A 115343-nucleotide genomic window follows, 5' to 3' on the forward strand; every position below is an offset into this window, starting at 1 on the left:
GAGAAATTTGCAAATTTAAAGTATAAGTATGGAAATAGACATTTTTGGTGTAGAGGCTTCTATGTGGATACAGTAGGAAAAAATAAGAATGCAATAGAAGAATATATAAAAAATCAACAGAATGAAGACATGATCGCCGACCAAATAAGTATTAAAGAATATATTGACCCTTTTAAGGGTGGCAGGTAACAGTTAAATTGCGGCTGGCGAGATTTTTATAGGTGCCTTAAGGCACAATGCTGGTAAAGTGCCCTTATAGGGCTTAAGAAAAACCACCAGCTAAGCTGGTGGATATTTATTTAAAAGAATTTTTTATGAACATAAAAAATTCTCTCCTTAACTGTCAAGTGTCAACTACATAAAAAGATAGTTATCTTTTTATATAAGTAGTGTGAAGTAAATCGTGAGCCTTTTCGCCATAAGGTTCTCCCAAGAATTCATTATAAAGTTGTTTTATAAATGGATTTTCATGAGATTTTCTTATAGCTTTTCCTGCATCCTCTTTATATAAAGCTTCCATTCTTTTTTCTAATGTATTTATATTTTCGTGCATATATGGTTGTCCGCCACCATCTATACAACCACCGGGACAAGCCATTATTTCTATCATGTGATAGTTAACTTTACCTTCCCTTATAGCTTGAAGTAATTTACGAGCATTACCAAGTCCACTAGCAATAGCTACTTTTACATCCATATCATTTATTTTTATTGTAGCTTCTTTTATGCCTTCCATTCCACGTACAGTAATTAAGTTAACATCTTTTAACTCTTCTTTAGTTAACCATTCATAAGCAGTACGTAGAGCAGCTTCCATAACTCCACCAGTTGCTCCAAATATTACAGCAGCACCAGTGGATTCGCCTAATGGATTGTCAAAGTTATCATCATCTAAGGAACTAAAGTCAATTCCAGCTTCTTTGATCATTTTAGCTAATTCTCTTGTACTTATAACTATATCTACATCTGGTACTCCGTTATTAGACATTTCTGGTCTTGCAGCTTCATATTTTTTAGCAAGACAAGGCATAACAGAAACAACTATTAAATTCTTAGGATCTACTCCCATTTTTTCTGCTAAATAAGTTTTAGCAATAGCTCCGAACATTTGTTGAGGTGACTTACAAGTAGATGGTATATCTAATAAATCGCTAAACTGATGTTCAAAGAATTTTATCCATCCTGGGCAACAGCTTGTAAGCATAGGAAGTCTTCCGCCATGTTCAAGTCTGTGTATAAGCTCAGTAGCTTCTTCTATTATAGTTAAGTCTGCTGCAAAATCTGTATCAAAAACTTTATTAAAACCTAAGGCACGAAGAGCTGAAACCATTTTACCAGTAACTACCGTTCCAGGTTCTAATCCAAATTCTTCTCCTAAAGCTGCTCTAATAGCTGGAGCTGTTTGGACAATAACAACCTTATCTTTATTGTCTAATGCATCCCAAACTTTAGAGGTATTATTTACTTCAGTTAAAGCTCCTGTTGGACAGACAGCTACACATTGTCCGCAGAAAGTACAGTTAGTTTCAATCATTGGAGCGGAGAATGCTGGAGCTATAACAGTATCGAATCCTCTATCTACTGCTGAAAGTACTTCTACTGTCTGTACTTCATTACACATAGTTACACATCTTTTACAAAGAATACATTTATCTAAATCTCTAACTATAGAGAAAGAAGAAGTATCTTTTGGGAATTTTGATATTTCACCAGTATATTTTATAGACTTTATACCCATATCTGCTGCTAAACTCTGAAGTTCACATTCAGTATTTTTTTCACATAGTAAGCATTCCTGTGGATGATCTGATAAAAGAAGTTCTACCATATTTCTACGAGCTTTTATAGCTTTAATAGAATTAGTTTTTACCACCATTCCGTCCATAACAGGAGTACAACAAGCAGGCGCTAAATTTTTTCTTCCCTGAACTTCTACTACACATACTCTACATGAACCAGGGTTATTTTCTGTTTTTTTATCATGTAATTTTAAGTGACAAAGAGTAGGGATATTTATATTTAATGTTTTAGCGGCATTTAGTATAGTCGTTCCTTGTTCTACTTGAATTTTTTTATTGTTTATTGTAAGTGTTACTAAACTCAAAGTGCACACCTCTTTCTTAAATATTATTTTTTAACAATAGCTCCTACAGGGCAAGCACTATAACATGTGCCGCATTTAATACACTTATCTTGGATGATTGTATGTTTTTCTTTTACTTTTCCAGTAATACAAGATGCAGGACAAACTCTCGCACATTTTGTACATCCTATACATTTTGATTCAATTTCGTAACGTAAAAGATTTTTACAAACTCCTGCAGGACAACGTTTTTCTTTAACGTGAGCTATATACTCGTCCATGAAATATTTCATAGTACTTAATACAGGGTTAGGTGCTGTTTGACCAAGACCACAAAGTGAAGTATCTTTTATAGTTTCAGCTAATTCTTTTAATTTAACTAAATCTTCCTCTGTACCTTTTCCGTCAGTTATCTTTGTAAGTATTTCTAATAAACGTTTATTACCTATTCTACATGGAGTACATTTTCCACAGGATTCATCAACAGTAAATTCAAGATAGAATTTAGCTATATCTACCATACAGTTATCTTCATCCATTACGATCATTCCGCCTGATCCCATCATGGAACCGATAGCTGTTAATGATTCATAATCAATAGGAACATCCAAGTCTTCAACAGGAATACATCCACCTGAAGGGCCACCAGTTTGAACGGCTTTAAATTTACGTCCATTTTTTATTCCGCCGCCTATATCATAAATTATCTCTCTTAAGGTTGTCCCCATTGGAACTTCTACAAGACCAACGTTATTAATTTTTCCTGCAAGAGCAAAAACTTTAGTTCCTTTTGATGTTTCTGTTCCTATAGAATTAAACCAATCTGCACCTTTATTTATGATATCAGGTACTATTGCTAATGTTTCTACGTTATTTACACAAGTAGGTTTACCCCAAAGACCGCTTTCTGCTGGGAAAGGAGGTTTATTAGTTGGCTCTCCACGGCATCCTTCTATTGAGTGAATTAAAGCAGTTTCTTCTCCACATACGAAAGCTCCTGCACCGTATTTAATATGAATATCAAAACTAAAATCTGTATCTAGTATGTTATCACCTAGAAGTCCATATTCATGAGCTTCTCTTATAGCATTATAAAGTCTTTCAACAGCAAGTGGATATTCAGCTCTTATATAAATATTACCTTCATTAGCACCAATAGCATATCCAGCAATAGCCATAGCTTCTAAAACACTATGAGGATCTCCTTCTAGTATTGAACGATCCATGAAAGCACCAGGATCTCCTTCGTCAGCATTACAAATTATATATTTTTTATCACTAGTATACTTTTTAGCGAAGCCCCATTTTTTACCGGTTGGGAAACCTCCGCCTCCTCTTCCTCTAAGGCCGGCATCAGAGATTACTTTAATAACATCATCAGGTGTCATTTGAGATAGTGCCTTACCTAAAGCCATATAGCCATTTTCTGCTATAGCTTCTCTTATATCATCTGGATTTATAAGACCACAATTTCTAAGAGCTATTCTAAGTTGTTTTTTATAGAAAGACATTTCATCTTGTCTTTTTACTTTCTTTTGAAGAGTAGGTTCAATGTAAAGAAGTCTTTGAACTATTTCACCCTTTAATAAGTGTTTTTCTATTATTTCTTCTACATCTTCTGGTTTTACGCTTACATAAAAAGCGTTATCTGGATTTATATTTACAATAGGTCCTTTTTCGCAAAAACCAAAGCAGCCAGTTATAGCAACTTGAACTTCATCGGCAAGACCGGCAGCTTCGATACCTTCTTTTAATTTTTCTACTATTTCATAACTTTGACTAGATTTACAGCCGGTCCCTCCACAGACGGAGATGTAACGCTTGCATCTTTTGGATTCTGAGTTTAGTTCTAGTTCATGAGAAACTTTTTTTAGTTTAACAAGCTCTTGAAACTCTATATTAAGTTTTTGAAGTTCTTCAAAGGATTTTATTTTAACCAATGGTTATTCCCCCTTATTCACTATACTCTTCTAATAATTTGTCTACTTTATCTTTAGTAAAATGACCATAAACTTTATCGTTAACTGTTACTACAGGAGCTAGTCCACAAGCACCTACACATCTTAAAACTTCTATAGTGTATTTTCCATCGGCTGTAGTCTCTCCAATTTTGATATTTAATTTTTTTTGTAGTTCATCTACTACATCTCCAGCTCCTCTTACAAAGCAAGCTGTACCCATACATACATTTATGACATATTTTCCCTTAGGCTCTGTATTAAAATATGAGTAGAATGTTACAACACCATATACTTTAGATACAGGTATGTCTAATTTTTTAGCAATAAAGCTCTGCACTTCATTAGGAAGATACCCAAATATGTTTTGAGCTTTGTGAAGGACAGCGATTAATGAACCTTCCTTATTCTGAATACTATCGATAAATTCACTTAATTCGTTTAATTTGCTTTCTAAGATTTCATTTTTGCAGCACACCAATAAAGACCTCCTTTATTATGTTTAAAAATTAACATACTTTGATTATATCAAAATTAACTTTAAAAAAAAGATAATTTTAAAGCAAAATAAGACAAAATAATACACAACGATATATTATTTTACATTAGTTAATAATTTATAGCAATAAAGTATTGAAAAATAATATATATTTTCTATATAAAAAATAGTGTGAAATTTGGTATTGCAAACATTGCTAGCTTTAATTTTCCCTGTTTTCTATATATAATATATTTTATCACAATTTTAATTTTTTGGAAGAATATATATAATAAATAATGTGCAAATTATATATTGAGATATTATTAACAAATGAATTAAAATGATTATATGAATAATAAACTAAGGAGGACATATTAGGTGGAACCAGTAGCTTTTAACATTTTTGGTTTACAAATAAGATGGTATGGTATATTTATTGCCACAGGAGTATTGTTAGGCGTATTATTAGTTAAACGTAATTGTAAGATGAAAGAAATAGATTTTGATGTAATGTTTGATACATTTTTCATATCTTTTCTTATAGCTATACTTGGAGCAAGGTTATATTATGTTATTTTTAATTTTCAGTATTATAAAAATGATTTATGGAGTGCTATAAATATTAGAGAAGGTGGTCTTGCTATTCATGGAGGCGTAATATTTGGATTAACTGCAGCTTATATTTATATTAAGAAAAAGGGACAAAAATTTTTAAAGTTTGCTGATGTAGTAGCACCGTCATTAATTCTAGCTCAGGGGATAGGAAGATGGGGAAACTTTTTTAATGGAGAAGCTCATGGAGGTCCAGTTACTTATGAATTTATAAAACATTTTCCCAGATTTATTCAAAAAGGTATGTATATAGAAGGTGTTTATTATCATCCTACTTTTTTATATGAATCTATTTGGGATATAGTTGTATGTATATTATTAATAAATATTTTAAAAAGAACTTTTATAGATGGAATCGCATTATTTTCATATATTGGGCTATATTCCTTAGGAAGATTTTTTATAGAAGGACTTAGAACGGATAGCTTAATGTTTGGTTCTATTAGGATGGCGCAATTAATAAGTATTCTTGGGATAGTTTCTTGTGTGGCTTTTTTAGTGTATATTAAAAATAGGAGAACGTAAAAAAACTATAATATAATTTTTATCAGGGGGATACTATGAAAATAAAAATCAAAAGTAGGTGGAAAGTATTATGTATAATATGCGTCCTGCTAACATTTTTTTATTGTGAAAATAATTGGTTAGGTATATCTAACTATGATTTATATTACGACAATTTATCAAAGAGTTTTGATAACTATAGTATAATTCATATTTCAGATTTACATAGTAAAGTATTTGGTGAAAAAAATAAGATTCTCATAGAAAAAATAAAAAAAGAAAAACCCAATATTATTGTGATTACTGGAGATATAATTGATAGGCGTAGGTATAATGATAAACCTAGTATAGAATTTTTAAAAGAAGCAGTAAAAATAGCCCCTGTATATTTTTCTACAGGAAATCATGAAATATGGTCAGGAAAATTTAATGAATTGGAAAGTAATATGAAAAATATAGGGGTAAAGGTATTAAGAAATGAGAATGTAAAGATAGATAATGGGAAAGAATATATTTATCTTTTAGGTATCGATGATCCAGGTGTAGTTCATGCTGATGAAGAAGATGAAGTGCTTAAAGAAAATATTCGTAAGGCTAAAAATGGAGTAGATAAAAAGAATTTTACAATTCTTTTATCCCATAGACCTGAAAGAATAAATGTATATAATGATGAAAATATAAACTTGGTTTTCTCTGGGCATGCTCATGGTGGACAGGTTAGAATTCCACTTATAGGAGCTATAATAGCACCAGGACAAGGACTATTCCCTAAATATACATCAGGTGCTCATAAATTAAAAAAGGGTTTTATTGTAATAAGTAGAGGATTAGGTAATAGTTCAATACCTCAAAGAATATTTAATAGACCTGAATTGGTAAAGGTTGTATTAAAGGCACATTAATTACAAGATAGTAAAGGAGTAAATATGAGTAATTATAGAAAAGAAGAGTGCAATAGAAAATATGTTATTGTATCCGAAAAAAGGGTAGAGAAGCCTTATGATTTTAATATTGGGGAAGAAAAAAATGATGTAAGCTATAAGGAAGATTGCCCATTTTGCCCAGGAAATGAAAGTCAAAGTGATAATTCTGTGTATGAAATAAAAGATCCTTGGCAGGTAAGGGTCATTCCTAATAAATATCCTTGTATTGAAAATTATACTAAACAAGGACAGAATGTATTTGGATATCATTATGTTGTGGTAGAAAGTAGAGAGCATAATAAAAAAATACATGAATTTAAAGAAGATGAAATAGAAAAAATAATAAAATCTTATATAGATATTTCAAATAAATTGTATAAAGATGATAATGTTAAGTATATACAAATATTTAAGAATTATAAAAGGGAAGGGGGAGCATCTCTTGCTCATCCACATTCTCAAATAATAGCTTTAAATATAATGCCAGAAAAAATAAAGCATATGTTAGATTATAATCATAATTTTTATGTAAATAAAAGTGAATGTATATATTGTAAAACTATAAGAGAGGAATTAAAAAATAATATTAGATTAATATATGAAAATGATAAATTTATATGTTTTTGTCCAGAAGCTTCTATTTTTTCTTATGAGATTACAATAATAAAGAAAGATCATGTACAATTTTTAAATTTTACTGAGGAAGATATTACATCACTATGCCAATGTATTTTTAAAATTATAAATAAAATATATTCTAAATTGGGGGATATTGCTTTAAATATTTGTCTTTATTTTATTAAAGAAGAAAATGACTATTTTCATTTTAGTGTAGGCATTTATCCTAGAATAGCAAGTCTTGCGGGGTTTGAGATAAGTACAGGAATTATACAAAATCCTATATCTCCAGAGAAGGCAGCAAAAGAACTTAAAATAGAACAGGAAGAATAATAGGGATTTTTCTTTTGAAAAAATCCCTATTTATAATCTATTTAAATTCCTAAAATCTCTTTTAATTTTTTAACATTGTTTCTGCTTATAGGCACTTCGGAAGTTTCCATATCGTTCATTACTAATTTATAAGTACCATTAAACCAAGAGTATAGTTCTTTAATATTATCCAAGTTTACAAGATAGCTTCTATGCGCTCTAAAAAATTTTGATTTTTTCTGAAGTCTATTCATGGTATAGTTAGTGAAGTATTTATTGTTATATGTTTTTACATAAATTTTTTCATTTTCGGTGTAGCAATAAAATATATCTTCTAAAGGAATTAATATTATTTTTCCGTGATATTCGCAAGGAATTTTTTGAATAGCATTTTGAGTATTATCTAGTTTATTAATTATTTTATTAATTGTTTTGGTTATTTCAGTATTTGGATCTTTTGCTAATTTATTATAAATACGGTTTATAGTGTTTTTTATTCTTTTTTCATCATAAGGTTTTAATATATAATCCAAAGCGGCTACTTCAAAGGCCTCTAGAGCATGTTCTTCGTAAGCTGTAACAAATACAATTTCTATATCACTATTAAATTCTTTTATATCCGTTGCTAAATCAATACCATTTTTTATAGGCATATTTATATCTAAAAATACTACTGCAGGATTTTGGGATTTTATAATATTAAAGCCATTTTCTCCATCATGAGCAATAGCACAAACATTTAAAAATTCATATTCACTTAATATATATTTTAATTCTTCAGCAGCAGGTATTTCATCTTCAACTATTATGCAACTTATTTTTTTCATGCTTTCACCTCCTTTGGTATTACAAAACTTACAAGTGTTCCTTTATTTTTCATACTTTTTATTTTTAATGTACAGTTTTGCCCATATAATAGTTTTAATCTTTCATTTACATTTTTTAGTCCTATACCACCTGACTTCTTGTAAATTACTTTTAGCTTATCTTCATCCATTCCTATGCCATCATCCTGAATCTCAAAAACTAGGCTATTTTCTAAGGAAGTGGCTTCTATGGTAACTATTCCCCCAGAAGGCTTTGGTAAAATACCATGTTTTATAGAGTTTTCAATAATAGGCTGAAGTATAAAAACTGGTACTTTATAGTTAAGTAATGCGTTAGGAATATCTATGTTTATTTTAAGCCTATCTCCAAATCTTGCATGCTCTATAGAAAGATAAGAATTTAAAAAGTCTAATTCCTCTTTAATTGTAACGAAATCCTCAGTTTTCTTCAATGTTTGCCTAAAGTAATTTGATAGGTCAATGATAAGTTCTCGAGCTTTATTAGGGTTTACTCTGCAAAATGATGAAATTGTATTTAGAGCATTAAATAAAAAGTGAGGGTGGATTTGGGCCCTTAAAGCTTTGTATTCTGCTATACAAGCTTCATGAGCAATTTCATTTAGTTTATATATTTGAAGTTGTGTAGATAAAAGACTACTTAATTGTTTTGCAAACTGTATAAAATAATTATCTATATATTTTTCGGATTTTATTTTTAAGCCTATTACAGCTTCCAACTTATTTTTATGAAAAATTGGAATACAGAAAAAAAGTATTTTTTTATCCTTATTAGATACAGATATTATTTTGTAATCAGGATTATAATAATAAGAATTAAGAGCTTCAGATAGAGAAACCAATGGGAAAATTTTGCCACAATAGTATAGTAATTCTCTATCATTACTTACGAAAACACCTTTAAACTTATTATTATCAAATATTATTTTTGCTACTTTTTCTGCTGTTTCCTTATTAAATCCGTTTTTTAAATAATTTAATGTTTGTTCTGCTATTATTAAGGCTTTTTGAGCTTGCATAGCACCAATACGATTATATTGATCAGAAGCATTATTTATTATATTTATAAATATTACAACTCCTAAGGAATTTATCACTATCATAGGAATAGCAATTATTTTTTCTAATTCCAATGCTTCATTAAAAGGCTTAGAAAAAATTAATATAATAATCATTTGTAATATTTCAGCCACCATTGCAGTTAGACAACCTACTTTAGCATCTAAGTTATTATTTCGTGAATATTTTCGTGCAATTCCACCACATAATCCTTCAATAATTGTTGATAATCCACAGGATAATGCGGTAAATCCCCCCATAGTATATCTTTGAAAGCCTGCTATGGAGCCAACAATCATTCCTACTAATGGTCCTCCAATATATCCAGCGGTTATAGCACCTATTGGACGAGTATTTGCTAATGCATAAGGATTAATGGTATTTAAAGAATTAGAGGAAGAAGGAATTATATTTACTCCGGTATAGGTTCCTATAATGGAGAGGAGGCTAAAGAAAAAGATTATTCTTAATTTATTAAAAAAAGTTGTTGCATTTTTATAAAAAAATCTTTTATATATAGAAGTTTGTCCATATACATAAGCAGACAATGCAATTAAGGACATACTTTCTAATAATTGTATATATATCATAGGTAGGACTCCCCTTAAAATTAATATTATTTCTAATTATACATAAAACCTATAATATTTAAATGGTTTTAAGGGGTAAAATTTGACTATTCGCCTCCTAAAATTTGCATTTCAACCTAAAAAAGTTACATTTTAACAGTAGGATATATGCTAAAATTCTGAATTTTAATATAATTTAATTATAGGATTTCAACTATATAAAAGTTTTAATTCAATTAGGGGGGGTGTGTTATGATATCATTTATTTTTTCTCTAATTTTATTAGTAGTAGGGTATTGTATCTATGGAAAAGTAGTAGAAAGAGCTTTTGGAGTAGATGAAAGTATACAAACACCTGCTATTAGATTACAAGATGGCGTTGATTATGTGCCTATGCCTGAATGGAAAATATTTCTAATACAGTTTTTGAATATTGCAGGCCTTGGTCCAATATTTGGAGCAATTTTAGGTGCAATGTTTGGGCCAGCAGCTTTCTTGTGGATTGTTTTTGGATGTTTATTTGCAGGAGGAGTACATGACTTCTTTTCAGGAATGTTATCAGTTAGACATGATGGAGCAAGTGTGCCAGAAATAGTTGGTAAGTATCTTGGAAATGGTTTTAAACAGTTTATGAGGGTATTTTCAGTTGTATTATTAGTTTTAGTAGGTGTAGTCTTTGTAATGGGACCAGCAGGATTGCTTGCTAGTTTAACGCCAGAATCTTTAGACAAGACCTTTTGGTTATATGTTATATTTGCATACTATATTTTAGCGACATTACTTCCAATAGATAAACTTATTGGTAAGATTTATCCAATATTTGGAGTATCATTACTTATAATGGCTTTAGGAGTGGGTGGAAAACTAATAATAGATGGCTATCCAATACCAGAAGTTATACCAGCAAATCTTTATAATATGCATAGTAATCCAGAAGCTACACCATTATTTCCAGTATTATTTATAACTATTGCCTGTGGTGCTATATCTGGCTTTCATTCAACTCAGTCACCATTAATGGCAAGATGTATAACTAGTGAAAAGCAGGGTAGAAGAATATTTTATGGATCTATGGTGGCAGAAGGAGTAGTGGCTTTAATTTGGGCAGCAGCAGCAATGAGTTTTTTTGCAGGACCACATGGAGTGGATGGAGTAACTAAGTTAAATGATGTTATGGCTGCTAACAAAAATAATGCAGCATGGGCAGTAAGTACTATTTGTAATTCACTGCTTGGAAAGGTTGGAGGAGCTCTTGCTATATTGGGTGTTGTGGCATGTCCCATAACTTCAGGAGATACAGCTTTCAGAAGCGCTAGACTTACTATAGCAGATTCAATTAAGTATAAGCAGGAAAATATTAAAAGTAGATTAATAATAAGCGTACCCCTATTTGTAGTTGGATTTATATTAACTAAGATAGATTTTAATATTATTTGGAGATATTTTGGATGGTCAAATCAAGCATTAGCAACAGTAGTGCTTTGGGCATCAGCCATGTATTTAGTCTGGAACAAAAAGTCTCATTGGATTGCAAGTATACCAGCAACATTTATGACTGCAGTAAGTATAAGCTATATTATTGTTGCGCCAGAAGGATTTAAACTGTCTACAACAGTAGGATATCCAATAGGAATAATAGGAGCAATAGTTATATTAGGAATATTTTTATTTAAAGCAAAACAAAAAATAGAAAGTTTAGGCACGAGTTCTAAAACAGTTTAATTATATTTTTAAGAGCATTCTGTGATGGATGCTCTCACTTTTAATTTTCTGTAGTGTTAATGGAGAAAAAGCATCCTTCACTGTCAATTGTCAACTAAAAAGTGTATGGATACATTTTGACGTATTTATATAATTCTTTATAATAATATTAAAAATTAATAATGTTGTAAAGGAGATAAGTAAAACATTATGGAAAATAGACTAAAAAGTAAAATAACAACATCAGAGATAGTTTATATTGCATTAATGATGGCAGCTACTTGTGCTGTTACTATGACTATAAGAATACCTACATTCATAGGTTATACTCATTTAGGGGATAGTATGGTGTTTTTAGCAGCTATAATTTTAGGAAAAAGAAGGGGTACAATAGCAGCAGCATTAGGAATGTTTTTAGCTGATATACTTGGGGGATATGCAGTATGGGCTCCATTTACATTGGTAATAAAAGGTGTTATGGCATATATTGCAGCTAGTATAGCTTATAGAGATAATTATGATGGTAATAATTTGAAAAATAATATATTTGCATTTATTTGTGCTGGAATTTGGATGATTGGAGCTTATTATGTAGCTAATGCAATAATTACAAGATTTGTTTATGTGCAGGCTGCAAGTTTAGGAGAAAGTTTAGCCATAGCTTTGGGAGAAGTTCCAGGAAATATTATAGAAGTTGTGGTAGGAATTGTAATAGCGCTTCCATTAATAAAAGGACTTAAGAACTATTTTTACAGGAAATAAATAATACTATTAAAAATTTATGAAAAAATCTGTTGCATTTTCAATATATAAGTGCTAGAATTATAAATAATTTAATAAGTGGTTCGGATGAAGGTAATAGGAGAGAGGCGAAAGCCCACCGAAGATGTTAATCTTTCAGGTACCATTATTTATGGGGAGGACTGTTATTGGACGAAACTCTGGAGAGACTCTTAAATGAGCACCGAAGGAGCAAGTTGGGATATCCCAATGAAACTCTCAGGTAAAAGGACAGAGAATAGAACTGTAATCCAGAGGTCTATCATTTTTTGAGAAGACCTCTATTTTATTTGCGTTGTCTCTATTCATCCTCTGTCCAAATTAAAAATAATAGGAGGATGGGAAAATGGAAAAATTAATTCAAATCTTTAACAAAATCGATTCAATAGTATGGGGAGCACCTTTACTAATATTACTTGTAGGTACAGGAATTTATCTAACTGTACGTCTAGGATTTCTTCAAATAACAAAACTTCCATTAGCATTTAAATACCTTTTTTCAAAAGAAGATCAAGACAGCCAAGGAGTAGGAGATGTAACTAGTTTCCAAGCTTTGTGTACTGCACTTGCAGCAACAATTGGTACAGGAAATATTGTAGGTGTAGCTACAGCAATTAAAGCAGGAGGACCTGGAGCTTTATTTTGGATGTGGATGGCAGCATTCTTTGGAATGGCTACTAAATATGCAGAGGGTTTACTTGCGGTAAAGTACAGAGTAACAGATAAAAATGGTCAGATGTCTGGCGGACCTATGTACTATATTGAGAGAGGTTTAGGAAAAAAGTGGTTAGCAAAAATGTTTGCAGTATTTGGAATAGGAGTTGCTTTCTTTGGAATAGGAACTTTTGCTCAAATAAATGCCATATCTGATTCTTTAAAGGATTCTTATGGTGTGCCAGCTATAGCTTCAGGAGTTGTAATAACAGTACTTGTAGCTATGGTTACTTTAGGGGGTATAAACACTATTGCTAAAGTAGCAGAAAAGATAGTTCCATTTATGGCTATATTATATATAACAGCTTCTTTAGTAATTTTAGTATTAAATATTAAATTAGTGCCAGCAGCTATAGGTTTAATTTTAGAAAGTGCTTTTAAACCTAGTGCAGCTATAGGAGGATTTTTAGGTGCCACAGTGAAGCAAGCTATACAAAATGGTGTGGCTAGAGGAGTATTCTCTAATGAATCAGGTTTAGGAAGTGCTCCGATTGCAGCAGCTGCTGCAAAGACTAAATCCTGTGTACGTCAGGGACTTATATCAATGACAGGAACATTTATAGATACAATAGTTATATGTACTATGACAGGAATAACTTTAATACTTACAGGCACTTGGAAATCTGATTTAGTAGGAGCGGCTATGACAAATGCAGCTTTTGTAAATGGAATACCTGTTCCAGTAGTAGGTAAATTTATAATAACTGTTGGTCTTTTATTCTTTGCATTCACTACTATATTGGGATGGAATTACTATGGAGAAAGATGTACAGAATATTTATTTGGAGTTAATGGCATAAAACCTTATAGATATATATTTATTGGAATAGTTGCAATAGGAGGACTTGCTATATTAAAGTTAGATTTAATATGGATAATTGCAGATATAGTAAATGGTCTTATGGCTATACCAAATTTAATAGCTCTTATTGGACTTAGTGGTATTGTAGTAAGTGAAACTAAAAAATATTTTACTAAATTAAAAAATAATGAATGGGTAGAAGATGAACCAGTACAAGAATTAAGGAAGGTAGCATCTAGATAATTAAAAACTAATAATTAAGAATTAATAGATGAAGATGGAATCCACAAGGTGGGTTTCATCTTTTTTTAGAATATATTTGCTTGTTTGCATTTGCAAGCAGCCCATATTTTTATATAAAGAGTAATTTAAAAAAAATATAAATTATCCTGACTTTTTGATTGTGTAAGTTGTTATACATAATGAAAGGTGCTTTTTAATCGATACAAAGGAGGTAAAGTGGTGGACAAAGACTTTTTTTTAATACGAAGAATGAAGCAGGGTGATGAATCTGCGATTAATGATTTTGTAAAGAAGTATTATGATGAAATATATCGGTATTGTTATTATAAATTGTCTGATAAGTGGCAGGCTGAAGATTTTACACAAGATACTTTTATTGGGTTTTTTAAACATTTTAACAGCTATATTCACAAGGGCAAGGCAAAAAACTATCTTTATGTTATTGCAGGAAACTTGTGTAAGAATGAATATAAAAAGCATAAAGAAGTATCCAGCTGGCAAGTGGAAGGGCAAATAGTAGGTACGAAAGAAGAACAGAAAGAAATTACGCTGAAAGTATCAATGCAGCAGGAGATTTCTAGATTGCCAAAGGAGTTCAAAGAAGTGATTATATTACATTATTTTCAAAATCTAAAGATTCAAGAAATTGCGCAAATACTGGATATTAACATTTCGTTAGTAAAATATCGTCTTTCGGAAAGTAAAAAGATGCTTAAAAAGAGCATAGATAAGGAGGATTTTTATGGGTATTCATTTAAATGAGGAAGTTCCAGCTTATGATGAAAAAAAGATGATGCAGACAATTGAGGATGCTAAAAAGGAATATCGAAGACAAATGCTTTTAGAACCTATGAACAGATGGGAGTTTCTATTTCAGCAAATGTTATCTTTGAGTAAAAGTTATTGGGTCACACAACTTATTGTTTTCTTTGCAGCTGCTTTTAGTTTAGGATTTATGAACTTATATGAAGGTATAAGTGAAAATAAAATGAGTTATTGTGCCATCTTTGCACCATTATTAATTATATTTTCAATACCAGAGCTGTGGAAAAATATATCAACTAATACCTATGAAGTAGAAAATACAACGTACTTTGACTTGCGAAAGGTATATTTTTCAAGATTAGTGTTAGTAGGAATGTTGGATTTGATATTAGCAACTATATTGACTGTAATAACAGTCCAGACAAGTGGATTTTCATTATATGAGGCAGTAATCTATTTCTTTGTACCGTTTAATTTTAATTGTTGTATCTGTTTTTCATTGTTATGCAGCAAAAGAAAAATATGTTCAGAACTTATTGCTGTAGGTAGCTGCATAAGTGGAGCTGTTTTTTGGTATCTATTGGTGAAAGATTATCATGTGTATGAATTGCTGCAGATGAAAATATGGTATGCACTTTTGATTCTTTCCTTAGGATATCTTATTTTTGCAGGAAAAAGAATTGTGAAATCAGGAAGATGTTATTTGGAGGTGTGCTAATGCAATTACAAGTAAATAATTTATGTAAGAATTTTAAAGAAAATATGGCTGTTAATCATGTAAGTTTTATATTAGAAAAAGGAGTATATGGCCTGTTAGGAGCTAATGGTGCAGGAAAGACAACTCTTATGAGAATGCTTTGCACGCTAGTTACTCCTACTAGTGGAACCATAGAGTATGATGAAGAAGACATTAAAGTCATGGATGAAAGATATCGAAGAATTATTGGTTATCTGCCACAGGAATTTGGATATTATCCGGAATTCTCTGCAGAGGATTACCTATTATATATAGCTGCATTAAAGGGCTTAAAGCCAATAATCGCAAGAAAACGTGTAAATGAATTATTGGAAATAGTTTCACTAACGAAAGTTAGAAGAAAGAAAATAAAAACTTTTTCTGGTGGAATGAAGAGAAGGCTTGGAATTGCCCAAGCAGTTTTAAATAATCCAGAGATTTTAATATTAGATGAGCCAACGGCAGGACTAGACCCAAAAGAAAGAATTCGATTCCGTGCGCTCATTAGCCACATTGCTAAGGAGCGAATAGTTTTATTATCTACTCATATTGTGTCAGATTTAGAATCCATAGCAAAAGAAATTTTAATTATGAAAGAAGGAAGTATCATTGAACAGGGAGAAGTTGAAAAATTACTGTCTAAAATAAAAGGCAAGGTATGGATTTGTTTAGTAGATTTAAAAGAGGCAGAAGAATTACGTTCAATGTATTTGTTTAGCAATGAAAGGAACTGTGGTGAGAAAGTTGAACTTAGGATCATTTCAGAAACCAAACCATCAGTATCTGCTATACAGATTGATCCTGCTTTGGAGGACTTGTTTATATACTATTTCGGAGAGGTGAATAAAATTGCAGATTTTGAAATATGAAATGAAAAAAATTTTTTGTAAAAAGACTTCAATCATCAGTTTGATAGTATTAGGAATTTATTTAGCAATTATGCTGTTTTTTAGATTAGCCAAAGTAACGTATGTTGATGCAGCTGGAAACCAAATTAGTGGAATTAAAGCAGTTGGGTTACTAAGAAATGAAAAAATGAAATGGAATGGAATTTTAACAGAGGAAACCATTAGAAATGTGATAAAAGAAAATCATGACATCAATTCAGATAGCAGATTTGCTGGTATGAAAGAATCAGATAATAAGCTTTCAAATATAAAGTATTCAAAGGAACAGCAATTTATGGATATACGTGATTTAATTAACGAATCTTATGCAAAAATTCATTTCTATGATTATTACTTAATTGACAGCTTAAGTGTTGATGATGCAGGCAGATTTTATTCAAATCGAGTTAATCAGTTAAAAACATTGTTAGATAGTCAAGAAGCTAACCACCTTACAAAAAACGAGAAAGAATATTTGATGAATTCTGCCAGAGACTTAACTATACCGCTTAAATATTCCTATGCAGATGGTTGGATGAATGCATTAGAATATAGTGCAACAGTAGTTTTTGCTTTGGCATTTGTAATCTGTATTTTAATGGCACCAGTATTTTCCGTAGAATATCAAACAGGAAGTGATACAATTTTGCTCTCTACTGAACATGGAAAGAAAAAAGGAATTATATGCAAGTTAATTGCTGGGCTATTATCCACCTCTCTGGTATATTGGATAACTGTATGTGTAATGTTTGGTTTTATTTTTGTAATATTTGGATTTGAGGGTGGTGATTGCCCAATACAGGCATATTCCGAGGCGTGGAAAAGTTTTTATCATATAACAAACAGACAAGCTTTTTGGATGGTAGTGCTTTTGGGTTATGTAGCTTGCTTATTTATTGGCACTTTGGCTATGTCACTTTCATCTAAAGTAAAAACATCCTTTGCAACAATTATTTTGATAGTTCTAATTATTATGGTACCTTCAACGATTAATCAGTTTGTAATTGAAGGAAGTTTATGGAATAAAATTTTTAACATGTTACCATCTCAGATGCTGTTAGGTTGGAGATTACTTCAGACATTTACACTTTATGATTTTGTAGGAAAGGTAATTACCCCTTATGAGATACTTCCGGTTTTATATGGCATATTTGCTAGTTTATTATTACCTTTTGCTTATAACGCATTTAAAAAACATCAGATAGTGTGATAGATTATTTTCTTATATAATTCCGTTAAACTTCAGTTCATGATGAACTGAAGTTTAATTATTTGAAAATGTAGTTTTTTTACTTTGTTGATGATGACGCAGATGCTGGTAATTGGCCAATACAGTCAATTTCAACTCTCCATTCTCAATTTTTCGTAAGTAATTTAGCGCATTAATTTCACAAAACTAAGAAATAATATAGTTTGGAGCTGTGTTGGAATATATAAATGGGAAATTGGAAACGAACAATAAGCTGTTAGAAAAAATGATTTTATACATCATATACGAACAATGATAAAAAATATAAATAAAATATATTGACGTATTATTTTAAAAATGTTAATATTATATTGTAATAATAATATAAATGTTCGTAATGGTATAAACGTTAATGGAGGTATTGTAATGGAACAGATAAAAGAAAAAAATAATAATAAGAATTCAGGAAATAATGGGAAAAGTTCCTTTTTAGATTCTTTTTTTAAGTTATCTCAAAATAATACAACAGTTAAAACAGAGATAATTGCAGGAATAACAACTTTTATAACAATGGCTTATATAATATTTGTAAATCCAGGAGTATTAATGCAAGCTGGTATGAATGCACAAGGACTTTTAGGAGACGCAGCAGTAAAAGCAGGAATTAATGCATTAAATGATAATGTAGTAGCAGCAGTATTTGCAGCTACATGTATCTCAGCAGCTATAGGAACATTTATCATGGGACTTTATGCTAATATGCCTTTTGCACAAGCTCCAGGTATGGGATTAAATGCATTTTTTACTTTTAGTGTTTGCTTAACATTAGGATATACATGGCAACAAGCTTTAGCAGCAGTATTTATATCAGGAGTATTGTTTATAATAATTACTCTTACTTCATTAAGAGAACAGATAGTTGATGCATTGCCTCAAAATTTAAAACTTGCAATTTCAGGCGGAATAGGTTTATTTATTGCTTTAATCGGATTTAAAAGCGGAAGTATTATAGTATCAAATCCAGCAACTTTAGTAAGCTTTGGTAACTTTATGGATCCTCATGCTATATTAACATTAATAGGTATCACAATTACAGGAATGTTAATGGCAAGAAATGTTAAAGGATCTATATTAATAGGAATTCTTTTAACTACTATAGCAGGTATTCCATTAGGAATAACAAAATTAGTTCCTTTACAAAATCTTGTAAGTGCACCACCTTCACTAGCACCAACTTTTATGCAATTAGATATAAAAGGATTATTAAATATTGGAGGTAGTGGAGCAGTAGGAGCACTATTAAATGTTTTAATGGTGGTAATATCTTTTAGTTTAGTTGATATGTTTGATACAATAGGAACTCTTGTAGGTACAGCACAAAAAGCTAACATGGTAGATGAAAATGGAAGAATGAAGAATATGAATAAAGCCCTTATGGCAGATGCTGTGGCAACTACTGCAGGATCATTACTTGGTACAAGTACTGTAACTACTTATGTAGAATCTACTTCAGGTATATCTCAGGGGGGAAGAACAGGATTAACATCTGTAGTAACAGGAATATTGTTTTTACTAGCAATGTTCTTTACTGGATTAGTTGGTATTGTACCAGCAGAAGCTACAGCTCCGGCACTTATAATAGTAGGTGTGTTAATGATGGGTGCTGTAACAAAAATAAATTTTGATGATTTTACAGAAGCTTTACCAGCTTTCTTTACTATAGCAATTATGCCATTTAGTTATAGTATAGCTAATGGAATAGCATCAGGAATAATATTTTATCCAATAGTAAAATTAGTAACTGGAAGAGGAAAAGAAGTTCATCCAATAGTATATATTTTGGCCACATTGTTCATAATAAGATTTACAATACTACCTAAATAAACTCCTAAAAATTATATAATACAGAAAAATAGGACCTTACTTTTAGTAAGGTCTTATTTTTATCCGATGACTACCAGCTCTAATACTTCCATCTTCTTTAAAATTGGAGTAAAGAGCGGCTATGTCCATAGATAACGCTTTCTAAGCAAAAATTCTGTTTATGAAATACTTAGTTCATTATAAAGCGAACTATTAAAAAATTTAAAATAGCTTCCACATTGTTTTTTTGCATCATACATTGCTTTATCTGCATGTTTTATCAATGTGTCTATATTATTTCCGTCCTTAGGATAAACACTTATACCTATACTAGATGTAAGTAATAATTCTTTACTTCCACATTTAAATGGTACACGAAGACTTTTTAAAATCCTCTCAGCTATTGACGTTACATCATCTAACCCATTTTGTATCTTTAAGAATATTACAAATTCATCTCCCCCAAGTCTAAATACAGTATCATTTTGTCTAATATTATTTTTAAGCCTAGTTGAAAATTCCTTTAAAACAAAATCTCCAACTTCATGACCAAGGCTATCATTTATAATTTTAAAATTATCTATATCTATAAACATAATGGCAAATATATAATTACATTTTTTAGCTAAGGTTAACTCTTCATTAAGTTTTTCAATTAAAAATCTTCTATTAGGAAGAGTAGTAAGAGGATCATGATAAGCCATGAATTTCCAATTAAATTTTATTGGGTTATCTATGCTAGGTATTAATATTTTAGTTTTTTTATGTTCAATATGCTTACTAAAAAATACAGCAAACTCCCCATATTTAGGAGAGAAAGCATTTACTTTAAATTGTATATTTAATTTTGGACAATATGTTTTAAAACTTATTACTTTTCCTTCTAGGGCAACTTCACTAAATATATTAATCCATATATCTAAAACATCAAGATGATTTGTAAAAAATTCTCGTAGACTTTTACCTAAAATTTCATCTTTTTTTATAGAAGTTATGTCTTCAAAACTTTTATTTGCATTTATTAATATAATATCACAGGGCTTTTTGTCTTCATTAAAAATTATCTTATGCAAAGCAAAACCTTCTATAAGAAAGTCTAATATATTATTAAAACTATTTATATCGCCATTAAAGAAACTACCATTTTCTTTTAATGTATCAATTACTATATTAGATGGTATTGTTTCAGTTATATAGCCAAGCATAAACATATCCCCCCGAATAAGTAGATAAAAGTAATTTTATCAAGTTCTATATACATATTTTAGCACTAAATCCATATATTTAAAAGGCAAAACACCTATAATTTGGTTATTAATTTTCCACATTTTATAATAATTGTATGTAAAAGTTGTTTTTAATAAGACTATATATTTTTAAATTAAAATAGGAAACCGTTAACCAACAGTTTCCTAAGTAGTGTTTTTTAATATATTATTATTTAATAGACTAATTAATGTTACCATCTGTGGATATGATGACTTCTTTATAAGGAACAATTATGCCTGATTTTAACATAGCATTTTTTACAGAAGCTACTATACCACCACAGCAAGGTACTTCCATTCTTACAACAGTAATGCTTTTTATATTATTTAACTTAAGTATTTCTGCTAGTTTTTCTTCATAATATTTATTATCATCCAATTTAGGACAACCAATTACTGTGATATGATCTTTTATAAAGTCTCTGTGAAAATTTGCATAGGCATAAGCAGTACAATCAGCAGCCACAAGTAAATCAGCATTATTTAAATATGGGGCTTTTGTATTAATTAAATTTAATTGAACAGGCCATTGTCTTAATTCTGATTCATTATTAGTGGAAACTCTAGTTTCATTTTTAGGTACAGTGGATATTTTTAATGGCGTTCTTTGAATTAATTTAGCTGCTGTGCCAGGACATCCGCAAGGTAAAGGTTTTTCTTCAGTTTTATGTTCTTTCATTTTCTTTTGAACTAATTCTTCATTATAATCCTTAGCTTCTCTTTCTATCATGGATATTGCTCCAGTAGGGCATTCTGGAAGACAATCGCCTAATCCATCACAATACTCATCACTTATAAGCTTTGCTTTACCATTAATCATTTCTATGGCTCCCTCATGGCAAGCATTTGCACATAGTCCACAGCCGTTACATTTGTTTTCATCTATATGAATTATTTTTCTTATCATAGTTAATTCCCTCCTGAAATTTATTATTCATTGAATTTATGTTTTTATTATATTAGAATTACATATATAAATCGGTAACAAAAGTTACCTTTTAAAAGAATATATTTCGATATATAAATATCAACGAAAATAAGTAAGTAGCATTTTATAGGAGGAGATATGAAATGGAATTACAAATGAATAAAGTTATTTCAGCATTAAAAAAGTCTTCAATATTTAAAAATTTAGATGAAGGAAAGATTTTGAAAGTTATAGAAGAAAAAAATTATAGATTAAGTTCTTATAGCAAGGGAGAGGCTATTGCTATTGAAGAGGATTTTTGCAATAGGATTGGAATAGTAGTAGATGGAACAGTAGAGGTTCAAAAGATATTTGCTTCAGGAAAAACAGTAACCATTAATAGATTAGAGCAGGGAGATACTTTTGGAGAAGTTATTTTATTTTCAGATGTAAAAAAGTATCCTGCAACAGTTATCTGCGCAAGTAATGCATACATAATATTTATTACAAAGGAAGAAATGCTTAAGTTGTGTAGTTTAAACATTGAAATTTTAAATAATTTTATGGGACTTTTATCAAATAAAATATTTATGTTAAATAAAAAAGTTAAAACTTTATCTTATCAAAGTATACGACAAAAGTTGAGTAATTATATTTTGGAAGAAAGCAAAAAGCAAAAAAGCTTCACAGTAAAATTTAATATCTCAAGAAAGGAGATGGCAGAGCAATTAGGTATTCCAAGACCTTCTCTTTCTAGAGAAATGATAAGCATGAAAGAAGAAGAAATTATAGATTTTAATAAAAACATAATTAAGATATTAGACGAGGAAGCTTTAGAAACTGAATTGTTATAATTGCATATTATAATTAATGTAAGAAAGCGGGGAAGGGAATGAAGGTTTTAGGAAAGGTGATAATATCTATATTTTCTTTAGGAGTTATATTAACTCTAACATTAGGCGTTAGTATATATAATTTTGGAAAGAACTCTAAGGGAGAAAAATCAGATTGTATTATAGTATTAGGATGTAGTGTTTATGGGGAGAACCCCAGTCCTTTTCTTCAATGGAGAACGGAGGAAGGATATAGATTATTCAAAGAAGGATATGCAGATTTTATCATAGTTTCTGGAGGAAAAGGCCCTGGGGAAAGTATTTCAGAGGCTGAAGCTATGAAAAGATACCTTTTGAAAAAAGGGGTAAAGGAAGAATTTATAATAAAAGAAGATCAATCTAAAACAACTATGGAGAATTTAATTAATTCAAAAAGAATAATGGAGAAGAAAGGTTTTAATAAGTCAATTATAGTATCCAATAAATATCATTTAAAAAGAGCTTCTTTAATGGCTAAAAAGGTAGGTATAGATGCTAGTTTTTCTGGTGTATATGTAAGTGATTATAAATCTCACGAAAGAATGGGATTCATAAGAGAGATACCTGGACTCCTCAAATTTTACATCACAGGAAGATAATATTATATATTGCAAAAAATATATTTTAAAAGAAGGAAAAATTCAGAAAATATAGAATATATAATATAGACAAATTTTATTGGAGGGATAGGTCATGGGGAAACTTTATTATTGTAATGAATGTAAAAGGGTTTTAAAAAGTAATGAGAAATGTGAATATTGTAATGGGGAAGATGTAAAGGAACTACTTTATGGCGCTCCTGTGAATATCATAGGAAGTAAATTAAAAGGAAAGGTTCTCAAAATAAAGGATAATATGGTTAGACTTGTAGTGAGAGACGAGTATAATAGCAAATTTATAAAAGAATATGAAAGTGAAAAATTAAGAAAGGTTTTATAATATATAATGGCTATCTAGATAACTAAGTTATCTAGATAGCCATTTAACATTTTATTTTATAAGTAAAATCTATTTGAAACTAAGAATCACTTGATTCATCTAAATCTTTACCCTTAAAAGGAAGTATTCCCTTTATTATATCATGTGAACCTAAATTAAAAGTCATAGTCTTAACTTCATCGTTTTCTTTATATTCTAAAACTGTTCTTGCAATATCATCATTTTCATAATAGCAGATAATATTATCCACTGGAATTTTATAAGGTCCTAGATATACAAAAAGTTTATCTAATAAATATAGTTGATTATCTTGTATCCATGCAAAGAAATCTCTATATTCAGGTACTTTGCCCTTGCTAATTTTTTTTCTATAGTAGTAATCAGCGGATTTTTGAAAACCCTTAAGATAATTATTTATAAACATCTTTCCTTTTTGTTTAAGAAAATCTAAAAGTCCTGAATTATAGTAAATATTTTGACTTTGTTTTATATTATTTAAAGCATAAAAAAAAGACTTTCTAACCTTTGGTTGCTCACGTAGGCACTGAGATAATGTGATTTTTTTATGGTTAAACAACTTATGAAGATCGAAGTTTTCTAATTCATTTTTGAATAACTTATCTAAATCTTCATTTCCACCAAGATACCATATCATTTTAGCATCGCTAGGTAAAAAACATTCCTCCATTTCTTCTGGATATGTATCTATAATTTGGGATATTTCATTAATTACTTTTTCATCTACTTTTTTATTAAACAAGAACAATAAAATCATCTCCTAAAAGTATATTTTGCTTTTATAAATATATTATATACAATTTTAGCATACTTTAAAAAAATTACGAAGAAATTTTTAAAAACTGTAGGGGGAAATTGCATAATACTTTTATGGAAAGTAGAAATTAGAAAGTTATATTTTCAAATAATTGGCAATCAAGTGAGAAGGTTTAACTGTATATTGAATTTTATTTTGAAATTTATAATAAAAAACATAAAAAATGTGGTATTTTTTATAAAAATAAAGGAAATATACTAATTATGTAGAATAATATAGAGAAAAGTATTGTACAATTGCAAGACAATTGAGAGGGAGGAAGACAAAAATGAAAGTAAAAATGAAACATGACAGTGGAGTAGTCAAGGAGGTGAAGTATGGTTTTTCGTGGACAACATTTTTCTTTGGATTTATAGTGCCTCTTATTAGAGGAGATATTAAGTGGGCATTAATTATGGTTGCCATTAGTATTGCAGTTGGTATTCCAACTGTGGGAATTGGTGGATGTATTTCTGGAATTATTTTTTCATTTATATATAATAAGATTTATATAAAAGAACTTCTTGTAAAAGGATATAAACCAGTAACTGAAGAAGACAAAAGTATATTAGTGGAAAATAACATAATTTCAATATAAAATTTTTCCAAACTGGAAAATAAGTTTGGAATATGTTTTAAAAAGGTATAATATATAAAATAATATTCAAAAAGTATCGGCTTAGGTCGATACTTTTTATTTTTAGTTAAAATATTTATATTTGTGATGTATGTTTTATTATATATAAATATAAAAATGAACTTTATATTAAAAACACGAATGATATTTTATATAAATAAAATTAAATTCAGGCAAATGCGAACAATAAAATAAAATATTTGAATAATATATTGATTAATTCATTTTATTATGATACCATATAGCTATAAAAAGAATATACAATATTATTGGAGGGAATGATATGAAAGTAGCAATAATATTTGGAAGCAAATCAGATAGTGAAGTTATGAAGGGAGCCGCAAAGGCCTTAAAAGAATTTAACATAGAATATGAAGCTTATATATTATCAGCGCATAGAGTACCTGAACAATTAGAAAAAACTTTAACAAAATTAGAAAATGAAAATTGTGAATGTATTATAGCAGGAGCTGGACTTGCAGCTCATTTACCAGGGGTTATCGCATCAAAAACAATCGTTCCAGTTATTGGAGTGCCAATAAATGCAGCTCTAAATGGATTGGACGCTCTTTTCTCAATAGTTCAAATGCCAAAATCAATTCCAGTAGCTACAGTAGGAATAAATAACAGTTACAATGCAGGAATGTTAGCTGTAGAAATACTTTCTATAAAGTATCCAGAAATAAGAAAAAAATTGATTGAATATAGAGAAATTATGAAGAAAAATTTTATTGAAGAAAATGAAAAAGGAGTGGAGTTATAATGGAAAAAAGAGAAATGATTTATGAAGGAAAAGCAAAGAAAGTTTATTCAACAGAGGATAAGGACAGAGTAGTTATATATTATAAAGATGATGCTACAGCATTTAATGGAGTTAAAAAAGGACAAATAGAAGATAAAGGTGTATTAAATAATGCAATCACTTCTAGCTTATTTACATTACTTGAGCAAAAGGGAATAAAAACTCACTTCGAAAAAAAATTAAGTGAAAGAGAACAGTTGTGTAAAAAGGTAGAAATAGTTCCTCTTGAAGTTATAGTAAGAAATATTGCAGCAGGAAGCATGAGCAAAAGATTAGGCGTTGAAGAAGGAATGGAATTAAAAACAACAGTATTTGAAATTTCATATAAAAATGATGACTTAGGAGATCCACTAATCAATGATTATCATGCAGTTGCTATAGGACTTACTACTTTTGAAGAATTAAAGGAAATTTATGCTATGGCTGCAAAAATAAATGATATCCTAAAGAAATTCTTCATAAAAGAAAATATAAAATTAGTAGATTTTAAATTAGAGTTTGGAAGATTTAATGGTGAAATATTACTTGCAGATGAAATATCTCCAGATACCTGTAGATTTTGGGATGCTAAAACTAATGAAAAATTAGATAAAGACAGATTCAGAAGAGATTTAGGAAATGTAAAAGAAGCTTATATTGAAATATTAAATAGGATAAATGAAGGAAAATAGTTATGAAAAAAGATATATTTGATATTGAAGCAGACAAATTTAAAGAAGAGTGCGGAGTTTTTGGAATCTTTTCTGGAGAAAAATCACAGGTAGGAGCAATTACTTATTATGGCTTATATGCATTGCAGCACAGAGGACAGGAAAGTGCAGGTATAGTAGCATCTAATGGAAAAGAACTCATTTGCCATAAAGATATGGGACTCGTAAGTGATGTATTTAACCCTGAAGTGTTAAATAATCTTGACGGTATAGCGGCTATAGGGCATGTTAGATATTCTACTACAGGAAGTAGTGAGAAAAACAATGCTCAGCCAATTGTAGGAAAATATAAACTAGGATCTATAGCTATTGCTCATAATGGAAATTTGATAAATGCTGATGTAATAAGAGAATTATTAGAAGAAGGTGGAGCTATATTCCAAACTTCTATAGATACAGAAGTTATATTAAATCTTATTTCTAGAGGAGCGAAAAAAGGAATAGAAAATGCAGTAGTAGATTCTATTCAAGCTATAAAGGGATCTTATGCTATTGTTATACTTACAGAAGATAAACTTATAGGAGTAAGAGATCCTAACGGAATAAGACCATTATGTATAGGAAAGTTAGGAGATAGTTATATTTTATGTTCAGAAAGTTGTGCTTTAGATACTGTAGGGGCAGAATTCATAAGAGATGTGGCACCTGGAGAAATAGTTATTGTGGATAAAGAAGGAATAAGAAGCATAAACTTTGCAGAAAAAACCAAAACTCAAACTTGCTCATTTGAATATATATACTTTGCAAGACCAGATAGTACTATAGACGAAATAAATGTTTATCAATCTAGAGTTAGAGCAGGGGAACAATTGTATAAGGAGCATCCAGTAGAAGGTGATGTTGTTATCGGAGTACCGGATTCAGGAATACCTGCTGCTATAGGATATTCTAAAGCTTCAGGAATTCCTTATGGAACAGGTTTTATTAAAAATAAATATGTTGGAAGAACGTTTATATCTCCAACCCAAGAGATGAGGGAAAAAGCTCTTTTGGTAAAATTAAATCCACTAAGAGCAAATGTAGAAGGAAAAAGAGTAATAATTATAGATGATTCCATTGTAAGGGGAACTACAAGTAAAAGACTTGTTGAGATTTTAAGAAGAGCAGGAGCTACAGAAATTCATTTTAGAATAGCTTCACCAATAGTAAAATTTCCTTGTTATTTTGGTATAGATACTCCTTATAGAAATGAACTAATTGGATCTAACATGACAGTGGAAGAAATGAAAGATATGATAGGGGCAGATAGCTTAGGATATATAAGTATAGATGGATTATTAAAAGCTTTAGATAAAGATAAGGGATTTTGTTTAGGATGTTTTTGTGGAGAATACCCAATATCTGCGCCAATAGAAGCTCCAAAAGAAAGATTAGAAAAATAGTTTGAAAGGAGTCTATTTATGATTAGTTATAAAGATTCGGGAGTTAATATAGAAGAAGGTTATAAGTCTGTAAAATTAATGAAAGAATATACAAATAAAACTTTAACATCATCAGTATTAAATGGACTAGGAAGCTTTGCAGGAATGTATGAATTAGGACATTATAATAATCCTGTATTAGTATCAGGTACTGACGGCGTGGGAACAAAACTTAAAATTGCTTTTAAAATGAATAAATACGATACTGTTGGAATTGATTGCGTTGCTATGTGCGTAAATGATATTTTATGTCATGGAGCTAAACCGTTATTTTTCCTTGACTATATAGCATGTGGAAAACTTAACGGAGAAATAGCAGCGGAAATAGTAAAGGGAGTAAGTGAAGGATGTATTCAAGCAGGTTCTTCTTTAATAGGTGGAGAAACAGCAGAAATGCCAGGCTTCTATAGCGAAGGAGAGTATGATATAGCAGGCTTTGCTGTAGGAGTAGTAGAGAAGGATAAAATAATTGATGGAAGTAGTATTGAAAATGGAGACAGCTTAATTGGTATTGCATCCTCAGGTGTTCATAGTAATGGATACTCCTTGGTTAGAAAGTTAATACAGGACTTAAGCATAAACATTAATGGGAAAAATATGGGAGAAGTGCTGCTTACTCCAACGAAAATATATGTAAAACCAGTATTAAATTTATTAGAAAAATTTAATATTAAGGGTATGGCTCATATAACTGGGGGCGGTTTTTATGAAAACATACCTAGAATGTTTAAAGATAATTTAAATGCAGTAATAGATAAAAATAGCTTCCCTATGCCAGATATTTTTAAATATATGCAAAGTCAGGGACTAGATGAAAAGGAAATGTTTAATACTTTTAATATGGGTATAGGGTTTGTACTTTGTGTAAACAAGAAAGATGAAGAAGATGTTATAAAAGCATTAATAGAAATGGGAGAAAGAGCTTATAAAATAGGGCATATAGAAAATGGTGAAGGTAAGGTAGTTATTCAATAGATAGTATAAGGGGGACGCACTTAAATGAAAAATATATTTAAAATTGCAGTACTAGTGTCTGGTGGCGGTACCAATCTTCAATCCATTATAGATAGTATTAATTCTGGTTACTTGAATTGCTCTATAGAAATGGTGATAAGTGATAGAAAAGATATTTATGCTCTTCAAAGAGCAAATAATAATAATATAAAAACTTATGTTTTAGAAAAAAACATATATAAAGAAAGCATATCAGATGAAATTCTTAAAATAGTGGAAGGAAAGGTGGATTTAATAGTACTTGCGGGATGGCTTTCACATCTAAAAGGAAACTTAATAGACACATTCCAAAATAGAATTATTAATATTCACCCTTCCTTAATCCCCTCCTTTTCTGGAAAGGGTATGTATGGTATAAAGGTTCATGAGAAAGCTGTAGAATATGGAGTTAAAATATCTGGGTGTACTGTACACATTGTAGATAGTGGTATGGATACAGGACCTATAATACTACAAAGGGCTGTACCAGTTTTAACAGAAGATACAGCAGAATCTTTACAAAAGAGAGTTTTAGTAGAAGAACATGTAGCCTTGCCAGAGGCTATAAAGTATTTTATAGAAAATAAAATAGAGATAATTAATAGAAAAGTTATTATTAATTCCTAAGAAAAAGGAGTTGTTTTGTATGATAAAAAGAGCTTTAATAAGCGTTTATAATAAAGAAGGAATTTTAGATATAAGTAAGTTTTTACAAGATAGAGGTGTAGAAATAATATCTACAGGGGGAACCTATAAGCATTTAAAAGATAATGGAATTAAAGTTAAAGAAATTTCTGAAGTAACAGGTTTTGAAGAAATTTTGGATGGTAGAGTTAAAACACTTCATCCAGTTATTCATGGTGGAATTTTAGCTATTAGAGATAATAAAGAACATATGGATACCATAACTAGCAAAGGTATAGAACCTATAGATATGGTTATTGTAAATCTTTATCCTTTCTTCGAAAAGGTTAAGGAAGATTTATCCTTTGATGAAAAAGTAGAATTTATTGATATTGGTGGACCAACTATGATAAGAGCTGCAGCTAAAAATTTTAAGGATGTTGTAGTTCTAACAGATGTTAATGATTATGATGACATAAAAACACAATTGAAAGATAATGACGAAGTAGATTATAAAACTAGAAAGAAATTAGCAGGTAAGGTATTTAATCTTATGTCTTCCTATGATGCTGCCATAAGTAACTTTTTATTGGAAGAAGATTATCCAGAATACTTGACTTTATCATATAAAAAAATGATGGATTTAAGATATGGCGAAAATCCACATCAAAGTGCAGCTTATTATGTTTCTAATACTGATAAGGCAGCAATGAAGGATTTCACTCAATTAAATGGTAAGGAATTATCCTACAATAATATAAAGGATATGGATATAGCTTGGAAGGTAGTTAATGAGTTTGATGAAATAGCTTGTTGTGGATTAAAACATAATACTCCTTGTGGTGTAGCTATTGGGAATTCAGTTTTAGACTCTTATGTAAAAGCCTACGAATGTGACCCAGTGTCCATATTTGGTGGTATTGTAGCTTTTAATAAAATAGTGGATAAGAAAACAGCAGAAGAATTGGTAAAAATATTTTTAGAAATAGTAATTGCTCCAGATTTTGAAGAGGAAGCTTTAGAAGTATTAAAATCTAAAAAGAATTTAAGAGTTATTAAATGTGATGTAAAACCTGAGAATAAATTTGAAATGGCAAAAGTAGATGGTGGAGTATTACTTCAAGGTTCAGACAATAAGTTAATAGATGAAATAAAAGTTGTAACAGAAAATAAGCCAAGTGAAGAAGAAATGAAAGATCTAATGTTTGGTATGAAAGTAGTAAAATATGTAAAGTCTAATGCCATTGTAGTAGTTAAGGATGGAAAAGCAGTTGGTATTGGTGGAGGCCAGGTAAATAGGATATGGGCAGCGTCACAAGCTTTAGATAGAGGAAAAGAAGGGGTAGTGTTAGCTTCAGATGCTTTCTTCCCATTTAAAGATGTAGTAGAAGAAGCTGCAAAATATAAAATAAAGTCAATAATACAACCAGGTGGCTCCGTTAGAGATGGTGAGTCCATTGAAGAGTGTAATAAACAGGGAATTTCTATGGTGTTTACAGGAATTAGACACTTTAAACACTAGCTTATAAAGTAAAGGGGTGTTATTTTGAAAATATTAATTGTTGGTAATGGCGGTAGAGAACATGCAATAGCTTGGAAAGTAGCACAAAATCCTAAAGTAGAAAAGATATACTGTGCACCAGGAAATGGTGGTACAGCGTTAATGGATAAATGTGAAAATATAGATATAGAACAAATAGATTCTTTAGCGGATTTTGCACAAGAAAATACAGTAGATTTAACAATTGTAGGACCAGAAGTACCTTTAGTAAATGGTATAGTAGATCATTTTAAAAAAAGAGGTCTAAAAATTTTTGGACCAAGTAAAAAGGCTGCAGCTTTAGAAGGAAGTAAGTCTTTTTCAAAAGACTTTATGAAAAAGTATGGAGTAAAAACCGCTGCTTATGAAGTATTCTATGAAAGAGATAAGGCTTTAGAGTATTTAGAAGTATGTAACTATCCAATAGTAATCAAAGCAGATGGTTTGGCGGCAGGTAAGGGAGTAGTTATATGTGAGAATTATTCCCAAGGAGAGGATATCATAATAAAATTTATGGTAGAAGATATGTTTGGGGATGCAGGTAAAAAGGTGGTAATAGAAGAGTTTTTAGTAGGAGTAGAGGCATCTATATTATCTATAACTGACGGAAAAGTCATATTACCATTTATATCCTCAAAGGATCACAAGCAAATTTATGATGAAGATAAAGGACCAAATACAGGAGGAATGGGTGCAATTGCCCCAAATCCATATGTTACTGAAGAAGTTATGAAAGATTTTAATGAAAATATATTGAAGCCAACATTAAAAGGAATAGAAGAAGAAAATTTTGATTATAAAGGAATAATATTCTTCGGTATAATGATAACTAAAAATGGAGCTTATCTATTAGAATATAACGTTAGAATGGGAGATCCAGAAACACAAGCGGTATTACCTTTAATGGACAGTGATTTAGTAGATCTTATAAAAGCTTCCTTAAATAATGAACTTTCTTCTTTTAACTTAAAGTGGAAGAAGGGTAATTCTTGCTGTGTAGTAGCAGTATCAGAAGGATATCCAGGAAAGTATGAAAAAGGTTTTAAAATAAATATGCCTAAGGAAGTCAACTCATTTGTAGCTGGAGGGGTATTTAAGGGAGGAAATCTTTTAACTAACGGTGGAAGAGTTCTATGTACTTATGCCGTAGAGAACAATCTAGAAGATAGTATAAATAAAGCCTATGAAGAGATGGATAAAATAGATTTTCATGGTATGTATTTTAGAAAAGATATTGGAAAACTTAGATATTAGTAAATGGTAAATGTGGAATATGACTATCCTAAAATAGAAATTACTTTCTATTTTAGGATAGTTTTTTTATAAAGATTAAAAATCCATAATATTAACAATTATGATATAATTACATTGTAATAATTTAGGTGATAATATTTAGAAGTATATTGTAAAGTTTATTAAACAATAAGTTAGTATAAGGCAAACCAAAATATAGAAAGGGGAAAGTAAGATTAAGAAAAAATTCTTAGTCTTTTTGTTAATGGGGGGATAAAATGTATAAGATTTTGCTTGTAGAAGATGATGAAAAACTAAAAGAACATATAAAAGAGTATCTTAAAAGATATGATTATGATGTTATAACAGTAGAAGATTATAAAGAAATAGAGAAACAATTTGATGAAATAAATCCTGATTTAGTGCTATTAGATATTAATTTACCATACTACGATGGATTTTATTTTTGTCGTATTTTTAGGAAAAAATCTATAAATCCAATTATTATTATATCTGCAAGAACAGAAGAAGCAGAACAAGTTATGGGTATTGAGCTTGGGGCAGACGATTATATAACAAAACCTTTTAGCCTTCAACTATTATTAGTTAAGGTAAAAGCCTGTTTTAGAAGAAGTGTGGGGGAATATGTTAAAAAGAATAATTCTCATGTAAATGCATTATTTTTAGATGAAAGTAATTATAAATTATTTTACAAAGATAAGGAAATAGAGCTTAGTAAAAATGAATGTAAATTAATAAAAAAATTAATTGAAGAAAAAGATAAAATAGTTTCAAGAGAAGAATTATTAGAAATTTTATGGGATGATACTGTGTTTGTAGATGACAATACTTTAACTGTAAATGTAACAAGAGTAAAAAATAAGTTAAAGGATATAGGTATAGAAGATGCCATTAAAACTAAACGTGGTATAGGATATTTTCTTCAGTCACATCAAATAAAGAATTAGAAATATAGGTGTTAAAATGAATAGAATAATTTTAAATTTTATAAAGGATAAGCTTAATATTACATTGGTTTATTTTATTAATACTTTTCTTATTATATTGTTTTTTTATCTATATATAGATAAATCAATTCCTATACTATATCCTATAGTTCTTTCCACTTCTATTTATATATTGTTTTTTAACTTTGAGTTTTATAGATATTATAAATTTAATTGGAGCATTATGAAAGCAGCAGTAAACGAGAATGTGGATATTTTGGCAAATACAAAAGAACATGAAGAAATAAAAAAAGCAATAAATACAATCAGTAATAGGTATATGAATGGTATAAATAAACTGAAAGAAGAAAGTAAAATAAATAATAGATTTTTTTCACAGTGGGTTCATAATATGAAAACTCCAGTATCAGTAATTGAAATTATTATTGAAAAACTTAAACAAGACATAGAAAGTAATAAAATTAATGAAGATATTAAAAAAGAAACTTTATTTAAGCTAATACAAGAATTAGAAGAAGAAAATAATAAGATTTTAAACGGTTTAGATGGAGTATTAAATATGATAAGATTAGAGAATTTTTCAAGAGACTATATGCCAGAAACCGTAAATTTATATGGTTCTTTAAAAAAGGCTATTAATGATAGAAAAAGTCAGTTTGTATATAATAATATTTTTCCAAAAGTTATTTGTGAGTGTAAGCAGGAAAAGGTTTTAAGTGATAGAAAATGGAATGAGTTTATGTTAGGCCAAATAATTTCTAATGCAATTAAATATAGTAGAGCTTTTAGCGAGGATAAAAGTGAATGCAAATTTGTGTGTTTTAATATTAAAAGATGTGATAAATACACAATTATTACTATAAAAGATGAAGGGATAGGAATACCGAACTATGATATAAATAGAGTTTTTGAGGCATTTTTCACAGGAGAAAACGGAAGAAGATATAAAAATAGTACAGGGATAGGATTATATATTTGTAAAGTTATATGTGAAAAACTAGCACATGATATCACAATTGAAAGTGAATTTGGGAAAGGCACAGAGGTAAAAATAAAATACCTTTCAAAATTGTAAGGTTTAGGTAAGATAAATGCATTTCTTCTTTGATAAGCAGGAAATATAATTAAACTAATGAGTTAATAAAACATCATGGTTAATTGGAGATGATAAGAATGACATTTAGAGATGTAGTAATAAAAAATCTAAAATATAATGCATCAAAATATATAGCATATTTTTTAAGTGGTGTGTTTATTATTATAGTATTGTTTATGCATAGTACAGTTGTGTACAATCCCGAGATTATAAGGCAACTTGAAGGAACTACCCTTTACTCATTAATGAAGGGATCATTCTGTGTTTTAACTATATTTTCATTCTTCTTTATAGGATTTATTAATTCATCTTTTATGAGAGAAAGAAATAAGGAATTTGGGATGTTTTTAACTTTAGGAATGACAAAAAAATATATATGTAAAATTATAATAATTGAAAGTTCAATAATTGTTTTAGTATCAATGATTTTTGGTATAATTTTTGGAATGATTTTCTCACGACTTTTTTTTATGATTGTTATAAAAATAATAGGATTAAATATAGAGTACTCTGTAAGCTCTATATGCTTATTTTTATCTTTATCAATTTTTCTAGGTATCTTTATTGTAATTTGTGTAAAAGCATTATTGTATACAAATAAATTAGAAATTTCTCAGCTTTTAAAAGAGAATAAAAAAAGCGAAAAAATGGGAGCAAATAAGCCTTTATATGCATTTATATGCATTTATAGGACTCATTATAATTATTATTTCTTGTGCATTAATGTATTTAACTATAATAAAAACTATTTTTGAGAGACATGTTGGCATGGTTGGAGTTTTTATGGCAGCTACTTTGGTTGGATTGTATATGTGTATTTCTTATTTTAGTAGTGCACTTCTTTTTATGGCACAAAAGAACAAAAGTAGTTATTTCAAAAATATAATAAATTTAAAAGAAGTTCAATACAGATTTGTAAGTTTTAAAAATATACTCTATATACTTTCATTATGTACGGCGATGTGTATTTACTTTATTGGAGGAAGCTATGCAAATAAGATATTATTTTCTCGCAACATAGATTTTGAGTTTCCTTATGACATAATGTATATAGAAACGGATAAAATAAATAATTTAGAACAAAGTAAGTTTTATGAAATAGTTAATAAAAGTGAAACACCTTTAATTGATAAAAAAGATGCAAATTTTATGCTTATGGATTTAAATATAATTAACGAAAAAGAAAGTTTTTGGAGTAGTGGTATAACAGTTGTTTCTGAGGTGGAAGCCAGTAAGTTGGCGAATAAATATATAAATGTAGAAAAAGGCTATGCATTACAATGTACTTATAAAAAAAGTAGTGAATACTATACAGATAAAAAGCATATAAAACTTAAAAATAGAAAAAATGGAGAAATATATACTTTTAATTATGGAGGAATTAATATTACTGGATTTTTGTTTAATAGAAACGGTTATATTACTAATACTCTAATTGTATTAGATGAAGAGGATTTTAATAATATTTTAACAAAAAGTAATATTAATATAATGGGAAAAGTTCATCTTTTAAAATTTAAAGAAACTGAAAAAACGAATAAGGTTTATGTGGAGCTTTTTAAGGAATTAAAGAAAGTAAATAAAATTTCAGATGAAGATAATGTATGGGATATAAATAAAAAATTTAAAGTAAAAGGAAAAGAAATTGACATTTTGAAACCAATTTCAAAATTAAGACAATATGAAATTGGTAAAGCTGAAAGTGGTTTTTATTTATTTTCTATGCTATTTATTGGTGCGATTTTTTTCATATCAAGTGGAGCTGTATTATATTTTAAAATTCTTTCAGAATCAGGTTATGCAAAGATAAGATATAAAAAACTTTTTAAAATAGGGATAACTGAAAAAGAAATGAAGAATATAATTTCCAAAGAATTGATATATATATTCATTAGTCCTGCTGTAATTGGGGGGATTTTGGGATTTGTGTATATTGCGATACATTCTATTGAATATAAAGATTATACAAGATTATTAATTAATATATTACCAATAATTGCTGCATATTTAATAATTCATACTATTTTTTACTACATTACTAGAAAAAAGTATATTGAAAGGATAGTAAAAGATCAATAGGAAAACATTACCGTAATAATGCAAAAATACTCTGGGATTATATGGGAGGAATAAAATGACAGTTTTAGAAACAAAACAGCTAACTAAAATTTATGGGGGAAAAAATGAAAGTAATATTACTCATGCTTTAAATGGGATAAATATTAAAGTTGAGAGTGGTGAATTTATAGGGATTATGGGCCCTTCTGGAAGTGGTAAAACTACTCTTTTGAATATTCTAGGGGGTATAGACAAGCCTTCTTCAGGAAATATAAAAATTATGGATAAGAATATTGAAGCATTAAGTAAAGACGAACTAGCTACATTTAGAAGAAAAAACTTAGGTTTTATATTTCAAGATTTTAATCTTATGGATAGTTTGACATTAAAGGAAAATGTAATGCTTCCAATGGTATTAGATAAAATCAAGCCTCCGATTATGGAAGAAAAAGCAAAAGAAATTATGGAATTCTTTGAAATCTATGATATTAGAGATAAATATCCTTACAATGTATCTGGTGGGCAAATGCAGAGAACAGCAGCAAGCAGAGCGCTTGTTAATAATCCTGCTGTTGTTTTAGCAGATGAACCAACAGGAAATTTAGATTCAAAATCATCAAATAATGTAATGAGTTGTTTTTGCAAAATGAACGAACAAAGGAATAGTACAATTATAATGGTAACTCATGATACATTTGCAGCAAGTTTTTGCAAGAGAATTATATTTATTAAAGATGGAAGTATTAATATAGAAATTGTGAGAAAAGGGGATAGGCAAAAGTTCTTTAATGAAATACTTGACTGCCAAGCTGTAATTGGAGGTGGAATGACTAACATTTAAAGGTAGTGCAATTTTAAATGTTAGATTTTCATAGTATAAGTCTTATAATATATAAGAAAGTAAAAAGAAATATATGTTAAACTAAGAGTGGCAGTTTAAAGAGTTCAACTACCACTTTTTAATGTTATCATTTAGAAATTTAGTTGGATATTAAATCAATCTTTTGGGCAATGTTTTTTATAATGGAGTCGTTATCTGCATATCCCCAATATCTAACGTGAATTATACCTTTTCCTTTTAATGCAAATGCTTCTTTAAAATCATATTTTTTTTCAAAAATAATTAATTGATCAAAATCCTTACTATCTATTTCTATAAAAGATCCCTCTTTGTATGATATACTACATTTTTTTACTAGATCAGAAATTAGGCCTTTTCCCATAGATGGAAATCTGAGTTGATAAGCCCAAGTCTTAATACTTGGTGAATAATACATTCCACTTTTATACTTTTCCTCTTCATTAGGAAGACTACTATTTTCACTAAAATGATATCGTATAGGTGCAAATAAGCTACAATCATAGTATATATTCATCTCATTGACATTGCTTGGAATATAATAATTGGAAGAATTTTGTTCAATATCTTTTAATCTTATAATAGGTAAATCTGTAGGAGCTTGTGTTAGTGGTATTGTTTTACTTACTGCAAATTGAATAAAAGGAGAAATTATAACCCCAAAAAGAAAAATGATATAAATCATAAAATGTATTTTACCACGGTTTTTCCATGGAGAATTATGATTAATAGGTCTTCCTTCAGAAAGTGTTTTTCGTAAAATTCGTATAGAAATAGCTGCCTTTATCAAGTTATATACTACATAGGAATAAAATATCATTAGAATTGTCTGTTGAATCAGTCTGCCTTCTACTAAATCAAGAATATATACTGAACCTCGTAAATAAAAATAATATATAACCCATATTTCTAAAGTTATTCCCAATACCATAATAAAAGCACTTGCTGTAAATTCCTTATCAAGTTCTTTTAAAGTGTAAGATTGTTCAGCAGGGTCAGTATGAAGTTCAGGTGTATTTAATTCAGCTGGTGATGAAAATACATTAAAGCTGCCATGCCTTGTAACATAGTCCCATCCACTTTCAGAATACATCTCCTTTTGCTTTGATGTAATTGCTTTATCACAAGATACTTCTATTCTGTATCTTATTTGTTTAGGTTCATCCTTAACAAATTTAGCAAACCATCTCCCCATTTTTTTTAGATGTAATCCTTGAGATGACATATATGCAAACCAACTTTCATGTTCACCAATACGCCAATAATCAGTAGGTCTGAGTTTTAGAATTGTTTCATTCATTTTCATCACCTTCTTTTAAGATTATTCCATCTTGGACTAAAGCTAACAACCTATTATACTCATTGTGAAGAGCATCTTTACCATCAGATGTAATTTTATAAGTTTTTCTTCTACCATCATCCTTTGATAGAGAAATTAGTCCATCCTTTTCCATACGTGAAAGAACTCCGTAGAGTGTTCCAGGTCCCATAGTTATTCTTCCATTAGATACTTCTTTAATTGAGTTCATTAGTTGATATCCATGATTTGGATGCATAAGTGCCAATAACACATAGTACATGGCTTCTGTCATAGGCCCGCCATTATATGGCACGACAAACACCTCCATTTATTATGCAACATAGTATTATGCGATGCGATATATCGTGTAACATAATAGTATTCCATAAGATTACAATTGTCAATAAAAATGACACATTATTTTCCAGAAGATATGTATAGTAGTTTTGTTGAATTTAATCTAAGATGAAGATTTATAATATAATGGATAAAGCACAAGTATTAAGCTTTTTTGTTTGTGTTATGAAGTGATAAAACCTATAACAATAGATAATAATGTTTGAATTAAGTACCAATATTTGTTATACTTTTATCATAAACTTTTAAAAGTTTATGATAAAAGTATAGGAGGGATATGATGACTGAAAGGGAGAAATTATTAAATGGGGAATTTTATAATTCAAGAGATAATGAATTATTAACTATTCATAACAAGGCAAAAGTACTGCTTAATAAGTTTAATGGAGAAGTTTTAGAAAAACCAAATAAAGTATTAGAACAATTATTAGGCTGTGTTGGTAATGGTGTTTGGATAGAAAAACCTTTTTTCTGTGATTATGGTGAACATATTTTTATAGGAAAAAATACATTTATCAACTTTAATTGTACTTTTTTAGATTCAAATAAGATTACTATAGGAGAGAACGTCTTAATAGGGCCAGGTACAGGAATTTTTACACCATCACATCCAGTTAACCCAATTGAAAGAATAAATAATAATAATGGAGAAGCGCCTTATAAAACTTATGCTTTACCCATAACCATAGGCAATAATGTTTGGATAGGTGGAAATGTTAGTATATTAGCTGGAGTAACTATAGGAGATAATTGTGTAATTGGAGCAGGAAGTGTAGTTACTAAATCCATACCAAGCAATTCAGTTGCAGTAGGTAATCCATGTAGAATTATAAGGGATACAAGAGAATAAAATATAAGAAAATGGAGAGAAATATGAAGAAGTACAAATGTATAATTTTTGATTTAGATGGAACTATGTTAGATACAGAAAAGATGAACATGGTACCACTACAAAAATTAGTTAAAGAGGAACTAGGACAAGATATTCCTTATGATGATTTGCTAAAGTACAGGGATTATGCAGGTAAGGGAACATTAGAACTATTAGGATTTGAAAATATTGAAGCATCTTATGCTAAGTGGGTAAAATATGTTAATGAATATGAAGAAGGAGCAAAGTTATACGACGGTTTCAATGAAGTTATAGAATCTTTGTACAAAAATGGAATACTATGCGGGATATGTAGTTCGAAAATGAAAGAGCAATATGAAATAGATTTCTTTAAAACAGGTCTACAACATTATATGAGGAGTGTTGTTTTAGCAGAGGATACAGAAAATCATAAACCACATCCAGAACCGTTGCTAAAAGCTATTGAAATATTAAACGTAGAACCAAAGTATTCAATGTATATTGGGGATACTGTTTCAGATTATAAGGCAACAAGAAATGCAGGAATGGATTTTGCTTTAGCAGTATGGGGAGGGGCAGATACTACAGGAATTGAAGCAGATTATTACTTAAATGAACCAAAAGATATTTTAAAGGTGTTGGGAGTATAAATGAATAATAATATAGCAGGAAAACCAAAAACATTAAAGGAAGTAAATAAAACGCTTATACTGCAATGTATAAAGGAAAAACAAACAGCTACAAGAGCAGAAATAACAGAAGCTACTAAAATAAGTCATACAACAGTTAGATCTATTTTAAAAGAACTTTTGAAATGTGAGGATATAGTTATTGTTGGATTAGATAAATCAAGTGGTGGAAGGAGAGCAGAAAGATACAAAATAAATGCTGATAAAACATGTATCATAGCTGCTACAGTTGAAGCGGAAAAATTAACTTATAGAGTAGTAAATGCTGTTGGTGAAATCTTAGAAGATAGAAGTCAAAAATTAAAATCTAAAGAGGATATAGATAGTATATATAATACTTTTAATAGAGTTATAGATAAATATAAAAATATTAAGTGTATAGGAATAAATGTACCAGGGATTGTAACAGAGAGGGGATATGTATCAGGACTAGGTGTTGATGATTGGAAGGAAGTTTACTTAAAAGAAGAATTAATAAGTAAATATAATATTCCTGTTGTATTAGAAAATGATTTGAATTCAGTTGCAGTAGGATATTATAAAAATAATACAGATAGTGGAAGTATAATTTATATTAGTTTTACCAGCTTAGGTGCTGGAGCAGGTATCATTGTAAATGGAAAGCTTTATAAAGGTGCAAATGGATCTGCAGGAGAAGTAGGAGTACTTCCTATCGGCGATACATATCTAAATAATATATTATTAAGAAATTTAGATAATGATGAATATATAAATGCTACTGTAAAAACTATAAAAATAATAGCTAGTTTATTAAACCCTAAGACAATAGTTTTAGGAGGAAATTACTTTAGATATAATCTTGCAATTCCAATAATTAATAGATACAAAAATGAGTTTAATATTAAAACTAATATAATAGTAGATAAAAATGGAAGTGATTATGGTCTATTAGGTATAACTGAAATAGCTTTACAAAAAATAAATAAGCAGGTCAAATTAGTAAATAAATAGTTTAAAGTGTACAAAATGTACAACTTATTTAAATATTTAGTTAGAAATGCCTTTGATAAATCTAATCTTGAACTTGACCGAGATGATTTTTTTCTAAGACAAAAGGCAAGTCATATTGAGGATAATCACTTTTTTCATCCATATTCATATAATACAATATAGATAAAATTTAATATTAATTAGAAATTTGTTTATCAATTAAGTACTTTCAACAACTTATAGTTAAAAGGATGTGTTACTATGTTGGATAATAATGAAACTTGTGATTATCAGCAATTTGTAAAACCATTACAAAAAGTAGTTAGTATTCCAAATCCATTATATAAATCTCTACAAGGCATATACTTTATAGGACAAACTCCATCATTATTTATCAGTAACGGCAGTAATGCATGGGCAGCTCTAGTGAACCCTAGAAATTCTGGCAAAGATCTATTTTTCAATGTATTAACAATTTCCAACTTTTCTTCAAGTATAATAACAGCTGAATTTTGGGTAAATACAAACCCACCAGGAGATCCAGCTATTTCTTCATCCGTATCACCTGCTAATACAGCTTTAGTTCCGCAACCTAGGCCAGATGTTTTATTAGAATATGTACAGTCTACTGAGGGAATGCCATCTGGCGGAGTTAATATATATGACCGAATTGTTCCTCCTAATACTACCTTAGTATCTGAAGAAGATGGAAAAATAATAATACCTTCAGGTGGAAATGCACTAATATTCTTAAAAAGCTCTAGTTCTAGTAGTCAGACTATTAATGCTATTGTAGCTTTTGGTTGGTGGGAAAAGTAAATTTTTACTATGATAAAAAATGATGTTGATAATGTGATATTTTTTAGGGAACCTATTATTTTTGGGTTCCCTAAATTGATATTTTGGAACTCTGTTTATTCTCATGTTAGTATGTAGTAATTCAACATGAATTTATGATACAATTTAGAAGTTAAGTTGTTTATGATATGTAAAGAATATGGGGGACAATAAATATGACATATGAAAATACAATTAAGTATGATAAAGAATTACATAAAAATTTGAAAATTCACTGTGAAAAATGTTTGGGATTTTGCTGTGTGGCATTATATTTTTCTGCTTCTGAGGGTTTTCCAACTGATAAAGATGCGGGAAAACCATGTATAAATTTACAGCCTGATTTTAAATGTGCTGTTCATAAAAATCTTAGGCAGAAGGGACTGAAAGGGTGTACTGCTTATGACTGCTTTGGAGCAGGTCAAAAAGTTGCACAAGTTACATATGGTGGACAGGATTGGATAAAAAACACAGAAACTTCAAAACAAATGTTTGATGTATTTTTGATTATGAGGCAGCTTCATGAAATGTTATGGTATCTAGCAGAAGCATTCAGAATGCAATATGATGAGACTATTCAGGAGAAAATTAGAGATATGATAGATGAAACAGTTAGACTTACTAATTTAGATGCTGATTCTCTAATAAAGCTAGATTTAGTAGTACATAGACATAATGTTAACAAATTACTTTTAAAAACTAGTGAACTTGCACGAGGTAAAGCTCGTGGAGGAAAAAAAGCTACTTTGAAACACAGGAAGACAATTGCTGGAAGATTGAATTTTATTGGAGCAGATCTTAGAAAAGTTAATTTAATAGGAGAAGACTTAAGTGGAGCACTGCTTATAGCAGCAAACCTTAGAGATGTTGATTTAAGTGGAACAGATCTTATTGGAGCTGATTTGAGGGATGCGGATATAAGTGGAGCTAATCTTACAAATAGTATATTTATTACGCAAGTCCAAATTAATGCAGCTAAGGGAAACTCTAATACAAGATTACCAATATCATTAGTTCGCCCTGCGCATTGGGATAAATAATTGATTGGGAATATCCAGAGGGACGTTTCGTGGTTATGTAATTTGGAGTGATTTTAAGAAACTAGGAAGTATCTGTGAGGATATTTCCTAGTTTTTTTATAAAGAATAATTAAAAAGTTACTTCTAGTAGTATAATTAGACAATAAACGTAAGCAAATCAATTCAGACAAATTAAAGCACAATAAGACAGAAATAAAATAGTATCTTCTGATATACTTTTTAGTGGATGCAAGAAATTAGAAAATAGTTAAGGTTATTATAGGAAGGACATATTATATGGGGGATTATTATAAAATTAGGGAAAAAGATATTTATACTGAAATTTTAGGAGAGGATTCGTCTCCAGCATTGTTATTTATTCATGGTGGGCCTGGTGGAATTGGTGTTGCAGATTTTATTCAATATCAAGGGGATAGATTATCAAAAAACTTTAAAGTTATAGCTCCAGAGCAAAGAGGAGTATGGAGATCTCAAGCCATTTTAGATGAAGAACATATTTCACTAGAGGATATTATTGAAGACTTTGAGGAATTAAGAAAAAAATTACATATAAATAAATGGTCACTGCTTAGTCACTCATTTGGTGGGTATCTGGCTGTCCTTTATGCTAATTTATACCCTGATTCTATTGAATATATGATATATGAATGCCCGTCTTTTGATTTTGCACTTTCAGAGCGTTCTATGCTAAATGCAGCAGCCAAGGAATTAATTAAATTAGGAGATTTAACATTGGCAGAAGATTATTTTAAAGTTTTAAGAGAAATTACGGATTACAAAGAGATTAATAGACTTCTTATGAAGGTGTTAAATGAGCTTGGAGCTAACTACAATAACTATATGTGGTTTGGAAATGATAAGCAAATTATTGATAGAATAGCTACGAGTACTAATGATGCTAAGAATTTATGGGATAAATCTACCAACACAAGAATTAAATTATTGAAGGATTGGCGAGTGTATAACGATGTGTTTACTGAATTATCAAACGTAAATAAGCCTTCTTTATTAATTAAAGGTAAATATGATCCAATAACTTGTGAAGTACAAACAGCAGAATTTATGAAACGAGTGCCAGACAAACAAGTGGTTATATTTGATTTTTCCGGCCATTATGTTAGAATCGAGGAACCTGATAAATATTGTGAAGTTATAACAAGTTATATATATAAGAAGATGGAATAAGTCTGATTTACGGTTTTGTAATGATTTTGAAAGGACTTGAGAAAGTTGGAAACAATCACATTGCTTAACAATACAATTGAATACATTGAAAGAAATTTGGATTCAGAACTTAATATAGATGACATATCAAAAGTTGCGTGTTCATCACGATATCATTTTCAGCGTGTTTTTTATGCGTTAACAGGATTTACAGTAACTCAGTATATAAAAAATCGTAGACTTACTCTTGCAGCAGAAGAGTTGGTTACAACAGAAAAAAGAGTACTTGATATAGCACTGAAATATGGTTATGAAAGTCCAGAAGCATTTACTAAAGCTTTTAAAAGACTGCAAGGAATATCACCATCAGCTTTAAAAAAGCTTAATGGAAAAATTAAAGCTTTTCCCAAAATCTCTTTTGAAATATCAATGAAAGGAGAATGTGAAATTATTTATAGAATAGTTGAAAAGGAAGGTTTTAAAGTATTTGGTGCAGAATTTGTAACAACGGTGGTTAATGATGCTGCATATGAGGAGATACCAAGATTTATTAATAAGATTTTTGAAAATGGAACACATGATAGGATAAATGAACTTTTAGAAAATCCCAAAGGCACTTTGTTGAATGGATTTCATTATGGATTTAAAGAAGATGGAACAAGAAAATATATAATGGGGGCTGAATTGCTTGAAGTAGATATATCAGATGAATTTACTATATTAGAGGTGCCAAAACTTACATGGGCAGTATTCGAAGGTAATGGAGATATACCAAATAATTTGATTATACAAGACATATGGAGACGTATATATTCAGAATGGTTTCCTTCTTCCAGATTTGAACAAGTAGAAGGCCCATGTATTGAAAAAAACTTTTGGAATGATAAAAAGCAAAGTGAATATAGATGCGAAGTGTGGATTCCTGTAAAAAGAAAGTAAATTGTGAGGTGATTGATGTAATATGATAAAATTATATAGAAAGAAAAAATAGAAAAGAGTGAGATTATGAAAAATAGAAAGTGGATAATTGGATTATGTATAGGTATTATATTGATTTTTTCAGCAACAATTTTCCTATATCTTAAAGATCAAAATATTAATGATGGAGAGAATTCGGGAAAAGTAATTAAAGTAGCAAATTATGATGGAGATTTGATAAATATAGGTGGGCAATTGATTCAAGCTTATATGGAGCCATTTTTAAAAAAGCCAGATGAGGATAAAGAAAGTGTGAGAAATCTTAGTGTACAAAAAGAAGAACTACTTCAATTTAGCAATGATGAAGTAGTTGTAAAGATAGATTTTAATCTTACTCCTCAAAATAATAAAACCCATAAGAGCTGGGGGAAAATTAAGGATGGAAAACTTCAAGGAAGTTGGATATTAAAAATAAAAATATCAAATGAGAACAATAAGTATACTTATAAAATTATAGATAAAGAAAAATCAAAAAGAGACAATAATAAATCTAAAATTGTAATGGAGGCTAGAAAAAAGGAAAAAAAATTAGCCAAAAGTGATAAAAACTATTATTTAGAGGGACATAATATAAAAGTAACCTATGATGGAGGAAATAGTTGGATTAATGTACCTATTGACGCAAAAGTATTGTTCAGTAGGGGAGAACCATTAGAAAATACTCAGGAGCTTCAAAAAGGAAGTTTTATTATTACAGCAAATAATATAAGCTTTGTATATGGAGGAAGTGAAGGATTTCCTATTACTTTTTTAACATCAAAAGATAAAGGAGTAACTTGGAGAAAAGCAGTAGTTAGTGATGAAACAAGTGGAACTAGACAATTATTTTTAGATTTTACATCAGATAAAAATGGACATGTTGTTGCTACAGGAGATAGAGCAATGTCATCTGAAATGACTTATGTTTATGAAACAAATGATGGTGGAATTAACTGGGGTAAAATAGGAGATACAAGCTCAATAACTCATACTTTAGTAAATGGAGCAGCATTTTCAACAGATAAAATAGGATTTATATGCTACAAATCCTATGAGCAATATCCTAAGATAAGATATACAACTGACAAGGGAAAAAGTTGGAATGATTTAAAACTTCCATTACCTGTTGAGTATAATAATAAATTTACACAAGCGCAAATTCCAAAGTTTGAAGGAAAAAAGGGTGAAATACTAGTTTCGCAAGGGGAAAATAGTGATTTTGGAAAAGGAAAAATGGGAAAGTTCATAACAGAAGATTATGGATTGACTTGGAAATTTGATAGAGTTGTTATAGCAGAATAATTATAATCAATGTGATAAATAAAAATTAATTAATAAATAGCAAAATAATTATTGTTTATACTAAAAAATAATGTAAAAGGTGAGATATATATGCTAAAAAATCACAAAAAAATTAAGATAGTAGTAGGTGTAGTTTTTGTAATGTTAATCCTGTTACTATTATCTATGGAGATAGTAAAGAGGAAAGGATATTACTTAATTTATGATTGGATATATTTTGCTATAGTTTATGGAATTTTATTTTTAGCTATTATGCTATGTAGCAAAAATAAATATTTAAGATGGATAGAATATGTAGTTATATTAGTAATTTTAGGATTTAACACTAAAGCATTATTAGATGCTAGTGAAAACAAAGTGTTTATTTTTAATTCCCACAATTTTAAAAATGAAATAATAATAAAGGAAGTTGTTAATAAAAAGCATGGAAAGGATAGTTCAGTTAAAACTTTTGATTTAAAGAGAAGGTTCTATTTGTTCAGTAAGAGAGTTGATGAATATCCTACAGAAAATTTATACAGAGCTTTTTCATCGGGAAAATATAAAGTAAATTGGATTAGTGAGAATATAGCTACAGTTAATTATTTATATAATAAATATGAAGATATTAAACAACATGTATATACCTTTAATTTTAAAGAACCTATTAGCTATAATTATGTAACAGCTAGCATAACAGGAAAATGGGTAGATAAGGAAAATCCTAATAATACTTTAATTGTTCAAAATAACAAATTTATTTATAAAAAAGGGGAAGAAACTTTTGTGTATGATGGGGCTAATGCAGTACAAAAAGGATATAGAGCAGTAGTTTTTCAAGCGTCAGGTCTAGCTCCTGATTTATCTATTATCCTTAATGAAGGCAGTAAAATAGATAGTAGTTGTTTATTGAATAAGGAAGCTACTATTTTTATAGGACATGTATCATTGAAAGATGAAAAGTATGGTTTATTTAAAAAAGTTGATAGATAAGATTATTATATATAGAAATAGTAGGAATCAACCAAGAGTTGAAACTACTATTTTTTATTTTTTGGATCATTTTTATATTTTTTGGAGTAGATATTGATAATCATTATCAATTATAATTTGGTTAGAGAAAGTCATGCATGAGATTTTAGTTGATGGATTTATTACTTGTTATAACGATATATCAGCAATTTTTTATAGACTAAATGAAAGGTGGAGATATTTATGAGTAAAAATAGAGAAGAATTAATTAAAACAGAACCTAAAAAGTTGATGTTTAAATTGTGTATTCCAGCAATTGTGGGAATGGTAGTAATAGGTTTGTATTCATTTATGGATGGAGTTTTTGCTGGACAACTAATAGGAAAGAATGCTATGGGGGCTGTAGCAGTTGCATATCCAATTACATTTTTGAATAGTGCTATAGCTACTTTGATAGGAATTGGGTCATCTTCTATTTTATCTAGAGCAATAGGTAAGAATGATCAAGAAACAGTAAATAAAATTATGGGGAATTTGGTATCATTAGTTTTGATATTTTCTATTATTATTATGGTAATAGGAATTACATTTGCAAAAGAGATTTTGATTTTAACTGGTGCAAAAGGAGAAATTTTAGATTTAGGGGTAAGGTATCTTCGTATTATTTTCATGGGTTCAGTTTTTGTTAATTTTGCTCAAAGCGCTAACATGGTAATGCGTGGAGAAGGACTTATGAAAAAAGCCATGGCTTTTATGATGATAGGAGCTATTTTGAATATAGTATTAGACCCTATTTTAATAATAGCTTTTGGAGAACATGGTATTGAGGGTGCAGCAGTAGCTACTATAATAGCTCAAGTTATACAAGCTGTTATTACAATGTTTTATTTTATAAGAAAAAGTAAAAATGTTAGATTTCATAAAATACAAATTGAGAAAACTCTTCTTTCAGATATATTTTCAGTGGGAACATCTGCTATGATGATGCAATTGATGAGCATGGTACAACAAACATTAATGTATAGAATGGCAGCAAAATATGGAGGAAATAATCAATTAATATTAATGGGAGCAACATTAAGGATACAAGCACTTTCTTTTATTCCTCTTTGGGGAATGAGCCAAGGACTACAGCCAGTAGTTGGAACAAATTATGGAGCAAAATTATTTTCTAGAGTAAAGAAATGTACAAACACTTTTATATTAGGAGCTACTTGCCTTGCTTGTATATTTTGGATACCTATTGAGCTATTCCCTGAAAGGGTACTATCATTACTAATAACAGATTCTGCAATAGTTAATGAAGGAGTTACTAATTTTAGAATAATGTATAGTCTATTCCCACTAATGGGCATATTCATTATGGGGGTAACATTTTTTCAATCAATAGGTAATGGTAAAAATGCAGGTGTAGTGGTTTTATTAAGACAAATAATTTTATTTGTACCAGCAATTATATTGATTCCTTATGCAGTAGGAATTACAGGAGTATGGTTTGTGAATCCACTATTAGATGGGATAATATTTGTTATAGTAGTATATTTAATGCGTAAAGAGTATAAAAAAATGAATAAAGTAAGTTAGAATAAAAATAGTAGCTTCCACTATCAGTAGAAAGCTACTATTTTTTAATTTATTTATTATCTGTAAAGGTATAGTTTATAACACAAGGTGTACTATTAGTCAAATGGACTTCTTCTATATGATATTGATTTGCTCTAAATAAAAGCAAAGCTAGTTCATCAAGATTGCAATTTAAAGTATTTGCTAAAGGAGATAGTAATGCTTTCTGTTTAGAATCTAAAGGATGAACAATTTTATTTGGAGGCATAGATGAATTTTTATCTTTGTTTGGAGTAGGCTTTAAAAATAAATTATTAGATACTGATATAAGAACATATTTCCCCTTTGGAATCTGCTTAAATTCATAATTTCCATTAGAATCAGTAAATGTAGCAAAACAGTAGTTACTTTTAAACTTATCAAAATCACGGCCATTACTAAATAAATTTATATCGTGTATAGAGATACTATCTTTAGGCAATTCCTTACATATTAAAAGAAGCTTAGCATCAGTGTCAGCTTCATTTTCTGTGTCACTAATTTTATATTTAAGAGTTCCTTTAATAGATATTTCTTTAGTAGGAGAAGGGGATGTTTTTTTTGAATGAATAATGTCATCAGTTGCACTAGTAGTAGTATCAGGTTTACTATTTACTGTGTTAGAAGGCATGTCTACTTTAGTTCTATTTTTGTTTACAAATATGAAAATTAAGCCTAAAAGCACAGCGGCTGTAATAGCGCCTAAAATAAAGAATTTTGAATTATTTCTCATAATTATTATCAAACCTTTCCATAATTTTAAAATATTATCAATATTATAACATGAATTACAATAAGCATGAAATAGGCATATGAATTAATTAAATACTTACTATATTTTAATTTAAATCATATTTGATTCCATAGGAATTTATTAATACAAGTAAAATTTAAACTAGGTGCAACTTTTTATAATTCCTCTCGTAAAAGAAGTGAAAATTATTTGGGAGGAATTTATAATGAAAATTCAAATTGAAAATTTATCTAAATCCTATAAAAGGGTGAAGGCATTAAATAATGTTAATTTTTCCATTGAAAGTCCTTGTCTTGTGGGACTTGTAGGTCCTAATGGAGCTGGTAAGTCTACACTTATGAAGCTTTTAGTAGGTCAGCTTATGCCAACGGAAGGAAGTATTTGTATTGATGGCATGGAATTAAGTAAGAATGAAAATTATTTAAAGGAGAGACTTGGGTATTTACCACAGGATTTCGGATTATATGATAATCTTACGATATATGAATTCTTAGATTATATGGCTGCTGTTAAAGGAATTAAATCAAATGTTAAAGGTAAAATTAATCAGTGTATTAAAAAAACAAATTTAGATGATAAAAAAGATAAAAAAATTAAAACATTATCTGGTGGACAAAAGCAAAGAGCTGGAATTGCCCAAGCATTTTTAAATGATCCTGAACTTTTAATTGTTGATGAGCCAACAGTAGGGCTTGATCCAGAAGAAAGAATTAAATTTCGTAATTTATTTTCGGAAAATGCAAGTGACAAGCTTGTAATTTTATCTACGCATATAATTGAGGATGTTGAAGCTATATGTAATCTTTTAATAGTTATGGACAAGGGAAAAATATTATACTCAGGTTCCCCATCAGAGCTGATTAAAAGGGCTGAAGGACATGTATCAACAATTCATGTAAGGAATGAAGGAGAAAGTGAAATTCAAGGGAACTTTAAGATAACTTCAAGAATTATCACTAGTGATGGAGTAAAATATAAAATAGTTGGAGATGGACTACCTTCCAATGCAGTAAGTACAACTCCTACATTAGAGGATGCATATGTTTATTGTATGCTAAAGGAAGGTGAGTCCTTTGAATAATGCTTTTGGGGTACTAAAAAAGGAAATAAAAGCAATATCTAAAGATAAGCTTGTGATGCCTTCTATAATAATAATATTAGCATTTACTATTTATGGACTTTTAGACACTACAAGTGCAAATGAAATGAGTTTAACAAATTTAAATAGAACCTCTTTAACTATATCTTTACTATGTTCTAATGTAGTAGCGATACCAGCCGCAGCTTTGTTTGCAATAATAACATGTTTTACTTTAAGCAGGGATAAACGTAAAAGAAGTGAATTTATGATACAGAGCACTATGGATTATAATAAGGTGAATTTAATACGTGTTATGGCAGTAATATTTTATGCTTTTATTACTGTTGTATTAATTACTATTGTTTCATTTATAGTTCAAAGTGGATTTTTAAATATAAAATTTCATATATTCACTAATATATTTACTTATACTTTTATAATATTCTTTTCTATGATATTTGCAATACTTTTATGTAGTGGAGTATACTTTATAATCCAAAGTATGGATGTTACTTTTTTAACCTTTGGAGTATGCTTTTTTATTGGAATTAGTTCCTCAAATTATTTATTTAATTGGATTAATTATTCCTACTCTATATATTCAGATTTTGCAGGAATACAACCTATTACAAAGTATATTATATACAGTAGATTATTTCAGTTAATTGGATTTTTATGTATATTTATTATAGGCATTTTATTTAGAAATAGATATGAGCTTTCATTATTTAAGTCTTTTTCTATAAATATAAAATCAATAAAAGTTGTTACAGTATGCATAGTTGTTTTTATAGCATCAATATTAATGTATATAAAGGAGCCTTATACAGATAAAGTAGATGCAGCAGTAAGACATATGGAAAATGACAAGATAAATGAAAGTATAATTCTTAAAGAAGTATATCCTACTTCAGTAATTAATACTAAAAATGAGACAATTTCCTGTGATGTAAAATATGTTTTTAAAAAGGATTATAAAGAGGAATACATTGATTTCAAACGAAACATAGGACTTAATATCAAAAATATATTAGTAAATAAAAAAGAAACATCATTTTTAAACATAGATAAAGAAGATACTGTTACAATACCAGTTCCTAAAGGGGAAGAAGTGATAGTTACTATTAAATATGATGGGAAAATAAAAAATCCAGCTCCATCAGGTTTTGCAGGATATATAAGTGATGATAGTGTCTATCTTTTGGAAAACAGCAACTGGTTATTAAGGCCAATGACTAAAGAGGCAGAAAAAATAAAAATAAAAGGTTCTATTAAAGCACCTAAGAATTTAACTGTAGTCACCGTTGGAAGACTAGAAAATATTAGTGGGGATAATGAATATAAAATTTGGAATTATGAAGGAGAGTTATCAGAGCTTAATGTGGGAATATTTGCATCAAATTACAGAATGGAAAAATTTAAAGCGGGAACTGTGGACGTGGAATTTTATTATAGCCAAAAGCATGAAAACTATATAAAAAATGCAGAAATAGAAAAACAGATAAATAATATTTTAAATTATTATGAAAATACTTTTGGAGAATACGCCTTTAAGAAATATCCATTTAAAATAGTTGAAACATCTCAGTATAAAATAGGAGGACACTCTACAGCTAATGTGGTAACTATTTCAGAATATATGTTTAATAGGGAGAAGAGTCCGTTAAAAGAGGGAAAAAGAGATTATAATATGTTTATATATTATCACGATATAGAAATAATATCCCATGAAATAGCACATCAGTGGTGGGGTGGAGGAGTAAACATTACTGGAGATAAATCATGGATTACAGAAGGACTTGCTAATTATTCAGCTTATAAATATTTAGATAATGAATTTGGTAAAGAAGCATGGTTAACTTCAGTACAAAGTTGGCAAAGGGAAGTAGTTAATAATCCTAATAAAAAATATTTTGAAGAAAAAAATCTCCAGGAGAGAATTCCTAAGGAAACTCAAATGAAGTTAGGACTTTATGATAAAAAAAGAAATGCATACATGAAAGTTCCTTTAGAGCTTATAAGAATTGAAGATGAAGGTAAGTGTGATGTTAAAAAAAATCTAGCGGATTTATATAAAAAATATAAAATGAAATCCCTCACATACGATGAATTCTTAAAAGAAATGAAAATAGAGAAGGGGGAGTTAAACATTGACTAAATTAATTAAATATGAGCTAAAAAGTATTATATTATCAAAAAAATATTTTTATATAAATTTATTATTAATTATAAGTGTATTAAAGGACTTAAATACATTATTAGGTTCTTGGAATTTACATGCAGCAGTTTCTCCGTGGACTTATGCTGATTTTATAGTAAGACAAAATAGCCTTCTTATTACATTTATAGTTCTTTTAGGGTTAAATGTTTTTTCTAATAATGAAAATAGAGTGAAAAATATAATGTTTTCAACTACATTTTCAGAAAAAGGCTATTATTTTTTAAAACAAATAGGTATATTCATATCAATATGTATTTCAATAATTATATTAATAGCTTTAAGTTTTATATGGTATGCATATTATTTAAGATTTTATGATTTTAATAAATTTTTATATCCTACTGTGATACTTGTATTTCCCGCATTACTCTTAATTTTAGGGTTATCTATGAATATTGGAAGGGCAAGTGAAAAACTTCTTAATTTATTTATTCCTATTGTATTTTTAGGGACATCATTAAATTTAAACCTGCCTCAATGGTTAGATATAGCAGGAAATAATACCATTAGATATTTATTGTTTGCAAGTAATGAAGATTTTATTTTACCTTTGGACTTTTTATTTAGTAGAATATTTATGACAGTATTAGGGATGGTTCTTATTATATTTGCATGTAGAAAGAGTAAGGCGTGATAATTTATATGAATGATGAAGAATTAATAATTCGTGTGAGAGAAGGAGACAACCTTGCCTTTGAAGCATTAGTAGATAAATATAGAAATAGTGCTGTGTTGTTTGCCTATGGATATCTTTCAGATTTCCATGTTGCAGAGGAAGTTGTGCAGGATGCCTTTGTAAAGTTGTACCTTTCCATTGATAAATATGATTCTAAAAAGGCATCCTTAAAGACATATCTTTTTACAATAGTTAAAAGGCTTTGCATTGATAACATTAGAAAAAAAAGAGTAGATGTTGTTCCTTTAGAGGATAATATTAATTTATCTAACCGTAATATTCCCGAGGAAATAATAATTTGTAAAGAAGAGTATGAAATTTTATTAAAGAACATGGAAAAACTTAATGACAATTACAAGAAAGCTATTATTTTAAGGGATTATGATAATATGAGCTATGAAGAAATAGCTCATATTATGGATAAAAGCTTATCTAGTATAAAGTCTTATATACATCGTGGGAGAAAGAAACTTTTTAATTTTTTTAGAAAGGAGTGTGGAAAATGAAGTGTAAAGAAGCCATAGAGAAACTTGATATGTATACTATTGAGGAAATAAATAGTTGGAATATAGATGATGATATTAAAAAACACATTTATAAGTGCAGTCACTGCAAAGAGTATATAGAGTTACTTAATAAGACAAAAGTGGTAATTAGTGATTTGAAAGAAAGTCAGCTTAAACAGTATGAAGCAATTAAAATGGATAATAGAGAGTTTAATAATGAAATATGGCAAAAGGTAAGACAAGCTAACAATAGGGAAAAACATTTTACATTTATATGGGTAGAGGTTATAGTAGCTGCTGTGCTTACTATAATTTCATTAATAAAACCACAGCTTTTTTCTAGTGAAATTGTGAAATTTTTTGCAGTAGTTCTTATGATAGTTGGAATGATTTATACAAATTATAAAGAGGTTGAGTTTGATGAGTGATTTTAAAAGTATATTAAAAAAGCCTTTGTACTGGTTGTTTATATGTGTAATGGTTCTTGTTTATACTACAGAGGTTATACCTGCAATAAAGTTATATGGACCAGATGGAATCAATATGAAATTTACTACTGCATGTGAAAAAACAACTATGGACATGGCATACCAAAATACTAAATGGATATATAAAAATGAATGTATTATTTTTAATAAACGATTATTGGGATTTAGTATGAGTTATAAGAAGGTTGATATAGATAAAGATACAAAAGAAAAATTAAAGTATATGTTAGACCAATTTGATAAGGGAAAAATCACATATATAAAGTATAGAGAGGATATTGATAATATATGTAAAAAATTACAAAAACCTAAAGATGGAATTTTTTCATATACGTATAGTTATTTATGTTGTGAAAAACCTTTAAACACCAAAGAAAATTATATAGAGTTTAGAAAAGAAATAGAGTATGTAATGAAAAATATGAGTTTTTCTAAATATACTGCCACAATTTTTGCAGATATTTTAGGTATTACCATTTCAGTATTTCCTATTTTTCTTATAGGATTTTTGTATAAAAAAAGAAGAACTAATTTAGTTTCCTATTATTTTGCTATGTGTTTTAATCTATTTTTATTTTCAATTATTTTAGCAGGGGTTACTTATGGTGCGTCATTAAGAATTGCAAACTTATATGGATGGACAGTAAATATAACAGATTTTTTAAAGCCTTTATTTATATGGATTCTCCCTACAATACTTTATGCAATAGCGGAAATGATGCTTTTAAGTCTCTTTGTGAAAAATGGATATATAACTGTTGCAATTCAATTTGTTTATGCTATTACAGTGATGTCCTTTGATATTAACCTATCCTCTTTTGTAATAAGGTGGAATTATTCGTTATACAGTGGTTATGTAAATGAGTTAAATAGTTATAATTCAATTATATACTATAATAGATTATTATATATGATAATTGCTAGTGTGTTTGTATATATAATTCATAGAATGAATTGTAGTAGAAGCTTGAAGTAACAAAAAGCTGCTGTATCAAAACAAAAAAATAACACAACATATTGATGTAGAAAGTGAGTTAGGGGTAGGTACTAGTATAAACATAAATTTTAATTAATATAATAAAGCCAATGATATTAAATGTACCATTGGCCTATGTTATAATAATGTTAGGACATACGGATTGTGTAACAGACAACAAGTAATTAAATTAAATAAATAATAGGGGTGCAAAAATGTTTAATGAAATAGATAATAAAAAAACATTATTGGATAATAAAAGACCATTTAACAAAGTTGCAATAGATAATTTGAAAAAGTATTTTGATGTTGAGTTAACTTATAATTCTAATGCCATAGAAGGAAACACTTTAACAATTACTGAAACAAAAGTAATTTTAGAAGAAGGATTAACCATTGGTAGAGGTAAAAGTTTAAGAGAACATTTAGAAGTAATAAATCATAAAGAAGCTATAGATTATATAGAAGATATAGTTAACAAAAACATAGATATATCTGAAAGGGTTGTAAGGGACTTACATCATATAATATTAAAAAGTATAGATAATAAAAATGCAGGTGAGTATAGAAAAGTTAATGTATTAATAAGTGGTAGCCAACATAGACCAGTAGAACATTTTTTAGTACAAGAAAAAATGAATGAACTAGTAAATTGGTATAAGGATAATAAAGATAAATTACATCCAATAGAATTGGCAGCAAAATTTCACTTTAAATATGTGTATATTCATCCTTTTATAGATGGAAATGGAAGGACAGCAAGACTTCTAATGAATTTAATATTAATGAGAAGTGGATATCCTATTACGGTTATAAGAACAGAAGAAAGAGATGAGTACATGAAAACTTTAGAAAAAGCCAGCGTAGATGGAAATATAGACGATTTTGTGAAAGTTGTTGCAAATGCAGTCAATAGAAGTTTGGATACATATTTATATATAGCGGGATAAGTATATATTGACAATAAGAAACTGAGCTCCAGAAACCTTACAGGTCTGGGGCTTGTTTATTTTATAGAAAATTATGAAGTTGTTTAAAAAATTTGTGATTGTAACTTTTTTAGGACATTTGCCAATTATAATAAATAAAAAATAAGAGAGGAAATAAGGATATGAAAAAGATTTTAATTGTGGAGGATGATACTCTTTTAAATAAAACATTAGCATATAATCTGAATTCAGATGGCTATATAATTACTTCAGCTTTAAATGCTCGCTCTGCTACTGAGTATTTAAAAAAAGGAGAATTTGATTTAGTTCTGCTGGATATTAATCTTCCTGACGGCAATGGATATGATTTGTGCCGTTTGATTAAATCGGGACATGAAAAAATCGCTGTAATCTTTTTGACTGCCAACGATCAAGAAAGTGATATGATAAAAGGTTATGAAGTTGGAGGTTTTGACTACATTACAAAACCTTTTTCTATTGAAGCTTTACAACGGAAAATCAAAGCTATGTTTGGGTGGATGGAAAATCATAAGCCATTACGAGATATATTTGATGATGGAAAACTAAGAATAGATTTTTCAGATCAGACAGCCAATCTACATGGGAAAATGATTACATTTACTCCAATGGAGTATCGAGCACTTAACATGTTTGCTAAAAATCCACGTCAGGTACTTACCAGAGGACGATTGTTAGAAAAGTTATGGGATGTGGATGGAAAATTTGTAGATGAACATACTTTGACTACTATTATCAGTCGAGTACGAGGTAAAATTGAAGTGGATGGAACACAATATATTAAAACTGTTTATGGTATGGGATATATGTGGACTGGGGGTGAGCAAAAATGAAAGCTAACCGTCCCTCTGTAAAAAATCTTTGTTTGGGGATTGTAGCTGGTATGCTCATTACAATGATACTTTTGATAGTTATATTGTATCTGATAACTGGCAAATTGGTAGTAATTATAGCAGGGCTGTTTTTCATGGTGTGTACTCTTTTATGGCTTATTTTATTTATGTGGCTCTTTGAAAAACAACTAACCATTTTTACTGGTGATTTGTGTAACATATTGGATGATATGATAAATGGAAGTGAAGAACTAGAACAGCCATCAGATGAGGAAACATTGTTTGCTCGCATTAATCACCGTCTTTCCAGGCTTTATGGAATTATGCAGGAGAATCGACGAAAGGTAGATGAGGAAAGGGAGAAACTGCAAGTACTGGTCTCTGATATTTCTCATCAGGTTAAAACACCTATCAGTAATCTGAAAATGATAACGGATACGCTGCTGACAAAGCCTGTTTCCCATATAGAACGGATAGAATTTTTGCATAGTATTCAGGGACAGCTTGATAAGCTTGATTTTCTCATGCAAGCAATAGTAAAGACTTCTCGCTTGGAAATCGGAGTAATCCAACTGGAAAAGAAAAGAGCTCTTCTATATGAAACACTGGCGCTGGCACTTAGTGGTATTGTATATCCGGCAGAGAAGAAATCCATTGATGTGACAGTGAGTTGTTCGGAAGATTTGCAATTTCCACATGACAGTAAATGGACAGCGGAAGCTCTGTTTAATATTTTGGATAATGCTGTTAAGTATACATCTATTGGTGGCATGATCAGTGTAGTTGTGGAAGAATTAGAGATATATGTCAAGGTAAATGTGAATGATACAGGTAAAGGAATTTCGGAAAGTAATCAGGCATCTATTTTTCAGCGTTTCTATCGGGAGGAAGAAGTACACGACGAGCCGGGTATTGGGATTGGACTGTACCTTGCTCGTGAGATCATTACACAACAGGGCGGCTACATCAAAGTGAATTCAGAGGTCGGTAAAGGTTCCAATTTTTCCATTTTTCTTCCTAACAGATAGCAAGGTAGTGATTAGCTATTTTGGGGTATAACAATCACTATTTTTGAATTGTTCTAAGAGTGTAATATTTCAGTTGAGAATTTGGGGGTATTTTCCATTTGCTAGGACATTTCTGCAACCTTTCAGTTTTATAATGAATTTATCAATTTGAAAGGATGATTTTTATATGAGTATTTTACAAACAAAGGATTTAAAAAAATATTATGGCACAAAAACCAATATCACCCGAGCTCTTGATGGTGTGAATTTTTCTGTGGAGCAAGGGGAATTTGTGGCAGTTGTTGGTACTTCGGGTAGTGGAAAGTCTACTTTGCTCAACATGATTGGAGGGTTGGACTTGCCTACTTCTGGTAGTGTAATAGTTCGTGGCAAAGAACTGGCGAAAATGAATAATGAACAACTTAGCATTTTCCGACGTCGTAACATTGGATTCATATTCCAAAATTATAATCTTGTTCCTATTCTGAATGTATATGAAAATATTGTACTACCTGTAGAGCTAGATGGTGGCACGGCAGATCAGAAATTTATGAAGGATGTGGTAAAAATGTTAGGTATGGAAGATAAACTAAAAAATATGGCCAATAATCTTTCAGGTGGTCAGCAGCAACGGGTTGCTATTGCCCGTGCATTGATCACAAAACCAGCCATTATCCTTGCAGATGAACCAACTGGAAATTTGGACAGCAAAACTAGTGCGGATGTACTGGGATTGTTACAGCGTACAAACAGAGAGTACAATCAGACTATCGTAATGATTACCCATAACACTGAGATTGCCCAGCTTACGGATCGTATTGTACGGATTGAAGATGGTAAAATCGTAGGTTAAGGAGGTGGTACGTTATGATATGGCCATTTGAAAATGACACAAGTAAAATTATAAAGAAGTTAGCAGTTGCAGACTTAAAAGCACATAAATTAAAAACTTTTTTATCTGGTGTGATTATTCTGATTGCTACTTGTCTTATGGCTATTGTATTTATGTTTTTGCTCAATGACGCAATGGAGCAGGTACACAGTTCAACATACCATGCCATGTATCGTACTGTTGATAATGATACAATAGAGAAAATTGAAAATAACACTAATTTTTCAAAAGTTGGTATTTACAAATATTTTGGTGGTATTGTAGATAAGGAAGGACGAACAGATATTGCATATATGGACACAAACACAATGGAATTTTTAGGATACAATTTAGTAGAGGGTAATATGCCTACAGCTGAAAATGAAATTCTTATATCTGCTGCATATTTACACAATCATAATTTGCCAACATCTATTGGAAGTAGTATACGATTTTCTTATACAGATACATTTACTAATAAGAAAGTGGACAAAGTATTTACTTTATCAGGCATTATTGAAAATAAAGCTCAGGAAAGTACAAAGCAATTTTATATTATTACATCCAATATTTATCGTAAGCAAACTATATTACAGATTGGAAATGTTGTTAGCTCTAAATTTAATAGTCAAAGGCCAGATGGTTTGGATATTCTTGTAAGGTTGAATAAAGAAAATACAAAATTGGATAAAAATTCACAAAAAGATTTATTAAGATCATTTGGAAATGATTTGGGTATAAAAAGCTATAATATTGTTCTAAATAATATGTATATTGAGGGCATTGTATTAGAACCAACTCAACTTATTATATTAGTCTTTTTTGCTTTACTTATAATGTTTGCAAGTAGCTTTGTAATTTATAGTATTTTCTATATCTCTATTGTAAATTCTATACAAATGTATGCACAAATGTTGTCTCTTGGAACAACACCAAGGCAATTAAAAATGTTTTTGAAAATGCAGGGTCATATTCTTATGTGTTGTTTTATTCCTATTGGTATGATTGTTTCATTAGTTATAACTACATTATTTTCATCAACAAAGTGGATTTTATATGATGTTTTAATTCTTTTTGCAGTAGGTATACTGATTGTTATTGTGATTAAGCTATCTTTAAAAAAACCAGCGAAAATTCTTGCATCTATATCGCCAATTGAAGCTATGAAATATACCAATCCTTCAAATATGAAAAATAGAAAAGAGTTGGGGCATATTACTCCTACGAATTTAGCAAAAAATAGTTTGTATTTTCATAGAAAAAAGAATCATATGTCTGTAATTTCCCTCAGTATTAGTGGAACATTAATTATTGCTATGACTATTTTAATAGGTTCAACTGATCTAAAAACAATGATGTTGCAATATTATCCGTTGAGGGAAGATTTTATGGTGAGCATACGGATGGATAATTTTTATCAAAGATTTTCACAAATTTCGCAAAACAATCCTTTTACAGATGATTTTATTGAAAAAATTAATTCTATTGTAGGAGTAAAGAAAGTTATTAAAAACCAATGTGTTGTTGGTATAATGAGTGAACCTAAATTTTTAGACTTAGACGGCAAAACATTGAATCAAAGTATTGGTAGTATCTCCCCTGAGCTGATTGAAAATGCGATGGAATTAGTATCAGGTAGTATTAGCATTGATGATTTAGGTGATGACGGTATTATAATTAATCAGTTCCGTATCAGCCAAAGCTCTTATGATTACGGAAAAATTAAAGTTGGTGATATAATTAAATTTCAAATTGTAAGTGGTGATAGTTTTATAGCAAAAGAATTTAGGGTAGTTGGTATTGCGTATTTTTCTGCAACCAAACTGTTTTATACTTCTCCCAAGATCATAGAAACCTTAACTCCTTATAATGGAACCACACACATTTCAGTATTTTGTGATCCTGAAAGCCATGATATGGTGCAATCAGAATTAGAGAATATTATAAGCAAAAATTCAGATCTAACTTTAAAAGTATATGATGAGGAGTATTCTGTTGTTAAAAATTGGATGAACGCAATGATGTGGAGCATTTATGGAATATGTCTATTCGTTGTATTTTTTGGAATTCTAAATATGCTCAATATACTTATTAACAGTGCAATTATTCGCAAACGTGAATTTGCTCTCTTGCAAGCAGTTGGTATGACCGAAAAGCAATTACGCCAAATGCTTTATAGAGAGGGCATGAGCATAAGTGGAAAATCTGTTATCGTTTCATCAATATTAGGCCTTATTATTGGTAAAGGATTGTGCTATTTGGCACGTGAGGTAATGGCTCTAAAATTTATTGAGTTTCATTTTATACTTTGGCCGCTTATACTGTTTGCTGTACTGCTAATTGGGTTGCAGATGTTGGTTAGTAAATTCATCTGCAAAGCTATGAAAAAGAATACACTAACCGAAAGGTTAAGGACAGAATGATTTTTTGTTGATTATATGAAAACTATAGACTAATCCATTTATTTCAGATAGGGTGATAACTTTAGTGGGAGTCAGTAATATGGTCTTATAGGATATGTTGGATTTTAAAAATTTAACATATAGAATAAATTTATCACATATAGTTTATATGGATATTTAAATTAAAATAACTAAAAATATCTGTACCATATCGAATATTAGTATTGATTTATATGTTAAAGTTGGTATATAATCAAAAGTGTAAATGATATGGAAATTTCTATTAGATAAGGAGTGTAGTGAATGAAGCTTGTTTATAAAGGTAAAACAAAGGATGTATTTGAATTAGAGGACGGAAATTATTTGCTTAAATTTAAGGATGATGTAACAGGAGAAAATGGAGTTTTTGATCCAGGCGCCAATACTGTTGGATTAACTATAGAAGGAGTAGGTAAGGCAGGTCTTAGATTAACTAAGTTATTCTTTGAAAGACTAAAAGAAGAAGAAATACCTATACATTATATAAAAGCAAATATAGAAGAAGGTACAATGAAGGTAAAACCAGCTACATTGTTTGGAAATGGTCTTGAGGTAATTTGTCGCTATAGAGCAGTAGGAAGCTTTATGCGTCGCTATGGTATGTATGCAAAAGAAGGACAAGAATTAGATGCTTTTGTAGAAGTTACGCTTAAAGATGATGCTCGTCAAGACCCACCAATTACTGAAGACGCTTTAAGCATGTTAGGAATACTTTCTTTGCATGAATATGAAGTATTAAAAAGTCTTACTAAAAAGATATGTGGCATAGTAAAAGATGAATTATTGAAAAAAGATATAGAATTATACGATATAAAACTTGAGTTTGGAAGAGTAGGACATGATAAGCATATTGCTTTAATAGACGAAATTTCAGGGGGAAATATGAGAGCATATAAGAATGGGGAATATATAGAACCATTACAGTTAGAAAAATTAATGCTTGAATAGTAAAATAGCACCCATAGAGGTGCTATTTTACTATTCTTCCCAGTTCCATAGCTGTACATCACCAACATTAATTCCTTTAATCCATTGTTCTTGTTTTAGTTTTAGTATTTCTTTCGATGGGCCAGTTATCACCATGCCATATATTTTAACTCCATTTGAGTTTATATAATCTATTCCTTTTTGTAAATCTAATTTAGGAATTGAAGATACTTTACTAGTGATTTTATTATACTCATTCAAGAAATCTAAAGTTTTTATAAAGTTTTCATTACGCAATTTACCACTTCCATAAGAGTCAACATTAGGTGAAGATTTGCTTTCAGATACGATTTTACTAAATAATATACCCTTTTTTTCTCTTTTAGTGGTTAAAGTCATATCATCACTATGCCAAATAGGGATATATGGGAAACCTATAGGCTCATCTATAAAATCTGTATTTTCAAATCCTGTATCTACTGCAAACCAGACAGATGTTACTTGTTTGTGTTCAAATTTTTTTAGTATCTCATCAGTTTCATAAAATTTATCAAAGGAAATATAAGCTTCTGCAACAGTACCTTCACGAAGTTTCTCGAGCTTTTTCCAGTCTTTAACCATGGCATCATTTTTTGATGACTTAGGATAGGAAAAAAACAATGAATGATTCTGATTTTGAAACCACTTTTTTTCTGGATATCCTATTTTCACAAGAAAAAAATTTATATCCATTTCTCCAGTTCTGATTTCATCTGATCCTACAAGTTTTTTTAACTCTCCAGTCATTGTGGCTGTGAAAAATGAACCTACACTTGTACCACCTGATCCAAATCTTACATTTGGCTCTGTTATAGCTATAGTAGATTGAATCACATCTCTGTATATTTCCATACGATTTGGGTCTCTGCTGCTATAAAATATTGAGGTAATAATTCCGGATATAGCTGCTTTTTTGTGGTTAAAACATGTTTTATTACTGTTATTTTTATCATCTATATTTAGTTGTTCGTCTAAAAATTCTTGATAGTCCTCAAGTTTTTCAAGTTCTATCTCAATTGATTTCTTTTCATCACCAGATAGATTACCTTCTGTATAATCCTTAAGCTTTTCTTGCATTATATCTTCTGCAATATATTCATTATGGTATAGAGATAGGAGATAACGGTATACGTCTACCATAAATGATTGATATATATGATTTAGTGTATTTTTGTTCACTTACCATACCTCCTTCAATGTAATAACGTATGTAACTGGAAAATGTTACAGAAAAATAATAAATTTTACAAATAATAAAAATTGCCCCTATAATAAACAATATACTATTTTCTTTGATTTTCCGTAAAGTTAAATCTTATACAATTGCTTACGAGCTAAGAAATAGTTCTTTTGTTATGTTAATAGGATTAGATAGCATCAATTAAAAAAATTAAATTAAGGGGTGAAGAGAAATAAAAAAAGTTCGATAAGTGTATAGTGAAAAATTAATCCAATATTAGAATTACATGTTTAGGGAGGAAAAATAGTGTTAAAAAAGTTTTTATCAAGTATTTCAATTTGTGTGGCAATGTGTTTATTATTAACTTCTTGTGGTTCAGCTGGGAAATCAAAAGCTGTTAATTCACAAGAGGATACAGAAAAATATAATAACTATGTTACACTAAGCAATTATATGACTGGATGGTTAGATACTGCATTAGCTACTTATTTTAATAAGTTCGGAATTGAAAATGAAATTATAATAAAAGAAGGTTTTGATGGATTTAATGGAGCACCTATTTTAGATGCGCAGAAAGATGATTTAGATAAAGCATTAGAATACGCTTCAAAAAAGCCTTCATATGGACAAACTGATACTAATATAAAAGCATTACATCCAAAAATGAAGGAATTAATGAATACTTTGGGTGAAATAGAGAATTACTACAAATCAAAAGGTTTTGTAGACGATAAGTTTGCTAAAGGTAAAGAATTACATAAAAAAGTATGTGCTCAGTATAAAGAATATGATGCTTTAGCAGAAAAGTTTTTTACTAGTTTTGATACTATAACTGAACAAAAGAAAAAGGAAGATTTAGATAAGCTAAAGAAAAATGACATGATGATAAGATACTATGCAATGAGTATTTTAAATAGGGCACAGGATATAGAAATGTCTTTTTATAAGGCAAAAGTTACTGATGATAATATTTTAGATTATGATGTTAATAAATATAAAGAAAAATATGATTTGTTGACAGAAGATATAAATAAATTTATAGAATATTCCAAAGATGACGCGAGAAGGAAAAAAGAGAAAATTGTTATTATACCAACCTTTAGTAGTGATGTAAAAAGAATAAAAGTTGCTGCTACAGATATTATGGAAGTTTTAAAAACAAAAGATACCACTATAAACAGTAACACAAAAGGAAAGGTTACAACAGGTGGGAAAAATGCTCTTTTACATGAATTTAGCAGAGTAGTATCCCAAATGGTTGATTCTTATAATAATATGATTAACATGAAAGCAGTAGATTAAGGTGATGTTATGTTTAGAAAAATTGCTTTAGCTATAATAATGTGTATAGTTGTATCTACTATTGCTACTTCTTGTGAATATAGAGAAAAAAAATTAACTATAAAAGATAAAGCAATACCAAAAGAAACAGGGGAAAGTTACAATAAGAAGTATGAAGCATATGCAACTTTAGATACATTTATTACAGGAAATCTACAGGAATCTTTAGATTATTATTTTTCAAAGTTTGGAGATACAGAAGAATTTAAGGTAGACAAAAATGATAATCTTTATAATGGTATCCTTTTAGAATTTAACAAGAAGGAATTAGAAGAAGGCTTCAGTTATTATTCAACAGAACCACATTTTGAAAAAGTTGATAATGCTCTTAAGGAACTTCACCCTGCATTTAAAGAATTAATACAAGCTTTAAGTGATGCAGATACATACTATAAACTAAAATCTTATGTAGATGATGATTTTGTTAAGGGAAAAGAACTACATAAAAAGATATATTCAAAGTATATTAAAGTTAAGCCTTTGAATAAAAAGTTTAGTTCTGATTTTGGAGATTTTTTCAGAGAAGATAGTAAGAAAAAGTTAGAAGAATTTAAGAAAAATGATTTTATGATAAAATATTATGCCTTAAGTTCTTTATTAAAAGCTAAGGATTTAGAAAGCGAACTTCAAAGGCAAAAGGTTACTAAAAATAATATGGCTAGTTTAGATGTTAGTAAATATAAAGAAAAGTATAACCTGTTAGTTGCAGACATGAATAAATTTTTAGAGTACTCCAAGGACTCTAATAGAATAAAAAAGGAAAAGATTGATCCAGCTTTTCCATATAAAATAATGGATGTTAAAGCTGCAGCTACAGATATTTTAACAAAAGCTCAAGGAAATAATTCATATAAAAATTCTGGCTATAGCAGAAATGGAGAAGGAACTACAGAATATCTTTCAAATAAGATAAAAGAAGCTATTTTAGAGTATGTTAAAATGAAATAAAAGCATAGCACAATTTAGGGGGACAACAATAATAATGTTGTCCCCTTATCTTAGCAAGTTTACTTTATCTAGGATAATTAAACTACCTTTACTATTCATAAAAAAAATTCTATGTTATAATATTAAGCTAAAGGGATATAATTTATTAGAAAATATTTGAAAATAATATTAAACTAAGGTAAAATATTAATGATTTATCATACTAAAGCAACGGAGGGATATATATGAGTAAGGATATTGTAAAACCATCAATACTACCAGGTTTTATGGAATTACTTCCAGCAGACCAATTAGTTTTTAATAAAATGATGGATACTATAAGACATAATTATGAAAAATTTGGATTTATACCACTAGATACTCCAGCTATAGAAAAATCAGAAATACTTTTAGCAAAGGGTGGCGGAGAAACTGAAAAACAGATATACAGATTTATGAAGGGAGACACAGATCTTTCTTTAAGATTTGATTTGACAGTACCTCTAGCAAGATATGTATCTCAGCACTTTTCAGATTTAACTTTCCCATTTAGAAGATACCATATTGCTAAAGTTTACAGAGGAGAAAGAAATCAAAAAGGACGTTTTAGAGAATTTTATCAGTGTGATATAGATATCATAGGAAATGGAAAGTTAAGCATTATAAATGATGCTGAAATTCCAACTGTTATCTATAATACTTTTAAGGATCTTGGATTTGAGTCCTTTACAATTCATATAAATAATAGAAAAGTTCTAAATGGATTCTTTGAATCTTTAAATGTTACAAATAAAGTAGACATTTTAAGAACTATAGATAAATTAGATAAAATAGGCAGAGAAGCTGTAATTGAAGAGCTTAAAAATTTAGGACTTGAGGATTCAGTAGTAGAAAGAATAATGGAATTCATTAATATAAAGGGTGAAAATGATTCAATACTAGCTTCTTTAAAAAATTTAGGAATAGAGAATGAAACATTCAAAGAAGGATTAGAAGAACTTACTCAGGTTGTTAGTTATATAAGATGTTTCAATGTTCCAGAAAAGAATTTCAATATAGATTTAACTATAGCGAGAGGATTAGATTATTACACAGGAACAGTATATGAAACTATTTTAGATGATTATCCAAAGATAGGAAGTGTATGTTCTGGTGGAAGATATGATAATCTTGCAGAATACTATACTGAACAAAAGTTACCTGGAGTAGGTATATCTATTGGATTAACTAGATTATTTTATCAGTTAAGAGAAGCAAAAATCATAGGAGAAAATGCATCTTCAACTCTTTCACAAGTATTAGTAATTCCTATGGATAACCTTATAGAAGAGTCAATTAAAGTTGCTAGTAAACTTAGAGAAAATGGAATAATTGCAGAAATGTATTCAGAGGATGCTAAAGTTGGTAAGAAATTTGGATATGCAGATAAATTAAATATTCCTTTTGTTATGTTAATAGGACCTGATGAAGTAAGGGATAATAAAGTAACACTTAAAAACATGCATACTGGAAATCAGGAAACTATGACTATAGAAGAAGCAATAGTACTGATAAATAATAAATAGTCAAATGATTTTAACTGTATAAAAATTATTATATAAACTAAAAGAAATTCCTTTAAAGGAATTTCTTTTAGTTTATGGTTTCTAATTTTCAATTATTAATTCCTAATGATTAATCTTTAATTGTGTTTTCCATCATATCTAGCAATTCATTAAATCTTTTAATAGTATCTTCCATAGGAGTTGAAGTGCTCATGTCTACTCCAGCCTTCTTTAGGATATTAATAGGATAATCACTGCCGCCACTCTTTAGAAAAGCTATATATTTTTCTAAAGCATTTTCTTCTTTAGCTAAAATTTTCTTAGCAAATGAATTTGCAGCAGCATAGCCTGTAGCATACTGATATACATAAAAATCAGAATAGAAGTGAGGAATTCTAGACCATTCCATATCTATTTCACTATCTACTACCATTTCCTCACCAAAATATTTAACATTTAATTCATGCCATATATTGCATAGATCTTCACTAGTTAAAGCATTACCAGCTTCTAATTTTTCATGAGTTAGTTTTTCAAACTCTGCAAACATTACCTGCCTAAATACTGTAGTTCTTATTTGTTCTAATTGTTGATTTATAAAATATAGTTTCATATTTTTATCTTTTTCATTATTTATTAAGTGATTTAATAAAAGACATTCGTTAGTAGTAGAAGCAACTTCAGCACAGAATAAAGTATAATTTGAATACACATAAGGTTGATTTTTCTTTGAATAATAAGTGTGTATAGAGTGACCCATTTCATGAGCAAGTGTGGATACATCATTTAATTTATAGTTATAGTTTAATAATACATAAGGCATAGTATCATATGAACCAGAAGAGTATGCTCCCCCTCTTTTACCTTTATTTTCATAAATATCAATCCAGCCTTCTTTTATACCCTCGTTAAATATATTTAGGTACTCGCTTCCAAGAGGATTTAGACCTTCTTCCACTATTTTAATAGCTTTTTCAAATTCTATATGCACATTAGGAGTATCGATTATTGGAACATATAAATCATACATGTGTATGTCATCTAATTTTAATAATTTCTTTTTGATTTTTACATATCTGTGCAAAGAAGATAAATTATTATTTATGGTTTCTACGGTTTTATTATAAACTTCTACAGGAATATCATTAGGCTTTAAGGAACTTTCTAATGATGAATTATATTTTCTCATTTTCGAATTAAATATAAAACCCTTTATAGAAGAAGTAAGTGAAGTTGCAAAGGTATTTTTGTATTTTTCATAAGTACTAAAAAGAGCTTTAAAAGCTTCCTTTCTAACTTTTCTATTTTTAGAAGAAATATAAACAGAATAATTTTTATCTGTGAGTTCTACTTCTTTTTTATGCTCATCTTTAATTTTAGGAAAAGTGATATCTGCATTAGACAACATGCTATATATGTTTCCAGGGGCTTCTAGACATTCAGAGACAGAAGCCATAATATTCTCTTCATTTTTACTTAGAGTATGAGGTTTAGATTTTAAAATATCCTTTATTAAAGTTTTATATATTTTTAATTCAGGAAGTTCATCTAATTCCTTTAAAAGAGTATCTTCAGGAATTGAAAGTATTTCTGGGGTAAAAAAAGCCATTTTTGATAACATCTCCGTGAAAAAACTATCTATCTTAGACTTTAAGCTTTGAAAAGTTGTATTTGTAGTGTCTTCATCAGATCTACAATGGGCATAAACAGATAATTTTTCTCCAAGTCTTAAGATTTCTTCTTCCAATTTTAAATAGGATAATAAATCTTTAGCACTATTAAGTTTTCCTTCAAATTTAGATATTTCAGGAGTTACCTTTTTTAAATTTTCAAAGTCTTCCTCCCAAAGCTGAATGTTTTCATATATTTTTTCTATTTTCCATTTGGAATTAGCATCTATTTCCTCTCTGGACTTTAGTTTTTTAGTTTCCACCAAAATTATCCCTCCCTTGTAATTTTTAATATAGATATTTTAATTATTTTCACTTTATCCATAAATTATAACATAAAATTGTAAGTAAAAATTAAAATGTCAGATTAAAATAATTGACATATTATAAAAAAAGGATTAATATTTATATATGAACATGTGCTCATATATAAATATGATGGGGGAGAAAATTATGGAAGGAATAAATAAATTGGAACTTATATTAGAAGGATTAAATTGTGCTAACTGTGCATCAAAAATAGAGAGAAAGGTAAATGAGCTTTCTGAAGTTAATGATGCCTCTATGAATTTTATAAATAGGACATTAACTATTAATCTAAAAGAGAAAAAAGATATTGAGAAAGTACTACAAGAAACTAAAAATATTGTTAATAAATTAGAACCTCATGTGAAGGTTGTAGAAAAGCAAAAAGGACTTAAAAAAGCTTATAAAGTTCATAGTTGTAATGATCATTGTGAATGTAGTGGACATGAGCATACACACCAGCATGAGCATGGTTATGAAGATGGTCATAACCATGGAGATATTGACAGCAGAAGAAAGATAGTTACCATTATTGCCGGAACTATTGGGCTTATTAGTGCAGCATTTTTAAAAGATAATTTACAGATGCAGCTTTCAATATATATTCTAAGTTATATTTTAATAGGTGGAGACGTTATATTAACAGCTGTTAGAAATATAGGAAAAGGTGAAATTTTTGATGAAAACTTTCTTATGGTTTTAGCCACTATAGGAGCATTTGCTATTAAAGAGTATCCAGAAGCAGTATCCGTTATGCTCTTTTATCAAGTAGGAGAGTTGTTCCAAGACTATGCAGTAGATCGTTCAAGAAAATCTATTTCAGCTTTAATGGACATTAAACCAGAATTTGCTAATGCCCAGAGAGGAAATAAAATAGTAAAATTATCACCAGAAGCTGTAAAAGTAGGTGATATAATAGTAGTAAAACCAGGGGAAAGAGTACCTCTTGATGGAAAGGTTATAAAAGGAGAAACTTTTGTAGATACTTCAGCTCTAACAGGAGAATCAGTACAAAGAAAAGTAAAAGAAGGTAGTGAAATACTATCAGGTTTTATAAATAAAACATCTCTAATTACTGTAAAAGTAAGCAAAAATTATGGACAATCAACTATAGCTAGAATATTAGAATTAGTAGAAAATGCTGCGAGTAGAAAGGCACAAACAGAAAAGTTTATAACTAAATTTGCAAAATATTATACTCCAGCAGTGGTAATTACAGCAGCAGCTTTAGCTATTATACCACCACTTGTAATAGAAGGGGCAATTTTTTCTAATTGGCTTTACAGAGCTTTAATATTCTTAGTAATATCTTGTCCTTGTGCATTAGTTATATCCATTCCTTTAGGATTCTTTGGAGGAATAGGAGCAGCTTCTAAGAAAGGTATATTAGTTAAGGGTGGAAATTATTTAGAGGCATTAAATAGCGTAGATACAGTTGTATTTGATAAAACAGGTACTTTAACAAAAGGAGTTTTTAATGTTACTGAAATAGTTTCTATGGATGGCGTTGATAAAGAAGAGTTGGTTCAAATGGCAGCCTTAGGAGAAAGCTTTTCAAATCATCCTATTGCAGTATCAATTTGTGAGTATTATGGAAAAGATATAGATAAAAGTATTATAAAAAATTATGAAGAAGTTTCAGGTCATGGTGTTAAAGCTATGGTTAAAGATAGACAACTACTTTTAGGAAACAAAAAGCTTATGGAAAAGGAGAATATAGATTATAAAGAAGTAGATAGCTATGGTACAGTAGTGCATATAGCAGTGGATAATAAATATTGGGGATATATAATTATTTCTGATGAAATAAAGGAAGATTCAAAAAAGGCTATAAATGAGTTAAAGAAAATTGGAGTAAAGAAAGTAGTAATGCTTACTGGAGATAATAAGTCAGTAGCAGAAAAAGTAGGTAAGGAATTAGAAATAGATGAGGTATATTCAGAATTATTACCAATAGATAAGGTAAATAAGTTTGAGAAACTATATGAAAATAAAAATGGAAATATACTATTTGTAGGAGATGGTATAAATGATGCACCAGTTTTAAGTAGAGCAGATATTGGTGTAGCTATGGGAGGTTTAGGTTCAGATGCGGCTATTGAGGCTTCTGATGTGGTAATCATGACAGATGAACCTTCAAAGATTGTAACTGGAATTAATATAGCTAAGAAAACTAGAAAAATTGTTGTAGAAAATATAGTATTTGCTCTAGGAATTAAGTTCTTAGTTCTCATATTAGGTGCTTTAGGAATGGCTAATATGTGGGAAGCAGTATTTGCTGATGTAGGAGTTGCGCTAATTGCTGTAATTAATTCTATGAGAACCTTAAAAAATTAAGAGTGAAGAATGAAGAGTAAAAGAAGGAATTTTTTATTGGCATAAAAAGTTCTGATAAAAGACCTCTATGTTTGAAACATAGAGGTCTTTTATCAGTTGATTTTCTGTAATGCAATGGAGGAAAATCCTCCTTATATTTTCCACTATTCATTATTAATTCTTCATTGAATAAAGTTGTTTGTAATTTTTTTGTAATGATTATTTTTCATTGTAATGATAGAATATAATTAAAAATGCTGTTAAACTTGTTATACTATGTTAAAGATGGGGAGGGTGACAAAAATGAATAAAATACTTATTGTAGAAGATGAAATGAGTATTAGGGGATTTTTAAAAATAAATTTTGAAAGAAATGATTTTATTGTTATAGAAGCAGAATCCGGGGAAGAAGGAATAAGAAAGGCTAATTTGGAAAAACCAGTTATAGCAATACTTGATGTTATGTTGCCAGGAATAGACGGATTTAAAGTTTGTGAAGTTTTAAGGAAAGATTTTCCATCAATGGGGATAATTATGCTTACGGCTAGGTCACAGGATATGGATAAAATAATGGGTTTAGAGTTTGGAGCAGATGATTATATGGTTAAACCTTTTAATCCATCAGAATTAATACTTAGAGTTAAAGCACTTCTTCGCAGAATGGACTCTTCTCAAAATGAGAAAGAGGATGCTATATATAGTGAACCTTTTAAAATTGACACTTATGCCCAAAAGGTATACAAGGATAGTAAAGAAATAGATGTAACACCTAAAGAGTATATGCTTATGAAAATATTTGCTGAAAATGAAGGAAAAGCTTTCAGTAGAGATGAACTTTTAGATCTTGTATGGGGATATGATTTTGTAGGAGATTCAAAAATAGTGGATGTAAATATTCGTAGATTAAGAGCAAAGATAGAAAATGATCCATCCAATCCAACTTATATAGAAACTGTATGGGGAAGAGGATATAGATGGAGAAAATCTTGATATATTAAATGGGAGCAATTATGAATAGTATAAAGAAAAGATTATTAAAAAATTTTATGCTTATTATATTAACTAGTGTTATGGCTATTGAATTTATATTAATTAATTTTGTTATAAGATATTACTATAGTAACACCGAGGAAGTGTTAACAAATCAAATAATGATTTCTGCAAATTTTTATTCTAGATACTTTTCCAATAATTCATTAGAGGAAAACGTAATGGACAATGTGGATGTGTTTTGGAAGCAAACTCAGGCTCAGGTACAAATAATCAATAAAGATGGAAAAGTGTTAATGGATTCTATTGGTATAAAGCCTAAGGAAAATATAGAAACAAGTGACTTTAAGAAAGCTTTAAAAGGACAAAAGGGAAAATGGATTGGTAATGTGGAATACGATGATTCAAAAGTTATGGCTATAGCCTATCCATTGAAATCTGATGGTAATATAGTAGGAGTATTAAGATATATAAGCTCACTAAAGGAAGTAGATAAGGCTATTTATAAGGTTGCATTATTGTTTTTAGTTATAGGCATTTTGGTAATAGCAGTAGTGGGAATATTTAGTATTTTTCTTGCAAACAGCATAATAAAACCTATAGAACAATTAACAGATACAGCAGAAAAAATGGCTAATGGTGATTTAAAAGTTAGAAATAATAAGATAGTTGATGATGAAATAGGAAAACTTTCTGATACTTTAAATTATATGGCAGAGGAAATATTAAAGAAAGAGCAACTAAAAAATGAATTTATATCTTCTGTATCACATGAGCTTAGAACTCCTCTTACTGCAATTAAAGGTTGGGCTATTACATTAAATACCGAAGAGTTACCTGAAGAATTTTTAATTAGAGATGGACTTAAGATAATAGAAAATGAAAGTGAAAGGCTTTCTTCTATGGTAGAGGAACTTTTAGATTTTTCTAAATTAATTTCAGGAAAAGTTACAATAAAAAAAGAAAAAGTAAATTTACATAGTATCGTAGATTATATAGAAAAGTATTTAGGTCCTCGTGCAGAAAGAGAAAAAATAAATTTGATTGTAGATTATGATGATAACATACCTGAATTATATATAGATAGTAATAGAATAAAACAGGTGTTTTTAAACATTTTAGATAATGCTTTTAAGTTTGTTGCAGATGAAGGGGATAGAAAAGTTTTATTAAAAGCTAAGCTAGAAGATAAATATGTAGTTATTGCTATACAGGACAATGGGTGTGGTATTAGTAAAGATGAGTTGCCAAAAGTAAAAGAAAAGTTTTATAAAGGTAAAAGTAGTAAATCACAGAATGGTATAGGATTATCTATATGCGATGAAATAATAAAGATGCATAATGGAATTTTCTATATAGAAAGCGAAGTTAACGTAGGTACTACTGTTTACATTAAATTGCCTAAAGAGCAAAAATAATAGGAGATAGGATAATGAAAAAAAGAAATATAATAGCTATTTTATCTTTTTTTATAATAATAATTATTCCCTTAACGCTTTTTACAGGATGTTCATTTAAAAACCTTACAACAAGAGATAAAATAGTAGCACCTAAAAATAAACTCATACCTATAACTGGAGTATGGGAGATAGAAAAATACAAAGTATTTAATAATGGAAATAAAAAATATCATGATGAAGGAACTAATTTAGATACTATGATAGGACAAAAGGCTGCTTTTGATATTGAATACGCAGTATTTTGTCAAGAAACATGCCCAAATCCACAATATAAGATAAAAGAAGTAGATGCTCAAAACTTTTTCTTTTATACATATAAAGTAAATGCTAAAGAATTAAACATTACTACAAAAAATGTAGAAGTAGTAACCATTACTTCAGAGAGCAAATTATTTTATGATTTTGTAAAATTAAGTGATGAAGAAATACTTGTATACTCTGACAATGTGTTTTATTATCTGAAAAATAATTCCGAGAAAACTAATGACATACTAAATAAGGATAATATAAAGAAATTAGAAGAAATTAAAAAGAAAAATTTATCACAGAAAAAGTCCACATTGAGATCAGGAGTTTTAATAGGCTTAAGATCACCTGTACCTTTAGAATATCAATCCTCACTAGTGGATGGCTATGGAAATGGAACAATATTTTATAGAACCTTATGGATTTCTACTAAAGATAGAGAGCCACATCCAATAATAGAAGCACCTAATTTATTTGTGCCTAGAATGAATGGATTTTGGTGGGTAGGCATAAATAGGGAAAATGTAGGCTCTAAGTATCCTAAAGATAGTATATTTGCTTATCCTACAGGAAATAGAAAAGAAAGTGCTGAATTGCATAATAAAAATTATTCCAAAAGCGATGTATTAAGAAGAATATTATTTATAGGAAATGATTATGTAGCTACTGAATATAAAAATGCATCAAGCTTTTCAGATAGTGAAGGGCAAAGTGTTTTACAAGTGCTTCCTATAGATAATGTAGGATATGGCAAGGGAATAAAGATATCAGATATATCAGGAGAACATGGGAAGGTTGCTTTGAAAAATTCTGGAGAGGCATTTATATCTTCTCAAGATAAAGAATTTAGCAAAAGATTAGAAAAGGAAGCTAGAGAAGAAAGTTTTACTTTGGTAAGAAGAAATGGTCACTGGATTATGAAAGGAAGACTAAATAGTAATAACGCAGAAGATTTTACTTATGGAGATTTTAATATTAATATGGTTCCTCCAGCTAAAGTATTAAATTACGATGACTTTTATCTTTCTTGGAATGATATAAAGGGAAGAGTACCTGATGCAGTAGATGCGTATACTTCACCTAACAAAGATATTGCTATAATTATTAGTAAGAGTTTTATATATGTATATAGTATAGAAAATGGGCAGTTGACCAATAAACAAATAAAAAAGATTCAAATACATGAAGGTGAAAGTGTAGTAATGGCAGAGTGGGCCACAGGAGATTATGTGGAAAGATGGGAAAAGGAATTAAAAAGCAATAAAGTTTTAATATTAGACTAGATAATTAGGGCTTCTGTTTACATCAGAAGCCTTTTTATTTACAATTATATGTATACTTAACTATAAATCTAACTATTGGAGGAATTTTTATGTCTATAGATAGTAAAGAGTTTAATTTTGAGGAGTGTAAACTTCAAGATACAATTATATGGTTAAAAGATGAAATAAAATATTTGCAAGAAAATAATAAATCCATGAAAAAAACAGTGCAAAAGCTAAAGAAAGAAGCTAAAGGAAGATATAGTGTCCAATTAGAGGCTGCTATTAAAGTACATGAAATGCTTAAAGAGAAATTAAAGGGCTACAAGGATGTGAAAGAAAGCCCTTATTTTGCTAGGATAGATTTTACAGAAAAAAGAAGAGATAAAGAGAGCTTTTACATTGGAAAAATTGGATTAACAGATGATAGAGAAGAAGATGAAAAAGTTATCGATTGGAGAGCACCTATTGCAGATTTATATTATAGTGGAACAGAAGGAAAGGCAAACTATGAAGGCCCTTATGGAATGATAGAAGGAGAGCTTTTGCTTAAACGTAAATTTATTATAAAGAATAAAAAGTTAGTTAATGCTTTTGATGAAGGAGCTAATCAAATAATACTAAAGACATTAGAAGGAAGTGAAGAAGGAGAAGCACTTCAAGATGAATTTTTAAAGATAACTTTGGAGGAAAGTGCTAATAAAAAGCTTAAGGATATAGTTGCAACTATTCAAAAAGAGCAAAATGATATTATAAGAAGTGAAAAAAATAAGGCATTAATAGTTCAAGGATCTGCTGGTTCTGGAAAAACTACAATAGCACTTCATAGGTTAGCATATCTTCTTTACAAATATAAAAATAAAATATTACCAGAAGAGGTACTTGTACTTGCACCTAATAAGTTGTTTTTAGATTATATATCAGAAGTACTTCCTAACTTAGGAAGTGGCAAAGTATCACAAAAGACCTTTGAAGAAATGTCAAAAGAACTTCTTCAATTAAAGGAAAAAATTTGTTCAAAAGATGAGAAACTTTCTTTTGTAATTGAAAATTTAAGTGATAAACAGATTAAATACATAGTAAACAGCAGCAAGGTTAAAGGAAGCTTAGTTTTCAAAACTATTATGGACAGATATGTAAAATATATTGAATTTACTGGTATGGATTATGAAGATATAAAGATTGATGATTATATAATTTATACTGGAAAAGAAATAAAAGATTTATTTATTAAAAATTTAAAACACCTTCCATTAGAAAAAAGGAAGGAAGAAATGAAAAGGTATTTTAATGCTCAATTAGGTAACAGATTAGAAAATATAAATAATACTATAGAAGAACAATATGAATTTTTATTAAAACATGTTAGAAATTCTATGGAAGAAAGCGCAGAAAAAAGAAGAAAGTTAACGGAACTTTATGATGAAAGAAATGAAAAAATAGATAATATAAAGCAGGAAAGTAAGAAAATAATGAAAGAGTATTTTAATAATTTAGGAAAGATAAATATAGTCAAGCTTTATACTAAATTATTTAACGATGATGAAATATACTCAAAAGTAACTAGCGGGAAAGTCCCTAAAGCTCTTTGGAATTATATGAGAGATGAATTAAATACCAATATAAATAATAAGACTATAGATAGTGATGATTTAGCTCCTATGTTATATTTAAAATTTAAAATTCAGGGAATTAAAGAGGAAGAAAAATATAAGCATATAGTTATAGATGAAGCTCAGGATTATAGTTCTTTTGAGATCTATCTTTTAAAATCAATGGTATCTAATAATTCTTTTACAGTAGTAGGAGATGTTGGACAAAGTATATATTATTACAAAGGTATAGGAGATTGGAATAAGTTGATTCATGAAGTTTACGAAGATGAAGTAGAATATATACCTTTAACTCAAAGTTATCGTTCTACTGTGGAGATAGTAAACTTTGCTAATAAAGTTTTAAAGAAACAAGAAAATAGCTTAAATCCTGCAAAGCCAGTGCTAAGACATGGTAAAATTCCACAAATAATAAGATATAGCAATGATGAAGAAATATTATATACACTAAAAAATATAATTAAAGAAGTAGAGTCTTTAGGGAAAAGTACTATAGCTTTGATTGGTAAAGATTTTGAAGAGTGTAGAGAAGTATATCATTTATTAAATAGCAATTATATAAAAGGATGGTCACTTGTTGGAGAAGATGATAGCTCATTTAAATGTGATAAATTAGTTATACCTTCTTATATGACTAAGGGATTAGAATTTGATTGTAGTATAGTTTTAAATTGCAGTAAAGACAAATATGCCAATACTTCATTGGACAAAAAACTTCTATATGTGGTTTTAACAAGAGCACTACATTTAGAATATATACTTTACAAGGGAGAAGTTTCTGAACTTATTTAAAAAAATTGTGAGCAATTTTTTTTAGAGCACAGAGTACAGATAGAGAGGCTTTTCTTTCGTTAACACTACAGAAAAGCTTAAATTAAAATTTTTCGTAATGTAAATGGAGAAAAATTATCCTTATCTGTACTCTGTTCTCTTTGCTCTGTACTCTAATAAAAGTGCTCTGCACTTTTATTCAGTTGCGTAATTATCAAAGTATCCTTGTATTAAAACAATAGGAGTTCCTTTATCTCCACTTCCGCTAGTTAGGTCACAAAGGCTTCCTAAAAGGTCTGTTAACTGTCTTGGAGTAGTTCCTTGAGTTTCCATAGAACCTACTAAGTTTGAAGATTTATTTTTAATTTTTTCTCTCATAGCTTCTATAGCTTTCTCACCGTTTAAATCTTTTAAATCATTATCAGCTAAGTATTTAAGTTTAAGTTCGTTTGGTGTTCCATGAAGTCCGGCGGTATATGCAGGGGAAACCACTGGGTCAGCTAGTTCCCAAATCTTACCTACAGGATCTTTAAAAGCTCCATCTCCATAAACCATAACTTCTATATTTTTGCCTGTTAAATCTTTTAATTTTTTTTGAATTTCATCAACTACTGGCTGACAATTTCTAGGGAAAAGTTTTATTCTTTCTTCAGTAGACTTATTTGAACCTAATAGTCCATAATTAGGATTATATCCACTGCCATTAATAGGAGCAGTACAAATATCATCTAATCCATAAACCACTTCAGCTCCAGCATTCTTTAGAAGTCTTTTAGTTCTTTGTCTTGTATGAATATCTGCTACTAGTACTTCCTTCGTATATTTAAGTATTGCTCTAGGATCATTAGCAAGATAAACTGAAATATTATCATTTACACCTAAATCTTTGTACATTTGTATGTAATCAATTCCTGTAAACTTATGTTTTACTTCCTTACCAAAAAGCTTTCTATAGTCTTCCTCTGTTAGTACATCTTTATAAGGGTCTATATTAAGCTCGTCCATTTTATCTATATCCATAAGATGATTTCCTACTTCATCAGAAGGATAACTTAATAATAAGTGTATTTTTCTACCACTTCTTGCAATACCCTTTAATATAATTGAAAATCTATTTCTACTCAAGATAGGAAAAACTAATCCAATATCACCTTTAAATTTGTTTTTTACATCAAAGGCAATTTCATCTACTGTTACGTAGTTGCCTTGAGCTCTTGCTACTAAGGATTCAGTAACTCCAATAACATCTCTATCCCTTAATGAATAGCCTTGTTCCTTTATAGAATCCATTACAGAGTTAACAACAATTTCTACAATGTCGTCACCTTCTTTTACTATAGGTGCTCTTAAACCTCTAACTTCTGTTCCAATAGTTCTAGTCATTATTACTCCCCCAATTCAATGAAAATTTTGGTACCCTACTATTTTACTACAGATGAAGAAAAATTTCATTAATGTTGCAATAAATTGTGATTTATATGGTATATAATATATAATGATATTATAATTGAAGAAATATTATGAAGAACTTTGGAGGAGGAACATATGAAAAATGTTATATTAATTACTTTAGCAAGTATGGGAGTAGCTGCTATATGGGGATACTTTACAGATTTGAGCAAAGGAAATATAGCTGGATTTATATCAAAGATATTTTTTGTATCAGCTTTTATGTTTGCAATGCAATTTTCTGCTTATAGGGCTAAAAAGAAATATAGAAAAAATACTAATAATACAAGTAATATAAAAACAAGTAACAAAAATAAAAAAGTAAATAAAAAGAAGTAAAGTATTATATATATATTATAGATAATAAATTATGCAACAGTTTGCACTAAAAGAGGAGATCAAGTGAATTAAGGTCTCTTTTTTTACGTAGAATACTTAAAATTAGTTGAGAATTGAAAGTGGAAAATTGAGAGGTGAGGATAATTTTAAAAAAACTCTCAACTCTTCATTCTCAACTTGTAATTACAGAAAAGTGTGCAGCGCTTTTTATGAGGGAGGATATTTATGGCAAGTAAAAAGATTCTTATAATAGAAGATGAGACCGCTATATCTGATTTTATGTGTTATTCTTTGAGCAAAGAAGGATATATAGTTAGAGCTTTTGAAAATGGCAATGATGGAATTAAGGCACTAGAGGATTTTAAACCTAACCTTATTATTTTAGATTTAATGCTTCCCGATATTAGTGGTTTTGATATATGTAAAAAGGTAACTAACACTTTTAATATACCTATAATAATAATTACTGCCAAATGTGATATTACAGATAAGATACTAGGAATGGAATTAGGCGCAGATGACTATATAACTAAACCTTTTGATATGAGGGAAGTATTAGTTAGAATAAAGTCTATTTTTAGAAGAATTGAGCTTACTAAAGAAACAGTTATTAGTAAGGAAGATTATGTAATAGTAATACAAAAATATATAGAAATATATAAGGATGCAAGGAAGGTATTAAAGGATGGAGAAGAGGTAGAATTAACACCTAAAGAATACGATCTATTCTTATTTTTAGCTGAAAATGGAGGGAAGGTTTTTTCAAGAGCACAATTATTGGACAAGGTTTGGGGTTTTGAATATATTGGAGATACTAGAACTGTAGATATCCATGTACAGAGGTTAAGAAAGAAATTAGACAAATTAAAAAACTATTCTATTATAGAAACAGTTTTTGGAGTAGGATACAAATTAAATTTTAGTTGACAGTTGATAGAGGAGAAAGTACAGTTTTTATTTAGTTGATAATTGAGAGTTGAGGATAATTTCTTGAAATAAAAAATAGCTGACAATTTTTTTAGGAGGTGTACCGTTGCAATTATCCATAAGATATAAAATACTTATAAGCTTTTCATTAATTTTTTTAATAGGCATTTCTATACTTATTTATTCGACAGAAAAGGTTATAAATAAAAACAATGAATTTATTATAAGAAATGAAATGATTCAAGGAAGAAAAGATATAGATACATATTTAAAGCAATATTTTGTTTTAAACAATATTGAGCCAAGTAAGTCAGTGTTGAAAGTAGATGGAAAAAACATTGTAGAGGAATTAAGTTATAAAATAGGAGATGAAGTTATACTATATTCAGATAATGGAGAGCTCTTATGGAGAACATCTAATAATGAAATAGCAAAAGATAAAAAAGATCTACAGTTGGCTTTGAATGGGAAAACTGCTTATACAATAAATAAAATAAAGAATAAAGTCATGGTAAGCCTGTCATATCCAGTGTATTTTAAAAATCAGACTTTGGGAATTATTAGTTATAGCAAGGAATATACGGAATTTTATAAAAAAAGCAATCATATAGTTAACACTATTAAAATTATAGCCATAACTCTATTTCTATTAATACTTATAATATCATTTATTATATCTAAGCGTATTACAAAGCCAATAATTTATTTAACAGAAACATCAAAAGAAATTAGCAGAGGAAATTTTGAAGTTAGTATTAGTGAAAATTCTTCAGATGAAATAGGAGAATTGGCTTTAAGTTTTAAGAATATGGCAGAGAGAATTAAAGATCAAATATTAACTATAGAGAGAGATAGAGATACATTAAAGAATTTAGAAATGAGCAGAAAAACATTCTTTGATAATGTAACTCATGAACTAAAAACTCCTATAACAACAATAATGGGTTATTCAGAAATAATACAGAAGAATGGCTTCACAGATGAAGAGTTTTTTAATAAAGGAATGGGGCATATAATAGGAGAAAGTAAAAGGCTTAATAGAATGGTAATTGAACTTTTAGAGCTTTCTAAGAATACCACGGGAGATTTTAATTATAGCTTTTCTAAAGTAAATCTTTCAAATTTATTAAAAGCAACCTGTGAAGAGATGGCTATTAGGGGAAAAAGATATAATATACAAATAGTAAACAATATAGAGAATGATTTGTTTATAAATGGTGATGAAGACAAGTTAAAAGAAATATTTATTAACTTAGTAGATAACAGCATAAAGTATGGATATGTAAATTCAATAATAGATATATCAGCTTGTAAAAAGAATGATAAAGTATCTATAAGTATAGAGGATATGGGGGATGGAATACCTAAGGAGGAACTAGAAAATATATTTCAACCTTTCTATAGAATAAATAAAAAAGTATCTAGAAAAAAAGGCGGGAATGGTTTAGGTCTTCCTATAGTTAAGGCAATAGTTGAAAAACATGGAGGAAAAATTTTCATAGAAAGTGTATTAAAAAAGGGAACAATTGTTACTATAGAAATTCCATATATCTAATTTTTACAATTTAGATACAATTATTATAACTTTTGAAACATCCATAGCTTAAAATAGAGTAAGGCACTTGAGGTGAAAAAAAGTGAAAATATTATTAAAAAATATAATTATTACTACAGTTCTTATTGTATTAACATTTTGTATATTTATTTTTAGTTATGAACGAAGTGAATATTATAAAGTATTTGAATTAGATGATGTGAATTTTAATGAGGATATATTAAGTAATGAACAAGAAAAGAAAATGACCTTAGATATAGTTGAGAAGATACCCTTTGATGGAAAATGTGACTCCTGTGATTTTATTGATGGTGAAAATATAGTTTATTCTACAAGAAACAGTAGTAAGAGTTTTTTAGATGTAAACAATGAGAAATTAAACTATTATCAAATAAATAAGCTAAATTTAAAAACTAATAAAGAGGAAAAATTGATTCCTGTAGAAAATAAAAGTCAACGGTTTATAATTGCTTCACCGGATAAAAAGAGTATTTTCTATAGTGATGGAGAAGAGATTTTAGAAAAACAAACTAGATATAAGGAGGAAGAAAATAAAAGTTTTATATATAGTTTTAAGGATAATAAAAATATAAATATTCCATATAAAACTTTCATAAAGTGGATGCCTGACAGTAGTGGATACATTGGAATAAAGAATTCCCTATTCTTACAGGATTTTAATAAGGGAATCCAAAAGGAAATATTAGATTACAAAAAGTTAAAAGAAATAGAAAATATACAAGAAATATCTATAGCCAAGGATTGTAAAAATATATATATTCAAAGTTTTAAATCAGATGAAGATTTTTATAGTTATATTTATCATGTGAATTTAGACAACCCTAATGAAGTGGAGTTGATTTTTAAAGGAAATATAAAAAGAATAGAGAGTATAGATAATAATAACCTAATATTTTCCGGGAAATATTGGGGTAAAAAAGCGTTATATCAATACAATATTCAAACTCAGGAAGTAAAAAGCCTTTTAGATGAGGATATAGTATTGTTTAAAATTTCTAATGATAGAAAGAAAATAGCTTATGTTATAAAAGATAAAGAGGGGAATAATTCCTTGTATGCGGCTAGAATATATAAAAACAATATAAGTGAAAGTATACTGTTATATAAAAATTTATTTATAAAATATTATACTTTAAATTGGAGCGAAGATAATAAAAAACTTATAGGCGCTTTTTATGAAGAGAAAGAAGAAGAAAATAATAAAATGTATATTTTTCATTTTAAGTAAAGGAAGTGTTAACTATGAATAAAAGGTCAGAGAAAAAAAAGAAAAAGAAATTCTCATTTAAGCTATTTGGCCTTTTCATGTTATATGAAATAATATTTGTGGCAATTACATCACCACTATTGGTTTTTCATGGACCTTTTAAAAATGTTAAGAAAATTTTAGTTGGTACAGCAATGTACACATTTAAACACCAATACATAGCAACATTATTTTTGCCTCAAGAGGAAATAAACAAAGTATTGAATAAAGAAAACAAGGAGAAAAAAGTAGAAAAAATCGAACAAAATTTTGGAGATATAAAGATTCAGAATGTAGATGATAATAGCATAGTAAGATATAATATCCACCAAGATAGATTCGATGGATATTTATTAGAAATAAAAAATCCTAAGAAAGTTAAAGTAGGATATACAGATAAAATGAAAATACAAGGACAAAGAGTTAGTGAAATAGCAGAAAGGAACGGAGCAATAGCTGCTATTAATGGTGGAGGATTCTACGACCAAAATAAAAGTGGAAAACAGTGGGTAGGTACAGGTGCTTTTCCAGAAGGAATAGTAATATCTGAAGGCAAAGAAATTTGGAAAAATGTAAAAGAAGATGAAGAAGTTGATGTTATGGCATTTAAAGAAGATGGAGAGTTGATTGTAGGAAAAAGAAGCTTAAGAGAGCTTAGGGAAAAGAATGTAAAAGAGGCACTATCCTTTAATAGAACTTTAATAATGAATGGGCAACCGCTTATAGAGAACTATGGTGAGCAAGGACTACAACCTAGAACAGTTATAGGGCAGAAACAAGATGGAACTGTAGTGTTTGTTGTAATAGATGGAAGAAAATTATTTAAAGAGGGAGCAGATTTAAAACAAGTACAGGATATTTTGCTTAAACAGGGAGTTTGGAATGCTGGAAATTTAGATGGGGGTTCTTCTTCTACTATGTACTATAAAGGAGAAGTAATAAACAATCCATGTAATAGAGATGGAGAAAGAACAGTGGCTACAGTTTTCTATGTAGAGCCATAAGGAGAGTGCGACAATGAAGGTTATAAAAAGGATTATGGTATGGAGCATATTGCCTTTATGTATAGAATTAATTGGACTTTTATATGTAGATAAAATTTATTTAAAGCCAAGTAGTGATTATACAATAGAAAAGGTTGAAGAAAAGAAAGAAAAAGTAGTAAAGAATTTAGAAATACCACTTGACGAAAATGCTCAGGATATTAAATTATCTTATAATGGAAAATATATTTCTTATGTAAAAGATAATAATATAGAAATTATAAATACATTAAATGGGGAGAAGGTAAATGTGGATACTTCTTCAGAAGGAGAATTGAACTATTATACTTGGCTCCCTGATAGAAATAGAATGTATATAGGCGAAAAAGTAAGAAATGTAAATGGAGAAAGCAGTATTAAACTATATTATTATGATAGAGATAAGAATGAAAAAAATCAGGTTATAGATAATCATTATAATAAAATAAAAATTCCTTTAGCAAATTCTAAATATAATATTAAAGATATAGTTATATCTACTCTAACAGGAGTTAGCTATATAAAAGTAGAGACAAACAACAAAAGATACAATATATATAGATTAAATACTATGTCTCAAATGGAAAAGTATAAAGGATATATAAGGGTTGGCAATGTTCAAATATTGAATAGAGATGACAGAATGATCTATGAAGATTTAGCATATGGCAGAGTAAGAATTACTGATAGGGAAAATTCACTGAGAATTCCAGGTGCAGAAAAATTATGTCTATTAGGAGTAGATACTGAAGATAGGATATATCTTGGAAGGGTTAGAAATGATAAAGTAGATAAAATATATTATGGAACCATAGAAGAAGATGAAAAGTTATGGCAAAGTAAAAGCATAGCTGGAGCTGTTGATAAAGAGGATATATATATATCTAGTAAAGGAAAGGTATATATAAATCATAAGGAAAAAAACGTTATAACAGAGCTTTTCTCAGGAGCTGAAAAGCAGTATAATGGAAAAATAGTTCAGTACTACAATAAAGGCGTAGGAACTTTATATAATGGAAAATTTGTTAAGATGGAACTTTAGGGACGGAGCACAGATAACGGAGTACAGAGAACATCTATGGAGTTTTATAAAATTAATATATAAGATTAAGTTTATCTGAAAATTACTATAGGAGAAAATTCCTATAGTAATTTTTGGATTTCGGAGTATTACTAAATAATAAATTAGTTATAGTTTATTCAACTTTAAATTTGTTATTTCAGTTTCATCCATAGTTATAATAATTTTTTCTAAAGTTCCATTAATGGAGTTATAAAAATCATAAGCAATAAAGGGCATATTAATAGTATTACTTTCAGATACTTTTTGGTGAATCATTAAATTTGTTGAAAAACTTTCATCATTTCTTTTAACAAATTTTATTCTGTAAGATCAACTTCTTTTATATGTTAAAATATATTACAATTTATAAAATATTTTAACATATATTTGAAGTTTTTTTAAATTAACGGAAAAATCAAAGAGATATTTATTTAATTATTCTAATCAATAGAAAACGAACAAGTAGAAACTTGTTCGTTTAATCACTGTTATTTATGAATGATGGTTTAAAACATAGATTTATTTTTTAAAAAAGTATAGCTTGCCATCTTCAATGGAGTAGTCAATAATATCTTTATCATAAAGATAGCTTATAAATGCGGATATAGCAGACAGATTTAAATGATATTGGGTAAAGTTCATAGGTAGATCATTTAATATAACAATATTTTGAAGTAAATCTTCTTTGGTTTGAGGCTGATCTAACAGCTCTAGTATTTGATCTATGTAATTTTGTATATTATCTAAATTTTTAAGGACTAAGGAGTTAATTTCACTCTTTTCTAATATGTTATCACTATGACCTATTACAAAAAAGTCAGCATCTATTTCATTTATGGCATTTAAGGTGTCTATGCTTTTCTCTATGCTGTATAGATAAGGTAAGGAATATTTATCTATAATTTCTTTACTAAAAATAGAATCCCCCAAAAAACAAACTTTTTCAGGAGTTATAAATCCTATCTGTTCTTCTGTATGTCCACCTAAAGAAATTACTTCAAACTTTTCATCATTTATTTTATTTATACCATAATCTAAAATAAAATCTACAGTAAAGTTGCTATTCACTCGATACAGCCCTTTTATTGGAATTGATCCCCATAACATTTGGGGTTGAAGTTCAATGTTTTCCATAAATAATTTTTCCTTAGCTGATGTATACACTAAACATCCTGGATAATTATTCTGAAAATAATGATTTCCTCCGCTGTGATCTATATGGTTGTGTGTATTTACAATATATTTTGGGTGAAGTCCATTTTCTATTAAAACTTCATCAATTTTTTTTGCTGCAGAATTATTTATGCCTGTATCTATTAAGATACAGTTTTTATTTTTAAACACATATACTCCTATATTAGTAGGGGCATTTATATAATAAGAATTTCCTTTTACTTTTGTTAGTTCCAAGATAACACATCCTTTGTTGTTAAGTATTTACTTAAAATAATATAACATTTAAGAAAATTAATATCAACTTACAGGAATGGTTTTGAAAAATCAGAATAATTTTATTTGACAAATTTATCATTAATTGGTAGGTTAATATTAACATACTTATAATTTAATGAGGAGTGATAACATGCTTGATGAAAAAATAATTAATATGAAAGAAGAAATTATAAAAAGTGTACAAGAATCAGTAAGAATTAGAAGTGTAGAAGAAGATGCAAAAGGGGACATGCCTTTTGGAGAAGGGGTGAACAAAGCATTAGAAAATTGCTTAAAACTTTCAGAATCTTTAGGATTTAATACAGTAAATGTGGACAATATGATAGGTTATGCGGAATATGGTAAGGGAGATGAAATGATAGCAGTATTAGGTCATTTAGATGTAGTGCCAGAAGGTGATGGATGGAACTATCCTCCTTATGCTGCTGAAATTCACGATGGAAAAATATATGGAAGAGGAACTACCGATGATAAGGGACCAACTATAGGAGCATTGTATGCATTGAAGGCTATAAAAGATTTAAATCTTCCTTTAAAAAGAAGAGTTAGAATAATATTTGGATTAAATGAGGAAACAGGAAGTAAATGTGTAAAACATTATGTAGAAAAGGGAGGAGAAATTCCTGTAGCAGGTTTTACCCCAGATTCAGAATATCCAATAATAAATGCGGAAAAAGGAATTGTAACTTGTAAATATAAAAGAAGTCTAAAAGGCGATGGAAATATAGTAGTAAAGTCTATAAGAGGAGGAATTGCTCCTAATGTAGTGCCAGATTATGCAGAAGCAGTAATTTCATTACCAAAGGATAAATTTGATACTGTAAAGAAATTAGGTGAAGAAGTAGAAGAAATAAAGGTAGAAGAAAAAGATGATTGCTTAGTAATAAAATTATTTGGTGTTTCTGCACATGGAAGTACACCTTGGAAAGGGAAAAATGCTATTTCATATCTATTATCATTTTTAGGTAAACTAGACTTAAAAGGAGATATGAAAGAGTTTATAGACTTTATGAACCAGTATATTGGATTTGATCTAGAAGGAAAAAATTTGGGCGTTTATTTAGAGGATGATGTATCTGGCAAATTTGTTTTTAATTTAGGAACTATTTGTGGAAGTGAAGAAGAAATAAGTATAGAAATAAATATGAGATATCCTGTTACAAAAAAATATGAGGATTTTATAGATACATTTAAAGAAAAGATGGCTTTAGGAAAAATGGAAGAAATATATTTAAGACATAAAAAGAGTCTTTATGTATCTCCAGATACTGAATTTATAAAGAAACTTCAAAAAGTATATGAAGAAAAAATGGGTGAAAAAGCTGACCTTATAGCTATAGGTGGTGGCACTTATGCTAAAGCTATGGAAAACATTGTGGCTTTTGGACCAGTATTTAGAGGACAACCTAAAGTAGAGCATCAGCCAGATGAATATATAGAAATTGATTCTTTAATAAAAAATGTTCAAATAATGGCAGCAGCTATTTATGAATTAGCAAAATAGATAATCATAAACAAAATTAGTAGGTCATAAAATTATATCATAACTATATAATCATTGGGGGGGGTTAATAAAGTTATGAAAAGAATAAAACTTAAAAGTATCTTAACTATTGCATTTTCACTTGTTATGACCACTACTGCTTTTGCTGCAGGAAATGATTTTAGTAATAAATTACCTAATGTGAAAGCGGACATGCTAAAACCAGGTTTTTGGATAAACAATGCATCTAATGCGAATAAAGTTGTTATGAATGGAGCGCAAACTGAACAACTTAATGAGAATTTTGTAAAAGAAATAAGTACAGTGGTAGACTTAGAAAAATATAATCAGTCATTTACTAAAAATGAATTAAAGGAAAAAATTTTAAATTTAAGTACACCATCTAAAAATCCTAGATATGATAAGTACGGAAATTTAGTAACAGAAGAGTATTATAATAAGTTAAATGAAAATTTAAATTTAGATTCTTTGCAAGATGTGACTAGTGTTAAATATGGTATAACTGTCAGAAGAACTCTTATGAAGACGTTTCCTACTTACGATTTACTTTTTAAGCAAGGAGACAATTATGAATTTGATAGACTAATGGAAACAGCAGTTTATCCTATAGAGCCATTAGTAATATTGGGTGAAAGTAAAGATAAACAATGGTATTTTGCTCAAATGTATAACTATTTAGCATGGATTCCTGCTAAAGATGTTGCTTTAGCTACTAAGGAGAAATTGTTTGATTATGTAAATAACAATAGATTTTTAGTAGCTACAGGTAAAAGAGTGTTTACAGTGTATAATCCATTAGATAAAGAATTGTCAGAAATAAAGTTCGATATGGGTGTTAGAATTCCTTTAGCGGATAATAGTGAATTCAAAGATGAGCTATATGGACAAAGTACTGTAACAAATTATGTAGTAAAGGTTCCAGTAAGAGATAATGATGGAAACATGGTTTTAAAGTGTGCTTTAATCCCTAGGTCAGAAGATGTTAATGAAGGATATTTACCTTATACAAAGAAATCAATTTTAAATCAAGCTTTTAAGTTTTTAGGTGAAAGATATGGTTGGGGTGGAATGTTTGAGGCGAGAGATTGTTCTGCATTTATAATGGATATATATAGATCAATGGGAATTAAACTTCCACGAAATACAGATGAACAAGAAGATCGTGCTGTAGGAAAAATATATGAAATGAAGGAAAATATCCCCCTTAAAGAAAGAGAAAAAATTCTTAAGAAATTAAATGAAGGTGGGGTACTATATATGCCTGGACACACTATGCTCTATTTAGGACAGTATCAAGGTGAGCATTATATGATTCATGATTTTTCAGGATATTATAACAAAGAAAGTGACGGATCATATAAATATTATAAAGCTCGTCAGGTTATGGTAACCCCTGTAAAATTAGTTGGAAGCGATGATGGAAAAACTTATCTAGAAGATATGACTACTGTAAAAGAGTTTGTCTTGACAAATAAATAGAAGAAATGTATAATATTACTAGGGGAGATATAAATGTATGCTGATAATACTTTATATGTAGTAGGTAATGCTAAAACTAATACGGACAATGCAATAACAAGTAAGTTTAATTCATTTTTTATAGGTTTTGTAGTAGAAATGGATAATGATACAATAATAGATTTAAGTTGTTCTTCAACTATAAGAACAACAGATGAATTTGTAAAAAGCTTATTTATTGGGAAAAGTCTTAAAAATTTGGACACAAAAGTTGAAGAGGAAGTTAAGAGACGATATCATGGCTCCTCTCAAAGAGCAATAATAGTTGCATATAAAGATGCTATAAAAAAATACAATGAAATAAAGGAAAGATATTTTTAATTTTACTGTTTTATTTAAAGAGATGTAAAATTAACCTTTATATCCTAGTAAGTAAAATCCAGTAGAAGCATAATTAAGTTGTGCTTTTATTGGATTTTTTTATACCATAAAATAGTTAAACTATAAAAATAAGGGGGGATATTATGATTACAAAAGGCTTTACTTATGTGGCATTTCTAATTTTCTTTGCTAGTATGCTCGTACTTGCGGAAAAGAAATCTAAATCAAAAATTTTCACCTATGTACCTGCTATTGTACTATTATATTTTACTTCTATGCTTTTATCGACTTTTGGAGTTTGGCAGAACAACAAAGATATAACAGCGGTTTATAAAGGACTTAAAGATAATTTATTACCAGCCATGATATTTTTAATGCTTTTAAGATGTGATATGAGAAAGATTGTAAAACTAGGGCCTAAAATGTTAATAGGATTTTTCTCAGCTACAATAAGCATTATGATAGGATTTATACTTACTTATAGTGTATTTAAAGGTTTTTATGAGCCAGACACTTGGAAAGCTTTTGCAGCACTTTGTGGAAGCTGGATTGGTGGAACTGGAAATATGGTAGCGGTGCAGGGAGCCCTAAATGTACCCGATGCAAAGCTTGGATATACTCTTCTTATGGACTCAATAAATTATTCTATTTGGGTAATGTTCTTGTTATGGTTAGTATCTTTTGCACCTAAGTTTAATAAATGGACAAAGTCTAATACAAAGTTGATTGATGAAATAGGAGAAAAATTAAGCAAAGATAATGAAGCTATGAGAAAGGAAATAGATTTTGCTGATTTAATAGTACTATTAGGATTAAGTTTATTTGTATCAGCAATTTCTATATATCTAGGTGGACTTATGCCAAAGTCTGTATTCTTCCAGGGAACTACATGGACAGTACTTATTGCCACTTTACTTGGAATAATCTTTGCTATGACACCAGTAGCAAAGATTCCTGGAGCATCACAACTATCAAATATTATGCTTTATACAATTGTAGCTTTAATTGCATCTAGAGCAAATTTTGCAGAACTTACAAAGGCACCTCTATATATTATTTCTGGCTTTGTAATACTTGGTATACATGCTCTACTTATGATGGTATCAGCAAGAATATTCAAGTTAGACTTATTTACTTGTGGAGTTGCAAGTTTAGCCAACATAGGAGGAGTTGCTTCAGCACCTATTTTGGCAGCAGCATATAGTGAAGCATTAGTTCCTATAGGTGTTTTAATGGCCTTAATGGGATATATAGTTGGTACCGGAGGAGGACTTTTAGTAGGAAAAATACTTTCAATAATATAGTGAGTAAGGTGATTTTTAGCTCTGGAGGAAGTTTACTTAAAGGAATGCATAACATATAGTCTGGAGCTAAGAAAAGTTTATTTAAAGACATAATTAAAACATTAAGGAGGTAATAAAAATGAAGATTACAAATGTTATAATAGGTGAAATTTCTGTTCCACTTAAAACTCCTTTTAAAACTGCTTTAAGGACAGTAAATAGTGTAGAAGATATAATAGTAGAAATTCACACTGATACAGGTAATGTTGGTTTTGGAGAAGCACCTCCAACTGGAGTTATTACAGGAGATACTAAAGGAGCTATAATAGGAGCTATTGAAGATCATATAAAGAAGAATATAATTGGCATGGATATAGAAAATTTTGAAGAAATTATGATGAAATTAGACAAATGTATAGTAAAAAATACTAGTGCTAAGGCAGCTGTGGACATAGCATTATATGATTTACATGGACAATTGTATAATTCTCCTTTGTACAAACTACTGGGAGGATATAGAAAAGAAATAACTACAGATATAACTATAAGTGTTAATGATCCAGATGAAATGGCTAGAGATAGTATAGATGCAATAAAAATAGGGTATGAAACTTTAAAAATAAAAGTAGGAAAAGAAGCGAAAAAGGATATAGACAGAATGAAGGCTATAAGAGAGGCAGTAGGATATGACATAAAACTTAGAATAGATGCCAATCAAGGTTGGAAGCCTAAAGAAGCAGTACAGACATTAATGAAGATGGAAGATGAAGGTTTAGATATAGAATTTGTAGAACAACCTGTAGTGGCTCATGATATAGAAGGATTAAAATTTGTAACAGATAATGTTTCTATACCAGTTTTAGCAGACGAAAGTGTATTTTCACCAGAAGATGCTTTAGCTATATTACAGAGACGAGCAGCAGATCTTATCAACATAAAGCTTATGAAGACTGGGGGAATTCATAATGCTCTTAAAATATGTTCTATGGCAGAAATATATGGAATAGAATGTATGATAGGATGTATGCTTGAGGCCAAGATAAGTGTAAATGCAGCGGTACACTTGGCTGCAGCTAAAAGTATTATTACAAAGATAGATTTAGATGGGCCAGTGCTTTGCAGTGAAGATCCTATAGAAGGTGGGGCAATTTTTAATGAATGTAAAATTACTTTAAATGATGAACCAGGGCTTGGAATCAGAAAAGTTAATGGAATAAAATATCTAAATATGAAATAAATTATAATAAAATGCTTCATTAAATAAACGATTTCAGAAGGTTATGTTTTATTTATATAACTATAGAAAATATTAAAAAGGGGGATTCATAAATGTTATTTGGTATTTCACCATTATTTGCTCTACTACCACTAATTCTTTATATAGTTCTTGCGTTTAAGGATATCAATCCTATCTTAAATGTACTTTTATGTGTTATTATTACTGCTATTTTAACCAATAAGCCTTTACTTGGAATGGGAGCAGTTATAGCGGAATCTTTAGGATCATTTTTATCTTTAATAGGATTTATTATACTACTTGGTTCAGCATTAGGAGCTATTCTTAAGAAAACTGGGGTTGCTGAAAATATTGTTAGAGGCGTTATGAAGAAAATAGGAATTAATACAGAAAAAAAGGCTATTTTATCTTCTATGGTAACTTCAATGGTTTTAACTGCATTATTAGGAACTCTTGCTGGAGCTAATGCTATAATAGCACCTATAGTAATTCCTTTAGTAGCTGCTATTGGTATTACTCCTTCAGCTTTAGCAGTAGTATTTATGGGGGCAGGACTTACAGGACTTTTTATAGGACCTTTTTCACCACAGGTAGTAACAATTATGGGGTTAACAGGGTTAAGTTATGGACAATATTTAGTAGGTGCTGGATTACCAGTAACAGTTGTTTGTTTAGTTACAACTTATATAATGGCAAATAGAATTCAAGGGGAAACAAAAGGTGTTTATGCCTATGAAAACGTTGAAAATATTGATGTAGATAAGAAATCTACTCAAGAAGCAACAAGAGCAACTTATGCTTTCTTAATAAGTTTAACACTTTTAATTATCTATGGTATTTATGTAAAGAGTGGAGCTTCCTATGCGGTAGTTGTTATGTTTACAGCAGCTATTGTTACAGGAATTGCGGCAAAACTTAGCTTAAATGATATATTTGATACATTAGTTCAAGGTGCCTCTCGTATGATGTGGTTATTTATAATGTTCGTTTTATTTAATCCATTCATAACATTTATTGAAGAGTCAGGAGCATTTAAAGCTTTAGTTGATATATTAGAACCATTATTAGCATCAGGAAATAAAATAGTATTTTCTTTAGTATCTACATTAACAGGTATATTTGGAATAGGTGGAGCAGCTGTAGCACAATCTGTAGTAATGGATAAAATGTTTAAGGGTTTTGTACAAGATTTAGGTATATCCACAACCCTTTGGGCCATGATTATATTAATAGGTTCACAAATAACTTCCTTTGCATATCCAGAAGCAGATATGTTAGGACAAATGGGGCTTGCTAGATCTAAGGACTTAAAGAATATGGTTAAGTTTGGTGTAGTTGTGGTTATTGTTAATGTTTTACTTGTATTTGTAAGATCATTCTTTGGTTAAAAGGGAGGAAGGTTATGGAACTTAAAGAAAAAATTAGCGATATAATTAATGAAAATAAAGGTGATGTGGGAGTAGTTGTTAAAAATTTGAATACAGACTCCACTATCATGATAAATGAGGAAGAAGTTTTTCCTTCAGCTAGTACAATTAAATTAGTTATCATATCCACATTAATGAAAGAAGTTAGTAAGGGAATAATGAAATTAGATGATAAAATTGTTTTAACAAATAAATGTAAATGTGGTGGAGACGGTATACTAAAAGAACTAAATGACGGAAAAAGTTTTACTTTAAAAGAAATTGCAACTCTTATGATTATATTAAGTGATAATACTGCTACAAATATATTAATAGATTTACTGAGTATGGAAAAGATAAATGAAATGGCTAAAGAATTAAATTTACCAAATACGCAGTTAAGAAGAAAGATGATGGATTCTGAAGCTGCAAGAATGGGAAGAGAAAATGTAACTACAGCAAAGGATATGTGTCATATTCTAGAGCTAATTTATAAAGGAAAGGTTGTAAGTGAAGAGTATAGTGATATTATATTAGATATATTAAAGAGACAGCAGGTTGGTGGAAGATTAAACTTATATCTACCAGAGGAAATTACTATAGCTCATAAAACAGGAGATTTAGATAAATTAGAGCATGATGTAGGAATAGTATATCATCAACATTGCAATTATATCATCTGTGTACTAACAAAGAATGTAGAAACAAATAAAGATGGAAGAGAAATAATAGGCAAAGTTTCACTCCAAGTATACAATAATGTAGAGCAAATATAATTTTAGAACTTTGTTTATAAGAGGAGCAAATAAGATAAAAATTATTTGCTCCTTTTGTGTGATAAATAGTTACAAATAAAACTTATATTGGAATAAAAAGTGGTACAAAATTACAACAAATTAAGAAACTAATATTCTAAATAATGCTGACACTGTGATATAATAAATGTATAATATAATTAATAATAAAATCATATTAGTGAAATGGGGAAATAAGAAGGTCAAAAAAACACACATAATATTGATTAATAAAAGTAAAACTAATTAGAAAATCCTTCTTAGTTATTTTAATCTTAATTAAGAATTTTTTATACAACAGTTAGGCATCTTGGAAGAAGCATAAATATTTTTACTGGAGGTAGGGAAATGATATTAAATAGGAAGATTAATGAATTAAAAGAGGAGCTAATAGAATCCACCCAGGAAATTATGAGAATAAAAAGTGTGGAAGAAGAAGCTAAAGAAGGCATGCCTTTTGGAGAAGGTGTATCTAAAGCTTTAGAGTGTGCTTTGAAAATTTCAAGAAGATTAGGATTTAACACTAAGAATTTAGATGGTTATGTAGGATATGCGGAATACGGAGAAGGAGATGAATATATAGGAATTTTAGGACATTTGGATGTAGTACCAGAGGGTGATGGTTGGAAATATCCACCTTACGCAGCGGAAATACATGAAGGAAAGATATATGGAAGAGGAGCTTTAGATGATAAAGGACCTATTATGGCAGCATTATACGGGTTAAAGGCTATAAAGGATTCAAATTTACCTTTATCTAAAAAGGTTAGAGTAATATTCGGGACTAATGAAGAAACTGGTTGTAAGGAGATGGAATATTATTTAGAAAGAGAAAAGCCACCAGTAGCAGGATTTACTCCAGATGCTGAGTATCCACTTATTTATGCAGAAAAAGGTATAACTTCTTTTGATTTGGTAAAAGATTTAAAATCAATAGGAACAGAGGATCTATGTATTAAGTATATAAAGGGTGGACAAAGAGTTAATATGGTTCCTGACTATTGTGAAGTGGGAATATGGTCTAAAGAAAAAGACTTCGTAATAAAGGCTTTAGAAAAGTTTAAACAAACTAATGAATTTAATTTAACTGCTCACATAAAGAGTGATATGGTAGTAATAAAATCTATAGGTGTGTCTGCTCATGGAAGCTTGCCAGAGCTTGGAGTTAATGCAATAATGCAGATGTTTAAATTTTTAGCTTTCTTACCATTAGAAGATACAGATATATATAAATATATAGATTTTTTTAATAAACATGTTGGTTTTGAGTGTCATGGAGAATCTTTTGGAGTGGCTTTAGAAGATGAAGAATCAGGAAAGTTATCATTTAATATAGGAACTGTTGAAATGGAAGAAAATAAAATTTCATTGGGGTTAAATTTAAGATATCCTGTAACTTATACTTATAATGATATGATAGTTCCATTTGAAAAAACTTTAGAAGGTACTGAAATAAAAATAGAAAATATGAGTCATATGGCACCTTTATATTTCCCAAAGGATCATGAGCTAATAAAAACTTTATTAAATGTATATACAGAACAGACAGGAGAAAGAAAGGAACCTCTTGCAATTGGAGGAGGAACTTATGCTAAGGAAATGCCTAATATAGTTGCTTATGGACCAATTTTTCCAGGAAAGCCTGACCTTGATCATCAAGTAAATGAATATATTGAAATTGAAGATTTAGTAATGAATGCAAAAATCTACGCTCATGCAATATATGAACTAGCTAAATAGTAAATGTGGGTAAGTGAGGTATCATTTAAAGTGAATGATACTTCACTTTTTAATTTGTACATTTATTTTTATATTTTCTATATAAAAAAATTTAGTATGATGCTATAATGAAATTGTTGGAATATATAGTATATTTAAACTCATCATTATTAAGGAGGACTTTAAATGTTAGCAACTGTACCTATTATCTACAAAATAGTGTTTTTATGTGCGGCAGGATTTTTAGCAGCTTTTATAGACTCAATTGCCGGTGGTGGAGGATTAATAAGTTTGCCAGCATATTTTCTTGTGGGATTTCCACCACACTATACTTTAGGAACAAATAAATTTTCTGCAACTTGCGGTTCTATTGTAAGTACAGCAAAGTTTGCCCAATCTGGAAAAATAGATAAGAGTATATTAAAAATATTATTACCATTTACATTTCTTGGAGCATGTACTGGTGTTACTACAGTTTTGCTTATCGATTCTAGCGTATTAAAACCTTTAGTTTTATTCTTATTATTAGCAGTAGGAATTTATAGTTTTTTTTCAAAAAGCGTAGGAATGGAAGATAACTTTCAGGGGGCTACCAAAAAAACATTAATAATTGGAAGTATTTTTGCTTTTGCTATGGGATTTTATGACGGATTTTTTGGACCAGGAGTAGGTTCTTTCTTAATCTTCGGACTTATAAAAATATATGGATTTGATTTTGTACGAGCTAGTGGAAATGCTAAGGCCATGAATCTTATGAGCAATTTTACATCATTAATATTGTTTGCTATAAAAGGAAAGATATATTACTTAATGGGTATTCCAATGGCAATATTTATGATTTTTGGTGCTAAAGTTGGAACAAAACTTGCACTAAAAGAAGGGGCTAAGTTCATAAAGCCTATATTTGTTACTATGTCTCTTTTAGTAGCAGTAAAAATGATATATGAAATGGTTGGATAGTTTAACTAAAAGGGATTGTACATTTTGTGTACAATCCCTTTTAATTAAAAAATTATTTATTTTCTTCTAAGTTAAATTTTTTTATTAAGTTATGCTTAAGAATTAAGTCTGAGTATTCAAGTTGATTTATAGAAGCTTCTTTTGCATTTTTTAAGTTGTCATTTTCTGTAATCTTTTGTCCTGTCTTTATATCATAATAGGTATCTCCAGCTGAAAGATAAAATGTTTTTCCATCAGTAAAGGAACCATTTCTAAATATTACTTTACCTTCTGTTGAATTAAATAAATCCTTGCCCATCATATTAGTAGAAGACAGGTTAAATATATTAGCCAAAGTAGGATAAAGATCTATTTGCCCACCATATATTCCGTAAGTCCCTTTGTGCTTGTCCTCTGGAAAGTGAATCATCATAGGAACCTTTTGTAGTTCCATCCATTGAAGATCCGTAAAACTAGTAGTTCCTAAGAATTTTGCTAATTCTTTTTCATTATCTCTTGGTATAGCATAATGGTCACCATAGATAGTTATTACAGAATTCCTAGTGATACCTTCCTTATCCAATTTATCTAAAAACATGCCTAACTGCTCGTCCGTATAATGGATAGCCTTTAAATAGTTTCCAACAAGAGTATCTTCTAGATCGCCTACATTTAAATCACCGTATTTTTTTACATCATCATAAGGAAAATGACTAGTTAAAGTAACCATAAAAGAATAATAAGGCTCTTGTAAAGTTTTTATTTTTTCTGTAGCCTGATTAAAGAAGGATTTATCACTTAAACCTAAGCCTATTTCTTCGTTAACATCATAGCTTTTTTCACCATAGAAGTTTTCAAAACCATATTTAGGATACATTATATTTCTATTCCAAAAGCTTTCTCTAAAGCCATGAAAGGCTGCGGTGGTATATCCGTTATTTGCCATAGCCTTAGGTAATGCATTAAACTCATTTCCTGCATAGAGATAAGTAACTGACCCTGAAGCTGTTGGGTATAGGGAATTATTTGATAGAAACTCAGCATCAGAAGTTCCTCCAGAGGCAGTTTGATAGAAGTAGTTATTAAAGTAAGCACTCTTTTTAATCCATTTATTTAAATTTGGTGTGATTTCCACTCCATTAATTTTTTTATTTATAGGAAAAGCTTGAAGAGCTTCAACCTGTATTACTATTAGATTTTTACCTTGTCCTACTCCTTTTAAATTTTCAGTAGGTTTTTCTGAATTACTTTGTAAAAAGCTTTTTACTTCTTCTTGTGTTTTAGCTGAAACAGGGGTTCTTTTGCTTATAGCATTACTTAAGGAATTGAAAGTGTCTAAATAGTGATAATTTAAATTACCTAAGTTTTTAGCTATATAAACTTTATTAAACATAGTACTTAATAATCTAGGTTGTTCTTTTGAAAGATTAAGAAATTGTACAGTATTTATTGCTGCACCTATAGCAAATAAACATAAAAAAGGAACTAATTTTTGATTTAAAGGAATTTTTGTTTTTTTAATATACTTAGACCCTTTGTAAAGAAAAATAAATATGAATAAATCTAAGGCATAAAGTAAATCTGTAATTTTAAATAAGTTTCCTACGCTGGATTTTACAGCACCTAATTGAAAACCATTTAAAAGTACAGGTATTGATAAAACGTCTTTAAAATATCTAAAGTAATTTAAATCTCCAATAATAAAAATACTTATAATTAAATCACAAATAAAAAGAAATTTCCTTCTATTTTTTTTATTAAACAAAAATGCGAAAGAAGCTAAAATTATAACTGAAGCTAATACAGGTGAAAACAGACCCTTATAAGAAAAGTATCCAGTTTCAATTTGTTTTCCATAGCATAGAAGTTTAATTCCAACTAGTATTATAAAAAATATAATATCTAGGTAATTTAATATTTTGTATCCCAGTTTATTCATTACCATAGTGCCCCCTAAAAATTAATCAATTTAAAGTATAAGGTATATATGTGTATTGTATTAAAACAATATGTTAATAATGTGCAAATAAATAGAAATATTTGAAAACATTATTTGGTGTAATTGAAAGTTTTTTTGCACGGTTTATATTTTATTACTTAAATTTATATTAGTCAATGTATTTACATTATGGAAATACTATTGCATAATAATATTTATATGAATATGGACTTAAGGCACATTCGATAATTGACTTGTTATTTATTTTAATGTGCCTAATAAGAATGGAGGAATTGTGTATGTCAGAAGAAAATCATGAAATAATTAATGAGAAAGTTGAAAATGATACAATAACAGAAGAAAATTTAGAGAGTATAGAAGAGAAACCACAGATTGTAGAAGAGAAGGCTACAGAGAAGGAAAATATTAAAGAGGAAGAAAAGAAAATTTCATTTAATGATAGTTTTATGGCTAGTTTAATCGATACTATGGTTATGGCAGGCATTTCATTGGCAGGCCTTTTAATTTTGGATAAGGTTATACTAAAAATTTTAGGATACAAAGTTATAGATGAATATAGAGGAACAATGTTACTTGTTGTATTTGTAATTGTTACTTTATTATATCCAGCTATTATGGAAAGCAAAAATGGGAACACTATAGGAAAGAAGTCTTCTAAATTAAAAGTAGAAAAAGTAGAAAAATAATATAAAGGTGAGTGAATCAAAACTTATGAAAAAGGGTAAAGAATATGAATTTAATATACAAACTACTGAATTTCCATCTACAGGTATAGCTGAATATGAAGGATTAAAGGTTTATGTAAAAGGTGCTTTACCAGGACAAAAGGTTTTAGCAAGAGTCTCAAAGAAAAGAAAGAATTATGCTGAGGGAAGATTGCTTAAGGTAATTGAAGATGTAGACTATAAAAGAGAAACTAAATGTTCAGTATTTGGAGAATGTGGAGGTTGTGCTCATCAGGATGTGCCTTATGAAAAACAGCTAGAATTAAAAAAAGAACAGGTACTAAAGCTATTTGAAAAAGCAGACCTTGAAGGCTTTGAATTTTTAGGTATTGAAGGAAGTCCAGAGGAATTTGAATATAGAAATAAAATGGAATTCACCTTTGGAGATATGGAAAAGGGTGGAGAACTTACCTTAGGTATGCATGCCAAAGGAAAAAGCTTTGGAATTATAACTGTAGACTGTTGCCAAATAGTTGATGAAGACTATAGGGTTATTTTAAGCACAGTACTAGATTATTTTAGAGAAAAGAAGCTTCCTCATTATAGGATAATGAGTCATGAAGGATATTTAAGAAATTTAGTTATAAGAAAGGCTTCAAATACAGGAGAAATTCTAATAAATATTGTAACTACATCTCAAATAGAATTTGACTTTAGTGAAATTTTAGAAAAACTAAAGAGTTTAAACTATAGGGGAGTTTTAGTTGGAATATTACATACTACAAATGACTCTTTGGCAGATATGGTTCAAGGGGATAAGGTAGAAGTATTGTACGGAAGAGATTACATTATAGAAAATTTATTAGGTTTAAAATTTAAAATATCACCTTTTTCATTTTTCCAAACTAACTCTAAAGGAGCAGAAAGATTATACAGCATAGTTAGAGATTTTATTGGAGAATCTAAATCGAAAACTGTATTTGACTTATATTGTGGAACAGGAACTATAGGTCAAATTGTAGCTCCAGAAGCAAAAAAGGTTATAGGAATAGAGCTTATCGAAGAAGCGGTTAAATCTGCTAATGAAAATGCAAAGCTTAACGGTTTAGACAACTGTACGTTCATAGCAGGAGATGTAGCTAAAATTATAGGAACTATTAATGAAAAGCCTGATCTAATAATACTAGATCCACCAAGACCAGGAGTGCATCCAATAGCTTTAGACTATGTTATAAAGTTTAATGCACCAGACATAATCTATGTATCCTGCAATCCAAAGACTCTAGTGACGGATTTAAAGGTACTTGTAGAACATGGATATAAGATAGAAAAAGTTAAGGTTAAGGATATGTTTCCTCACACGCCTCACGTTGAGTGTGTTGCCTTGATGTCTAGGGTGGAGAAATAGGACTATTCAAAACATTGATAAATAAAGGGTTTTCAAGATTGGAAGATTTTCTGCCTGACATCTGGCGGTACCTTTTAGCCTTGAAGATCCTTATTTTTATTTTTTTTAGGAAACATATCTACCACAAAAATATTCGTAGGGTTGTGGAGACAGATTAGATAACTACATGAGGTTGTGGAGATAGGATAGATGAAACATCCCCTACTTTTGAAATGAAGGGCTATCCCTATCTCTATTTTTAGATATACATATCATAATATTTGAGTTGAAAAGGTAATTACATTTCAAGTATAAATAGTCATTCCTATAAATTGGTTTTCTTGGTATAATAAAAAGAAAAAGCAGGTGTGGATATGGAAAGTGAAGATAAAGTGCAAAAACAGCCTATGGACTTTTATAATATGTCAGATTTTTTAAGAGGACAATCCTCGAAATTAATAACTAAATTATCTGAAGAGGATAGGACAGCTTTCGTCTTAAAAAATGGAAAGCCTATTGCTGTTCTACTGTCTAATGAACGCTATGAAAGGCTTTTGAAATCGGGAATTGATATAACAGAATATTAAAGATGAGCGAGGTAAAATAAATGGCCGTGAAAAAATCAGAATTATATTCCCTACTATGGGAAGCGTGTAATAAATTAAGAGGTGGCGTAGAGCCGTCAAGATACAAAGACTACGTACTTGTATTGTTGTTTTTTAAATACGTATCAGATAGATACAAAGGACAACGATTTGCTGAGTTTACAGTAAGCGAAGGTGCATCATTTGATGACTTAATTGCCGCAAAGGGCAAGAGTGATGTCGGTGAACGAGTAGATAAGATTATCCAAAAGTTCCTAGAAGAAAACCGTCTTCAAGGTTCTCTTCCTGATGTTAGTTTTAATAACCCAGATGAACTGGGTTCTGGCAAGGAACTAGTTGATAAAGTTTCTGGACTTATTGCTATATTCCAAAACCCTGCTATTGATTTCAAAAGTAACAGAGCTAGTGGCGATGACATCATCGGAGATGCTTATGAGTACTTCATGATGAAATTTGCTCAAGAGTCTGGTAAGAGCAAGGGTCAATTTTATACGCCTAGTGAAGTGTCACGTATCATTGCTAGACTTATTGGTATTGGTGATATCAAGAATGAGACTGGTAAGAAATGGACACTTCATGATCCTGCTGCGGGTAGCGGTTCTCTACTAATCCGTGCAGCAGATGAAGCCCCTATGGATGAAAACGGTGACTCTATAGTTACAATATATGGTCAAGAAAAATATCCAGATACTGCAGGTTTAGCAAAGATGAACTTTATCCTACATAACAAAGGTACAGGTGAAATCAAGAGTGGTAATACGTTAGCAAACCCAGCATATACGGATGATTTCGGAGGGCTTAGAAAATTCGACTTTATTGTCATGAATCCACCCTTCTCAGATAAGGATTGGACTGATGGAATTAAACCATCAGAAGATAAATATAAAAGATTTGAAGGTTATGGCATTCCACCAGAGAAGAATGGTGACTATGCTTGGTTTTTACATGTTTTAAAGGCGTTAGATAGTAATGGTAAGGCAGGAATTATTCTGCCCCACGGTGTACTATTCAGAGGGAATATAGAAGAGACCATTAGAAAAGCAGTTCTTGATAAGCGATACATCAAGGGCATAGTTGGTTTGCCTGCTAATTTGTTCTATGGCACAGGTATTCCTGCTTGCATCATAATTATCGATAAAGAAAATGCCGATAATCGTGAAGGCATCTTTATGGTAGATGCAAGCAGTGGATTTAAGAAAGATGGTAACAAGAATCGCCTTCGTGAACAAGATATTGAGAAGATAGTGCAAACATGCATAAATAAAGAAGAAATTAAGGGTTATTCTCGTTTTGTTACCTATAAAGAAATCTTGGAAGAAAACGATGGTAACCTGAATGTCCCTCGATATATCCAAAAGATTGATGATAAATTACCGCAAAATATTGCATCACATCTAAAGGGTGGAATTCCGGAAGTTGATATTGATTCAATAGAAAAGCTATGGAAAGTTTCACCGAAGTTAAAACAAGAGCTATTTATCCGTGTTGATGAAAAGCAAAACGTCTATAACCTTGCTACGTCACCAAACGAGATAGAAACGGTTATCTCTGAAGACGAAAATATCAAGAGTCAAAAAGAAACCGAATGTGGAGAACTATTCGGGGCTTGGAAAAATGCAGTAAAAAATGTGCTGCTAAACATCAATGCAGATACAAATCCAAAGGAGTTAATTCGTAACATTGGTCTTGAAATCCTGCATGATTTCGAATCGGCACAGCTTTTAGACAATTACGATGTGTACGACTTCTTGCTAAATTATTGGAATGAGAAAATGCAAGATGATGTGTATGTAATTAAGGCTAGTGGATATGAGGCTGGTTGCGAGATTGAATATGTATACGCTCAAAAGAAAGCCAAAGATGAAAATGGAGAAGAAATAAAAGTTGATGACACTTCTAAAATGAAGTCGTTTGATGGTCTATTAATTTCAAGAGATATTATCGAGCGTGAGTATTTTGAAACTGAATTATTAGCACTTAATGAGTTGATAGAAAAATCTATATTGCTTGAATCTGAACTTGATGAAATGTGTGAAGAAGAATCTGGCGATGAAGGTTTGCTTGTAAATGCCCTAAATGAAAAAGGTGACAGCATTCCAAAGGCAAATCTTAATAAGCGGATTAGGGAACTCGAAAGTAAAAAGACCTCACCTGTAATGTGTGATATTACAAAGTTGATTGAATTGTTTGATGAGGGCAATACAATCGAAATGGAGAAAATCGTCAAAGATAACAATGAGCTAAAGGGCTATGAACTTAGAAATAAGAATGGTTCATTTGGTAAGGCAAAGTTAAAAACGGCGTTAAAAGAGGCAAACGACAATGCAGTTATCCCTGAAATTTATGCCGATGAGTACAACGCTCTTCTTGCATATCAAGCGAAGATGACAGAAAAGGATGAGGTTGACAAGAAGACCAAGGAGGCACAAAAAGCACTTGATGATTTAGTACTTGCTAAATATAGCGAGTTAACGATTGATGAAATAAAGTATTTACTCTTTGACAAAAAGTGGATGGCAAGGCTTGAGGGTGATATTGCTGATGCGATTGACCAGGTACTGAATACTCTTGCGTCAAGAGTTGTCTTAATTGCAAGACGCTATGAGCATACTTTAGGAGAGATTGAGGAAAAGACAGCTCAATCAAAAGAAAAAGTGAAGTCTGCTTTGGAAAGGATGGGGTATATTTGGTAACTCATCTAGAAGATTGGAGACAATTACAATTAAAGGATTTAGGGCATATTCAAATGTGTCGTAGGATTTTTCAATACCAAACAAAATCTTATGGGGCTATTCCTTTCTACAAAATTAGTACTTTTGGTAAAAAGGCAGATGCATATATTTCAAGAGACTTGTTTGAAAGATATAAAAACGTTTATCCGTATCCTGACAAAGGTGATGTACTAATATCAGCAGCTGGGACAGTAGGAAAAGTAGTTAAATTTGATGGAAAAGAATCGTATTTTCAAGACTCCAACATTGTGTGGCTTAAAGTTAATAAGGAAGTAGTTGATAGAGAATTTCTGTATTGGTTTTATCGCTCTTATCCCTGGAAAGCTTTAGAGGGGACAACAATAAAGAGATTGTATAACAACATTATTTTAAATACCGATATCAATCTCCCGTCTATTGAAGAGCAGAAAGAAATAGCCCAAACACTTTCCGACTTTGATGAGCATATTGGCAACTTAACCGAACTAATCGAAAAGAAAAAAGCTATCCGAGATGGAGCTTTGGAAGACCTCATTAGAGGCAATACTAGGGTTGATGGTTTTGACAAGGAATGGGAAACTGTTTCTTTTAACCAAGTGATTAAACCAAAAGCAAGAATTGGATGGCAAGGTTTAAAAAAGGAAGAGTATTTAAGAAGTGGATACAGTTATTTAATTGGGGGCACTGATTTCCATAATGGAAAGGTCAATCTGGAGAACATATCATACGTATCAAAAGAACGATACGATATGGATTCAAATATTCAAGTCGAGTCAAATAATGTACTGGTAACAAAAGATGGAACGATTGGTAAGGTAGCACTGGTTCCTAAATTGGATAAACCAGCAACTCTGAATAGCGGAGTTTTTGTTTTCAGAACAACGCCTAGCCTTCTTCCAACGTTTCTCTATAGAGTTTTGTTGTCCTCAATTTTTAAAGAGTTTATTAATACATTGTCCGCAGGTTCTACAATAAAGCATCTATATCAAAAAGATTTAAGTAATTTTGAGTTTAGAATGCCACAGGATATTAGAGAACAACAAGCCATCGCCTCTGTCTTAACAGATATGGATGAAGAAATCGAATCTCTCGAAATAGAAAAAGAGAAGATAATGGGAATTAGAGAAGGTGCAATGGATGACCTTTTAACAGGCCGTGTGCGTCTTAAATTATAAGGAGGTTAAGTTTATGTCTGTTGATTTAGAAAGAAAATTACAAAATAAGGTCATCCACTGGTTAATAGATGAAGAAAAAGACGGTGGTTTAGGCTACACATATCTTGGCAACCTTGAAGATCAAGACAACACACCAGTTAAAGAGGACTTGCTAAAGAAGAATCTAGAAAAGCGCGGTTATACGAAAGACCAAATTTCAAAAGCAGTAAATGAACTTGTTACTAAGGCAAGTAATCAAGTGGATAGCTTATATCAAACCAATAAAGAGGTCTATTCCCTACTTCGTTACGGAAAGCAAGGTGTAAAGGACGATAATAAAAATCGTCAAACTGTGCATTATATCGACTGGGATAATGTAGAAAATAATGATTTTTATGTCGCTGAAGAAGTAAGTGTACTTTGTTTTAATCAGATAGAAAGAAAACGTCCTGATGTGGTACTGTATATAAACGGCATCGCTCTTGGCGTATTTGAGTTAAAGCGATCATGCGTGAGTATTGGCGAAGGTATTCGCCAAAATCTTACAAATCAAAAAAAAGAGTATATTCAGCCTTTTTTTAGTACCGTTCAATTAATTTTTGCAGGAAATGAGGCAGAGGGGCTTAAGTACGGTACTACCGAAACGGCTGAAAAGTATTTTCTTAAATGGAAAGAAGATATCAAAGCCACCGATGACCTTTCTGCAACTATCAAGGATATTCAATCTAAAGAAAAGAATAAGCTAAGAGATGCTATAGTCTCTCTTTGTCAAAAAGAACGTTTTTTATCGTTGATTTATGACTTCATTATCTTTGATGCTGGAGTGAAGAAGGTTACAAGACATAATCAGTACTTTGCAAATATTGCTGCAAGGAAAAGGATTATTGAAAATGAGGGTGGTATCATTTGGAATACACAAGGTTCAGGTAAGTCGTTGATAATGGTTTGGCTGGCTAAGTGGATTATTGAAAATGTGGCAGATAGCCGTGTAGTTATCATTACAGACCGTGATGAGCTTGATGACCAAATAGAGAGCCTATTTATTGATGTTAATGAGAAAGTTAAAAGAGCAAAGAGTTGCTCTGATTTAAGAGAAATACTAAATAAAAATGATGATTCTATCATATGCTCTTTAATTCATAAGTATGGACACAATGCAGGTAAACAATCCGATGTGGATCAGTATCGGAAAGAGTTATTAAAGGACTTACCTGCTGACTTTATGGCAAAAGGAAACATTATTGCCTTTATTGACGAATGCCACCGTACAAACTCGGGGAAATTACACGAGGCTGTTAAAGTATTGATGCCTGAAGCAGTGCTTATAGGTTTTACAGGAACACCGCTGCTTAAAAAGGACAAGAAAACCAGCCTTGAAACATTTGGATCGTATATTCACACTTATAAATTTGATGAGGGTGTTGAAGATGGTGTTGTTCTTGATTTGCGTTATGAGGCAAGAGATGTTGACCAAGATTTATCCAATAAGGACAAGGTAGATTTGTGGTTTGATAATAAAACCTTTGGTCTTACTGAAAGAGCAAAGACAAATTTAAAACAAAGCTGGACTGCAATCAATAAATTATATAGTTCAAGACAAAGACTTGAGAAAATTGCAGGGGATATTATCTTTGACATGAATTTAAAACCGCGCCTTAAAAATGAACGTGGAACGGCTATGCTGGTTGCTAACAGTATATACGAGGCTTGTAGATATTGGGATATCTTTACTAGCAATGGCTTTAATAGGTGTGCTGTTGTCACCTCTTACGAACCTTCAGCCGCTAGTGTAAGAACTGCTACGAGCGACTTAAGTCAAGAGGGTGAAGAAGAATATAAGAAGTCTATTTATGAGCGGATGCTTAGAGGTAAAAAACTATCCGAGTTCGAAAAAGAAGTAAAAGAACAATTCAAGAAAGAACCTGCTAAAATGAAGTTACTTATTGTAGTGGACAAACTATTAACAGGTTTTGATGCACCAAGTGCCACTTATCTATATATTGATAAATCTATGCGTGATCATGACTTGTTCCAAGCAATCTGTCGAGTTAATAGACCAGATGGTGAGGATAAAGACTATGGTTACATTGTAGATTATATGGATTTGTTCCGTAATGTACAGTTGGCAGTTGCTGATTATACAACTGAGGCTTTCGATAACTTTGATAAAGAAGATGTTGAGGGGCTTATTAAGAATCGTTATGATGAAGCTAAATCTGAAATGGTAGGTGCAATTGCATCACTTAAAGATTTGCTGGAAAATGTAAATGATCCGAAAGAGGATACTGATTATATTGAATATTTCTGTGGTGAAAATAGTGAGGATGATGAGAGAATAGGTCGTAGGGATATTTTATACGCTCTTACTGCATCCCTGACTCGTTCCTTTGCAAATTGCTGTGATAAACTTGTGAGCAACTATGGTTATTCAGATAATCAAGTTAACCAGCTTAGAAGTGATATTTCTGGATATAACAAAATAAAAGAAATGATTAAACTTGCGAGTTGTGATTATATTGACTTGAAGCCTTATGAGGCGGATATGCGTTATATCTTGGACACCTACATTCGTGCCGAAGATTCTAAGGTCGTAAGCGAACTAGCCAATATGCCATTGGTTGAGTTGCTATTAAATAATACAACTACAACACCAATAGATGCATTAGTGAAAGAACTTCCAGGAAGCGATAATGCTAAAGCGGAGATAATTGAAAATAACTTGCAACATGAAATTGTTAAGAAGATGTCATCAAATAAAGTCTACTATGGTAAGCTATCGGAAATGCTCCAAATAGTTATTGACCAAAGACGAATTGAGGCTATGAGTTATGAGGAGTATCTGCGTCAAGTGGTAGAACTAGCACAAGCAATTTTACATCCGGAAGAAAATTCTGATTATCCAGATGCTATTAAGAAAAGCGAAGCCAGAAGAGCTTTCTTTGATTACTTTGATAGAGATGAAAAACTGGCTATAAATAGTGACAATACTATCCGTAATGCAATACGTCCTGATTGGAAGCGAAATTTCCAGAAACAACAAAATATAAGACTTGCTATATATCAAAATTTATTGGTATATGGTTATGACGAAGATGCAGCAACTGAAAAAACAAATGCCGTCTTCGAAATAGCTGAAAGACAGGGAGAATACGATGTGTAATGAAGTAATAATTGGCGGTATGCCAATAGAGATTATCAAAAAGCAAAATCTAAAAAATCTTTATATAAGGGTTAATCCCCCAGAAGGAAATGTAACCGTCAGCACTCCTAGTGATTATCCTGATGAAGAAATAAGGCTTTTTGTTTTAAAGAAAATGCCAGAGATTACCAAGGTGAGAGATCGAATGTTATCACAACCACGTCAAACTGAACGTGAATATGTGTCTGGCGAATCACATTATTTATGGGGAAAGCCTTACCGTTTACAGGTCGTTTATGAAGGAAACAAATACGAAATTACTAAACTACCAAATAAAATAATTTTAACTGCTCCCGAGAGATCAACTAAAGAATCTAGGGAGAGGGCTTTTAACGAATGGTACAGAGAAGAACTTAAACGAGTATTGAATGGTGTGGTTTCAAGGTGCGAGGCAAAGACAAATCTTTATGCTAATGAATACAAAATAAAAAACATGAGGACAAAATGGGGTACTTGTAATATTGATAAAAAAAGAATATGGATTAATTTGCAGCTTGCTAAAAAACCAGTCGAATGTCTTGAGTATGTGGTTATACATGAACTAGTACACTTGATAGAAAAGAATCACACCCATAGATTCCATGCACTTGTTGAGGAGTTCTACCCTACCTGGAAAGAGGCAAGAAAGCTATTAGCAGAGCTGCCTTTAGATTATATTGAAAAAGGGGAGTGGGTAGAGAATGAAGAGCAAAATAACATCTAGTGATATTTTTGATATTAATAAAAAATCGGGCGCATTGATACTTGGAAAGAATCGACTTGATGATTATGCAACTAAATTTCTAACAAAATATTGTAAGCAGGCATTGGTTAATCCAATGCCTCTTCCAGTTGAGGAGATTCTTCAGGATATGGGACTTACAGTACAAGAAGTTTCCTTATCTAGCAATTTAGATGTTTTTGGTTGCTGTTTGCTACTAGACGCACATGTAGATGTTTATGACCAAGAAACAAGGCAATATACATCAACCGCTTTTAATGCTGGAACTGTATTGATTGATCCATTATCTGAAGCTGTATTTGGTGAAGGTTCGAGAAGAAACACACTAATCCATGAGGCACTGCATTGGGAAAAAGATAAAAGATATTTTGAAATCCTTGAGATAAAAAATAAAGACGCAACTGAAAAGCTATACCCTATTTTATGCCGTCAATCTGAGACTTTCTATACTCCACCTGAGGGAAAGAACACAAAAGAAAATGAAGTAAGGTGGTTGGAATGGCAGGCACATAGATTAGCACCAAGAGTCCTTATGCCAAAAAACAGCTTTAAAAAGAAGGCACTGGAGTTTATTCAACAATATAAAGAGGCTGGAGAAAATGTTATATTATCGTGTGACACTTTAATTGAAAATTTAAGTATCTTCTTTAAAACGTCACGGTTATCAGTAAAATATAGATTGATTGAGGTTGGTCTTAAAGATACAATTTCAAGGTTTTCAGATTATGAAGATGTCTATGAAGAAATCAATAGCAATAAAGATTTTGTCAAATTAACTCCAGTAGAAGCGTTAAAGATTGTTGACACAGATTCAGTTCTTAAAGGATGGATAAGCGATGGACGATTTGTTTATGCTGACGGGTACTTTGTTCTCGCTGACATACAGTATGTAAAACAAAAAGATGGAGTACTTCATTTAACTGCTAAAGCAAAGAAAAATCTTGCAAAATGTGTTATTAATATTCGTGAGCAAAAGTTTACTACATATGAAAATGCCGATAAAGATTTTCTTGGTTATGCGGTACTTAGAAAAGTAGAAGGAATTGACAATAGACTTCTTACATTCCATCCAAAGTATCAGTCTTCTTTAATGTGTGAACCAGAAGAGGCTTACCAAGCATTTTATAAACAGTTAGCTTCTTATGATGAACAAGAAGAAATTGAACTTATGAAGATGATAGGAGACCCAACTAAATCTCTGTGCGAGTGTTTATGGTTTTTGATGGAGAATAGAAAATGGAACTATCCTAAGCAATTTAACGAAGAGACAGGACTGCACATAAACTATCACGGTAAAATTAAGAAAAATAACTATAACAACATGACTACTAATGTTTTGATGGCGATTTGTGTAGCCATGAGATTAAGTTCGAGAATAACACAAAAGTTATTTGATAAATCAAATAACAAATTAAATTATTATTCTGATCCTGATAAAACCTATATTCGTATAATGGATACTATGCCGGGACTCTCGCTTGACGATTTCAATGGAGTCTTAGGGCAGTTTGGAATACCTGAACTAGGTAGTGAAATAAAGAATTAAAAGTTCGTTAACTCGTTGAGTTGGTTTTGGACCCCGAAAGGGGTTCTTTTTTTTTGCTCAAAATTGAAAAAACCCTATTTATAAGGAAACAAAAGCCAACTCTATGAGTTGGTCGCTGAATTTTGAAATCTTTTATGTTTATAAGTGTAAGGCTCAGGTCTTACAAAAATTTAAATACGTCTAAAGCTGGCCAGTAGAAGACGGTGGATACATAAATGAATCGAAGATAGTCAATGAAGGGCTATTGGAAAAGTTTATGCTCCTCCGTTTTATTTCCTATGCACATTTTCGGGAAGTAACTCTGTTGGTCATTTTTTCTAAGACTCATTAGTACTCCGCCGTCTTGCAAGACGGGAACAGGAGAATCTAATGAGATTTTCAGTAAGGTATGAAGAGAAAATTCAAACAATCGAGCTTAATGATGAAGAAACAGAACAAATGTGGGTTAGTCTGTCCCTTGTGGGTGAAGGACTTTCCAAATCAAATAAAGAGCGCTTAATTCAAGATGCTTTTAACGATAAGTATAACAAACCCGAGTACAATAACTGGCATAAATTTGATAGACACAGAGGGATGCCCAAAAAACCATTCCGTAAGGACGACGAATCTGAGGATGCAACGGATCATATGGACTATCTCCCCGATAATTCCCAAGAAGTGGAACGAAATAAAAAGGAAGATTATGAATATTACTGTGAGATTATTCGTTCCATTCTCAAGCCAAAACATTCAGAACCTTTTATTGCTGTATATCTTGATGGCATGTCAATGACTGAGTATGCAGAGCGTGAGGGTGTTAGTAAAAGCGCCATTTCACACCGTTTAAATACAGCTAAGAAGAATTTCAAAAAAGTTTTTCCAGAATCCTCAACTTTCCCCTCTTGCCACGGCTAATAGATAGAGGGCAACACATAAACGCTCTCGGAAAGAGGTGAAGAACATGAAACACAACTTGAAAATCAGTGTTTCAAAAACTCCACAGACTGGCGGGATTGTAACTTGCCGTAATGTCACTATAAGGGAGCGTTTCCTTCGTTTCTTACTTGGTGATAAGCAGAAACTGACTATCCTTGTTCCGGGTGACACAGTACAAGAACTCGCCATCAGTGAGATTAAGGAGGGAGGATTAAACCATGAGCAAAATCAAACTACTTCTTGATGTGGTTTCTGATATGCGCTCTTTGGCAGACAGCGTACAAGCGGTTGCTGATGCGATGGCGAGCAATGAACCTGTCGAAGCAAAAGAACCGACTACACCTGTAAAAGAACCTGCGCCAAAGAAAAAGGAGATCGCTCTGGAGGAAGTCAGAGCAAAACTCGCTGAAAAGAGTCAAGTCGGTCTTACTTCTCAAGTGAGGGAAATTATCCAAAAATACGGTGGCTCTAAATTAAGCGAAGTTGACCCGAAACATTATGCAGATATATTGAAAGATGCGGAGGTACTAGGTAATGAGTGATCACGCAGTACTTTCCGCATCGGGGTCCCATAGGTGGCTTAATTGCCTTCCTTCTGCAAGATTGGAACTGGAATTTGAAAATAGTGAATCCAATGCAGCCGCTGAAGGTACCGCCGCTCATGCTCTCTGTGAACATAAACTTAAAAAAGCACTTCACATGAGAAGTAAACGGCCAGTCTCGGTGTATAACTCTGATGAAATGGAAGAACACAGCGATGCCTATGTGGAATTTGTAATGGAGCAGCTGGAACTGGCAAGGCAAAGCTGTACGGACCCGTTAATACTTATTGAACAACGTCTTGATTTTTCTTGCTATGTACCCCAGGGGTTCGGAACTGGTGATTGCATCATTATTGGCGATAAAAAGCTTCATATTATCGATTTTAAGTATGGCATGGGTGTGTTAGTAGATGCAGTGGAAAACCCGCAGATGAAATTGTATGCCCTTGGTGCTTTAGAAATCTACGATAGCTTGTACGATATCGAGGAGGTTTCCATGACCATCTTCCAACCCCGCAGGGAAAATGTCAGCACATGGACAATCCCGGTAAAGGAATTAAAGGACTGGGCAGAAAATGAACTGAAACCAAAGGCGAAAAAGGCCTATGACGGTGAAGGTGAATATCTGACCGGTGAGTGGTGTACTTTCTGCCGAGCGGCTGTTAAATGCCGTGCAAGAGCAGAAGAAAAGCTGAAATTAGCACAGATGGAATTTAAACTGCCACCCCTGCTTACGGATTCTGAAATTGAGGAAGTTCTCTCTAAATTGTCCGATCTTACAAAGTGGGCAAATGAAATCATTGCTTATGCCACGGATGCTGCTGTTAATCACGGGAAAGAGTGGCACGGTTTTAAGGTAGTCGAGGGCAGGTCTATCCGTAAATATAAGGACGAAGAGGCTGTGGCTGAAGTAGCCAAGGCAAACGGCTATAAGGATATCTATCGTCAGAGTCTCATTACCCTTACGGAAATGCAGAAGCTGATGGGTAAAAAGAAATTTGAAGAAATCCTCGGTGGTCTCATACATAAACCACCAGGGAAGCCAACGCTGGTTCCGCTTTCGGATAAGCGGCAGGCTATGAATATATCAAACGTAAAAAACGAATTTAACGAGATAACGGAGGAATAGGAATATGAATAATCAAAACAGAACAAAGGTTGTTACAAGTGTCAACACACGTCTTAGTTACTTTCACGGCTGGGAGCCGGTATCCATCAATGGTGGAGCGGAAAAGTACAGCGTATCCGTATTGATTCCCAAAACAGATAAGGAAACCATCAATGCTATCAATGCAGCAGTAGATGCAGCCATTGAAGAGGGCGTTGCAAAGTTTGGTGGTA

At 30.0% G+C, this 115343-nt stretch carries 102 protein-coding genes and 1 riboswitch (1 of these 103 running past the window's edge); of the genes, 85 read left to right on the forward strand and 17 right to left on the reverse strand.

The window, feature by feature from the left end; translation table 11 throughout:
- On the forward strand, positions 1 to 189 hold a 189-nt coding region (locus T514_RS0113255; protein ID WP_027625219.1), incomplete at its 5' end, for an IS200/IS605 family transposase.
- Positions 190 to 370: 181 nt separating this feature from the next.
- Here T514_RS0113255 and T514_RS0113260 read toward each other — a convergent pair.
- Genes T514_RS0113260 through nuoE form a run of 3 tightly spaced genes read right to left on the reverse strand, consistent with a single transcriptional unit; the run spans position 371 to position 4519 of the window.
- On the reverse strand, positions 371 to 2104 hold the full coding sequence (locus tag T514_RS0113260; protein WP_027625220.1) for an NADH-dependent [FeFe] hydrogenase, group A6: 1734 nt from the start codon (positions 2102 to 2104) through the stop codon (positions 371 to 373).
- A gap of 23 nt (positions 2105 to 2127) precedes the next feature.
- Positions 2128 to 3981, reverse strand: coding sequence for an NADH-ubiquinone oxidoreductase-F iron-sulfur binding region domain-containing protein (locus T514_RS0113265; RefSeq protein ID WP_423219359.1), 1854 nt, complete (start codon positions 3979 to 3981; stop codon positions 2128 to 2130).
- A 55-nt stretch (positions 3982 to 4036) separates the two neighbouring features.
- Positions 4037 to 4519, reverse strand: a complete 483-nt coding sequence (gene nuoE, locus T514_RS0113270; protein ID WP_027625222.1) for an NADH-quinone oxidoreductase subunit NuoE — start codon at positions 4517 to 4519, stop codon at positions 4037 to 4039.
- A 381-nt stretch (positions 4520 to 4900) separates the two neighbouring features.
- On the opposite strand from nuoE, the gene lgt reads away from it, so the two are divergent.
- Genes lgt through T514_RS0113285 form a run of 3 tightly spaced genes read left to right on the forward strand, consistent with a single transcriptional unit; the run spans position 4901 to position 7512 of the window.
- Complete coding sequence (gene lgt / locus T514_RS0113275) at positions 4901 to 5659, forward strand: prolipoprotein diacylglyceryl transferase (protein ID WP_027625223.1); 759 nt, start codon at positions 4901 to 4903, stop codon at positions 5657 to 5659.
- A 35-nt stretch (positions 5660 to 5694) separates the two neighbouring features.
- Positions 5695 to 6540 carry a metallophosphoesterase gene (locus T514_RS0113280; protein ID WP_027625224.1) on the forward strand — a complete coding sequence of 282 codons (846 nt, stop codon included), beginning with the start codon at positions 5695 to 5697 and terminating at the stop codon, positions 6538 to 6540.
- Positions 6541 to 6564: 24 nt separating this feature from the next.
- Entirely contained in the window at positions 6565 to 7512 is a 948-nt protein-coding gene (locus T514_RS0113285; RefSeq protein WP_027625225.1) for a galactose-1-phosphate uridylyltransferase, read from the forward strand.
- Between the two features lie 41 nt (positions 7513 to 7553).
- Here T514_RS0113285 and T514_RS0113290 read toward each other — a convergent pair whose 3' ends face one another.
- Positions 7554 to 8318, reverse strand: coding sequence for a LytR/AlgR family response regulator transcription factor (locus T514_RS0113290; protein ID WP_027625226.1), 765 nt, complete (start codon positions 8316 to 8318; stop codon positions 7554 to 7556).
- Positions 8315 to 9985 carry a LytS/YhcK type 5TM receptor domain-containing protein gene (locus T514_RS0113295; protein ID WP_027625227.1) on the reverse strand — a complete coding sequence of 557 codons (1671 nt, stop codon included), beginning with the start codon at positions 9983 to 9985 and terminating at the stop codon, positions 8315 to 8317. The genes T514_RS0113290 and T514_RS0113295 overlap by 4 nt, the downstream gene beginning before the upstream one ends.
- Positions 9986 to 10216: 231 nt before the next feature.
- Here T514_RS0113295 and T514_RS0113300 point away from each other — a divergent pair, with 231 nt between their 5' ends.
- The 8 genes from T514_RS0113300 (at position 10217) to T514_RS0113340 (ending at position 19665) form a co-directional block, all read left to right on the forward strand.
- A complete protein-coding gene (locus tag T514_RS0113300) occupies positions 10217 to 11686 on the forward strand; it encodes a carbon starvation CstA family protein (protein ID WP_027625228.1) in 1470 nt (489 codons plus the stop codon).
- A 189-nt stretch (positions 11687 to 11875) separates the two neighbouring features.
- The gene (locus tag T514_RS0113305) at positions 11876 to 12427 is read left to right on the forward strand and encodes an ECF transporter S component (protein WP_027625229.1); all 552 of its coding nucleotides are present in this window, start codon (positions 11876 to 11878) and stop codon (positions 12425 to 12427) included.
- 169 nt (positions 12428 to 12596) lie between these two features.
- A riboswitch (glycine riboswitch) is annotated at positions 12597 to 12690 on the forward strand.
- Between the two features lie 101 nt (positions 12691 to 12791).
- Positions 12792 to 14204: an alanine/glycine:cation symporter family protein gene (locus T514_RS0113315; protein ID WP_027625230.1), complete on the forward strand. Its 1413-nt coding sequence runs from the start codon at positions 12792 to 12794 to the stop codon at positions 14202 to 14204.
- Between the two features lie 219 nt (positions 14205 to 14423).
- Complete coding sequence (locus tag T514_RS0113320) at positions 14424 to 14966, forward strand: RNA polymerase sigma factor (RefSeq protein WP_027625231.1); 543 nt, start codon at positions 14424 to 14426, stop codon at positions 14964 to 14966.
- Positions 14947 to 15687, forward strand: a complete 741-nt coding sequence (locus T514_RS0113325) for a hypothetical protein (RefSeq protein WP_027625232.1) — start codon at positions 14947 to 14949, stop codon at positions 15685 to 15687. Before T514_RS0113320 ends, T514_RS0113325 begins: the two co-directional genes overlap by 20 nt.
- Complete coding sequence (locus tag T514_RS0113330; protein WP_027625233.1) at positions 15687 to 16574, forward strand: ABC transporter ATP-binding protein; 888 nt, start codon at positions 15687 to 15689, stop codon at positions 16572 to 16574. Before T514_RS0113325 ends, T514_RS0113330 begins: the two co-directional genes overlap by 1 nt.
- Before the next feature lies 1 nt (position 16575).
- Positions 16576 to 17802: an ABC transporter permease subunit gene (locus tag T514_RS0113335; protein ID WP_242850604.1), complete on the forward strand. Its 1227-nt coding sequence runs from the start codon at positions 16576 to 16578 to the stop codon at positions 17800 to 17802.
- 405 nt (positions 17803 to 18207) lie between these two features.
- Positions 18208 to 19665, forward strand: coding sequence for an NCS2 family permease (locus tag T514_RS0113340; RefSeq protein ID WP_027625235.1), 1458 nt, complete (start codon positions 18208 to 18210; stop codon positions 19663 to 19665).
- Between the two features lie 158 nt (positions 19666 to 19823).
- Here T514_RS0113340 and T514_RS25785 read toward each other — a convergent pair whose 3' ends face one another.
- Together T514_RS25785 and T514_RS0113350 are read right to left on the reverse strand one after the other, a co-directional pair.
- Positions 19824 to 20849 carry a GGDEF domain-containing protein gene (locus T514_RS25785; protein WP_027625236.1) on the reverse strand — a complete coding sequence of 342 codons (1026 nt, stop codon included), beginning with the start codon at positions 20847 to 20849 and terminating at the stop codon, positions 19824 to 19826.
- A gap of 244 nt (positions 20850 to 21093) precedes the next feature.
- Positions 21094 to 21819 carry an ATP-binding protein gene (locus tag T514_RS0113350; protein WP_027625237.1) on the reverse strand — a complete coding sequence of 242 codons (726 nt, stop codon included), beginning with the start codon at positions 21817 to 21819 and terminating at the stop codon, positions 21094 to 21096.
- Between the two features lie 176 nt (positions 21820 to 21995).
- Between T514_RS0113350 and T514_RS0113355 the strand changes: the two genes are divergently transcribed.
- From T514_RS0113355 to T514_RS0113365, 3 genes are all read left to right on the forward strand, one after another.
- A complete protein-coding gene (locus T514_RS0113355) occupies positions 21996 to 22673 on the forward strand; it encodes a Crp/Fnr family transcriptional regulator (protein ID WP_027625238.1) in 678 nt (225 codons plus the stop codon).
- Between the two features lie 38 nt (positions 22674 to 22711).
- Positions 22712 to 23290 (forward strand): YdcF family protein, encoded by a 579-nt coding sequence (locus T514_RS0113360; RefSeq protein ID WP_034869141.1) that lies wholly within the window; start codon positions 22712 to 22714, stop codon positions 23288 to 23290.
- A 94-nt stretch (positions 23291 to 23384) separates the two neighbouring features.
- Positions 23385 to 23630 (forward strand): hypothetical protein, encoded by a 246-nt coding sequence (locus T514_RS0113365; RefSeq protein WP_027625240.1) that lies wholly within the window; start codon positions 23385 to 23387, stop codon positions 23628 to 23630.
- Between the two features lie 79 nt (positions 23631 to 23709).
- Here T514_RS0113365 and T514_RS0113370 read toward each other — a convergent pair whose 3' ends face one another.
- Positions 23710 to 24390, reverse strand: coding sequence for a hypothetical protein (locus T514_RS0113370; RefSeq protein WP_156939914.1), 681 nt, complete (start codon positions 24388 to 24390; stop codon positions 23710 to 23712).
- Between the two features lie 343 nt (positions 24391 to 24733).
- On the opposite strand from T514_RS0113370, the gene T514_RS0113375 reads away from it, so the two are divergent.
- The 13 genes from T514_RS0113375 to T514_RS0113435 all read left to right on the forward strand — a co-directional run bounded on the left by T514_RS0113375 (position 24734) and on the right by T514_RS0113435 (position 37367).
- The gene (locus T514_RS0113375; protein WP_027625242.1) at positions 24734 to 25042 is read left to right on the forward strand and encodes a hypothetical protein; all 309 of its coding nucleotides are present in this window, start codon (positions 24734 to 24736) and stop codon (positions 25040 to 25042) included.
- Positions 25043 to 25364: 322 nt separating this feature from the next.
- Positions 25365 to 25844 (forward strand): 5-(carboxyamino)imidazole ribonucleotide mutase, encoded by a 480-nt coding sequence (purE, locus tag T514_RS0113380; RefSeq protein WP_027625243.1) that lies wholly within the window; start codon positions 25365 to 25367, stop codon positions 25842 to 25844.
- Complete coding sequence (purC, locus tag T514_RS0113385) at positions 25844 to 26554, forward strand: phosphoribosylaminoimidazolesuccinocarboxamide synthase (RefSeq protein WP_027625244.1); 711 nt, start codon at positions 25844 to 25846, stop codon at positions 26552 to 26554. Before purE ends, purC begins: the two co-directional genes overlap by 1 nt.
- A 2-nt stretch (positions 26555 to 26556) precedes the next feature.
- Positions 26557 to 27975, forward strand: a complete 1419-nt coding sequence (purF, locus tag T514_RS0113390) for an amidophosphoribosyltransferase (RefSeq protein WP_027625245.1) — start codon at positions 26557 to 26559, stop codon at positions 27973 to 27975.
- A gap of 18 nt (positions 27976 to 27993) precedes the next feature.
- Complete coding sequence (gene purM / locus T514_RS0113395) at positions 27994 to 28989, forward strand: phosphoribosylformylglycinamidine cyclo-ligase (RefSeq protein WP_027625246.1); 996 nt, start codon at positions 27994 to 27996, stop codon at positions 28987 to 28989.
- Positions 28990 to 29022: 33 nt separating this feature from the next.
- The gene (gene purN, locus T514_RS0113400) at positions 29023 to 29634 is read left to right on the forward strand and encodes a phosphoribosylglycinamide formyltransferase (RefSeq protein ID WP_027625247.1); all 612 of its coding nucleotides are present in this window, start codon (positions 29023 to 29025) and stop codon (positions 29632 to 29634) included.
- A gap of 19 nt (positions 29635 to 29653) precedes the next feature.
- Positions 29654 to 31153 (forward strand): bifunctional phosphoribosylaminoimidazolecarboxamide formyltransferase/IMP cyclohydrolase, encoded by a 1500-nt coding sequence (purH, locus tag T514_RS0113405; RefSeq protein WP_027625248.1) that lies wholly within the window; start codon positions 29654 to 29656, stop codon positions 31151 to 31153.
- Between the two features lie 24 nt (positions 31154 to 31177).
- Positions 31178 to 32425, forward strand: a complete 1248-nt coding sequence (gene purD, locus T514_RS0113410) for a phosphoribosylamine--glycine ligase (protein ID WP_027625249.1) — start codon at positions 31178 to 31180, stop codon at positions 32423 to 32425.
- Positions 32426 to 32682: 257 nt separating this feature from the next.
- The gene (locus T514_RS0113415) at positions 32683 to 33372 is read left to right on the forward strand and encodes a response regulator transcription factor (protein WP_027625250.1); all 690 of its coding nucleotides are present in this window, start codon (positions 32683 to 32685) and stop codon (positions 33370 to 33372) included.
- Positions 33373 to 33388: 16 nt separating this feature from the next.
- On the forward strand, positions 33389 to 34447 hold the full coding sequence (locus T514_RS0113420) for a sensor histidine kinase (RefSeq protein WP_034869146.1): 1059 nt from the start codon (positions 33389 to 33391) through the stop codon (positions 34445 to 34447).
- Positions 34448 to 34545: 98 nt separating this feature from the next.
- Positions 34546 to 35223, forward strand: coding sequence for an FtsX-like permease family protein (locus tag T514_RS0113425; protein ID WP_027625252.1), 678 nt, complete (start codon positions 34546 to 34548; stop codon positions 35221 to 35223).
- A gap of 13 nt (positions 35224 to 35236) precedes the next feature.
- Positions 35237 to 36547 (forward strand): hypothetical protein, encoded by a 1311-nt coding sequence (locus T514_RS0113430; RefSeq protein ID WP_156939918.1) that lies wholly within the window; start codon positions 35237 to 35239, stop codon positions 36545 to 36547.
- Between the two features lie 55 nt (positions 36548 to 36602).
- Positions 36603 to 37367 carry an ABC transporter ATP-binding protein gene (locus T514_RS0113435; protein ID WP_027625254.1) on the forward strand — a complete coding sequence of 255 codons (765 nt, stop codon included), beginning with the start codon at positions 36603 to 36605 and terminating at the stop codon, positions 37365 to 37367.
- Positions 37368 to 37506: 139 nt separating this feature from the next.
- Here the strand turns inward: T514_RS0113435 and T514_RS0113440 are convergent, their stop codons facing one another.
- Both T514_RS0113440 and T514_RS0113445 read right to left on the reverse strand, forming a co-directional pair.
- Complete coding sequence (locus tag T514_RS0113440; RefSeq protein WP_027625255.1) at positions 37507 to 38685, reverse strand: DUF2812 domain-containing protein; 1179 nt, start codon at positions 38683 to 38685, stop codon at positions 37507 to 37509.
- Positions 38678 to 38998, reverse strand: coding sequence for a PadR family transcriptional regulator (locus tag T514_RS0113445; RefSeq protein WP_027625256.1), 321 nt, complete (start codon positions 38996 to 38998; stop codon positions 38678 to 38680). The genes T514_RS0113440 and T514_RS0113445 overlap by 8 nt, the downstream gene beginning before the upstream one ends.
- Positions 38999 to 39322: 324 nt before the next feature.
- Between T514_RS0113445 and T514_RS0113450 the strand changes: the two genes are divergently transcribed.
- The 10 genes from T514_RS0113450 (at position 39323) to T514_RS0113495 (ending at position 49370) form a co-directional block, all read left to right on the forward strand.
- On the forward strand, positions 39323 to 39892 hold the full coding sequence (locus T514_RS0113450; RefSeq protein ID WP_027625257.1) for a sugar O-acetyltransferase: 570 nt from the start codon (positions 39323 to 39325) through the stop codon (positions 39890 to 39892).
- A gap of 23 nt (positions 39893 to 39915) precedes the next feature.
- On the forward strand, positions 39916 to 40545 hold the full coding sequence (locus T514_RS0113455; protein ID WP_027625258.1) for an HAD family hydrolase: 630 nt from the start codon (positions 39916 to 39918) through the stop codon (positions 40543 to 40545).
- On the forward strand, positions 40546 to 41556 hold the full coding sequence (locus T514_RS0113460; RefSeq protein WP_027625259.1) for an ROK family transcriptional regulator: 1011 nt from the start codon (positions 40546 to 40548) through the stop codon (positions 41554 to 41556). It begins immediately after the preceding gene.
- A 240-nt stretch (positions 41557 to 41796) separates the two neighbouring features.
- Positions 41797 to 42354, forward strand: a complete 558-nt coding sequence (locus T514_RS0113465; RefSeq protein WP_027625260.1) for a DUF6143 family protein — start codon at positions 41797 to 41799, stop codon at positions 42352 to 42354.
- A gap of 194 nt (positions 42355 to 42548) precedes the next feature.
- The gene (locus T514_RS0113470) at positions 42549 to 43412 is read left to right on the forward strand and encodes a pentapeptide repeat-containing protein (RefSeq protein WP_027625261.1); all 864 of its coding nucleotides are present in this window, start codon (positions 42549 to 42551) and stop codon (positions 43410 to 43412) included.
- Between the two features lie 276 nt (positions 43413 to 43688).
- A complete protein-coding gene (locus T514_RS0113475; protein ID WP_027625262.1) occupies positions 43689 to 44597 on the forward strand; it encodes an alpha/beta fold hydrolase in 909 nt (302 codons plus the stop codon).
- A 36-nt stretch (positions 44598 to 44633) separates the two neighbouring features.
- The gene (locus T514_RS0113480) at positions 44634 to 45515 is read left to right on the forward strand and encodes an AraC family transcriptional regulator (RefSeq protein WP_242850605.1); all 882 of its coding nucleotides are present in this window, start codon (positions 44634 to 44636) and stop codon (positions 45513 to 45515) included.
- Between the two features lie 66 nt (positions 45516 to 45581).
- Positions 45582 to 46835, forward strand: a complete 1254-nt coding sequence (locus tag T514_RS0113485; protein WP_027625264.1) for a WD40/YVTN/BNR-like repeat-containing protein — start codon at positions 45582 to 45584, stop codon at positions 46833 to 46835.
- A gap of 90 nt (positions 46836 to 46925) precedes the next feature.
- Entirely contained in the window at positions 46926 to 47807 is an 882-nt protein-coding gene (locus T514_RS0113490; RefSeq protein ID WP_027625265.1) for a hypothetical protein, read from the forward strand.
- A 222-nt stretch (positions 47808 to 48029) separates the two neighbouring features.
- Entirely contained in the window at positions 48030 to 49370 is a 1341-nt protein-coding gene (locus T514_RS0113495; RefSeq protein WP_027625266.1) for an MATE family efflux transporter, read from the forward strand.
- Positions 49371 to 49419: 49 nt separating this feature from the next.
- On the opposite strand, the gene T514_RS0113500 is transcribed toward T514_RS0113495, so the two are convergent.
- Positions 49420 to 50121 carry a peptidase associated/transthyretin-like domain-containing protein gene (locus T514_RS0113500; protein ID WP_027625267.1) on the reverse strand — a complete coding sequence of 234 codons (702 nt, stop codon included), beginning with the start codon at positions 50119 to 50121 and terminating at the stop codon, positions 49420 to 49422.
- A gap of 226 nt (positions 50122 to 50347) precedes the next feature.
- Between T514_RS0113500 and T514_RS0113505 the strand changes: the two genes are divergently transcribed.
- The 12 genes from T514_RS0113505 to T514_RS0113560 all read left to right on the forward strand — a co-directional run bounded on the left by T514_RS0113505 (position 50348) and on the right by T514_RS0113560 (position 63158).
- On the forward strand, positions 50348 to 51223 hold the full coding sequence (locus tag T514_RS0113505; protein WP_027625268.1) for an ATP-binding cassette domain-containing protein: 876 nt from the start codon (positions 50348 to 50350) through the stop codon (positions 51221 to 51223).
- On the forward strand, positions 51216 to 53381 hold the full coding sequence (locus T514_RS0113510) for a M1 family aminopeptidase (RefSeq protein WP_027625269.1): 2166 nt from the start codon (positions 51216 to 51218) through the stop codon (positions 53379 to 53381). Before T514_RS0113505 ends, T514_RS0113510 begins: the two co-directional genes overlap by 8 nt.
- Positions 53374 to 54078, forward strand: a complete 705-nt coding sequence (locus T514_RS0113515; protein WP_027625270.1) for a hypothetical protein — start codon at positions 53374 to 53376, stop codon at positions 54076 to 54078. The genes T514_RS0113510 and T514_RS0113515 overlap by 8 nt, the downstream gene beginning before the upstream one ends.
- An 8-nt stretch (positions 54079 to 54086) precedes the next feature.
- Positions 54087 to 54626, forward strand: a complete 540-nt coding sequence (locus tag T514_RS0113520) for an RNA polymerase sigma factor (protein ID WP_027625271.1) — start codon at positions 54087 to 54089, stop codon at positions 54624 to 54626.
- Positions 54623 to 55054: a hypothetical protein gene (locus T514_RS0113525; protein WP_027625272.1), complete on the forward strand. Its 432-nt coding sequence runs from the start codon at positions 54623 to 54625 to the stop codon at positions 55052 to 55054. Before T514_RS0113520 ends, T514_RS0113525 begins: the two co-directional genes overlap by 4 nt.
- The gene (locus T514_RS0113530; RefSeq protein ID WP_027625273.1) at positions 55047 to 56090 is read left to right on the forward strand and encodes a hypothetical protein; all 1044 of its coding nucleotides are present in this window, start codon (positions 55047 to 55049) and stop codon (positions 56088 to 56090) included. The genes T514_RS0113525 and T514_RS0113530 overlap by 8 nt, the downstream gene beginning before the upstream one ends.
- 215 nt (positions 56091 to 56305) lie before the next feature.
- On the forward strand, positions 56306 to 57040 hold the full coding sequence (locus T514_RS0113535) for a Fic family protein (RefSeq protein WP_027625274.1): 735 nt from the start codon (positions 56306 to 56308) through the stop codon (positions 57038 to 57040).
- A 161-nt stretch (positions 57041 to 57201) separates the two neighbouring features.
- Positions 57202 to 57891, forward strand: coding sequence for a response regulator transcription factor (locus T514_RS0113540; protein WP_027625275.1), 690 nt, complete (start codon positions 57202 to 57204; stop codon positions 57889 to 57891).
- Positions 57888 to 58919, forward strand: a complete 1032-nt coding sequence (locus T514_RS0113545) for a sensor histidine kinase (RefSeq protein WP_027625276.1) — start codon at positions 57888 to 57890, stop codon at positions 58917 to 58919. Before T514_RS0113540 ends, T514_RS0113545 begins: the two co-directional genes overlap by 4 nt.
- Before the next feature lie 166 nt (positions 58920 to 59085).
- Positions 59086 to 59751: an ABC transporter ATP-binding protein gene (locus T514_RS0113550; RefSeq protein WP_027625277.1), complete on the forward strand. Its 666-nt coding sequence runs from the start codon at positions 59086 to 59088 to the stop codon at positions 59749 to 59751.
- Between the two features lie 14 nt (positions 59752 to 59765).
- On the forward strand, positions 59766 to 62192 hold the full coding sequence (locus T514_RS0113555; protein ID WP_051542041.1) for an ABC transporter permease: 2427 nt from the start codon (positions 59766 to 59768) through the stop codon (positions 62190 to 62192).
- Between the two features lie 282 nt (positions 62193 to 62474).
- Positions 62475 to 63158 (forward strand): phosphoribosylaminoimidazolesuccinocarboxamide synthase, encoded by a 684-nt coding sequence (locus T514_RS0113560; RefSeq protein ID WP_027625279.1) that lies wholly within the window; start codon positions 62475 to 62477, stop codon positions 63156 to 63158.
- 30 nt (positions 63159 to 63188) lie between these two features.
- Here the strand turns inward: T514_RS0113560 and T514_RS0113565 are convergent, their stop codons facing one another.
- Positions 63189 to 64355, reverse strand: coding sequence for an anti-sigma factor (locus T514_RS0113565; protein WP_051542042.1), 1167 nt, complete (start codon positions 64353 to 64355; stop codon positions 63189 to 63191).
- Between the two features lie 307 nt (positions 64356 to 64662).
- Between T514_RS0113565 and T514_RS0113570 the strand changes: the two genes are divergently transcribed.
- The 3 genes from T514_RS0113570 (at position 64663) to hisS (ending at position 68189) form a co-directional block, all read left to right on the forward strand.
- Positions 64663 to 65658, forward strand: a complete 996-nt coding sequence (locus tag T514_RS0113570) for a YiiG family protein (protein ID WP_027625281.1) — start codon at positions 64663 to 64665, stop codon at positions 65656 to 65658.
- Between the two features lie 9 nt (positions 65659 to 65667).
- Positions 65668 to 66645, forward strand: coding sequence for a YiiG family protein (locus T514_RS0113575; protein ID WP_027625282.1), 978 nt, complete (start codon positions 65668 to 65670; stop codon positions 66643 to 66645).
- Between the two features lie 224 nt (positions 66646 to 66869).
- Positions 66870 to 68189: a histidine--tRNA ligase gene (gene hisS, locus T514_RS0113580; RefSeq protein WP_027625283.1), complete on the forward strand. Its 1320-nt coding sequence runs from the start codon at positions 66870 to 66872 to the stop codon at positions 68187 to 68189.
- 109 nt (positions 68190 to 68298) lie between these two features.
- Here the strand turns inward: hisS and pepF are convergent, their stop codons facing one another.
- A complete protein-coding gene (gene pepF / locus T514_RS0113585) occupies positions 68299 to 70104 on the reverse strand; it encodes an oligoendopeptidase F (RefSeq protein WP_027625284.1) in 1806 nt (601 codons plus the stop codon).
- Between the two features lie 187 nt (positions 70105 to 70291).
- On the opposite strand from pepF, the gene T514_RS0113590 reads away from it, so the two are divergent.
- The 5 genes from T514_RS0113590 (at position 70292) to helD (ending at position 78823) form a co-directional block, all read left to right on the forward strand.
- A complete protein-coding gene (locus T514_RS0113590) occupies positions 70292 to 72481 on the forward strand; it encodes a heavy metal translocating P-type ATPase (RefSeq protein WP_027625285.1) in 2190 nt (729 codons plus the stop codon).
- 282 nt (positions 72482 to 72763) lie between these two features.
- The gene (locus T514_RS0113595; RefSeq protein WP_027625286.1) at positions 72764 to 73450 is read left to right on the forward strand and encodes a response regulator transcription factor; all 687 of its coding nucleotides are present in this window, start codon (positions 72764 to 72766) and stop codon (positions 73448 to 73450) included.
- A gap of 20 nt (positions 73451 to 73470) precedes the next feature.
- Positions 73471 to 74868 (forward strand): sensor histidine kinase, encoded by a 1398-nt coding sequence (locus tag T514_RS0113600; RefSeq protein WP_027625287.1) that lies wholly within the window; start codon positions 73471 to 73473, stop codon positions 74866 to 74868.
- Positions 74869 to 74882: 14 nt separating this feature from the next.
- A complete protein-coding gene (locus T514_RS0113605; RefSeq protein WP_027625288.1) occupies positions 74883 to 76439 on the forward strand; it encodes a hypothetical protein in 1557 nt (518 codons plus the stop codon).
- An 89-nt stretch (positions 76440 to 76528) separates the two neighbouring features.
- Positions 76529 to 78823: an RNA polymerase recycling motor HelD gene (gene helD, locus T514_RS0113610; protein ID WP_027625289.1), complete on the forward strand. Its 2295-nt coding sequence runs from the start codon at positions 76529 to 76531 to the stop codon at positions 78821 to 78823.
- 174 nt (positions 78824 to 78997) lie between these two features.
- On the opposite strand, the gene T514_RS0113615 is transcribed toward helD, so the two are convergent.
- Entirely contained in the window at positions 78998 to 80185 is a 1188-nt protein-coding gene (locus T514_RS0113615; RefSeq protein WP_027625290.1) for a coenzyme F420-0:L-glutamate ligase, read from the reverse strand.
- A 162-nt stretch (positions 80186 to 80347) separates the two neighbouring features.
- Between T514_RS0113615 and T514_RS0113620 the strand changes: the two genes are divergently transcribed.
- From T514_RS0113620 to T514_RS0113645, 6 genes are all read left to right on the forward strand, one after another.
- Complete coding sequence (locus T514_RS0113620; protein ID WP_027625291.1) at positions 80348 to 80590, forward strand: hypothetical protein; 243 nt, start codon at positions 80348 to 80350, stop codon at positions 80588 to 80590.
- 225 nt (positions 80591 to 80815) lie between these two features.
- Complete coding sequence (locus tag T514_RS0113625) at positions 80816 to 81517, forward strand: response regulator transcription factor (protein ID WP_027625292.1); 702 nt, start codon at positions 80816 to 80818, stop codon at positions 81515 to 81517.
- A 106-nt stretch (positions 81518 to 81623) separates the two neighbouring features.
- Positions 81624 to 83072, forward strand: coding sequence for a sensor histidine kinase (locus T514_RS0113630; protein WP_027625293.1), 1449 nt, complete (start codon positions 81624 to 81626; stop codon positions 83070 to 83072).
- 82 nt (positions 83073 to 83154) lie between these two features.
- A complete protein-coding gene (locus tag T514_RS0113635; protein WP_027625294.1) occupies positions 83155 to 84321 on the forward strand; it encodes a TolB-like translocation protein in 1167 nt (388 codons plus the stop codon).
- 14 nt (positions 84322 to 84335) lie between these two features.
- Complete coding sequence (locus tag T514_RS0113640) at positions 84336 to 85343, forward strand: phosphodiester glycosidase family protein (RefSeq protein WP_027625295.1); 1008 nt, start codon at positions 84336 to 84338, stop codon at positions 85341 to 85343.
- A 13-nt stretch (positions 85344 to 85356) separates the two neighbouring features.
- Positions 85357 to 86403 (forward strand): hypothetical protein, encoded by a 1047-nt coding sequence (locus tag T514_RS0113645; RefSeq protein ID WP_027625296.1) that lies wholly within the window; start codon positions 85357 to 85359, stop codon positions 86401 to 86403.
- 147 nt (positions 86404 to 86550) lie between these two features.
- On the opposite strand, the gene T514_RS26665 is transcribed toward T514_RS0113645, so the two are convergent.
- Both T514_RS26665 and T514_RS0113650 read right to left on the reverse strand, forming a co-directional pair.
- On the reverse strand, positions 86551 to 86700 hold the full coding sequence (locus T514_RS26665; RefSeq protein ID WP_156939924.1) for a hypothetical protein: 150 nt from the start codon (positions 86698 to 86700) through the stop codon (positions 86551 to 86553).
- Between the two features lie 243 nt (positions 86701 to 86943).
- Positions 86944 to 87834, reverse strand: a complete 891-nt coding sequence (locus T514_RS0113650) for an MBL fold metallo-hydrolase (protein WP_027625297.1) — start codon at positions 87832 to 87834, stop codon at positions 86944 to 86946.
- 172 nt (positions 87835 to 88006) lie between these two features.
- On the opposite strand from T514_RS0113650, the gene pepV (T514_RS0113655) reads away from it, so the two are divergent.
- From pepV (T514_RS0113655) to T514_RS0113695, 9 genes are all read left to right on the forward strand, one after another.
- Positions 88007 to 89380 (forward strand): dipeptidase PepV, encoded by a 1374-nt coding sequence (pepV, locus tag T514_RS0113655; RefSeq protein WP_027625298.1) that lies wholly within the window; start codon positions 88007 to 88009, stop codon positions 89378 to 89380.
- A 75-nt stretch (positions 89381 to 89455) separates the two neighbouring features.
- Positions 89456 to 90859: a C40 family peptidase gene (locus T514_RS0113660; RefSeq protein WP_051542043.1), complete on the forward strand. Its 1404-nt coding sequence runs from the start codon at positions 89456 to 89458 to the stop codon at positions 90857 to 90859.
- Between the two features lie 33 nt (positions 90860 to 90892).
- Positions 90893 to 91219, forward strand: a complete 327-nt coding sequence (locus tag T514_RS0113665; protein WP_027625300.1) for a DUF3870 domain-containing protein — start codon at positions 90893 to 90895, stop codon at positions 91217 to 91219.
- 143 nt (positions 91220 to 91362) lie between these two features.
- Positions 91363 to 92523: a DUF819 family protein gene (locus T514_RS0113670; protein WP_027625301.1), complete on the forward strand. Its 1161-nt coding sequence runs from the start codon at positions 91363 to 91365 to the stop codon at positions 92521 to 92523.
- A 118-nt stretch (positions 92524 to 92641) separates the two neighbouring features.
- Entirely contained in the window at positions 92642 to 93739 is a 1098-nt protein-coding gene (locus tag T514_RS0113675; protein ID WP_027625302.1) for a dipeptide epimerase, read from the forward strand.
- 92 nt (positions 93740 to 93831) lie between these two features.
- Positions 93832 to 95127, forward strand: a complete 1296-nt coding sequence (locus T514_RS0113680) for a GntT/GntP/DsdX family permease (RefSeq protein ID WP_027625303.1) — start codon at positions 93832 to 93834, stop codon at positions 95125 to 95127.
- A gap of 14 nt (positions 95128 to 95141) precedes the next feature.
- Positions 95142 to 95921, forward strand: coding sequence for a serine hydrolase (locus T514_RS0113685; RefSeq protein WP_027625304.1), 780 nt, complete (start codon positions 95142 to 95144; stop codon positions 95919 to 95921).
- A 366-nt stretch (positions 95922 to 96287) separates the two neighbouring features.
- Positions 96288 to 97679: a dipeptidase PepV gene (gene pepV / locus T514_RS0113690; RefSeq protein ID WP_027625305.1), complete on the forward strand. Its 1392-nt coding sequence runs from the start codon at positions 96288 to 96290 to the stop codon at positions 97677 to 97679.
- 165 nt (positions 97680 to 97844) lie between these two features.
- Entirely contained in the window at positions 97845 to 98618 is a 774-nt protein-coding gene (locus T514_RS0113695) for a TSUP family transporter (RefSeq protein ID WP_034869158.1), read from the forward strand.
- A 52-nt stretch (positions 98619 to 98670) separates the two neighbouring features.
- On the opposite strand, the gene T514_RS0113700 is transcribed toward T514_RS0113695, so the two are convergent.
- Positions 98671 to 100536 carry an LTA synthase family protein gene (locus T514_RS0113700; RefSeq protein WP_027625307.1) on the reverse strand — a complete coding sequence of 622 codons (1866 nt, stop codon included), beginning with the start codon at positions 100534 to 100536 and terminating at the stop codon, positions 98671 to 98673.
- Between the two features lie 299 nt (positions 100537 to 100835).
- On the opposite strand from T514_RS0113700, the gene T514_RS0113705 reads away from it, so the two are divergent.
- From T514_RS0113705 to T514_RS0113765, 12 genes are all read left to right on the forward strand, one after another.
- Entirely contained in the window at positions 100836 to 101243 is a 408-nt protein-coding gene (locus T514_RS0113705; RefSeq protein WP_027625308.1) for an RDD family protein, read from the forward strand.
- A gap of 25 nt (positions 101244 to 101268) precedes the next feature.
- Entirely contained in the window at positions 101269 to 102630 is a 1362-nt protein-coding gene (gene rlmD, locus T514_RS0113710; RefSeq protein ID WP_027625309.1) for a 23S rRNA (uracil(1939)-C(5))-methyltransferase RlmD, read from the forward strand.
- Between the two features lie 353 nt (positions 102631 to 102983).
- Positions 102984 to 103196, forward strand: coding sequence for a type II toxin-antitoxin system Phd/YefM family antitoxin (locus tag T514_RS0113715; RefSeq protein ID WP_027625310.1), 213 nt, complete (start codon positions 102984 to 102986; stop codon positions 103194 to 103196).
- A 20-nt stretch (positions 103197 to 103216) separates the two neighbouring features.
- Positions 103217 to 105907, forward strand: coding sequence for an N-6 DNA methylase (locus tag T514_RS0113720; RefSeq protein WP_027625311.1), 2691 nt, complete (start codon positions 103217 to 103219; stop codon positions 105905 to 105907).
- A complete protein-coding gene (locus T514_RS0113725; RefSeq protein WP_027625312.1) occupies positions 105901 to 107100 on the forward strand; it encodes a restriction endonuclease subunit S in 1200 nt (399 codons plus the stop codon). The genes T514_RS0113720 and T514_RS0113725 overlap by 7 nt, the downstream gene beginning before the upstream one ends.
- Positions 107101 to 107113: 13 nt before the next feature.
- Positions 107114 to 110239 (forward strand): type I restriction endonuclease subunit R, encoded by a 3126-nt coding sequence (locus T514_RS0113730; RefSeq protein ID WP_027625313.1) that lies wholly within the window; start codon positions 107114 to 107116, stop codon positions 110237 to 110239.
- Complete coding sequence (locus tag T514_RS0113735; RefSeq protein WP_027625314.1) at positions 110232 to 110981, forward strand: M48 family metallopeptidase; 750 nt, start codon at positions 110232 to 110234, stop codon at positions 110979 to 110981. The genes T514_RS0113730 and T514_RS0113735 overlap by 8 nt, the downstream gene beginning before the upstream one ends.
- 208 nt (positions 110982 to 111189) lie before the next feature.
- The gene (locus T514_RS0113740) at positions 111190 to 112545 is read left to right on the forward strand and encodes an ImmA/IrrE family metallo-endopeptidase (RefSeq protein WP_242850606.1); all 1356 of its coding nucleotides are present in this window, start codon (positions 111190 to 111192) and stop codon (positions 112543 to 112545) included.
- Positions 112546 to 112914: 369 nt separating this feature from the next.
- Positions 112915 to 113439, forward strand: coding sequence for a FliA/WhiG subfamily RNA polymerase sigma-28 subunit (locus tag T514_RS24610; protein WP_034869163.1), 525 nt, complete (start codon positions 112915 to 112917; stop codon positions 113437 to 113439).
- Positions 113440 to 113678: 239 nt separating this feature from the next.
- The gene (locus tag T514_RS0113755) at positions 113679 to 114002 is read left to right on the forward strand and encodes a hypothetical protein (protein WP_027625317.1); all 324 of its coding nucleotides are present in this window, start codon (positions 113679 to 113681) and stop codon (positions 114000 to 114002) included.
- A complete protein-coding gene (locus T514_RS0113760) occupies positions 113995 to 115131 on the forward strand; it encodes a DUF2800 domain-containing protein (RefSeq protein WP_027625318.1) in 1137 nt (378 codons plus the stop codon). The genes T514_RS0113755 and T514_RS0113760 overlap by 8 nt, the downstream gene beginning before the upstream one ends.
- Before the next feature lie 4 nt (positions 115132 to 115135).
- Positions 115136 to 115343: the start of a DUF2815 family protein gene (locus T514_RS0113765; protein WP_027625319.1), read on the forward strand. Its footprint extends 341 nt past the window's final position; 208 of the gene's 549 nt are visible here — the first part of the coding sequence; it begins with the start codon at positions 115136 to 115138; its stop codon lies off the right edge, out of view.

It is taken from the genome of Clostridium lundense DSM 17049 (assembly GCF_000619945.1).
In the GTDB taxonomy this organism is placed as follows: Bacteria; Bacillota; Clostridia; order Clostridiales; family Clostridiaceae; genus Clostridium_AO; species Clostridium_AO lundense.

What these genes read in the sequence shown, in the direction of transcription:
- T514_RS0113280 (WP_027625224.1), top strand. Translation starts at nt 5,695, where the DNA reads ATGAAAATAAAAATCAAAAGTAGGTGGAAAGTATTATGTATAATATGC.
- T514_RS0113285 (WP_027625225.1), top strand. Translation starts at nt 6,565, where the DNA reads ATGAGTAATTATAGAAAAGAAGAGTGCAATAGAAAATATGTTATTGTA.
- T514_RS0113290 (WP_027625226.1), bottom strand. Translation starts at nt 8,318, where the DNA reads ATGAAAAAAATAAGTTGCATAATAGTTGAAGATGAAATACCTGCTGCT.
- T514_RS0113295 (WP_027625227.1), bottom strand. Translation starts at nt 9,985, where the DNA reads ATGATATATATACAATTATTAGAAAGTATGTCCTTAATTGCATTGTCT.
- T514_RS0113300 (WP_027625228.1), top strand. Translation starts at nt 10,217, where the DNA reads ATGATATCATTTATTTTTTCTCTAATTTTATTAGTAGTAGGGTATTGT.
- T514_RS0113305 (WP_027625229.1), top strand. Translation starts at nt 11,876, where the DNA reads ATGGAAAATAGACTAAAAAGTAAAATAACAACATCAGAGATAGTTTAT.
- T514_RS0113315 (WP_027625230.1), top strand. Translation starts at nt 12,792, where the DNA reads ATGGAAAAATTAATTCAAATCTTTAACAAAATCGATTCAATAGTATGG.
- T514_RS0113325 (WP_027625232.1), top strand. Translation starts at nt 14,947, where the DNA reads ATGGGTATTCATTTAAATGAGGAAGTTCCAGCTTATGATGAAAAAAAG.
- T514_RS0113330 (WP_027625233.1), top strand. Translation starts at nt 15,687, where the DNA reads ATGCAATTACAAGTAAATAATTTATGTAAGAATTTTAAAGAAAATATG.
- T514_RS0113335 (WP_242850604.1), top strand. Translation starts at nt 16,576, where the DNA reads ATGAAAAAAATTTTTTGTAAAAAGACTTCAATCATCAGTTTGATAGTA.
- T514_RS0113340 (WP_027625235.1), top strand. Translation starts at nt 18,208, where the DNA reads ATGGAACAGATAAAAGAAAAAAATAATAATAAGAATTCAGGAAATAAT.
- T514_RS25785 (WP_027625236.1), bottom strand. Translation starts at nt 20,849, where the DNA reads ATGCTTGGCTATATAACTGAAACAATACCATCTAATATAGTAATTGAT.
- T514_RS0113350 (WP_027625237.1), bottom strand. Translation starts at nt 21,819, where the DNA reads ATGATAAGAAAAATAATTCATATAGATGAAAACAAATGTAACGGCTGT.
- T514_RS0113355 (WP_027625238.1), top strand. Translation starts at nt 21,996, where the DNA reads ATGAATAAAGTTATTTCAGCATTAAAAAAGTCTTCAATATTTAAAAAT.
- T514_RS0113360 (WP_034869141.1), top strand. Translation starts at nt 22,712, where the DNA reads ATGAAGGTTTTAGGAAAGGTGATAATATCTATATTTTCTTTAGGAGTT.
- T514_RS0113365 (WP_027625240.1), top strand. Translation starts at nt 23,385, where the DNA reads ATGGGGAAACTTTATTATTGTAATGAATGTAAAAGGGTTTTAAAAAGT.
- T514_RS0113375 (WP_027625242.1), top strand. Translation starts at nt 24,734, where the DNA reads ATGAAAGTAAAAATGAAACATGACAGTGGAGTAGTCAAGGAGGTGAAG.
- purE (WP_027625243.1), top strand. Translation starts at nt 25,365, where the DNA reads ATGAAAGTAGCAATAATATTTGGAAGCAAATCAGATAGTGAAGTTATG.
- purC (WP_027625244.1), top strand. Translation starts at nt 25,844, where the DNA reads ATGGAAAAAAGAGAAATGATTTATGAAGGAAAAGCAAAGAAAGTTTAT.
- purF (WP_027625245.1), top strand. Translation starts at nt 26,557, where the DNA reads ATGAAAAAAGATATATTTGATATTGAAGCAGACAAATTTAAAGAAGAG.
- purM (WP_027625246.1), top strand. Translation starts at nt 27,994, where the DNA reads ATGATTAGTTATAAAGATTCGGGAGTTAATATAGAAGAAGGTTATAAG.
- purH (WP_027625248.1), top strand. Translation starts at nt 29,654, where the DNA reads ATGATAAAAAGAGCTTTAATAAGCGTTTATAATAAAGAAGGAATTTTA.
- T514_RS0113415 (WP_027625250.1), top strand. Translation starts at nt 32,683, where the DNA reads ATGTATAAGATTTTGCTTGTAGAAGATGATGAAAAACTAAAAGAACAT.
- T514_RS0113420 (WP_034869146.1), top strand. Translation starts at nt 33,389, where the DNA reads ATGAATAGAATAATTTTAAATTTTATAAAGGATAAGCTTAATATTACA.
- T514_RS0113425 (WP_027625252.1), top strand. Translation starts at nt 34,546, where the DNA reads ATGACATTTAGAGATGTAGTAATAAAAAATCTAAAATATAATGCATCA.
- T514_RS0113430 (WP_156939918.1), top strand. Translation starts at nt 35,237, where the DNA reads ATGGTTGGAGTTTTTATGGCAGCTACTTTGGTTGGATTGTATATGTGT.
- T514_RS0113435 (WP_027625254.1), top strand. Translation starts at nt 36,603, where the DNA reads ATGACAGTTTTAGAAACAAAACAGCTAACTAAAATTTATGGGGGAAAA.
- T514_RS0113440 (WP_027625255.1), bottom strand. Translation starts at nt 38,685, where the DNA reads ATGAATGAAACAATTCTAAAACTCAGACCTACTGATTATTGGCGTATT.
- T514_RS0113450 (WP_027625257.1), top strand. Translation starts at nt 39,323, where the DNA reads ATGACTGAAAGGGAGAAATTATTAAATGGGGAATTTTATAATTCAAGA.
- T514_RS0113455 (WP_027625258.1), top strand. Translation starts at nt 39,916, where the DNA reads ATGAAGAAGTACAAATGTATAATTTTTGATTTAGATGGAACTATGTTA.
- T514_RS0113460 (WP_027625259.1), top strand. Translation starts at nt 40,546, where the DNA reads ATGAATAATAATATAGCAGGAAAACCAAAAACATTAAAGGAAGTAAAT.
- T514_RS0113465 (WP_027625260.1), top strand. Translation starts at nt 41,797, where the DNA reads ATGTTGGATAATAATGAAACTTGTGATTATCAGCAATTTGTAAAACCA.
- T514_RS0113470 (WP_027625261.1), top strand. Translation starts at nt 42,549, where the DNA reads ATGACATATGAAAATACAATTAAGTATGATAAAGAATTACATAAAAAT.
- T514_RS0113475 (WP_027625262.1), top strand. Translation starts at nt 43,689, where the DNA reads ATGGGGGATTATTATAAAATTAGGGAAAAAGATATTTATACTGAAATT.
- T514_RS0113485 (WP_027625264.1), top strand. Translation starts at nt 45,582, where the DNA reads ATGAAAAATAGAAAGTGGATAATTGGATTATGTATAGGTATTATATTG.
- T514_RS0113490 (WP_027625265.1), top strand. Translation starts at nt 46,926, where the DNA reads ATGCTAAAAAATCACAAAAAAATTAAGATAGTAGTAGGTGTAGTTTTT.
- T514_RS0113495 (WP_027625266.1), top strand. Translation starts at nt 48,030, where the DNA reads ATGAGTAAAAATAGAGAAGAATTAATTAAAACAGAACCTAAAAAGTTG.
- T514_RS0113500 (WP_027625267.1), bottom strand. Translation starts at nt 50,121, where the DNA reads ATGAGAAATAATTCAAAATTCTTTATTTTAGGCGCTATTACAGCCGCT.
- T514_RS0113505 (WP_027625268.1), top strand. Translation starts at nt 50,348, where the DNA reads ATGAAAATTCAAATTGAAAATTTATCTAAATCCTATAAAAGGGTGAAG.
- T514_RS0113520 (WP_027625271.1), top strand. Translation starts at nt 54,087, where the DNA reads ATGAATGATGAAGAATTAATAATTCGTGTGAGAGAAGGAGACAACCTT.
- T514_RS0113525 (WP_027625272.1), top strand. Translation starts at nt 54,623, where the DNA reads ATGAAGTGTAAAGAAGCCATAGAGAAACTTGATATGTATACTATTGAG.
- T514_RS0113530 (WP_027625273.1), top strand. Translation starts at nt 55,047, where the DNA reads ATGAGTGATTTTAAAAGTATATTAAAAAAGCCTTTGTACTGGTTGTTT.
- T514_RS0113535 (WP_027625274.1), top strand. Translation starts at nt 56,306, where the DNA reads ATGTTTAATGAAATAGATAATAAAAAAACATTATTGGATAATAAAAGA.
- T514_RS0113540 (WP_027625275.1), top strand. Translation starts at nt 57,202, where the DNA reads ATGAAAAAGATTTTAATTGTGGAGGATGATACTCTTTTAAATAAAACA.
- T514_RS0113545 (WP_027625276.1), top strand. Translation starts at nt 57,888, where the DNA reads ATGAAAGCTAACCGTCCCTCTGTAAAAAATCTTTGTTTGGGGATTGTA.
- T514_RS0113550 (WP_027625277.1), top strand. Translation starts at nt 59,086, where the DNA reads ATGAGTATTTTACAAACAAAGGATTTAAAAAAATATTATGGCACAAAA.
- T514_RS0113555 (WP_051542041.1), top strand. Translation starts at nt 59,766, where the DNA reads ATGATATGGCCATTTGAAAATGACACAAGTAAAATTATAAAGAAGTTA.
- T514_RS0113560 (WP_027625279.1), top strand. Translation starts at nt 62,475, where the DNA reads ATGAAGCTTGTTTATAAAGGTAAAACAAAGGATGTATTTGAATTAGAG.
- T514_RS0113575 (WP_027625282.1), top strand. Translation starts at nt 65,668, where the DNA reads ATGTTTAGAAAAATTGCTTTAGCTATAATAATGTGTATAGTTGTATCT.
- hisS (WP_027625283.1), top strand. Translation starts at nt 66,870, where the DNA reads ATGAGTAAGGATATTGTAAAACCATCAATACTACCAGGTTTTATGGAA.
- T514_RS0113590 (WP_027625285.1), top strand. Translation starts at nt 70,292, where the DNA reads ATGGAAGGAATAAATAAATTGGAACTTATATTAGAAGGATTAAATTGT.
- T514_RS0113595 (WP_027625286.1), top strand. Translation starts at nt 72,764, where the DNA reads ATGAATAAAATACTTATTGTAGAAGATGAAATGAGTATTAGGGGATTT.
- T514_RS0113600 (WP_027625287.1), top strand. Translation starts at nt 73,471, where the DNA reads ATGAATAGTATAAAGAAAAGATTATTAAAAAATTTTATGCTTATTATA.
- T514_RS0113605 (WP_027625288.1), top strand. Translation starts at nt 74,883, where the DNA reads ATGAAAAAAAGAAATATAATAGCTATTTTATCTTTTTTTATAATAATA.
- helD (WP_027625289.1), top strand. Translation starts at nt 76,529, where the DNA reads ATGTCTATAGATAGTAAAGAGTTTAATTTTGAGGAGTGTAAACTTCAA.
- T514_RS0113615 (WP_027625290.1), bottom strand. Translation starts at nt 80,185, where the DNA reads ATGACTAGAACTATTGGAACAGAAGTTAGAGGTTTAAGAGCACCTATA.
- T514_RS0113620 (WP_027625291.1), top strand. Translation starts at nt 80,348, where the DNA reads ATGAAAAATGTTATATTAATTACTTTAGCAAGTATGGGAGTAGCTGCT.
- T514_RS0113625 (WP_027625292.1), top strand. Translation starts at nt 80,816, where the DNA reads ATGGCAAGTAAAAAGATTCTTATAATAGAAGATGAGACCGCTATATCT.
- T514_RS0113640 (WP_027625295.1), top strand. Translation starts at nt 84,336, where the DNA reads ATGAATAAAAGGTCAGAGAAAAAAAAGAAAAAGAAATTCTCATTTAAG.
- T514_RS0113645 (WP_027625296.1), top strand. Translation starts at nt 85,357, where the DNA reads ATGAAGGTTATAAAAAGGATTATGGTATGGAGCATATTGCCTTTATGT.
- T514_RS26665 (WP_156939924.1), bottom strand. Translation starts at nt 86,700, where the DNA reads ATGATTCACCAAAAAGTATCTGAAAGTAATACTATTAATATGCCCTTT.
- pepV (WP_027625298.1), top strand. Translation starts at nt 88,007, where the DNA reads ATGCTTGATGAAAAAATAATTAATATGAAAGAAGAAATTATAAAAAGT.
- T514_RS0113660 (WP_051542043.1), top strand. Translation starts at nt 89,456, where the DNA reads ATGAAAAGAATAAAACTTAAAAGTATCTTAACTATTGCATTTTCACTT.
- T514_RS0113665 (WP_027625300.1), top strand. Translation starts at nt 90,893, where the DNA reads ATGTATGCTGATAATACTTTATATGTAGTAGGTAATGCTAAAACTAAT.
- T514_RS0113670 (WP_027625301.1), top strand. Translation starts at nt 91,363, where the DNA reads ATGATTACAAAAGGCTTTACTTATGTGGCATTTCTAATTTTCTTTGCT.
- T514_RS0113675 (WP_027625302.1), top strand. Translation starts at nt 92,642, where the DNA reads ATGAAGATTACAAATGTTATAATAGGTGAAATTTCTGTTCCACTTAAA.
- T514_RS0113680 (WP_027625303.1), top strand. Translation starts at nt 93,832, where the DNA reads ATGTTATTTGGTATTTCACCATTATTTGCTCTACTACCACTAATTCTT.
- T514_RS0113685 (WP_027625304.1), top strand. Translation starts at nt 95,142, where the DNA reads ATGGAACTTAAAGAAAAAATTAGCGATATAATTAATGAAAATAAAGGT.
- pepV (WP_027625305.1), top strand. Translation starts at nt 96,288, where the DNA reads ATGATATTAAATAGGAAGATTAATGAATTAAAAGAGGAGCTAATAGAA.
- T514_RS0113695 (WP_034869158.1), top strand. Translation starts at nt 97,845, where the DNA reads ATGTTAGCAACTGTACCTATTATCTACAAAATAGTGTTTTTATGTGCG.
- T514_RS0113700 (WP_027625307.1), bottom strand. Translation starts at nt 100,536, where the DNA reads ATGAATAAACTGGGATACAAAATATTAAATTACCTAGATATTATATTT.
- T514_RS0113705 (WP_027625308.1), top strand. Translation starts at nt 100,836, where the DNA reads ATGTCAGAAGAAAATCATGAAATAATTAATGAGAAAGTTGAAAATGAT.
- rlmD (WP_027625309.1), top strand. Translation starts at nt 101,269, where the DNA reads ATGAAAAAGGGTAAAGAATATGAATTTAATATACAAACTACTGAATTT.
- T514_RS0113715 (WP_027625310.1), top strand. Translation starts at nt 102,984, where the DNA reads ATGGAAAGTGAAGATAAAGTGCAAAAACAGCCTATGGACTTTTATAAT.
- T514_RS0113720 (WP_027625311.1), top strand. Translation starts at nt 103,217, where the DNA reads ATGGCCGTGAAAAAATCAGAATTATATTCCCTACTATGGGAAGCGTGT.
- T514_RS0113730 (WP_027625313.1), top strand. Translation starts at nt 107,114, where the DNA reads ATGTCTGTTGATTTAGAAAGAAAATTACAAAATAAGGTCATCCACTGG.
- T514_RS0113735 (WP_027625314.1), top strand. Translation starts at nt 110,232, where the DNA reads ATGTGTAATGAAGTAATAATTGGCGGTATGCCAATAGAGATTATCAAA.
- T514_RS24610 (WP_034869163.1), top strand. Translation starts at nt 112,915, where the DNA reads ATGAGATTTTCAGTAAGGTATGAAGAGAAAATTCAAACAATCGAGCTT.
- T514_RS0113755 (WP_027625317.1), top strand. Translation starts at nt 113,679, where the DNA reads ATGAGCAAAATCAAACTACTTCTTGATGTGGTTTCTGATATGCGCTCT.
- T514_RS0113760 (WP_027625318.1), top strand. Translation starts at nt 113,995, where the DNA reads ATGAGTGATCACGCAGTACTTTCCGCATCGGGGTCCCATAGGTGGCTT.